The 115,343-nt window shown below is 52.6% G+C and carries 96 protein-coding genes, 4 tRNA genes and 1 pseudogene (2 of these 101 cut by a window edge); 44 read left to right on the top strand and 57 right to left on the bottom strand.

Annotation, left to right across the window (positions count from 1 at the left end; all coding sequences use genetic code 11):
- Positions 1-783, top strand: the 3' portion of a protein-coding gene (locus MUG06_RS11190) for a zinc-binding alcohol dehydrogenase family protein (protein ID WP_243078643.1). The gene continues 219 nt to the left of window position 1, outside the view; 783 of the gene's 1,002 nt are visible here — the last part of the coding sequence; its start codon lies beyond the left edge, outside the window; its stop codon occupies positions 781-783.
- Positions 784-944: 161 nt separating this feature from the next.
- Here the strand turns inward: MUG06_RS11190 and MUG06_RS11195 are convergent, their stop codons facing one another.
- A complete protein-coding gene (locus MUG06_RS11195) occupies positions 945-1,676 on the bottom strand; it encodes a glucose 1-dehydrogenase (RefSeq protein WP_243078644.1) in 732 nt (243 codons plus the stop codon).
- A gap of 128 nt (positions 1,677-1,804) precedes the next feature.
- On the opposite strand from MUG06_RS11195, the gene MUG06_RS11200 reads away from it, so the two are divergent.
- On the top strand, positions 1,805-2,176 hold the full coding sequence (locus tag MUG06_RS11200; protein WP_243078817.1) for a helix-turn-helix domain-containing protein: 372 nt from the start codon (positions 1,805-1,807) through the stop codon (positions 2,174-2,176).
- Positions 2,177-2,203: 27 nt separating this feature from the next.
- Here the strand turns inward: MUG06_RS11200 and nadR are convergent, their stop codons facing one another.
- From nadR to serB, 3 genes are all read right to left on the bottom strand, one after another.
- Positions 2,204-3,442 carry a multifunctional transcriptional regulator/nicotinamide-nucleotide adenylyltransferase/ribosylnicotinamide kinase NadR gene (gene nadR / locus MUG06_RS11205; RefSeq protein WP_243078645.1) on the bottom strand — a complete coding sequence of 413 codons (1,239 nt, stop codon included), beginning with the start codon at positions 3,440-3,442 and terminating at the stop codon, positions 2,204-2,206.
- Positions 3,443-3,633: 191 nt separating this feature from the next.
- A complete protein-coding gene (radA, locus tag MUG06_RS11210) occupies positions 3,634-5,016 on the bottom strand; it encodes a DNA repair protein RadA (protein ID WP_215847696.1) in 1,383 nt (460 codons plus the stop codon).
- Between the two features lie 13 nt (positions 5,017-5,029).
- Positions 5,030-6,007: a phosphoserine phosphatase gene (gene serB / locus MUG06_RS11215; RefSeq protein ID WP_215847697.1), complete on the bottom strand. Its 978-nt coding sequence runs from the start codon at positions 6,005-6,007 to the stop codon at positions 5,030-5,032.
- Between the two features lie 107 nt (positions 6,008-6,114).
- On the opposite strand from serB, the gene MUG06_RS11220 reads away from it, so the two are divergent.
- On the top strand, positions 6,115-6,795 hold the full coding sequence (locus tag MUG06_RS11220; RefSeq protein ID WP_243078646.1) for a YtjB family periplasmic protein: 681 nt from the start codon (positions 6,115-6,117) through the stop codon (positions 6,793-6,795).
- Between the two features lie 207 nt (positions 6,796-7,002).
- Here MUG06_RS11220 and yjjG read toward each other — a convergent pair whose 3' ends face one another.
- Genes yjjG through MUG06_RS11235 form a run of 3 tightly spaced genes read right to left on the bottom strand, consistent with a single transcriptional unit; the run spans position 7,003 to position 8,525 of the window.
- Positions 7,003-7,683 (bottom strand): pyrimidine 5'-nucleotidase, encoded by a 681-nt coding sequence (yjjG, locus tag MUG06_RS11225; RefSeq protein WP_215847699.1) that lies wholly within the window; start codon positions 7,681-7,683, stop codon positions 7,003-7,005.
- Positions 7,684-7,702: 19 nt separating this feature from the next.
- Complete coding sequence (rimI, locus tag MUG06_RS11230) at positions 7,703-8,143, bottom strand: ribosomal protein S18-alanine N-acetyltransferase (RefSeq protein ID WP_215847700.1); 441 nt, start codon at positions 8,141-8,143, stop codon at positions 7,703-7,705.
- Positions 8,115-8,525: a DNA polymerase III subunit psi gene (locus tag MUG06_RS11235; protein ID WP_215847701.1), complete on the bottom strand. Its 411-nt coding sequence runs from the start codon at positions 8,523-8,525 to the stop codon at positions 8,115-8,117. Before MUG06_RS11235 ends, rimI begins: the two co-directional genes overlap by 29 nt.
- Before the next feature lie 106 nt (positions 8,526-8,631).
- On the opposite strand from MUG06_RS11235, the gene rsmC reads away from it, so the two are divergent.
- From rsmC to MUG06_RS11255, 4 genes are all read left to right on the top strand, one after another.
- Entirely contained in the window at positions 8,632-9,663 is a 1,032-nt protein-coding gene (rsmC, locus tag MUG06_RS11240) for a 16S rRNA (guanine(1207)-N(2))-methyltransferase RsmC (RefSeq protein ID WP_215847702.1), read from the top strand.
- Positions 9,664-9,816: 153 nt separating this feature from the next.
- Positions 9,817-9,903, top strand: a tRNA-Leu gene (locus MUG06_RS11245).
- 31 nt (positions 9,904-9,934) lie between these two features.
- Positions 9,935-10,021, top strand: a tRNA-Leu gene (locus tag MUG06_RS11250).
- 28 nt (positions 10,022-10,049) lie between these two features.
- Positions 10,050-10,136, top strand: a tRNA-Leu gene (locus MUG06_RS11255).
- A 50-nt stretch (positions 10,137-10,186) separates the two neighbouring features.
- On the opposite strand, the gene MUG06_RS11260 is transcribed toward MUG06_RS11255, so the two are convergent.
- Complete coding sequence (locus tag MUG06_RS11260; RefSeq protein ID WP_243078647.1) at positions 10,187-10,471, bottom strand: DUF1435 domain-containing protein; 285 nt, start codon at positions 10,469-10,471, stop codon at positions 10,187-10,189.
- 229 nt (positions 10,472-10,700) lie between these two features.
- Between MUG06_RS11260 and MUG06_RS11265 the strand changes: the two genes are divergently transcribed.
- The 3 genes from MUG06_RS11265 (at position 10,701) to MUG06_RS11275 (ending at position 13,344) form a co-directional block, all read left to right on the top strand.
- The gene (locus MUG06_RS11265) at positions 10,701-11,798 is read left to right on the top strand and encodes a diguanylate cyclase (RefSeq protein ID WP_243078648.1); all 1,098 of its coding nucleotides are present in this window, start codon (positions 10,701-10,703) and stop codon (positions 11,796-11,798) included.
- Between the two features lie 193 nt (positions 11,799-11,991).
- The gene (gene fhuF / locus MUG06_RS11270) at positions 11,992-12,783 is read left to right on the top strand and encodes a siderophore-iron reductase FhuF (RefSeq protein ID WP_243078649.1); all 792 of its coding nucleotides are present in this window, start codon (positions 11,992-11,994) and stop codon (positions 12,781-12,783) included.
- Positions 12,784-12,879: 96 nt separating this feature from the next.
- Entirely contained in the window at positions 12,880-13,344 is a 465-nt protein-coding gene (locus MUG06_RS11275) for a YbaK/EbsC family protein (protein ID WP_215847706.1), read from the top strand.
- Here the strand turns inward: MUG06_RS11275 and MUG06_RS11280 are convergent.
- From MUG06_RS11280 to MUG06_RS11295, 4 genes are all read right to left on the bottom strand, one after another.
- Positions 13,341-14,561, bottom strand: coding sequence for an MFS transporter (locus MUG06_RS11280; RefSeq protein WP_215847707.1), 1,221 nt, complete (start codon positions 14,559-14,561; stop codon positions 13,341-13,343). The two genes, MUG06_RS11275 and MUG06_RS11280, sit on opposite strands and share 4 nt — an antisense overlap.
- 209 nt (positions 14,562-14,770) lie before the next feature.
- Positions 14,771-15,757, bottom strand: a complete 987-nt coding sequence (locus tag MUG06_RS11285) for a nucleoside hydrolase (protein ID WP_215847708.1) — start codon at positions 15,755-15,757, stop codon at positions 14,771-14,773.
- The gene (locus MUG06_RS11290) at positions 15,754-16,785 is read right to left on the bottom strand and encodes a LacI family DNA-binding transcriptional regulator (protein WP_243078650.1); all 1,032 of its coding nucleotides are present in this window, start codon (positions 16,783-16,785) and stop codon (positions 15,754-15,756) included. The genes MUG06_RS11285 and MUG06_RS11290 overlap by 4 nt, the downstream gene beginning before the upstream one ends.
- Positions 16,786-16,851: 66 nt before the next feature.
- Positions 16,852-18,246, bottom strand: a complete 1,395-nt coding sequence (locus MUG06_RS11295) for an MFS transporter (RefSeq protein ID WP_243078651.1) — start codon at positions 18,244-18,246, stop codon at positions 16,852-16,854.
- A gap of 586 nt (positions 18,247-18,832) precedes the next feature.
- Here MUG06_RS11295 and MUG06_RS11300 point away from each other — a divergent pair.
- Positions 18,833-19,387, top strand: coding sequence for a histidine phosphatase family protein (locus MUG06_RS11300; RefSeq protein ID WP_215847709.1), 555 nt, complete (start codon positions 18,833-18,835; stop codon positions 19,385-19,387).
- On the opposite strand, the gene MUG06_RS11305 is transcribed toward MUG06_RS11300, so the two are convergent.
- Positions 19,384-20,334, bottom strand: a complete 951-nt coding sequence (locus MUG06_RS11305) for a WD40 repeat domain-containing protein (RefSeq protein WP_243078652.1) — start codon at positions 20,332-20,334, stop codon at positions 19,384-19,386. The two genes, MUG06_RS11300 and MUG06_RS11305, sit on opposite strands and share 4 nt — an antisense overlap.
- A gap of 717 nt (positions 20,335-21,051) precedes the next feature.
- Here MUG06_RS11305 and MUG06_RS11310 point away from each other — a divergent pair.
- A complete protein-coding gene (locus MUG06_RS11310) occupies positions 21,052-22,071 on the top strand; it encodes a capsular polysaccharide synthesis protein (protein ID WP_215847710.1) in 1,020 nt (339 codons plus the stop codon).
- Here the strand turns inward: MUG06_RS11310 and MUG06_RS11315 are convergent.
- Entirely contained in the window at positions 22,045-22,965 is a 921-nt protein-coding gene (locus MUG06_RS11315) for a LysR family transcriptional regulator (protein WP_243078653.1), read from the bottom strand. The two genes, MUG06_RS11310 and MUG06_RS11315, sit on opposite strands and share 27 nt — an antisense overlap.
- A 121-nt stretch (positions 22,966-23,086) precedes the next feature.
- Between MUG06_RS11315 and MUG06_RS11320 the strand changes: the two genes are divergently transcribed.
- Positions 23,087-23,476: a tautomerase family protein gene (locus MUG06_RS11320; protein WP_215847712.1), complete on the top strand. Its 390-nt coding sequence runs from the start codon at positions 23,087-23,089 to the stop codon at positions 23,474-23,476.
- Positions 23,477-23,692: 216 nt separating this feature from the next.
- Positions 23,693-25,984 (top strand): phosphatidylglycerol--membrane-oligosaccharide glycerophosphotransferase, encoded by a 2,292-nt coding sequence (gene opgB / locus MUG06_RS11325; RefSeq protein WP_215847713.1) that lies wholly within the window; start codon positions 23,693-23,695, stop codon positions 25,982-25,984.
- A 183-nt stretch (positions 25,985-26,167) separates the two neighbouring features.
- Here opgB and MUG06_RS11330 read toward each other — a convergent pair whose 3' ends face one another.
- Complete coding sequence (locus MUG06_RS11330) at positions 26,168-26,872, bottom strand: GNAT family protein (RefSeq protein WP_243078654.1); 705 nt, start codon at positions 26,870-26,872, stop codon at positions 26,168-26,170.
- Positions 26,873-26,970: 98 nt separating this feature from the next.
- Between MUG06_RS11330 and MUG06_RS11335 the strand changes: the two genes are divergently transcribed.
- From MUG06_RS11335 to yfaU, 5 genes are all read left to right on the top strand, one after another.
- A complete protein-coding gene (locus tag MUG06_RS11335) occupies positions 26,971-28,407 on the top strand; it encodes a PLP-dependent aminotransferase family protein (protein WP_243078655.1) in 1,437 nt (478 codons plus the stop codon).
- A gap of 155 nt (positions 28,408-28,562) precedes the next feature.
- Positions 28,563-29,345, top strand: coding sequence for an IclR family transcriptional regulator (locus MUG06_RS11340; RefSeq protein WP_243078656.1), 783 nt, complete (start codon positions 28,563-28,565; stop codon positions 29,343-29,345).
- 13 nt (positions 29,346-29,358) lie between these two features.
- Positions 29,359-30,561: an L-rhamnonate dehydratase gene (gene rhmD / locus MUG06_RS11345; protein WP_215847716.1), complete on the top strand. Its 1,203-nt coding sequence runs from the start codon at positions 29,359-29,361 to the stop codon at positions 30,559-30,561.
- Between the two features lie 51 nt (positions 30,562-30,612).
- Positions 30,613-31,911 carry an MFS transporter gene (locus MUG06_RS11350; protein ID WP_215847717.1) on the top strand — a complete coding sequence of 433 codons (1,299 nt, stop codon included), beginning with the start codon at positions 30,613-30,615 and terminating at the stop codon, positions 31,909-31,911.
- A gap of 13 nt (positions 31,912-31,924) precedes the next feature.
- Positions 31,925-32,725 (top strand): 2-keto-3-deoxy-L-rhamnonate aldolase, encoded by an 801-nt coding sequence (gene yfaU / locus MUG06_RS11355; protein ID WP_215847718.1) that lies wholly within the window; start codon positions 31,925-31,927, stop codon positions 32,723-32,725.
- Here the strand turns inward: yfaU and MUG06_RS11360 are convergent.
- The gene (locus tag MUG06_RS11360) at positions 32,709-33,791 is read right to left on the bottom strand and encodes a LacI family DNA-binding transcriptional regulator (RefSeq protein ID WP_243078657.1); all 1,083 of its coding nucleotides are present in this window, start codon (positions 33,789-33,791) and stop codon (positions 32,709-32,711) included. The genes yfaU and MUG06_RS11360 overlap by 17 nt on opposite strands.
- A gap of 193 nt (positions 33,792-33,984) precedes the next feature.
- Between MUG06_RS11360 and MUG06_RS11365 the strand changes: the two genes are divergently transcribed.
- From MUG06_RS11365 to MUG06_RS11380, 4 genes are read left to right on the top strand one after another with little or no spacing between them, the layout of a single operon-like run.
- Positions 33,985-34,800 (top strand): ABC transporter substrate-binding protein, encoded by an 816-nt coding sequence (locus MUG06_RS11365; protein WP_243078658.1) that lies wholly within the window; start codon positions 33,985-33,987, stop codon positions 34,798-34,800.
- A gap of 54 nt (positions 34,801-34,854) precedes the next feature.
- Positions 34,855-35,664: an amino acid ABC transporter permease gene (locus tag MUG06_RS11370; protein WP_215847720.1), complete on the top strand. Its 810-nt coding sequence runs from the start codon at positions 34,855-34,857 to the stop codon at positions 35,662-35,664.
- Positions 35,664-36,434 (top strand): amino acid ABC transporter ATP-binding protein, encoded by a 771-nt coding sequence (locus MUG06_RS11375; RefSeq protein WP_243078659.1) that lies wholly within the window; start codon positions 35,664-35,666, stop codon positions 36,432-36,434. Before MUG06_RS11370 ends, MUG06_RS11375 begins: the two co-directional genes overlap by 1 nt.
- Positions 36,435-36,468: 34 nt before the next feature.
- Positions 36,469-37,581 carry an FAD-binding oxidoreductase gene (locus MUG06_RS11380; RefSeq protein ID WP_243078660.1) on the top strand — a complete coding sequence of 371 codons (1,113 nt, stop codon included), beginning with the start codon at positions 36,469-36,471 and terminating at the stop codon, positions 37,579-37,581.
- Positions 37,582-37,615: 34 nt separating this feature from the next.
- Here the strand turns inward: MUG06_RS11380 and MUG06_RS11385 are convergent, their stop codons facing one another.
- The 3 genes from MUG06_RS11385 to MUG06_RS11395 form a co-directional block, all read right to left on the bottom strand.
- Positions 37,616-38,122, bottom strand: a complete 507-nt coding sequence (locus MUG06_RS11385) for an RcnB family protein (RefSeq protein ID WP_243078661.1) — start codon at positions 38,120-38,122, stop codon at positions 37,616-37,618.
- A gap of 120 nt (positions 38,123-38,242) precedes the next feature.
- Positions 38,243-39,415 carry a serine hydrolase domain-containing protein gene (locus MUG06_RS11390; protein WP_243078818.1) on the bottom strand — a complete coding sequence of 391 codons (1,173 nt, stop codon included), beginning with the start codon at positions 39,413-39,415 and terminating at the stop codon, positions 38,243-38,245.
- Between the two features lie 190 nt (positions 39,416-39,605).
- Positions 39,606-41,003, bottom strand: coding sequence for a PLP-dependent aminotransferase family protein (locus tag MUG06_RS11395; protein WP_243078662.1), 1,398 nt, complete (start codon positions 41,001-41,003; stop codon positions 39,606-39,608).
- 119 nt (positions 41,004-41,122) lie between these two features.
- On the opposite strand from MUG06_RS11395, the gene MUG06_RS11400 reads away from it, so the two are divergent.
- From MUG06_RS11400 to MUG06_RS11410, 3 genes are all read left to right on the top strand, one after another.
- Positions 41,123-41,731, top strand: a complete 609-nt coding sequence (locus MUG06_RS11400) for an NAD(P)H-dependent oxidoreductase (RefSeq protein WP_243078663.1) — start codon at positions 41,123-41,125, stop codon at positions 41,729-41,731.
- A 14-nt stretch (positions 41,732-41,745) separates the two neighbouring features.
- Positions 41,746-42,225 (top strand): carboxymuconolactone decarboxylase family protein, encoded by a 480-nt coding sequence (locus MUG06_RS11405; RefSeq protein ID WP_215847725.1) that lies wholly within the window; start codon positions 41,746-41,748, stop codon positions 42,223-42,225.
- A gap of 154 nt (positions 42,226-42,379) precedes the next feature.
- Positions 42,380-43,048 (top strand): YecA family protein, encoded by a 669-nt coding sequence (locus tag MUG06_RS11410; RefSeq protein ID WP_215847726.1) that lies wholly within the window; start codon positions 42,380-42,382, stop codon positions 43,046-43,048.
- Between the two features lie 125 nt (positions 43,049-43,173).
- Here the strand turns inward: MUG06_RS11410 and MUG06_RS11415 are convergent, their stop codons facing one another.
- Entirely contained in the window at positions 43,174-44,871 is a 1,698-nt protein-coding gene (locus MUG06_RS11415; protein ID WP_243078664.1) for a DUF4153 domain-containing protein, read from the bottom strand.
- Between the two features lie 244 nt (positions 44,872-45,115).
- On the opposite strand from MUG06_RS11415, the gene MUG06_RS11420 reads away from it, so the two are divergent.
- The 3 genes from MUG06_RS11420 to MUG06_RS11430 all read left to right on the top strand — a co-directional run bounded on the left by MUG06_RS11420 (position 45,116) and on the right by MUG06_RS11430 (position 48,344).
- The gene (locus MUG06_RS11420) at positions 45,116-46,132 is read left to right on the top strand and encodes an HNH endonuclease (RefSeq protein ID WP_243078665.1); all 1,017 of its coding nucleotides are present in this window, start codon (positions 45,116-45,118) and stop codon (positions 46,130-46,132) included.
- Complete coding sequence (locus MUG06_RS11425; protein WP_243078666.1) at positions 46,129-46,704, top strand: class I SAM-dependent methyltransferase; 576 nt, start codon at positions 46,129-46,131, stop codon at positions 46,702-46,704. Before MUG06_RS11420 ends, MUG06_RS11425 begins: the two co-directional genes overlap by 4 nt.
- Before the next feature lie 563 nt (positions 46,705-47,267).
- Positions 47,268-48,344: a GGDEF domain-containing protein gene (locus MUG06_RS11430; protein ID WP_243078819.1), complete on the top strand. Its 1,077-nt coding sequence runs from the start codon at positions 47,268-47,270 to the stop codon at positions 48,342-48,344.
- A 3-nt stretch (positions 48,345-48,347) separates the two neighbouring features.
- Here MUG06_RS11430 and MUG06_RS11435 read toward each other — a convergent pair whose 3' ends face one another.
- The 13 genes from MUG06_RS11435 to MUG06_RS11495 form a co-directional block, all read right to left on the bottom strand.
- On the bottom strand, positions 48,348-49,952 hold the full coding sequence (locus tag MUG06_RS11435; protein ID WP_243078820.1) for a mechanosensitive ion channel domain-containing protein: 1,605 nt from the start codon (positions 49,950-49,952) through the stop codon (positions 48,348-48,350).
- An 80-nt stretch (positions 49,953-50,032) separates the two neighbouring features.
- Entirely contained in the window at positions 50,033-50,794 is a 762-nt protein-coding gene (locus MUG06_RS11440) for a hypothetical protein (RefSeq protein ID WP_243078667.1), read from the bottom strand.
- Positions 50,795-50,899: 105 nt separating this feature from the next.
- Positions 50,900-51,184, bottom strand: a complete 285-nt coding sequence (locus tag MUG06_RS11445) for a YicS family protein (protein ID WP_243078668.1) — start codon at positions 51,182-51,184, stop codon at positions 50,900-50,902.
- A 47-nt stretch (positions 51,185-51,231) separates the two neighbouring features.
- Positions 51,232-52,245 (bottom strand): HAD family hydrolase, encoded by a 1,014-nt coding sequence (locus tag MUG06_RS11450; RefSeq protein WP_243078669.1) that lies wholly within the window; start codon positions 52,243-52,245, stop codon positions 51,232-51,234.
- A complete protein-coding gene (locus MUG06_RS11455; RefSeq protein WP_243078670.1) occupies positions 52,245-53,261 on the bottom strand; it encodes an oxygen tolerance domain protein in 1,017 nt (338 codons plus the stop codon). Before MUG06_RS11455 ends, MUG06_RS11450 begins: the two co-directional genes overlap by 1 nt.
- On the bottom strand, positions 53,258-54,784 hold the full coding sequence (locus MUG06_RS11460) for a VWA domain-containing protein (RefSeq protein WP_243078671.1): 1,527 nt from the start codon (positions 54,782-54,784) through the stop codon (positions 53,258-53,260). Before MUG06_RS11460 ends, MUG06_RS11455 begins: the two co-directional genes overlap by 4 nt.
- Complete coding sequence (locus MUG06_RS11465) at positions 54,781-55,758, bottom strand: VWA domain-containing protein (protein ID WP_243078672.1); 978 nt, start codon at positions 55,756-55,758, stop codon at positions 54,781-54,783. Before MUG06_RS11465 ends, MUG06_RS11460 begins: the two co-directional genes overlap by 4 nt.
- Positions 55,751-56,188: a DUF4381 family protein gene (locus tag MUG06_RS11470; protein WP_243078673.1), complete on the bottom strand. Its 438-nt coding sequence runs from the start codon at positions 56,186-56,188 to the stop codon at positions 55,751-55,753. Before MUG06_RS11470 ends, MUG06_RS11465 begins: the two co-directional genes overlap by 8 nt.
- Positions 56,169-57,095 carry a DUF58 domain-containing protein gene (locus tag MUG06_RS11475; RefSeq protein ID WP_243078674.1) on the bottom strand — a complete coding sequence of 309 codons (927 nt, stop codon included), beginning with the start codon at positions 57,093-57,095 and terminating at the stop codon, positions 56,169-56,171. The genes MUG06_RS11470 and MUG06_RS11475 overlap by 20 nt, the downstream gene beginning before the upstream one ends.
- Positions 57,095-58,093 carry a MoxR family ATPase gene (locus MUG06_RS11480; protein WP_243078675.1) on the bottom strand — a complete coding sequence of 333 codons (999 nt, stop codon included), beginning with the start codon at positions 58,091-58,093 and terminating at the stop codon, positions 57,095-57,097. Before MUG06_RS11480 ends, MUG06_RS11475 begins: the two co-directional genes overlap by 1 nt.
- Positions 58,093-59,385 (bottom strand): anaerobic sulfatase maturase, encoded by a 1,293-nt coding sequence (locus MUG06_RS11485; protein ID WP_243078676.1) that lies wholly within the window; start codon positions 59,383-59,385, stop codon positions 58,093-58,095. The genes MUG06_RS11480 and MUG06_RS11485 overlap by 1 nt, the downstream gene beginning before the upstream one ends.
- 54 nt (positions 59,386-59,439) lie before the next feature.
- Positions 59,440-61,023 carry an arylsulfatase gene (locus MUG06_RS11490; protein ID WP_215847737.1) on the bottom strand — a complete coding sequence of 528 codons (1,584 nt, stop codon included), beginning with the start codon at positions 61,021-61,023 and terminating at the stop codon, positions 59,440-59,442.
- Between the two features lie 107 nt (positions 61,024-61,130).
- Positions 61,131-62,312 carry an outer membrane protein transport protein gene (locus tag MUG06_RS11495; protein WP_243078677.1) on the bottom strand — a complete coding sequence of 394 codons (1,182 nt, stop codon included), beginning with the start codon at positions 62,310-62,312 and terminating at the stop codon, positions 61,131-61,133.
- 721 nt (positions 62,313-63,033) lie between these two features.
- Here MUG06_RS11495 and MUG06_RS11500 point away from each other — a divergent pair.
- On the top strand, positions 63,034-63,300 hold the full coding sequence (locus MUG06_RS11500) for a YdgH/BhsA/McbA-like domain containing protein (protein ID WP_215847739.1): 267 nt from the start codon (positions 63,034-63,036) through the stop codon (positions 63,298-63,300).
- 1,055 nt (positions 63,301-64,355) lie between these two features.
- On the opposite strand, the gene MUG06_RS11505 is transcribed toward MUG06_RS11500, so the two are convergent.
- The 6 genes and pseudogenes from MUG06_RS11505 to MUG06_RS11530 form a co-directional block, all read right to left on the bottom strand.
- Positions 64,356-64,898: a hypothetical protein gene (locus MUG06_RS11505; RefSeq protein WP_243078678.1), complete on the bottom strand. Its 543-nt coding sequence runs from the start codon at positions 64,896-64,898 to the stop codon at positions 64,356-64,358.
- A 221-nt stretch (positions 64,899-65,119) separates the two neighbouring features.
- Positions 65,120-65,422, bottom strand: coding sequence for a hypothetical protein (locus MUG06_RS11510; protein ID WP_215847742.1), 303 nt, complete (start codon positions 65,420-65,422; stop codon positions 65,120-65,122).
- A 1,231-nt stretch (positions 65,423-66,653) separates the two neighbouring features.
- Positions 66,654-66,898, bottom strand: a pseudogene (locus tag MUG06_RS11515) (integrase); the annotation flags it as partial.
- 169 nt (positions 66,899-67,067) lie between these two features.
- Positions 67,068-67,152 (bottom strand) — tRNA-Leu (locus MUG06_RS11520).
- Positions 67,153-67,389: 237 nt separating this feature from the next.
- A complete protein-coding gene (locus tag MUG06_RS11525) occupies positions 67,390-68,460 on the bottom strand; it encodes a YsnF/AvaK domain-containing protein (RefSeq protein WP_243078679.1) in 1,071 nt (356 codons plus the stop codon).
- 27 nt (positions 68,461-68,487) lie between these two features.
- Complete coding sequence (locus MUG06_RS11530) at positions 68,488-68,883, bottom strand: DUF2382 domain-containing protein (RefSeq protein ID WP_215847758.1); 396 nt, start codon at positions 68,881-68,883, stop codon at positions 68,488-68,490.
- A gap of 604 nt (positions 68,884-69,487) precedes the next feature.
- Between MUG06_RS11530 and MUG06_RS11535 the strand changes: the two genes are divergently transcribed.
- The 3 genes from MUG06_RS11535 (at position 69,488) to MUG06_RS11545 (ending at position 71,618) form a co-directional block, all read left to right on the top strand.
- Positions 69,488-69,997: a DUF2501 domain-containing protein gene (locus tag MUG06_RS11535; protein WP_243078680.1), complete on the top strand. Its 510-nt coding sequence runs from the start codon at positions 69,488-69,490 to the stop codon at positions 69,995-69,997.
- Positions 69,998-70,267: 270 nt separating this feature from the next.
- Positions 70,268-70,903 carry a hypothetical protein gene (locus MUG06_RS11540; RefSeq protein WP_243078681.1) on the top strand — a complete coding sequence of 212 codons (636 nt, stop codon included), beginning with the start codon at positions 70,268-70,270 and terminating at the stop codon, positions 70,901-70,903.
- A 49-nt stretch (positions 70,904-70,952) separates the two neighbouring features.
- The gene (locus MUG06_RS11545; RefSeq protein ID WP_243078682.1) at positions 70,953-71,618 is read left to right on the top strand and encodes a MarC family NAAT transporter; all 666 of its coding nucleotides are present in this window, start codon (positions 70,953-70,955) and stop codon (positions 71,616-71,618) included.
- 452 nt (positions 71,619-72,070) lie between these two features.
- Here the strand turns inward: MUG06_RS11545 and MUG06_RS11550 are convergent, their stop codons facing one another.
- The 3 genes from MUG06_RS11550 to MUG06_RS11560 are packed head-to-tail and all read right to left on the bottom strand — an operon-like array spanning position 72,071 to position 75,877.
- Positions 72,071-73,336, bottom strand: coding sequence for a cytochrome c (locus tag MUG06_RS11550; protein WP_243078683.1), 1,266 nt, complete (start codon positions 73,334-73,336; stop codon positions 72,071-72,073).
- 4 nt (positions 73,337-73,340) lie between these two features.
- Positions 73,341-75,110: a GMC family oxidoreductase gene (locus MUG06_RS11555; RefSeq protein ID WP_215847761.1), complete on the bottom strand. Its 1,770-nt coding sequence runs from the start codon at positions 75,108-75,110 to the stop codon at positions 73,341-73,343.
- A 38-nt stretch (positions 75,111-75,148) separates the two neighbouring features.
- A complete protein-coding gene (locus tag MUG06_RS11560) occupies positions 75,149-75,877 on the bottom strand; it encodes a gluconate 2-dehydrogenase subunit 3 family protein (protein WP_243078684.1) in 729 nt (242 codons plus the stop codon).
- A gap of 708 nt (positions 75,878-76,585) precedes the next feature.
- On the opposite strand from MUG06_RS11560, the gene MUG06_RS11565 reads away from it, so the two are divergent.
- From MUG06_RS11565 to MUG06_RS11575, 3 genes are all read left to right on the top strand, one after another.
- Positions 76,586-78,157, top strand: coding sequence for an ABC transporter substrate-binding protein (locus MUG06_RS11565; RefSeq protein WP_243078685.1), 1,572 nt, complete (start codon positions 76,586-76,588; stop codon positions 78,155-78,157).
- A gap of 125 nt (positions 78,158-78,282) precedes the next feature.
- Positions 78,283-79,785, top strand: coding sequence for a helicase HerA-like C-terminal domain-containing protein (locus MUG06_RS11570; protein ID WP_243078821.1), 1,503 nt, complete (start codon positions 78,283-78,285; stop codon positions 79,783-79,785).
- Positions 79,786-79,811: 26 nt separating this feature from the next.
- Entirely contained in the window at positions 79,812-81,092 is a 1,281-nt protein-coding gene (locus MUG06_RS11575; protein ID WP_243078686.1) for a DUF445 domain-containing protein, read from the top strand.
- Between the two features lie 85 nt (positions 81,093-81,177).
- On the opposite strand, the gene lptG is transcribed toward MUG06_RS11575, so the two are convergent.
- The gene (gene lptG / locus MUG06_RS11580; protein ID WP_243078687.1) at positions 81,178-82,254 is read right to left on the bottom strand and encodes an LPS export ABC transporter permease LptG; all 1,077 of its coding nucleotides are present in this window, start codon (positions 82,252-82,254) and stop codon (positions 81,178-81,180) included.
- Positions 82,254-83,354 (bottom strand): LPS export ABC transporter permease LptF, encoded by a 1,101-nt coding sequence (gene lptF, locus MUG06_RS11585; protein ID WP_243078688.1) that lies wholly within the window; start codon positions 83,352-83,354, stop codon positions 82,254-82,256. The genes lptG and lptF overlap by 1 nt, the downstream gene beginning before the upstream one ends.
- A gap of 268 nt (positions 83,355-83,622) precedes the next feature.
- Between lptF and pepA the strand changes: the two genes are divergently transcribed.
- From pepA to MUG06_RS11605, 4 genes are all read left to right on the top strand, one after another.
- Entirely contained in the window at positions 83,623-85,134 is a 1,512-nt protein-coding gene (pepA, locus tag MUG06_RS11590; RefSeq protein WP_243078689.1) for a leucyl aminopeptidase, read from the top strand.
- 66 nt (positions 85,135-85,200) lie between these two features.
- Positions 85,201-85,659: a DNA polymerase III subunit chi gene (locus tag MUG06_RS11595; RefSeq protein ID WP_215847767.1), complete on the top strand. Its 459-nt coding sequence runs from the start codon at positions 85,201-85,203 to the stop codon at positions 85,657-85,659.
- Between the two features lie 6 nt (positions 85,660-85,665).
- Positions 85,666-88,521, top strand: a complete 2,856-nt coding sequence (locus MUG06_RS11600; protein WP_243078690.1) for a valine--tRNA ligase — start codon at positions 85,666-85,668, stop codon at positions 88,519-88,521.
- A gap of 83 nt (positions 88,522-88,604) precedes the next feature.
- On the top strand, positions 88,605-89,111 hold the full coding sequence (locus tag MUG06_RS11605; RefSeq protein WP_215848346.1) for a GNAT family N-acetyltransferase: 507 nt from the start codon (positions 88,605-88,607) through the stop codon (positions 89,109-89,111).
- Positions 89,112-89,151: 40 nt separating this feature from the next.
- Here the strand turns inward: MUG06_RS11605 and miaE are convergent, their stop codons facing one another.
- Positions 89,152-89,913: a tRNA isopentenyl-2-thiomethyl-A-37 hydroxylase MiaE gene (miaE, locus tag MUG06_RS11610; RefSeq protein WP_243078691.1), complete on the bottom strand. Its 762-nt coding sequence runs from the start codon at positions 89,911-89,913 to the stop codon at positions 89,152-89,154.
- 55 nt (positions 89,914-89,968) lie between these two features.
- Positions 89,969-90,385, bottom strand: a complete 417-nt coding sequence (rraB, locus tag MUG06_RS11615; RefSeq protein ID WP_215847770.1) for a ribonuclease E inhibitor RraB — start codon at positions 90,383-90,385, stop codon at positions 89,969-89,971.
- 162 nt (positions 90,386-90,547) lie between these two features.
- Between rraB and argF the strand changes: the two genes are divergently transcribed.
- The 4 genes from argF to ridA all read left to right on the top strand — a co-directional run bounded on the left by argF (position 90,548) and on the right by ridA (position 93,672).
- The gene (argF, locus tag MUG06_RS11620; RefSeq protein WP_243078692.1) at positions 90,548-91,555 is read left to right on the top strand and encodes an ornithine carbamoyltransferase; all 1,008 of its coding nucleotides are present in this window, start codon (positions 90,548-90,550) and stop codon (positions 91,553-91,555) included.
- A 242-nt stretch (positions 91,556-91,797) separates the two neighbouring features.
- Positions 91,798-92,733, top strand: a complete 936-nt coding sequence (pyrB, locus tag MUG06_RS11625) for an aspartate carbamoyltransferase (RefSeq protein ID WP_215847771.1) — start codon at positions 91,798-91,800, stop codon at positions 92,731-92,733.
- Positions 92,734-92,745: 12 nt separating this feature from the next.
- Positions 92,746-93,210 (top strand): aspartate carbamoyltransferase regulatory subunit, encoded by a 465-nt coding sequence (pyrI, locus tag MUG06_RS11630; protein WP_215847772.1) that lies wholly within the window; start codon positions 92,746-92,748, stop codon positions 93,208-93,210.
- A gap of 75 nt (positions 93,211-93,285) precedes the next feature.
- A complete protein-coding gene (ridA, locus tag MUG06_RS11635; protein WP_215847773.1) occupies positions 93,286-93,672 on the top strand; it encodes a 2-iminobutanoate/2-iminopropanoate deaminase in 387 nt (128 codons plus the stop codon).
- 171 nt (positions 93,673-93,843) lie between these two features.
- On the opposite strand, the gene lplT is transcribed toward ridA, so the two are convergent.
- The 11 genes from lplT to MUG06_RS11690 all read right to left on the bottom strand — a co-directional run.
- Positions 93,844-95,040: a lysophospholipid transporter LplT gene (lplT, locus tag MUG06_RS11640; RefSeq protein ID WP_243078693.1), complete on the bottom strand. Its 1,197-nt coding sequence runs from the start codon at positions 95,038-95,040 to the stop codon at positions 93,844-93,846.
- The gene (gene aas, locus MUG06_RS11645; protein WP_243078694.1) at positions 95,037-97,187 is read right to left on the bottom strand and encodes a bifunctional acyl-ACP--phospholipid O-acyltransferase/long-chain-fatty-acid--ACP ligase; all 2,151 of its coding nucleotides are present in this window, start codon (positions 97,185-97,187) and stop codon (positions 95,037-95,039) included. Before aas ends, lplT begins: the two co-directional genes overlap by 4 nt.
- 63 nt (positions 97,188-97,250) lie before the next feature.
- Entirely contained in the window at positions 97,251-98,648 is a 1,398-nt protein-coding gene (locus tag MUG06_RS11650) for an efflux transporter outer membrane subunit (protein ID WP_215847774.1), read from the bottom strand.
- A 3-nt stretch (positions 98,649-98,651) separates the two neighbouring features.
- A complete protein-coding gene (locus MUG06_RS11655; RefSeq protein ID WP_243078695.1) occupies positions 98,652-101,753 on the bottom strand; it encodes an efflux RND transporter permease subunit in 3,102 nt (1,033 codons plus the stop codon).
- Positions 101,750-104,962 (bottom strand): efflux RND transporter permease subunit, encoded by a 3,213-nt coding sequence (locus MUG06_RS11660; RefSeq protein WP_243078696.1) that lies wholly within the window; start codon positions 104,960-104,962, stop codon positions 101,750-101,752. Before MUG06_RS11660 ends, MUG06_RS11655 begins: the two co-directional genes overlap by 4 nt.
- A complete protein-coding gene (locus MUG06_RS11665) occupies positions 104,959-106,185 on the bottom strand; it encodes an MdtA/MuxA family multidrug efflux RND transporter periplasmic adaptor subunit (RefSeq protein WP_243078697.1) in 1,227 nt (408 codons plus the stop codon). Before MUG06_RS11665 ends, MUG06_RS11660 begins: the two co-directional genes overlap by 4 nt.
- 436 nt (positions 106,186-106,621) lie before the next feature.
- Positions 106,622-108,028, bottom strand: coding sequence for an efflux transporter outer membrane subunit (locus MUG06_RS11670; RefSeq protein ID WP_243078698.1), 1,407 nt, complete (start codon positions 108,026-108,028; stop codon positions 106,622-106,624).
- Positions 108,018-111,146: an efflux RND transporter permease subunit gene (locus MUG06_RS11675; RefSeq protein WP_243078699.1), complete on the bottom strand. Its 3,129-nt coding sequence runs from the start codon at positions 111,144-111,146 to the stop codon at positions 108,018-108,020. Before MUG06_RS11675 ends, MUG06_RS11670 begins: the two co-directional genes overlap by 11 nt.
- A gap of 9 nt (positions 111,147-111,155) precedes the next feature.
- The gene (locus tag MUG06_RS11680; protein WP_243078700.1) at positions 111,156-112,292 is read right to left on the bottom strand and encodes an efflux RND transporter periplasmic adaptor subunit; all 1,137 of its coding nucleotides are present in this window, start codon (positions 112,290-112,292) and stop codon (positions 111,156-111,158) included.
- A 562-nt stretch (positions 112,293-112,854) separates the two neighbouring features.
- On the bottom strand, positions 112,855-114,582 hold the full coding sequence (locus MUG06_RS11685) for a penicillin-binding transpeptidase domain-containing protein (RefSeq protein ID WP_215847777.1): 1,728 nt from the start codon (positions 114,580-114,582) through the stop codon (positions 112,855-112,857).
- A 404-nt stretch (positions 114,583-114,986) separates the two neighbouring features.
- Positions 114,987-115,343 carry the 3' end of a molybdopterin guanine dinucleotide-containing S/N-oxide reductase gene (locus tag MUG06_RS11690; protein ID WP_215847778.1) on the bottom strand. Its footprint extends 1,917 nt past the window's final position, so only the last 357 of its 2,274 coding nucleotides appear in the window; its start codon lies off the right edge, out of view; its stop codon occupies positions 114,987-114,989.

A 115,343-nucleotide genomic window follows, 5' to 3' on the forward strand; every position in this document is an offset into this window, starting at 1 on the left:
GGCAGCAAAGTCAGCAACTTTAAGCCAGGTGATGAAGTGTTCTACGCGGGTGATCTTACTCGCCCCGGCAGCAACAGCAGCGAACAACTGATCGATTCCCGCATTGTTGGTCACAAACCAAAGAGCCTGGATTGGGCAGCGGCAGCGGCAATTCCGCTGACTGCGTTGACCGCCTGGGAAGGGTTATTTGAACGTCTTAATCTGCAAAATGCCACAGCCGATCAAACCCTGCTGATCGTGGGCGGTGCAGGCGGCGTAGGATCGCTGGCGATTCCATTCGCGAAAATGCGCAGCAAAGTCAAAGTGATCGCCACCGCGTCGCGTGAAGATTCCGCACAATGGTGCCGTGATCGCGGAGCGGATCTGGTGATCAATTACAAAGACATGATCGGTGAACTGGAAAAGCACGATCTCAAGCAGGTGGATTTCATTTTCTGCCTGAACGACACCGATGGTCATTGGGAAACCATGGCTAAGCTGATTGCGCCGCAGGGCCACATTTGTACCATCGTGGAAAACGAACAGCCGTTGGCGATGGATCAGCTGAAGCTGAAAAGTGCCGCACTGCATTTTGAGTTGATGTACACCCGCAGCATGTTTAACACACCCGATATGGCGCGCCAGGGCGAGATTCTGAATGAAGTGGCTGAACTGCTGGATGCTGGAAAACTGCAAACCACGCTGAATGAGACCTTACAGGGATTGAGCGTTGAGACATTGCAGGCGGCGCATGCGCGTGTTCTGGAAGGCCATATGCGTGGCAAAGTGGTGATGGTTTACTGATTTTTTGGCGGGATGGGTGTGGGTTGGCGGCGTTTTTAGCGTGTGTGGCTTGTTCCCCATCCCAACCTTCCCCCGCAAGCGGGGGAAGAGGCAGCTCGCACTATTCCGCAAGTGGGGCAAGGGGCAGCTCGCATTGCAGGCACCAGCTCATCCTTACCCCACTAAACCTGCGCCATTCCGCCATCAATGCACAGTTCAGCCCCCGCAATGTATCGGCTTTCATCTGAGGCTAAAAACAGCGCAGCAGCGGCCACCTCTTCCGGTTTCCCTAAACGCCCCAACGGAATAGCTGACGTCATTTGTGCGCGCATTTCATCGGATACGCTAGCAAACATTGCTGTTTCTATCGGACCAGGACTCAACGTATTGACCCGAATACCCAGCGGCGCCAGCTCTTTAGTCCAGGTGCGCGCGTAAGATCGCAATGCCGCTTTACTGGCGCTGTAGGTCCCATAACCTTCAGTCCCGATAAAACCTGCAATGGATCCAATCAATACCATCGAACCGCCTGTTGTCATCAACGGCAATGACTGCTGCACGCTTAGCAGCGCTGCTTTGACGTTAAGATTAAATGTGCGATCCAGATGCGCGCTGTCACTGCTTGCCAGCGTGGCATATTCAGACAAACCAGCGTTTACCACCACGCTGTCTAACCGCCCTTTTACTTCATGAATGGTTTTAAACACGCGCTGGAGATCGTCGCTGTCGGTCATGTCTGCCTGAATAACACAGACGTTACCTTTTAACTCGCGCTTCACCTGCTCTAACTCAACCTGCCGACGTCCGGTCACAAACACGAACGCGCCTTCGGCCACAAAACGTTGGGCGATAGCGAGACCAATGCCACTGTTGCCACCGGTGATCAGCACGATTTTTGCTTTTAATAACGACATAAAAACTCCACTCTTGGGCTAGTAATACTTTCGCAAGATAGAGAGTTGAACGGTTGCGTCAATTACGCACTTTGTCTATCCCAGATATCCTCAAGGAAACCGACGTGGAAATAAATGACGTAGAATCAATGACAAATAGCGAGATCGCTTTAACCAAACCGATCATTGAAGAGATTGCAAATAAGTGGTCAGTGCTGATTCTGAATGTGCTTTGCAGTGAACCGACGCGTTTCAATGAACTAAAGCGCCGTCTGGGTAGCGTGACACATAAAGCGTTAACAGAAGCATTGCGACGACTTGAACGGAACGGGCTGCTTTCTCGTCGCGTATTGGCCTCGTCGCCAGTCGCAGTAGAGTATTCTCTTACGCCGTTAGGACGCTCGTTGCAGGAGCCTTTCAGCGCTATTTATCTCTGGGCGACACGACATCAGGGAGAAATTGAACGGGCTCAAAAGGGTTACGACCGAGCGACTAAACGGGTGGAACATGTCGAAAAATGAGGCGTGCAGGCGCACGCCTCGTCGGGATTACGGATTATTTTGTTCGCCCAACATCCCTTTCACCAGCTCAATGCAGCGTAGAAAACGCGCGTCGTAATCGTCCTCTTTAACGTGCAAAAATTCGATATTGTTCTCTCTCAGCATGGTGATCAACATCGATTGAAACTCACGCCGATCAACCGAACTGCCCAGGCTGCGTAAGCCGTCCGCCACCCAAGGCACATTGTTTTCCAGCAAAATGACTAAATCGAAGCGATATTCGTCGATCAGGGCCTGAACAAACGGATGTTCGCGCCCTTCGTACTTTAAACAGAACGCCTGCGTGGTGACAAAGTCGGTGTCGATGAACGCGACTTTGTTTGCGTACTTCACCGCAAAATCAATGTATTGCGCCTGACCCAACGCGATTTTGTCATAGTCAGAATATTGCAGCGCCATTTCGTCACCGCCAAGATGCGAGAAGACGTAATCGCGACCATATTCCCAGGCGCTGGTGGTGTTGAAAATATTGGCGAGTTTATTAACCAGCGTCGATTTGCCGCTGGATTCACCGCCAAGGATCGCCACGGTACGCACAAAGAACGGCTTCACTTCGGTGGGAATGTATTCCCAGAAGCGGAACGGATCCTGGCGGATCTGCGCGCCGCTAATGCTCATAAACGATCGATTGGGATCAACCACTACCGTTGGTATGCCAAGATGCTGTTCATACATCTCTGCGTCGGGCGCTTCGCTGGTGTAAATACAGTCGGGCGCAATACCCTGTTCACTGAGGAATGATTTTACCCCTTCGCTCCAGACATCCCAGCCATACGGGTAAGGCTCAATGCCCTCTTCATTAAAGGAGTGAATACGAATATTTTTTTGGTATTTAAAGGTTTGCAATAACCAGCGTAATCGGTCGCTGACGGTAGGCTGCTGCGACATGGCGCTGTTTTCGAACAAACCGCGATCGCGCGGCTCGTCGTAACCCATGATGATGTGCAGTTCATCAACCTGGCTACAGGCGCGCTGAATCAGATAAATATGGCCGGTATGCAGCGGATAGAACTTACCAAATACCACGCCAACCGTTTTATCGCGCCGTGGAAATTCCAGGCCGAGAAAGCGGTGTAACGCTTCTAATTTTTGTGCGCTGGGGCTTTTGATTTTGGCGTTGAGCAGCTGGCTCAAATACCCTTTGGTCATGCCGCTGGCATCGGCGACTTGTTGCAGCGTGTGGCCCTGCTGGCGAATGGCCGTTTTTAGATAATCAAACGACGACATGTCGTGCCTCCTGCGTGAATAATATGTGGCGTAAAGAGAAAAAGCCCTCACGCCAACTTTCGCCTGCAAGCGGAAAAAGCGATAACCCGCTGCGGCCCGGCATGTTAACTTTCATGCCGGATGCTGAATAAACATAGCCCTTTAGCAGAATTGTGCCCTGCTCCCGCCAGCGGAAACAGGGCAGGTAAAGCTTAAAGCTCTTCTAAAATAGCCAGCGCATCGGCCAGTTTTTTCGCACTGTAAACTTTCATGCCATCGATCGGTTTTTTCGGCGCGTTTCCTGCCGGAACAATGGCGCGTTTAAAGCCGTGCTTCGCCGCTTCAGAAATGCGTTCCTGTCCGCTTGGCACCGGGCGAATCTCACCGGCTAATCCTACTTCACCAAAGATCACTAAATCCTGTGGCAAAGGGCGATCGCGTAGGCTGGAAACCATGGCCAGCATCAAGGCTAAATCCGCACTGGTTTCAGTGACCTTAACGCCGCCGACTACGTTGACGAATACATCCTGATCCGCCATCTGTAATCCGCCATGACGATGCAGCACCGCCAGCAATATCGCCAGGCGATTCTGCTCTAACCCCACCGCAACGCGGCGTGGATTGCCCATCATGGAGTGATCCACCAGCGCCTGAATCTCTACCAAGAGTGGACGCGTGCCTTCCCACAGCACCATCACTGAACTGCCGGACGTCACTTCTTCGCCACGTGACAAGAAAATAGCGGAAGGATTACTGACTTCACGCATGCCTTGTTCAGTCATAGCAAACACGCCCAGTTCGTTAACCGCACCAAAACGGTTTTTATGGCTGCGCAGCGTGCGGAAACGCGAATCGGCATCGCCGTCCAGCAATACCGAGCAGTCAATACAGTGTTCCAGGACTTTTGGGCCGGCCAGCGAGCCATCTTTGGTGACGTGACCGACCATGATGATCGCCACATCGCGCGTCTTGGCAAACCGCGTCAGGTAAGCGGCGGTTTCACGCACCTGTGCCACGCTACCCGGCGATGACTGGATATCAGCCATGTGCATCACCTGAATCGAGTCGATAACCATGAGCTGCGGCTTCTCTTGCTCGGCAATCAGGCAGATTTGTTCGATGCTGGTTTCCGACAACATATTCATGTTTTCTGTCGGTAATCCCAGACGATGGGCGCGCATGGCGACCTGTTGCAGCGATTCTTCGCCTGTGACGTACAGGGTTTTCATCCCTCCCGCCAGCTTACACATCACCTGCAACAGCAGCGTTGACTTCCCTGCGCCTGGGCTACCACCAATCAAAATAGCGCTTCCCGGCACCACGCCGCCGCCCAATACGCGGTCAAACTCTTTAAAGGTGGTCGAGAAACGCGGTAGCGCTTCAAGGCTAATTTCAGAGAGTTTTTGTACCCGGCTGGGGCCAGCGCTGCCTGCGTAGCCGCTTAAGCGCTCGTTGCGCGCAGCAGTAGGCGAGGCAGCAATACGCACCTCGGTGATAGTATTCCAGGCATGGCAGGCGCTGCATTGCCCCTGCCAACGTGGATAATCTGCGCCGCATTCATTACAGACGAATGCGCGTTTTGCCGCTTTGGCCAAATCAATACCTCTGTTAACGCTCTTCGTGAATCAGACTGCCGCTGAGGATGCAGAAAACACCCATCAAATCGGCGTGGCGAATGGTGACTTGCGTCTGCTCATTCACCTTAGGTTTAGCATGGTAAGCAATGCCCAACGCCGATGCTTTAATCATCAGCAGGTCGTTAGCGCCATCGCCCACCGCCACGGTTTGCTCCGGGGCGATATCAAAACGCTGTGCCAGCTTCTTCAGCGTGTCCGCTTTATATTGTGCATCAACAATCGGGCCGATGACTTCACCGGTCAGCTTGCCGTCACGAATTTCCAGTTCATTGGCGACGATCGCAGCCAGATGCAGCTTATCGCGCAGATATTCAGCATAATAAGTGAACCCACCCGAGGCGATAGCCACCTGCCAGCCCAGCGCTTGCAGCTTCTGCACCAGCGTGGTTAAGCCTGGCATCAACGGCAATTCATCTCGCACCTGTTTCAGAATATTGGCGTCCGCGTCTTTTAATGTCGCTACGCGCTGACGCAGGCTGGCGGTAAAATCGAGTTCACCGCGCATGGCGCGTTCAGTCACTTCGGCAACCAGCTCGCCGCTGCCGGCTAACTTCGCAATTTCATCAATGCATTCGATTTGGATGGCGGTGGAATCCATGTCCATCACCAGCAGACCTGGCGTTTTCAAATGCGGGATTTTGCCCAACGGCGCCACATCCAGCCCGGCGTCATGCGCCAGTTTGCTGGCGAACGGCGTTAGCGAACCCGCCAGGCGAATCACCTGATACTCATCCACGTTCCAGGCGCTGACGATCACCATCGCCGCACCGAGTTTATGCTGATAATCGGTCAGCTGTTGTTTATCCAGTCCGCGACCGTAAAGCAACCAGCCGGTTCGGCCAGCGCGGTAATCCAGCGGCATCACTTCATCACCGCTCAGAGAAAGGGGCAAACCCGGCCAGAGTGAAACATCGGCGGGCAGATCGCACCAGGTAAGACGATTTGGCATTAGAGCTCCTGTAGGCACAACAAAACCACGCAAGAGGCTACCTTGTCTGCGCTGCTTCTGGCAACATAATCTCCAGGCTTTCTGTTGTGACGTGACACGGGTTATCGATGGCTAAAACTGCACTGAAATTTCGCTTACATCGTACGGTGATTGTACTCATCTCGATGGCGCTGTTGGTCGTCCTGATGCAGGGCGCGTCTTGGTTTAGTCTCGGCCATCAAATGGCGCGCTCGGAACAGGTAGAAGAGCTGGCGCACACGTTAACGAATCAGGTGGCTTTCAGCCTGCAACCATTGATGGACAACAGTGAAAATAATCGTAATAAGATTGAGGGTATCCTTGATCAGATGACCTCTAATAGCCGTATTCTTGATGCGTCGGTTTATGATGACGATGGCAGTTTGGTGGCGCACAGCGGCGAAAATATCAATGTTCGCGATCGTTTGGCGCTGGATGGCAAACGCGCTGGCAGCTATTTCAATCATCAAATCGTCCAACAGCTGAGGAACAGCGACGGCCCGCTCGGCTTTCTGCGGGTGACGCTGGATACGCATGTGTTGGTAACAGAATCACGCCAGGTCGATAACACCACCAATATTTTGCGTTTGATGATGCTGCTGGCGTTAGCGATTGGCATCATTCTCACCCGTACTTTGCTGCGCGATCGCCGTACTCGCTGGCAACAATCTCCTTTCCTGCTGACAGCCAGTAAACCCGTAAAAGAAGATCGGGATGAAGAAGAAGCCAAGGCGGAACGCGATGAAAAAACCGAGGAAAAGCGAGTTTAAGCCGTTAACGCTTTTGCTGATTAAGGGAGGACCTGGTTGCGCAAGCAAATTGACAGGGCTGATATGTTCCCCTCGCACGCTATCTGCTTAGCACGGCGGTGATTGACCGAATGATGACATATTCCAATCCGATAACGCGTAAACAAAAAAACCACCCAACGCGATGACAGGTGGTTTTTATAACCCGTTTAATCATTAAAAGCAGCGTTACGCTTTAAGAATGATTTCCAGTTCTGAGAGACGTTTGATTTGCCAGTCAGGCGTGATATGCGCGGGTAACGGGCGCGTGCCATGATCCAGCCAGCAGGTTTTAATGCCTGCATTCATACCACCAAGAATATCGGACTCCGGTGTATCCCCTACCATCATCACGCGATCCCGCGGCGGATTTCCCAACAATGAAAGCGCGTGATCGAAGATCTGCGCATCCGGTTTTGGCACGCCAACTTGCTCAGAGATCACTAAGATGTCGAAGTAATCGCGGAAACCGGTACGCTCTAATCGGGTTTGCTGTAACGCGGTGAAGCCGTTGGTGATAATCCCCATCTTAACCTTACCGTGTAGCAGGTTCATCAGGCTGACAGCCCCTTCCAGTGGCGTACAGATCTCAGCCATTGCAGAGAGGAAACCGCTGTTGAGAATTTCAGGTGAGATACTGAGTTTTTCACTCCAGCCGTTAAAGCGACGCGTTTGTAGTTGCAGTGCTGAGATGGCGCCGTTCTGATAATCGACCCAAAGCGGCTTATTAACCGATTGATAGTCAATATAATCCTGATCGGTAAACTGCACATCGTAGCCAGCAAAAAGGCGCTGCAATCCGGCATACGCATCAAAATGGAAAAGGGTGTCATCGGCATCAAACAGGATGCAATCCCAGTTCTCTAACATCAAAGCTCCTTTAAATTCCTTACAGCGTCAGCGCCATGATCAAAGCATCTTCACGTCCGCTAGCGGTGGGATAATAGTTAGGGCGGCGGCTTACCTGATTAAATTCGAGCTGTTCATAGAGCGCGATGGCAGGCAGGTTTGAGGCGCGAACTTCCAGCCAAAGCGTCATGACATCACGCTCAATTAGTTGATCGATTAAGTGCTGCAATAACTGGCGACCTAAGCCACGCCGCTGATAAGCGGGGTCGACAGCAATATTGAATAGTGAGGCTTCATCCAATACGACCTGCGTAATAGCGAAGGCAGCCAAATTGCCTTCTACTTCAAGTCGGAGATTTAAAAAACGTTCGCCCTGATTGCTGGCAAAAGTCTGTTCGCTCCAGGGAAAAGCATGGCTACGACGTTCAATGGCAAAAGCCTGCGCCAGATCGTCAGGGGTGAGAAAAGAGATGGCTGTCATGGTTACACATCTGTTGCCAGAGCGCGCGTTTTGCCGCGCCGCTGCTGATCAGTTCATTGAAGGAGGCGCTCGATAACGCGACGCCATTAAAGGGCTGTTCACTTTCAACGCCCAGTAGCCAGCCCGCACAATCCAGTTTTTCCGGCAGCATTTCCAGCTGTTCCGGCGTCACCATCATGACTTGTGAGCTTTGCAAATTAAGCGCATGCAGCACGTCGCGAATGATCGGCTCCTGTAAACCGGGCGCTGTTTCAGCCACAATAACTAAGCGTGTCTCCGCTGCCAGCGTGACGGCAATTTCGCCCTGTAGCACGCGCGGTCGGCGCAGTTGGTACTGCGTAATTCCCATTTGCTGTAAAAGCCAGTCGCGCCTGGACGTCATGGTGTTACCTGCTCTGCTGCCTGAATGCGACGCTATGCTAGCAAACCCATCGTACATGCGCCAACAAACCACTATAATCCCCGCTCAGATCTTACAGGAGCCCTACATGTCTGCTTTTACCCCGGCCAGCGAAGTTATTCTGCGCCACAGTGATGAATTTACCGCCCGCCACGTGCTGTTTGCTGGTGATTTGCAGGATGACCTGCCCGCTCAGTTGGAAACCGCTTCATCGCGCGTGCATACCCAGCAATATCATCATTGGCAAAACCTGAGTCGCCGAATGGGCGAGCAGGCGCGTTACGGGATGGTTGCACAAGCAGAAGACGTGCAGGGCTGCGATACGCTGGTTTACTTCTGGACCAAGAACAAGCCGGAAGTGCAGTTTCAGCTGCAAAATCTGCTGTCAATGTTGCCGGTAGGCTGCGATGTGTTTGTGGTGGGTGAAAACCGCAGCGGCGTGCGCAGCGCCGAAGGCATGCTGGAAAAGTATGTAAAACTGGAAAAGATCGACAGCGCACGCCGTTGTGGTCTGTATCACGGTCGTCTGGAGACGCAACCCGAGTTTGATGCCAACGCGTTTGGCAATACTTATCAACTCGATGATTTGACCATTCATACGTTGCCGGGCGTATTCAGCCGTGATGGTCTGGATGCTGGCAGCGCGCTGCTGATGTCAACGCTGACGCCGCACATGAAAGGCAAAGTACTGGATATCGGTTGCGGTGCCGGTGTGATTGCCGCATCCCTGCCGCGTCATTCTCCAAAGGTGCGTCTGTGGCTGTGCGACGTCCATGCCGCCGCAATCGAAGCCAGTAAAGCGACATTGGCAGCGAATGGACTGGAAGGTGAAGTGTTCGCCAGTAATGTCTTCTCAGACGTGACCGGCCGTTTTGATCTGATCCTCTCCAACCCGCCTTTCCATGAGGGTGTTCAAACCAGCCTGGACGCCGCACAAACCTTGATTCGCGGTGCGGTAAAACACCTTAACAGCGGCGGAGAGTTACGTATTGTTGCCAATGCATTCCTGCCCTATCCACAGGTGTTAGACGAAACGTTTGGCAACCATGAAGTGCTGGCACAAACCGGCCGTTTCAAAGTTTATCGTGCCGTTTACGGTCGCGGTGCGAAAGCCCGTTAAAAACCTGTTTTTGCGTTAACTTTGCTTTTGCGGTGGTGAAAACGTTGCTTTTTGCAGCGATCGTTTCATCACCGTGAAATATCTATTGACGCAATGGGTAAAATCTCTAAAATGCGCCTCCGTGGTTGTAATACTATCAAGTGTTACGGGTATGCGAAGGTGGCGGAATTGGTAGACGCGCTAGCTTCAGGTGTTAGTGTCTTAACGGACGTGAGGGTTCAAGTCCCTCTCTTCGCACCAAAATCACATATTTCATATCGCACAGCACTGCGCGAAGGTGGCGGAATTGGTAGACGCGCTAGCTTCAGGTGTTAGTGTCTTAACGGACGTGAGGGTTCAAGTCCCTCTCTTCGCACCAATGCGGTGATATGAAAAGACAACGCGATGCGAAGGTGGCGGAATTGGTAGACGCGCTAGCTTCAGGTGTTAGTGTCTTAACGGACGTGAGGGTTCAAGTCCCTCTCTTCGCACCAACGTTGTCCTCCTTTCTGTTGTACTTCCCGCTATTCCCAACGCTAAACAATCATACCGCGTGAAAATTCACTGAAACTGCTGCTAATCCACCGGCTAATGCCAGGCAAGAGGGCAACAGCAGGTAATGACGCAGGTGACGATTAAACAACATCACCACTGTCAGCAGTAGCGCCACAATCATTACGATTCGCCATTGGCTAAAACTCGGCTCCCACAGCGCAAATATTGGCAGCGCTGCGCAGGGCAATAATATTCCCCACGCACTATCCAGTTTTTTCCCCATCATCCAGCTGAATCCCCACAAACCGCAGGCGGCAACCATCGCCATAATCATTGCCCAACCCCTCAAATGATAAGCATTCCCATTATCATATGACAATTATTCTCTTCCTGCAGCCTGTTTTTACTTTGCCTGGCCGGGAAGATGACAGACCAGTTGGAAAATGCTAAATTGCGGCCGATAACTCTCTTTAGAACACAGCAATAATTTGTTTATTGTCCGTCGCAGAATATTTTCTGCCGGCTTGCGCTTTGGTATTTCAGGGCCGTCAAGAGTACTTATAATGAAAATACAATCTTATGATGAATTGAAACACAGCAAATATCGGCTATCGCTGATGCTTTTATTATTTTTAAATATCGCCGTGTCGCTATTTTGTCTGGCGCCGATGATAGGCCTGGCGAAAAGTGAAATGACGCTGCCGGTTATCCTCGTTACGCTTTTAAGCGCAGCGTTGTTAGCCCTGTATTTAATCAAGCCAAAACTAAAATTACCGCTATTAAATCCTGTTGCTTTCATTCTTGGCGCCTTGTGGGCCTGGCATATTAACTATCGCTACCATCTGGTTTTTTATTTTGATGGCAGCTTTTTGATCATCAGCTTGTTGAGCGTGTTCTTCATTAGCGCCATCGCCTTGAGTGATTATCTGCTGGCTTTCTGTCTGAATATCACGCCGCCGGTGTTAACCGTGCTGCTGCTGGACAATGGCGAACACCTTGCATTGATTTTATTGACCATCGCCCTGCCGTTGATCGGCTTCTCCTTGCAGCATCTGATGCGACGTCGCACCGATCACTTCACCCTGCGATTGATGCACCAACTTTATGAAGAAAAAGAGAATTTTAGCGATCTCAGCATGCTCGATCCGCTGACGGGTTTGTATAACCGACGCGGGCTAAAAAACCGTTTAGACAATATTCTGGATAATCATGCTGGCAGCCATTATGTGCTGTTACTGGATATCGATCACTTCAAAGCCTACAACGATAATTACGGTCATGCGATGGGCGATCAGGCGCTGGCACGCGTTTCAATAGCGATTCGTGATGCGGTACGCTCGCGTGATGTAGTCACACGCTACGGCGGTGAAGAGTTTTTGGTATTAATGACCAACGTCAATGCCTCGATAGCCATGAAACTGGCTGAAAGAATTCGTCAGTATGTGGTGGATTTAGAAATTCCTCATCGCTTTAACGAACGTGTTTCTACTCACGTTACTATTAGCGCCGGGATTGCGCCTATCTATGATAACGAATTTGATCAGGCTGTTGCGAACGCTGACCGTGCGTTATATGTGGCGAAGAATCAGGGAAGAAATACAATTCTTGCCTGGGAGGATTTACCAAAATCCAATGTCATGTCATCCAGTGAAGCACATTAATTAATGCGGCGATGGTGGGCAATAATATTGCTTTATCCATCGCTTGCACTATTCTGCCCTATAAGTTCCTATTAATGACTTAATTAAACCCTACAAATTAAACAGAATATCCAGCACGCTCACTCAGCTTGTAGATAGAATCAATAACGATTATCATTTGCTTTCTTATCTCCACTTTCCGCTGCGAGTTGGCATGGCAACTGTATCTGAACAGCAACATCGTTTTAGCGCCCAACCGGTGATTTTCATGCAAAATCATCAGTCGCTGGCGGATGTTTTACATGAGCTGATGCGCACGCAGCGTAGCTACATGCTGGAAGTGATTAAGTTTGGACAGCCCACCACGCCAACGATGACGTTAGCGGAATGGTCCTCTTCCGATGCGTTTATCCCACTTACCCAGCGTTACAGTGATTATCTCTATCGCAATCATCCTGAGGCCGTTCGTGAAGCCAAACCGGTGCAATCCTTGTGGGCGCAGTGGTACTTTGGCCTGCTGTTGCCACCGCTGATGCTGGCGCTATTACTTGAACCGCGCGCGCTAGACTGTTCTGTAGAGCACATACGCGTGGCGTTTCATGAAAACGGTTATCCCTGCACCTTTTGGATTGATGTGCAGGAAGATGAAGACGCGCACTATCTCAATGCGCAACAGCGTATTGATCGACTCATTCAGCAACACCTGATTCCTGTGGTGAATGGCATTGCTCAGCACGGTGACATCAACGCAAGGCTCATCTGGAATAACATGGGTTTCTCTTTCTCCTGGTTTCTTGGTGAGTTGAAAACCCAATTGGAAGAGCATGTGGTGTTACAGCTTGAACAAGCGCTGTTTTTTACCAGCCGCCTGCTGGATGGTAGCGATAATCCGCTCTATCGCACCATGCTGCCGCGTAATGGTCAGATGGTGCGTCGCAGTTGCTGTCAGCGCTACCGCATTCCTGATGTTGAGCAATGTGGTAACTGCACCCTAAATCCAACCTGATTCCTGCGCATTCTGTTACGAATTCTCTCTTTATCTCGTTTACAGCTTTCCTGGCTTATGGCAGTTTTTATGCCTTCGATTAGCCTGGAGAGTAAGATGAGTCTGGAGTCGGTCCGCCAGTTCTTTGCCGAACACGCCCCTGAAATTGACATTATTGAGATGGCAGAAAGCACCGCCACGGTAGATATGGCTGCACGCGCTCATGGCGTTGCGCCAGGGCAAATTGCCAAAACGTTGTCCTTGAAAGTCAAAGGTGAAGTGGTTTTGATTGTTACGTGCGGCGATGCACGGCTTGATAATCGCAAACTGAAAGCGGCGCTAGGCGCTAAAGCACGCATGTTAAGCGTGGATGAAGTGATCAACTGGACCGGGCATCCGGTTGGCGGCGTTTGCCCATTTGGCCTGGAAAACCCGCTCACCGTTTATTGTGATGTGTCGCTGCGCAGCTTCGATGAAGTGCTACCGGCAGCGGGCGCCATCCATAGCGCCGTGCGTATTACGCCACAGCAAATGGCCGATCTCACTGCGGCGAAATGGGTGGACGTGTGCGAAGCACGTTAAGGGGACGCTTTCGCTGGCGCACCTGAAATCTCAATGCCGCGCGTTTCGCGGCCAAACGCCACCAGTACACAGATCAATATCGCCACCGTACCCGCCACTATCGCCATGCCCAATCCGTAATTGCCGCTGTGCGCTTCGGCAATACGTGATTGCAGCGTGGCATTCACTGAAGCAATCAAATTACCTAACTGATAAACAAAGCCTGGCAGCACCGCGCGTGCATTAGCGGGAACCAGTTCCGTCAGGTAAGTGGGCACTACGCCCCACGCGCCCTGCACCATGAACTGCATCAAAAACGCACCGGCGCCAATGGCCCATGAACCGCTGGAAAAAGCCCAGAGCGGCAACACGGGTAATGCCAGAAAGGACGCCAGGATAATCGCTTTTTTACGGCCAATACGTTCCGACAACGCACCAAAGCAAATACCGCCTAGCATGGCTGCAATGTTGTAGCTAATGGCGATGATGCTGACCGTATGCGCATCGAACTGATGCTGAACTTTCAGGAAAGTGGGATAAAGATCTTGGGTGCCGTGGCTAAAGAAGTTAAAGCAGGCCATCAACAGCACCATATAAATACACATCTTCCAGTGCTGTCGAATAATGGGCAGCAGCGCCGAGCTCTCTTTACGTTCACGCGCCGCTAACCACACCGGTGATTCAGGCACTTTGAAATAGATAAACGGCAGCAGCAGAATAGGCACCGCGCCAATCAGGAACATGCCGCGCCAGCCCACGGTTTCGAAAAACAGGCCGAAAATGATCGATGCCAGCAGGTAGCCGCAAGGATAACCCGCCTGAAAAATACCTGACATCAAGCCGCGCGAGCGGTCTGGAATGGTTTCTAGCGCCAGCGATGACGCCACGCCCCATATCCCGCCCATTGCCACGCCGTAAATAACACGGAACGCGAGAAAAGCACCGAAGCTAGGCGACCAGGCTGAAAGTAATTCAAACAGTGAAAACAGCACGATATTCAGCATCAAGATCGGTTTTCGACCATATTTTTCCGCTAACCGACCAAACAGCAGCGCACCAATCGGCCGCACCGCCAGCGTCAACATGATCGCTATTGATACATCAGAAACGGAGGTGTGAAAGTATTGCGCGAGGTCGCTCAATACAAACACCAAGATAAAGAAGTCAAAGGCGTCCAGCGTCCAGCTGGCGAAGCTAGCAAACGCCACATTCCGCTGGGTCGAAGTCCAGTTAAACATAGGAGTATCCTGTCTGAGAGGCTTCCGGCTCGTTGGCCGAAATTATTGTGGGCGCAACCCGTTGCTGAGTTACGAGCTTGTTAAGCTTTTGTATATATCATGTCAGAAAGGATTAGCGTGCTAACTAATTGTCAGCCTCTGCTTCAGGCTGTAAATAAGCGTGTCTGGAGATGTGAGAAGGGAAATGGGCGAGATAATCGCCCAAAAAGTCAGTTTTTCAGACTGGCAAATGCCTTTTGAATAATCGCCAGCAATACATCATTATCCACGCTGTGGAGCACATGCACCAGCGCGCCGCAGTGAGCAGGAATGCCAACATCAACGCGCAGCGGTTGACGGTACCGCCAGCTTTTACCTCGGGTTGCTCCTTCGCGCAGTTCGATATCGACCCGATAATCGATGCCGCAAGCAACGCGCTGATTGAGTAGCCAGGCGACGACCAGCGCATCGTGGATCCAGCAGCCCGGCAGACGACGCGTACGCATGGAATAGTCAATCCACGGGCGCAACGTTTCACGCACAAACTGCGTCAGTGGATGATCAATATCGGTGAGCCGTGTGAGATCTTGCTGGGTAAGCAGGGTTTGCGTGGTGACATCCATCGGCACCAGCGTCAACGTTGCGCCACTGTGTAATACATAATGCGCGGCTTCGGGATCCACACCAAAATTGGTGTCTTTGATGTAGTCATCTAAGGCAAAGACGCCGCCCATAATAACGATTTCTGCCACGGATTCTGCCATCGCCGGATAGCGCTGCATCGCCAGTGCGACATTGGTCAGCGGCCCAATCGCCACCAGCGTGATCTCACCGGGATTATCACAAATCAGTTTGCCCATCGCCTCGGCTGCATCGTCACCGTCAGCCATGACAGCATCGGGTTGACGCACGCCTTGCCACAGCTTCACAAGCTCCAGCTTTTCAACCCGCTTATCCAGCGTTTCACGCCAGGGTGCGGGATCTTCCTGCAAGGCCTGCGTCGCGCCCTGCACCACGGGAATATCCAACCCGAGCCGGACAATCAGATCTTTTGCTACCTGCGCACCGGTTTCGCAGGGCGTGTTTCCTGCAACGGTAGTAATCAATTCCAGCGATAACAAAGGCGATGCCAGCGCCAACGCAATCGCCAGCCCATCGTCAGTGTTGGCACCCGCAATGCCGTTTCCCGGATCACAATCAATAATAATTCTTTTCATTTTCTTCTTAGGTTAATGCTGACCTGACAGCCGCAAGATTCACCAATTTCAAGTTGATGCGGAAACTCTTCCAGCTTCGCTTCGCCATCCCAGTTTTTCAGCATGGCAATGGCGCTTCGAGCCATATCACGCAGCGGCTGGCGTACAGTGGTTAAAGTAGGGACATGAAAGGCAGATTGCTCGGTACCGTTAAAACAGACCAACGCCACATCTTCTGGAACCCGAATGCCTTGTTCAGCAAAGGCACGAATACAGCCAATGGCCTGTCCTTCATTACTGGTAAATAAGGCGCGCGGCATCTGATTATTGGCGAGCATTTGCAGGCCGGCATCGTATCCGCCCTGCCGCGAATAGCTGGCGGGAAAAATCAGTGATTCATCCACCGTTAAGCCTTTTTCCTCCATCGCGTCGCGCCAACCCTGGACACGATCTTGCGCGTTCAGCATCTCTTTTGGGCCGCTGATCATGCCGACACGCTGATAACCGTGGCTCAGCAAATGCGCACAAACCTGATACGCCGCCTGACGTTCATTCACCCGCAGCATGCCAACACCCGGCTGCGGTTCAACGCGATCCAGCATCACCAACGGTGTGCCGCTGGCTTTGATCACATCAATATAGGGATGGCGATCGACGCTGTTGTAAAACAGACCGTCAACCTGACGGTTGAGTAAACCCTGAATAAGTTCGAGCTCGCGCTTACGGTCATCGCCTGCGTCGCCAAGCAACATAACGTGACCGTGATTAAGCGACTCTTGCAGCAGCATGTGTGCCATTGAGGCAACGAAAGGATTGCTGATATTGGGCACTACTAAGCCAAAAGTCTTGGTATTGCCAGACGCCAACGCACGCGCAGCTGCGTTAGGCCGATAACCGGTTTGCTTAATGGCATCAAGCACGCGCTGCCGGGTAGCCTCCGCCACCGGGCGCGGCCCGTTATTCACGACATAACTGACCACCGCCACCGACGTGCCTGCGACTTTTGCGACATCACTGCGTGTCACTTTACCTGTCGGCTGTTTAGCCAAGGCGTCTCCTTAAATCAACGTGCGAAGCGCACCAGCACACTCCGCAGCTGAGCAAATATTGCCAGATTAAATCGCATCCTCTGGCAGGTTGAGATCGCGCCCACGCGTTTCGGGCGCAACAAAAGTAGTGAAGAATCCAATCGCCGCCATGGCAGAAAAATAGACGGCAATCGGCCACCAATGTCCGGTATAAGAGAGCATTGCGGCAGCGATCAGGGGCGCCGTACCGCCAGACAAAATTGAGCCAAGCTCTTTGGCTACCGCCATTTTAGTGTAGCGATGATTGACGCCGAACAGCTCCACGCCCCACGCCGCCTGCACGCCAAAGATACCCAGCGACGCCAGCGCCATGCCCACGACAATGACCGGGATCACAATTGCCGTCTCACGCGTATCAAGCAGCGTAAAGGCAGGCCATGCATAGATCATCAACAACAGGCAGAATACCCGGTAAACAATACGGCGACCAAAACGATCGGAGAGCCAACCCGCCAGTGGAATCACCAAAAAACCCAGCAGCGAAGCTAAAAATACCGCCGTTGTTGGCACTGATTTATCCACCATCAACACTTTAGCGACATAGCCCACGATAAAACCCTGAGCAAGATAAGAAGGCCCGTTTTCACCCATGCGCAGCCCCACCATGGTCCAGAAAGCGCGGGTACGCTGCCAGAATGGGCGGCTATCTACATCCTGACGATGCGTGGTTAGGGTTTGCGCTCGTTCAGCTTCAAGCTCCGCCTTTTTGCGCTCGAAAACCGGCGTTTCACGCAGGTTACGGCGGATCCACAGCGCTGCCAGTGCAATCACTACGCTGCTGAGAAAGGGAATACGCCAGCCCCATGCCAGCAAACTCTCCTGATCCATCTGCACCACCAGCAGCCACACCAGTGAAGCCAGCAACGTGCCGCTATTTGACCCCAGCGCAATCACAGAAGAAACCAGGCCGCGACGTTCAACCGGCGCATATTCTCCTAGCATTACCGTACCGCCAGAAAGCTCCGCCCCTGCGCCCAACCCTTGCGTGAAGCGCAGCAGCACCAAACACGCGGGTGCCCACACGCCAATGGCGGCATAGCTGGGAATTAAGCCGATTAAGGTGGTTGAAGCACCCATTAAGATAATGGTAGTGACCATCACGACTTTTCGGCCTTTACGATCGCCAAGCCAGCCGAAAAAAAGGGCACCAATCGGGCGGGCTATAAAGCCAACTGACCAGGTTGCAAAGCTAGAAAGTAATGCCATCGCGGGCGTCGCTTCCGGGAAAAAAACATCCCCAAAGATAATGCCCGCAGCGAGGCCGTAGAGTGCGAAATCTGCATACTCCATTGCCGTGCCTAGCCAACAAGAGAACGTGGCGCGCCAGAAGTCTTTGCGGCCGGAAGAGGTATTAAACCGCGCATCGGCGGCAGAGGTGGAAGACAGTGATGCCTGTTGCTTAACGGAATGTTGTGCTGCCATAACCCTATCCCTGAAAAATGCAGTTGGATAAACGCCCTTCCGTGGGTCAATTCTCTGCTTATCAGCAGAACGGCCCGGCAGAGACGTTCAGTTGGCTAACCATGATGAAAGGTCATTAAAGAATTCCCTGGTGTTGGAATCTTATTTTCCGTCTTTACCGCCGATCTTATGTTAATCGGTCGCGTAAACCAGACGAAAGTAACATCACCATTATTGCGCCTACCGTGCCTCAAGCACCCAGAGCAATCACTGTGGCCACAGTGTATCTACGCGCGTAGATAAATCAAGCAACGTCACCTTAAAATGTTAAGATAATTTCATTATTACTACGCGTCATTTTCTTTTTTTATTGCTAATTCAACCTATTAGTGACGAAATAGCGCAAATAAAAAGATTCAACGCGTCGTTAAAGAGTATTTTTTCTTATCATTAAAGGCAGTCGCAGCCTGATGCCTTTCATCGCCTGCTGTTGTCGCACAGCGCTATGACAACGTGATGACAACAGCGGTTTATTCCGAAAATGCGTTAGCTGATTGGCATATGACGACAATGCATTACCCTAAAAAGGAGATACCGCAGGAGTGTTATGACGATTATTTTGATGCGACACGGTAAACCCGACCATCATGTGGGGGGACGGATCAACGCGCAGGCGCTGGCTGACTGGTGCGAAGCTTACGATCTCGCGTTGGTCAGCGATCTGCCACCTGAACGCAGTATCCATATTGCTCGCCAGGCCGCAGTGGTGGTCTGTAGCCCGCTGCCGCGTGCCCGTTCCTCTCTCGTCCAGCTCGGTTTACATCCACAGGAAATCGATGATCTCTTCAGCGAAGTGGCGATTCCGTTACTGCGATCTGAACGGGTTCATCTGCCTACCCCGGTTTGGCTGACGCTGTTGCGCTTATTGTGGCTGTGTGGCTATGCGGGAGAAACGGAATCCTTGCGGCACGCGCGCCGACGGGCCTCACAAGCGGCTGACAAGCTGATTGAACATTCCCAACGCGGTACCGTGCTGCTGCTCGGGCACGGCATTATGAACAAGATGATTGCCCGTGAATTGCGTAAACGCGGCTGGCAGGCTGAAAAACATGCCAGCAGCCGCCACTGGAGTTCAGCGATCTATCACCGCCCTTTTATCTAATCCAGCTTGAAGTAACTCAGTATTTCGCAGCCCGTGCCCACGCGCGGTGTTGCAATCACTTTTCGCTGGGCTAAATCAATCACACTCAGCGTGCCATCATCTTCGTTGGCTATCAGTAACTGCTGTTTATCGGCGCTGAAGCACCCATCCATCGGTTTATTACCTACCACGATATCGCCCAACGGATTAAGCAGATCGTCAAACAGCGTCACGATCGGTTCACCATCACCTATTGCTACCAGCATTTCGCCATCCGGGCTAAAGCGCACCACCTGACAAGGTTGTTGATGACCCGGCAGCGCCAGCCGCTGGCGAATGCGATGGCTTTGTCGATCGATCACATAAAGCGACGGCGCATCGGCAGCACTCGCCACCAGATAGGGATGTTTTGGTGAAGCAGCGATCCCCGCAATCGGGCCAGGCAATAAAATATTGTCAATGACGCGTCCCTCAGCTTCACACAAATCCACCACGGTGATGCTGGCGTCCTCTTCGTTATCGGTAAACAGTTTGCGGCCGCTGGGTGACAGCGTAAGGCGATGCGCATTGTGCGAGGGAATGGGGATGGTTTTTTCCACTTTGTCGGTCGCGGGATCAATCACCGCAACCATCGCGCTGTTTTCACAGCAGAGGTAAACCTTGCCGTCTCGTCCCAACTGGCCGCTGTGTGGCGCACGCAGCGGCGACATATCAATGAAACCGCTGATCTCACGACGCCGTAAATCAATCACCGCCACTTTATGACCAGGATGCGGATTATCGCCGTGAATGCCATCACCGTAGATCGGCACATACGCTTTTTCCCACGGTGTGAGCATCAGTAATTCATGTGGTCTCGGTGGAAAGGCGTTTAACTCTTGCTGCACCGCAAAAGTTTCAGGATTGAGAAACAGTACACGATTGCCTCGTTTATCTACCGCCAGCAAACCGCTCGATTCATGCTGCATATCGTCTCCTTTCTCTGTAAGCCTTCCTTAAGCGTAGACAATCACCGTTACTCGGTGCGAGCCAACCTATAGATGAGCCGCGTTAAAGCACGGAGTTAAGCTCAACTGTCCGACCTGAATGTTTGAAACCCTGCTGTAGCAGGAGAGTGCAGTAAAAAATTAAGAACTTCCTTAATTAAAAAAACGTGCAGCAGTAATAAATCTTATATAAAAGATTAACATTGGCTTACTTAATATAAATTCTTCCTGATCGATTTAATTCCGGTTTTTCCTAAAGTCTGAAAAAGAAATAGCTAATGCGTTAGGAATGTTTTATTAAGAAGGTGCAGTGCAATTTTACACAGCCGTGAGGAAACTATCGCGCGCTTAACACTGCGTCATCATCAGGGAAAACCATAATCTACCCATGCAATTCGCGTTGCAGGCATGCATATGCCGCCAAAAATGTAGCGGGTTTCATCCCTAAATAATTTGAGTTTAATCGAGGCGGCAAGCGTGTTAATACCCTAAAACTTACTGCGGTAAGTCGTTAAGGGAAGCGGGAGCAGAGCAGGCTATTTGCAGCATGAAGGATGAAGATGTTTATTTTCATTAATTCAGGTTGCAGCACGTCGGCAAGCGCGTGAATCTTTGGGCGCTTACATCAGTAAGTGACTGGGACAAAGACCGCATCTGCAGCGTTAATTTAATGGGTATAATGATAATAACAGGTGCACCATGACTCTATTTAGCCAACGTCCTGCGCATAAGTTATGGCGCAACTGGAAAAGAATATCCTTTACCAGCCAAATGCTCTGGAATAAGAAAAAACAGAGCGCAGTCCGTGCGCCTGAATATGATCCCAGGCAGGAACAGAATGTGGTGTTGATGTCGCAGCAAAAATCGTTGCCAGACATCCCTAAAATTGTCTGGATGTATTGGCACGATGACCATCTGCCAAAATCAATGGCGATAAATATTAAGAAATTACGCCAGGATAATCCCGATCACGACGTCAATATTATTACCCGACGCACGCTCTCACAATGGTTACCGGATCTCAGATTTATTTCATCTGATCTGACCCCAGCCCACAAAAGTGACATTATCAGGCTTGAGCTGCTCTATCGTTATGGCGGCATTGGGATTGATTGCAGCACGCTATTATTTGAGGATCTTTCCTGGGTACATAAAGTGCATCAGGAACGTCCAATGGATTTAATTGGATATTATCGTGAAAGCTCAACGATCAATTTCCTTTCGCCGGTGACTGAAGGTTGGTTTCTGGCTGCCGCTCCGCAAAATCCCTTTATGCGTGAATGGTTAAGGCAGCTGGCCCCCGTGAAAAACGTCGGTATCCAGAACTATTTTCAGGAAATGAAAAAGCGCGATGACTTCGCGCTGATTGTGCAGAACATTGATAATCCTTCACGTCAATTGCTGTCGCTGGCACAGCAAGTCGCGATTCGTGAATATCGCCGCATTAACTTTTATCTGCGCAAGGGTGAAGCCAACGCCTTTTTCTATCAGGGATTGCACGCCGACAACAGCGATGCTTTTGCTCGCTCCGTGTTGTTTCAGCAGCGTCCGCAGACGCCACCGCCCATCATCAAACTGACCGGGAATGAACGTCTGCATCTTGATTTTAACCTGCGGCTTGGCTTGTACAATCGCACCAGCCTGATTGGTGAGATGGTACACGGTGCGGCACCGGCGCCGCTGGCGCTGCCATCAGTAATGAGCAAAGCGCGCGCGTAACCAGTGCGCAAATGTCGTTACTGCACGCGGTACCTGTGCTGCCCATGGGCGCACAATCCATAATTGAGCCGCAAAGGCATCGACAGCTTGCCAGTCCGCCAACACCTGCTGCAATGAGCCGGACTTTAACGCCTCGCTGGCGCTAAAGTCCGGCAGCATTGCGATCCCCAATCCTTGCAGTGCTGCATCCCTAATCGACTCACTGTTATTGGTGGCAAAACAGCCCTGAATACGTACCTGCACACGTTCGCTACTGTGCGTAGCAGCAAAGGCCCAGCGGGGTGATTCAACACCACGGGGATAATAGAGGCAGTTATGCTGCGCCAAATCCTCAGGCGTTTTCGGCTGGCCCTGTTGCGCTAAATAACCGGGTGACGCCACCAGCAGCGTACGCGTTTCACACAGCGGCAGCGCGACGTGGGTTTCAGGCAGGGTGTCGCTGTGGCGTATCGCTAAATCAAATCCTTCGCTGCTCAGCGAGACGATGCGATCGGTAACATCCAGTTGCAATCGTACTTGCGGAAATTCACGCAAAAAATCCCCAATCAGCGGCACTAAGTGTTGGCGGGCAAATGCAACCGGCGCGGTTACGCGGACTAAACCACGAACGGGTCCGGCGGTATCACGCACGCTGAAAAAACTCTGTTCAATGCGCGCAAAGGGCTCGCGCAAATCCTCAACCAGCTTCTCGCCTGCCGAGGTCAAGCGCACGCTGCGCGTAGTGCGCTGCACCAGCGACACACCCGCCATCGCTTCCAACTCTTTAATCTTTTGGCTCATCGACGCTTTGCTCACGTCCAGCCGTTCAGCCGCGCGGGTAAAACTGCCCTGCTCTGCCAGTATCGTCAGCCAATGAAGATGTTCCCACAGCGCATCCGTCTTCATCTCTTTCATGAGAATTGTTCAATATAGTGAATAATCAATTCAGCGTACGCGCTTTTTCTTTGCAGTGGAAGCAGGCAGCATGAGGTCATCAGCCTTTAGTAAACTTCTCATTAAAAACAGGGGAACCGCCATGCCTTTGCTGCAATTCGATGTTATTCAAGGTCGTTCTGAGTCAGAATTACGCACATTGTTAGACGCTGCTCATCGTGCCGTATTGACCGCTTTTAACGTACCCGAGCGCGATCGTTATCAGATTGTTCAGGAAAATAAGCGCTATCAGATGGTTTTTCAGGATACCGGTTTAGGTTTCAACCGCAGTGACAATCTGGTGATGGTGCGCGTCTATACCAGTCCGCGTAGCCGCGAACAGAAACAGCTGTTTATGGCGGAGCTGGCACGTGAACTGCGTGAAAACTGCGGTGTGCAGGGCAATGATTTAATGATCAGCTTTATCACCAACGACAAAGGCGACTGGAGTTTCGCGGACGGCGAAGCGCAATATCTGACCGGTAAACTGTAACCTCTTCCAGCGCCTCACTGACGGTGTTTTGTGATCGCCGTCAGTGCAAATCACATCAACTTTAAACCGCCGTTAAACCATTTCCTCTTCCACTCCACAATTCTGATCGGATGTGTTGCAGCCGTGTGACAGCCAAGATAGATTGTCGAAAAAACTATTATGAAAATGACCGATTGCGCAAGGCGCTGCGTACTCACCTGAAGAGAGGAATTGACGTTGTCCGAATTAGTGTCAGTCGTGTTGTTTCTGGCCGCTATTGCAATTTATTCCACTAAAGCCGGGCGAAATAAATTTTGGTTCATTGTTGTTCTGTTATTGCTTGTTCTGTTTGTGGTGCTCAACGCCACCCTTTATGCCAGCAACTATTTTACCGGCGACGGCATCAATGATGCGGTGCTCTATACGCTGACCAACAGCCTGACCGGCGCCGGTATCAGCAAATATGTCGTGCCCGCTATCGGGCTGATTATTGTGCTGTTTTCACTCTTTTGCCTGTTGTCGTGGCTACTGCGTCGTCGTGCACGTCCCCACAACTTCGGCTGGAGCCTATTAGCCTTTATCTGCGCTGTGGGTTCTGTGCAAACCACGCCCGCTTTTCGTCAGGTCGCTTCGCTGATCGCTTCCCATACCCAGCAAGCGAATTCAGATTTTGAAAACTTTTATAAAGTGCCTAAAAACCGTATCGACCATCCTAAACTCAACGTGGTCTATATCTACGGTGAAAGTTTGGAGCGCACCTATTTTGATGAGCAGGCTTTTCCGGGGCTGGCACCAGAACTCAGCCGTGAAAAAGAACAGAGCATCGACTTCAGCAATACCGAACAGCTGCCTGGCACCGATTACACCATCGCAGGCATGGTTTCATCGCAATGCGGCATTCCGCTGTTCGCGCCTTTCGACGGTAACGCGTCAGCTTCGCTTTCCAGCTTTTATCCGCAAAACGTTTGCCTGGGCGACATCCTGAAAAATTCCGGCTACGAAAACTGGTTTATTCAGGGCGCAGATTTACGCTTTGCCGGTAAAGATGTTTTCCTGACATCCCACGGTTTTAGCCCTGCCAATATGTATGGTTCGCAAGAACTTAAAAGCCGCGTTGCCGATCCCACTTATCGTAATAACTGGGGATATTACGATGACACGGTGATGGATGAAGTGTTTGAGAAATATGAAGAGCTATCACGTCAACAAAAACGCTTCGCGCTGTTTACGCTGACGGTAGACACACATCATCCCGACGGATTTATTTCGCGTAGCTGCCAACGCAAGAGCTACAGCTTTGACGGGAAACCCAACCAATCTTTCAGTGCCGTTGCCTGTTCACAAGAACATGTAGCGCGCCTGATTGAACGCATCAAAGCGTCACCCTGGTTCAAAAATACGGTGATTGTGGTGACATCTGATCATCTGGCGATGAACAACACCGCGCATCAATATTTGGTAAAACAACCGCGCCGTGACCTCTACATGATTATTCGCGGCGACCAACCGCAAGCTGAAGTGATCGAGACTAAACGCAGCACCATGGATAACGGCGCGACGCTGCTGGATATATTGGGCGGAGATAACGCTATCGGTTTGGGTCGCAGCAACCTTTCTTCTATCTCTCTTTCAACCCAGTTTGATGATTTGAAGAGCAAAGTACTGAGCTGGAAGCCCGATATCATTCAACTGTGGAATTTCCCTAAGAAAATGGACAGTTTCACCATTGATACCGCGAAAAACTCTTTCAGCTTTTCCGGTACCACCTTCAAATTACCGATTCTGTTTCGCGTAAACGATAAGCACGTTGAGCCGATGCCAGAAGGGGAATATTCAGCACCGCTGCGTTATCAGCTGGCCGATTTTGTCTCAACGGATAAATTTGTTTGGGTCGATCGCTGCTTTAAAATGGCGCGTTTATGGAAACCCGAACTGGCACTCTCCACCGATTATTGTCTGGCGATGGGGCAAATGGGCGGTCAACCCACCGTGACGCGGATTGATAAACCGCAGTGGAAGAGCAAAGTGCAATTTCCAGCAAGCACCACCAGCGATGCACAATATCAACGTAATCTCGCGCAGATTCGCGTGCTGGATAATGATATTCGCTATCAGGCCGATCGCTTTTTATTAACCGTACCGGGTGCACCTAACAGCGTAAAAAGCTTTAGCGGTATCTCGCGCCCGGAAAGCTGGGGACGCTGGTCGAACGCCAATCTCGCGCCGGAAGTGAAAATTGAGTATGTCGATCCACTGCCGCAGAAGTTTGATCTGGTGATCACCGCACGCGCCTTTGGTCCGAACGTACATCGTCCTATTCCCGTGCGTGTCGGCGATCAGCAGCAGCTGCTGACCTTAGGTGAAGAGTTCTCCACCACCACACTGCATTTTGATAATCCCAACGGCAGCCATAATTTGATTATTGTGCCACCGGAACCGCAATTGAGTAACATCGGCAATATCACCGGCCAGGATCCACGTAAGTTAGGCATCGGTATGGTGGATATAAAAATAGTGCCGCAGGGTTAACCTTAAACTTCCGCATTTTGGGCACAACGCAAAATTGATGTGCCGCAGCTGAATGTCGATGTCGCTGGGCTGAAAAACGGTAGACGTTGGGTAAAACGGTTACTGATGGTCATGGCCACCACCCTGGTGATGGCCATGACGTACATTTTTACCTGACGGCATGACATTCCGTGAAGATGCTCATTAACGGCGCAGCGCCTCCAGCTTCTCGCGCTGCTCTCCTTGCGGCGTAAAGTTTTCGCTATGCAACCAGCGTTCAAAGCCGCTTTTCACCTGCGGCCATTCGCCGTCAATGATTGAGAACCAGCAGGTGTCACGCGTGCGGCCTTTGTAAACAATCGCCTGACGGAATTCCCCTTCATAGCGGAATCCCAACCGCGCCGCCGCACGGCGTGAAGGGGCGTTGCAGCTGTCGCATTTCCATTCATAACGACGATAACCGAGCTGCTCAAAGGCATAGTGCATCAATAGGTAATGCGCTTCGGTCGCCATTCGCGTCTGCTTTAATAACGGTGAAAACGCGACATGGCCCACTTCAATTACGCCATGCTGAGGCTCGATGCGCATCAGCGCCAGGCTGCCGACTGCCCTTTCCGTTTGCAGGTCAATCACCGCGAAATGCAGCGGATCGCGGCTGCTTTCCATCTGCGCTGCACTCTCCAGCCAAGCCTGCTTATGGGTAAATGGGCCGACAAACATGTATGTCCAGTCGCGGCCATCTTCGGCCAGCGAATAGGCTTCAAACAGCGCATCGGCATGCTTTGCCACGCTAAACGGCTCAAGACGACATGATTGACCGATAAAAATTTCACGCTGCGGATAAGGCCGTTCCTGCCAGTCCAAAGACTGGCCAACGGGTTGACCATATTGATTCGTATGTTGTGACATGCTGCCTCCCGATTGAGATGATGAAAGCAGATTGCCACTTTGCTGGTCGCTTAAAAAGCGCCACAATGGTGGAAAATGATGGATCCACGGAGCGTCTGTTGTCGTCTTATATTTCCTCGTTGCTGTTTGCTCCCCTCACGGCTAAAGATGTCACGCTGCAGCAACAGCTTTATCAGCGGATTAAACAGGCTATTCTCAGTGGTCAGCTTCCTGCTGGCACCCGATTACCGGCCACACGCCAACTGGCCAACGAGCTGCAAGTTTCGCGTAATACGGTGATCAATGTCTGGACACATTTACAGGCAGAAGGTTATGTACTGAGCGATCGGCAAGGCAGCCGCGTTAGCCCCATGGTATCGCCTCACATACTCAACTCCGCTGACCTGCCCGCTTCTTTGCCGCTGGCCAATCGCCTGACATCGTTGCATTCCAGCCATCGCATCAACAGCGAAGAATACCCGCTGCGAGCGGGCGTGCCAGCGTTAAGCCATTTTCCATTTCCTGCATGGCGTCGAGCGTTAAACCGCGTGCTAAGCCAAACGCCGCACCGCCTGCTGGGTTATGGCGATCCGCTTGGAGAAAGCGCGCTGCGTGAGGCTTTAGCGCAGCATCTGAGTATGACGCGTGGCGTGCGCTGCACGGCGGAGCAGATTGTGATCACCGAAGGCGCGCAGCAGGCTTTATCGCTCTGCGTCACGCTACTGACTAATCCCGGTGAAACCGGCTGGGTTGAAGATCCGGGTTATCGCGGTGCCAAAGCCGCGATGCATGCTGGTGACCTTAATGTCATCCCGGTTGCCGTTGATGCACACGGTCTCGCGCCAGAGGAGCGTCACTGGCAAAACGTTCCGCCACGGCTGATTTACACATCGCCAACGCATCAATATCCGCTCGGTGTGGTGATGAGTGCGGCACGACGTTTGGCGCTGATTGCTGCTGCGCAACAGCATCAGGCATGGATTATTGAGGATGATTACGATGGCGATTATCACCATCGCGGCGAGCCGATTGCTGCCATGCAAGGCATGAGAGAGTGCGCCCCGGTAATTTATCTCGGCTCGTTCAGCAAAACATTGTTTCCTGCTTTGCGGCTCGGTTTTATGGTGCTACCCGCACATCTGCTTTCACGCATCCGGCCTGCGTTGCACGAATTACTGCGGGGCGGCAATCGGCTGGAACAGCAGGCGTTAGCGCGCTTTATAACATGTGGCGACTTCAGCCGTCATTTAAGCAAAATGCGCCGGTTGTATCGTCAACGTCAGGCCAAATTGCGCGCCGAATTGCAGCGCGTACTGGGCGAAAACGTTGTTTTGTTGGGTGGCGACAGCGGCATGCATTTAGTACTACAGCTTCAAGAAAATCAAGATGATGTGGCGCTGGCCGCTGCACTCTGGCAGGCAGGTTTTGCCCCGGCTGCGCTCTCGACGTTTTATCTTGCTGACCCCAAACAACAGGGATTGGTATTGGGCTACGGCAATACCAGCGACACGCAGATCGTTGCAGGTGCGCAGCAAGTGGGCCGTTTACTGCGCTGAGTACAGCCAACTGTACTGGCAACGCGGCACGTATCACATTCTTGTACGCCATTGTTTACCCAAAGCGGTCTGGCGCGATGAATTTGAAATAGCTCACATTTCTCCATTAACGAAAACACAACACTGCTCTCCAGATCCTTAGACTGGAGTCCAGTATGTTGGAAGTGACGCCTGTTCCGGCGCTTACGCGCGCCATCGCTATTCTCAACTTTATTGCGCAACACGGGCCATGCAGCGCTGCCGAGATCATTGAGGCATTGGCGCTGCCAAAAAGCAGCGCTTACCTGCTGTTTGCTGAACTCAAAAAACAGCGCTTGATCACGGTTGATCGTAACGATCATTACTGTTTGTGGACGCGGCTGGTGGAGTTTGCGGGTCATGCGCTTGAGCACATGGATATTCGCGATATTGCCCGTCCGCGCCTGACGCGTTTAATGCAGGAAACCAACCTGCTGTGCCATCTCGGCATCATTGATAGCGGTCACGCCTGTTACATCCTCAAACTTGAATCTGCCGCCACCATCAGCGTGCGTTCGCACGAAGGAAAAAGCCTGTCGCTGTATCGCTCCGGTATTGGCAAGTGCCTGCTGGCCTGGCAACCGGCCGAAGAGCAGGCGCGCATCATTGAATCGCTGCGCTTTGTTGCCGTTACGCCCACCTCCTTACGCAGCGCAGATGCCTTGTATACCGAACTGGCTCGCATTCGCCGTCAGGGTTGGAGCTTTGATAATGGTGAAGATTTTCCTGATGTGCGCTGCGTTGCTGCGCCGATTTTTGACGCCCGTCAGCAGTTGGTCGCCGCGATTTCGTTAGTCGGTACGCGTTTAGAGATTGACGACGACAAGCGCGATTACCTCGCGGGCCTGGCTATTGCCTGCGCTCGCGATATTTCTCGTTTGCTGGGCTGGCGCAGCCCAGCGGAAAAACACGCCTCATAACTCGGAGAACATTATGTCCCTACCTAAAATAAAAACGGTTCGCGCTTATTTTGTTGGCGGAGCAACAGCTGAGAAAGCTGCGGCTGGCGGCGATTATCACGATCAGGGTGCTAACCACTGGATTGACGATCATGTCGCCACGCCAATGAGCAAATACAAACAGTATGAGCAGTCACGCCAGTCATTTGGCATCAATGTGCTCGGTACGTTAGTGGTGGAAGTGGAAGCGGAGAATGGTCAAACCGGCTTTGCGATCACCACTGGCGGTGAAATGGGCTGTTTCATTGTCGAAAATCACCTGAATCGCTTCATTGAAGGACGCTGCGTCAGCGACATCAAACTGATCCACGATCAGATGATGAACGCGACGATGTACTACGCCGGTTCCGGCGGTGTGGTGATGAATACGATTTCCTGCGTAGATTTAGCGCTGTGGGATCTGTTTGGCAACGTCACCAATCTGCCGGTTTATCAGTTGCTCGGCGGCGCGGTGCGTGATGAGTTGCAATTTTACGCGACCGGCGCACGTCCCGATCTGGCGCAAAAAATGGGGTTCATCGGCGGGAAAATGGCGGTGCAATGGGGACCGCACGACGGCGACGAAGGTATTCGCAAAGAGGTTGCACGCATCGCCCACTATCGCGAAAGCTGCGGTCCTGATTTCTGGCTAATGCTGGATTGCTGGATGAGTCAGGACGTCAATTTCGCCACCAAACTGGCGCACGCCTGCGCGCCCTACAACGTTAAATGGCTGGAAGAGTGTTTACCGCCGCAGCAGTTTGAAGGCTACGCGCAGCTTAAACGCCAGGCACCGCCAGGCATGCTGATTACCAGCGGTGAACATCACGGCACGCTGCAATCGTTCCGCACGCTAGCGGACACCGGCATCGATATTTTGCAGCCTGATGTTGGCTGGTGTGGTGGCTTGACCACGCTGGTTGAAGTCGCCGCGCTGGCTAAATCGCGTGGACAGCTGGTGGTGCCACACGGATCGTCAGTCTATTCGCATCATGCCGTCATCACGTTTACCAATAGCCCGTTCAGTGAATTCCTGATGACCAGCCCCGATTGCAGCACGCTGCGTCCGCAGTTCGATCCTCTGCTGATCAACGAACCCGTCCCTGAAAACGGTCGGTTGCATAAATCTGCGCTGGATAAACCCGGTTTCGGCGTTGAGCTGAACCGCGATGGCCTGAAGCGCCCTTACCATCATTAATAGCTTCGGCTGCGATCGGCGATCGCAGCCGGGTTCATGAGGATCATTCCGATGAATACACCGGTGCAAAGTGCGTTGAAAAGCGCAGTGAAGAAAAATCGCGCCCGCCTCATTCCGTTCATGTTGATGCTCTACGTGTTGGCGTTTCTCGATCGCGCCAATATCGGCTTTGCTAAAGAGGCGTACCAGCTGGATACCGGCCTGAGCAACGAAGCCTACGCTTTAGGGGCCGGTATTTTCTTTGTGATTTACGCGCTGCTTGGCGTACCCGCTAATTTGCTGATGCGCCGCTTTGGCGCGCGCAGTTGGATTGGCGGCACCACCTTACTGTGGGGCTTTCTCTCTGCGTCGATGGCTTTTGCCGATACCGAAGCAAAATTTCTGCTGGTGCGTACCTTGCTTGGCGCAGCAGAAGCGGGCTTCTTTCCAGGCATGATCTATCTGACGTCACAGTGGTTTCCACAACAACAGCGCGCCAGCGTGATGGGATTATTTTACATGGGGGCGCCGCTGGCTTTAACACTGGGGTCGCCGCTCTCCGGTGCGCTGCTTGAAATGCACGGTTTCCTCGGCCATCCCGGCTGGTTCTGGATGTTTATCATTGAAGGTTTGCTGGCGGTCGCGGCGGGTATTTTCACCTTCGGTTATCTCGACAACACGCCTGCCGAAGCACGCTTTCTAAGCACCGCCGAAAAACAGGCTTTGCAGCAGCAACTCATCACTGAAGAGCAGCAAAAACCCACGGCGCACCTGCGCGATGCGCTGCGTAATGGCCGCGTTTGGCAGCTGGCCATCATCTACATGACCATCCAGATCGCAGTATATGGATTGATCTTCTTTCTGCCTTCTCAGGTCGCCGCCCTGCTTGGCACCAAAGTGGGCTTTACAGCCTCACTGGTTGCGGCAATTCCGTGGATCGCCGCATTGTTCGGAACCTGGCTGATTCCCCGTTATTCCGACCGCAGCGGCGAGCGGCGTCGCGTCGCGGCCTTTACCTTGCTGGCCGCGGCATTGGGCATTGGCATTTCAGGTCTGGTTTCGCCGCTGCTGGCGATGATTGCGCTTAGCGTAGCGGCGGTGGGTTTTATCGCCGTACAGCCGGTGTTCTGGACCATGCCAACCCAATTGTTATCGGGTACCGCACTGGCAGCAGGTATCGGCTTCGTCAACCTGTTTGGTGCCGTGGGCGGCTTCCTAGCCCCGCTGATTCGCGTAAATGCGGAAATAGCGTTCAGCAGCAGCAGCGCCGGATTGCTGGCGTTGGCGCTGATCGCGGCAATAGGTTCAATGCTTATTCTCAGCCTGAAGGTCGGACGCAGCGCGCCGCAACCTCAGCAGGCAAGTCATTAATACAGGAGGCAACATGCAGGATCCATTACACAATCCCTTTAAAGCCGGGCTGGCCAGGGGTGAAACGCAGATTGGTTTATGGCTCAGCAGCACGTCGTCTTATCTGGCTGAGATCGCTGCCACCAGCGGTTATGACTGGTTATTAGTGGATGGTGAGCACGCGCCCAATACCGTGCAGGACCTTTATCATCAGCTCCAGGCAATTGCGCCCTATCGCAGCCAACCGGTGATTCGCCCGGTGGAGTTTCAAACCGCGCTGATCAAACAGGTTTTAGATATTGGGGCGCGCACCTTGCTGGTACCAATGATCGACACCGCCGAGCAGGCGCGCGCGCTGGTCGCGGCTACGCGTTACCCGCCGCTGGGTACGCGCGGCGTAGGAGCCGGCGTTGCACGTGCGGCGCGCTGGGGCCGGGTGGAGAATTACATGGCGCGTGCCAATGATGAGCTCTGCCTGCTGATTCAGGCTGAGAGCAAAACGGCAATTGAGAATCTGGACGCCCTGCTCGAAGTAGAAGGCGTTGATGGCATCTTTATCGGTCCAGCGGATCTGTCGGCGTCACTGGGTCATCCCGATAATGCCGATCATCCCGAGGTGCAAATGCTCATTGAGCAAAGCATCAGGCGCATACGTCGTGCCGGTAAAGCCGCAGGCTTTCTGGCGGTGAATATTGCGATGGCGGAGCGGGCAATCAGCTGGGGTGCGAATTTTGTCGCCGTCGGCGTCGATACCATGCTCTACACCTCGGCGCTGGACAGTCGCTTAGCGCATTTCAAAAGCGGCACCCCGTCAGCGACTAAATCGAGTTATTAAGCTTTGGCGCGGCAATGGATTGCCGCACCATTAATTCTGCCTCAAAGTGTGGCATCGGTCCGGGCGATTCGCCGCGAATCTCAGCAATCAAGCGCCGTGCCGCTTCGCGTCCCATTTCATACACCGGTTGCGCCACCACCGTCAGCGGCGGTGTCACCACTTCGCTCCACGGGAAGTTATCGTACATCATGAAGGAAACATCCTGTGGGATACGCAGCCCGCGCCGCGTGATTTCTCGCAGCAGCCACATCGCTACCACGCTGTCAGACGCAATCAGTGCGCTGGGCGGCTGCGATCGCTGCCATAATGCATCAACGATACGCGCAATCTGCTTTTCATCCTGCGCATTCACCTGCACCAATCCCGGATCAAACGGCAATTCCGCTTCAGCAAACGCCTGCATCATGCCGCCCACACGCTGCGCCACCGGTGTTAAACCGAAATCAGCCGATTCCTGATAGTCCCGATCCAGTTCCATACTGGTGACGTAGGCTATTTGCTGATGTCCAACGCTGATCAACTGCTGTGTTGCTTGTCGAGCAACGCCGGTAAATTCGCAGCAAATCGCTTCCACATCTAAACCAATGACGGCACGATCAAACAATTTAAGCGCCCGGCCTTCTGCCAGAACCTGCATTAAATGACTGTTCTTCTGCTGGTCCGAACAGCTAGGCGCAACAATAATGCCGTCCACCTGCTTTTCCAGCATCACGCGAACCGCTTCCTGCTCGGCCAGCGATTTTTCATCGCTGTTGCTCAACAGCAGATGGAAGCCCGCCAGACGCGCAACATCGGCCATGCCGCGCAGCGCCAGACCAAAATGCGGATTTTCGATATCACCCACAATCACGCCAATGGTGTTGGAGCGCCCGGTATTCATGCTGCGCGCCAATTCATTGGGCCGATACCCTAACTGCGACGCCGCGCTGTTGACACGATCCTGAACCTCATCACTGACCGCGCCATAACCGCCAAGCGCCCGCGCTGCCTGCGCTTTTGAAACATTTGCTGCCCGTGCCACATCAGCCACGGTTGGTGCTTTTGAACGCGATTTCAGGTTGGTCATAATTATTTCGAATCACAAGTTGATGACAGGAAGATTGACGTTGAAAAAAGGCTGTGCTTAAACTCATTCTAACCCCTTGAGACCGGTCTCACAACGACAACGTCATCAAGGTGTCACTTATGTTGAGACCGGTCTCAAAAATAAATTTCCGGCTCAACTGTCTCTGATGTTTAACCTGCAAAACGGATGAGCTATGAAATCGCAAATGACTCTGAGCAAACTGCTCTGCACCTCCATCGCCCTGTGTTCGCTTTCGTTCAGCACGCTGGCGGCGTCAACCGCCAATCCTTACGGCTTGATTGAACCCGGCCATCTGCGTGTTGCCAGCGTGGGGGATTCCAAGCCTTACACCTTCACCGACGCCAGCGGTCAGTTTACCGGCTTCGACGTCGAATTCTTCAAAAACGTGGCCCATCGCATGGGGATCGATAACGTCGATTTTATTGGTCAGGACTTCTCGGCAATCATGCCAGCCGTGGCTAACGGGCAATATGATGCGGCGGTAGCGGCTATCGGCATTACGCCGGCACGGGAAAAAACCGTGGATTTCTCGACCGGATATCTCGCCGGTTATCTTACGGTGCTTACCCGCAGCGACAGCGGCGTAAAGAACGTGGAGACGTTAGCTAAACGCCGTCTGGGTGTGATTCAAGGCACTTTGCAGGAAAACTACGCGGCACAGCATTTCACCCAAAGCGATCTGGTGCGTTTTCCCGATAACAACGCCGCAATCTCTGCGCTGAACAACGGCACGCTTGATGCCGTATTCCTCGATTACGAAGCGGCCAAAAGCTATGCCGAACGCTTCAAACTGGTTTCTGCCGCCGACATTCCCTCGTTTGATGCGCCCGCTGGCGTCGCCATCGCCAAAGGTAAACCTGAATTCAAAGCCGCGCTGGATAAGGCCATCAAAGCCGCGATGCAGGATGGCACCTGGAAACAGCTTTACCAGAAATGGTTCCCTGGCTCGCCAATGCCAAAACAATATCTACCCGACGGCCAGTCTTAACGCAGACGCTTAGCGTTTTGCGCCAACCTCATCCGTACTGACTGGAGAATGGCGATGGATCTTTTCACAATTCTTTCTCGCACCTTTTTCGATTTTCCTTCGATGATGGAGGTGCTGCCGCAACTGCTGGCGACGGGCCTGGTGAACACGTTGATCATCTCGCTTGCCGCTACGCTGCTCGGCACGCTGTTTGGCTTGCTGCTGGCGCTGATGGGCATTTCGCCCTCACGCTGGCTGCGTATACCCGCTCGTCTTTACACCGATCTGTTTCGCGGCCTGCCCTCCATTCTGACCATTCTGCTGATTGGTCAAGGCCTGGCGCGTTTCAGCTATCAGCTGTTTGGCCCTACGCCCTACCCGCTTGGCATTTTTGCGCTCAGCCTGATTGCCAGCGCTTATATGGGTGAAATTTTCCGTTCCGGTATTCAAAGCGTTGAGCGCGGCCAAATGGAAGCCTGTCGTGCACTTGGCATGAGTTATGGACGCGCGATGCGACTGGTCGTGATCCCACAAGGGATTCGCCGCGTGCTGCCCGCTATCGTGAACCAGTTCATTGCCATCATTAAAGATTCGTCACTGGTTTATCTGCTGGGTTTGATGACCAACCAGCGCGAGCTGTTCCGCGTGGGCCAGGATGCAGCAGTACTCACCGGCAACCTTTCACCGCTGATGCTGGCTGGCCTGTTTTATCTGGTGATTACCGTGCCGCTTACCCACATGGTGAACTATGTCGATGTGCGCTATCGCACCGGCCGCCGCCGTCTTAGCGCACCGCAAAGTGGGTTAAAAGAGGTGGACGAAGTGCAAAAGCTGCCCAATAACACACTGGCGACCAATCCATTAATCAGCGATCGGGGGCAATGATGAGCCAAACACGTCTCGCCGAGCAGCCTGCTCAGGCCAACTGGCATGGCGCCAGCCTGGAATTGCGTGACCTCACACTGGCTTACGGGCCGATCGACGTCCTGCGCGGTGTCTCGCTGAAGATCGCGCCTGGCACCACCACCTGCATTATTGGACCATCCGGCTCGGGTAAATCGACGCTGCTGCGTGGGATCAACCGGCTGCATGAACCCAAGTCGGGCGATGTATTTCTGGCGGATCGATCAGTGCTGCGTGACAAGCCCGACGCATTAAGGCTGCGCATCGGCATGGTTTTTCAGCACTTCAATCTGTTCCCGGATCACAGCGCGCTGGAAAACGTGGCGCTGGCACCGTGGAAAGTCAAAGGGCTGCCGAAAGCGCAGGCGTTTGCGATTGCCCGCCAGCGGCTGGAGGAAGTGGGATTAGGCCCGCGCGCCGATCAACACCCCCGCGATCTCTCTGGCGGACAACAGCAGCGTGTAGCGATTGCCCGCGCGTTAGCGATGGATCCTGAAGTCATGCTGTTTGATGAAGCGACCTCGGCGCTTGATCCCGAATTGGTGAAAGGCGTGCTGACATTGATGGCTGATTTATGTCGCCGCGGCATGACGATGGTGGTGGTCACACATGAGATGGGCTTTGCGCGCAAGGTTGCCGATCAGGTGGTGTTTATGGACGAAGGTGAGATTGTCGAAGCCGGTTCGCCCAGCGCTATTTTTGACGCGCCGCAATCGCCGCGTCTGCAACGTTTTCTTTCGGAAGTGCTGTAATCCTTCCCCACTTTTAAACGTAAGGAACTTAACAATGGCGGTAAAAAACGACATGCACGTCTTGGTGCTGGGTGGCGGTGTATTAGGGGTTTCTAGTGCGTTAGAACTGACAAAGCGCGGTGCGAAAGTCACCTTGTTAACAGAAGCTGCGTTGTGTTCTGGGGCTTCGGGACGTTCGCTGTCGTGGCTAAACTCCGCAGGTGAACGATCGAAGCCTTACCACGCCCTGCGTATGGCGGGTATTGATCGCTATCGTACGCTGTTTGCTGCCGATCCTACACGTGACTGGCTGCGTTTTGATGGCGGCCTTTGCTGGTCTGCCAACGATGTGGCGGGAACACAGGCGCGCCACGCTTACGAAAAAGCGCACGGCTACGATTCGCATTTGATTACGCCCGCTACCGTGGCGCAGGTCGATAAAGGTGTCGATCCGCAAGCGATGGCAGAAGAAGCGATTTTTAATCCCGGCGAAGGTTGGGTCAGCTTGCCGCATTTGATCGCGCATCTGTCTGGGCAGTTTCGTGCGCTGGGCGGTGAAATTATTGAGCACGCCGGCAAAGCCAGTGTCATTGTCGAACAAGGTCGCGCGAAAGGAATCCGCTATGATAAAGGCGAAATAGCGGCGGATGCCGTGCTGGTTGCCTGCGGTCCCTGGACGCCAGATGTGGTCGCGCCGCTGGGTGTCACCCTTCCCAACGGATCGCCGGTTTCCATGTTGGTGATTACAGAGGCAAGCGATCAACCGCTAAAAACAGTGCTGAATACCCCGCGCGCGGCGGTGCGGCCCAATCCCGGCAAGCGTTACGCGCTGGATCATGACTGGTATGAAAACGACATCAAACTGCAAGCGGATGGCACTTATCAGATCGAAGAAAGCGTAGTGGCACAACTGGCGCAGGAAGCCAGCAAGCTGCTGCGCGCTGGCACACCACTGAAAGCGGAAAGCTGGAAGCTGGGATTAAAACCGATCCCAGGCGATGGCGATCCCGTGTTGGGTGAGCTGGAGAAAGTGCCGGGCTGTTTTGTGGCGTTTACCCATTCGGGCGCAACGTTGGCATTGATCGTCGGAGAACTACTGGCGGATGAGATTGTTACCGGAGAGAAGCATCCTATGCTGGCCGCTTTCCGCGCCGAGCGCTTTGGCTAACAAAAGAGCCGGTCATCTCGACCGGCTCTTTTATTTATCCACGGAAGAAAATATCGCCTGATTTACCCATAACAATTTTACCGGTGTCATTGGTAATCAAAATGTAGTTGGCGTTGATGTAAGCCCAATGGGTATTTTCTTGTGGCGCAGGCAGATTACGTTTTTGCCATTCAGTGATGGTGTACGTTTTTTCGGTGTACTGCTGCGGCACGGTATCGCCCACTTTGTACTCTTTGTAATCGATAATGATGGTGGTGAGATCGTAGTTTGGCGTGCCGGTTGGCGCATTCGCATCAGGCTGCGCTGGCGTAGTCGGCGTAATGCCATCATTAGATTGTGAAGACGGTGCTTGTGGCTGTGGTGTTGTGGCATCTGGCTGCGCGGCATTAGCATCTGGCTGCGCGTTGGGATCGGCCTGCTGAATTTGCGGCGGCGGCGGCACGGTGTCAGTGCCTTCATTGGCGGCTTGAGCAGCGGTAACAAGGCTCAATGAGCCAAACAGTAATCCTACTGAAAGAAAAGCGATGTGAGTCCTGCGCATAATGATTTCCACGTTGAATTAGTATGAGTAACAGTAGACCAAGAGATAGACATTCTGTACAGCAACTCAGTTCCCTGCACTTTTCAGCTAAGTGTAAGGAAACGCGACGCTATTCTCCGGCTAGCGCTGATTAACTCGCGCTTTAGCGGCCAAATCCACCAGCAAGGCAATGCCCAGATAATTGCTCCAGTTAAACGCATTCTGTAATACCACAATGGCATTCCCGTTACGTTTATCGTAGCCAATAAAACTGGAATAACCGCCAATATAACCCACCTGATAAGTAATTTTTTGGCCGTCCAGCTCATCGGTTACCCAGGCGATATTTTGTGCCTGAGTACCATACTGATACCAAGGGTGATTTACCGCCTCGAAAGCCTGATTTAAGGCGGGATTATCCGTTGCCGCTAAATGCGCCTGCAAATAAGTAATCAGATCGCGTGCGTTGCTATAAAGGCTGGCCGCCGCCACCATGTTACCTTTGAAATGCCAATCCGGCGTCAGCGTACCGCGGGCAATAAATTTGGGCTGATCGCCTGCGTGGCCCAGCGCACGCCAGGGATAAGCAGCAAGTTGTTCTGGCTTGAAGCTGCTTTGGCTCATCTGTAGCGGGGTGAATATCAGGTTTGATGCCAGCGTCTGAATATCCTGGTGAAAACGGTGCTGTAGGATGTAGCCAAGCAGCGCATAACCGAGATTGGAGTAGTGCGGCACCTGCACTGCGGGTGCGGAGAAATCCGCCAGATATTCCAGCAATGCATCGCTATCAAGGCTGCCATAGAAGTTTTCACCGTTCCCTAGATAGCGCATAAACTGGCGCAGCATCGGCAAATCCATATCCTGACGCGGTAAGCCAGACGTGTGTGTTACCAGCTGCAACAACGTAATGCGCTGTGCATCTGCGCTTAGCTTCACATTATCTGGCAACAACGCTTTTAGCGTGTCATTCCAATGTAGCTGGCCCTGATTCACCAGTTGGATAATGACTTCTGCCGTCACGCCTTTACTTAGCGATCCCAGCGCAAACAGCGTATCAGGGGTGATCGGATAACGGTGCAGATCATCCGTAACGCCAAAAGAATAAAATTGCGCCGGCCCGCCGCGATGGATAATCGCAATGCTGATGCCAGAAACCTGTTTCTCCTGCATGTAATGACGCACGATGTCATCAACGTTTTCATGAAAGGTGTCATGCATGAGATAAACCCGATCGCCTACCGGTGCAGAGGTTTGCGACAGCGTGCCGCAGGCAGAAAGCAGGAACGAGCAAAATACCACCGCTAAAAACCGCAGTAACAGGTCGCCCCACAGCGTATTCTGCGCAGTGAGATAGCGGGCAAAAAAGTGCGTCAAACTGTCCATCCTGGTGAAAGCAAAAATGCCCGTTTATCGTTTTTTGGTGAAGAGGTTAGGCGGTCAATAAAACATCGAATGCGGCGCAAGATACCATAAAGCGCAACAGCGCTGTAGCGCGGTTTTGGCGTTAGTTTGCCTGCTGCAGCAAGGCCAACGTTGGCTGCTGCACCCGCTGCAACAAAGTCATCGCCTGCTGTTCTGAACGAATATTGGTGTAACCAATGATCAGGCCATAGCGTTTCTGCGTCTGCGTGTACCATGCCGACAAAGAAAACACCTGCAACTGCTGCGCCTGCCAGAGTTCTGCTAGCGCGACATCCTGCGTGCCGCGCCGCAAAAACGCGACAATGTGCATGCCACCATCACTCAGTTCATAGCTGAACGTCTCAGGAAACAGCCGGTTAAGCGCGTCCAGCATCAGGCGGCGGCGCTGCTGATAAAGCGTTCGCATCTTTTTAATGTGCTTGTAAAAGTGTCCCTCGCTGAGAAATTGCGCCAGGATCTTTTGCGGTAGCAGTGACAAGCCCGTTTCTGTGATTTCGCCCAACTCTTTAAAGCGAGAAACGGTCTCTTTTGGCATCACGATATAGCCGATCCGTAGCGCGGGCATCACCGTTTTACTGAAGGTGCCGATGTAGATCACCCGATCGTCATGATCGAGGCTTTTCAGCGCCGGGATCACCTTTTTGGTGTAGTGAAATTCGCCGTCGTAATCATCCTCAATGATCCATGATTGATTCTCTTGCGCCCATGCCAGCAACTGATGTTTACGTGGCAATGAGAGCGTGACTGCCAGCGGGCTATGATGCGTTGGCGTGGTAATCAGGAAACGCGCATCCGCATGATACCGCAGCAGATAATCAACGTTGATCCCCTGACGATCAACCGGCGCATAATGCAGGTTAGGCGCAATACGCTTCAATAATTTCTGACCAAAAAAATAGCCGGGATCTTCAAATATCACCTTATCGCTCGGCTGCGCCAGCACCTGCAGAATCAGCCGTAAATTGGCGCGATAACCGCTGGTGATAAACACCTGCTCTGGCTGACAATCGAGACCACGTGAGATGTTTAGATAACCGGCGATGGCTTCGCGCAGCGGTGCGTAACCGGTTACTGGCTGGTTCGTCATCTCTTCCGGGCGCAGGCTGCGCGCCACTTTGCCGGAAATCAGTAACCATTTTTTCAGCGGAAACTCATCCAGCGAGGGAATACCCAGCCGCATTTCCCCAGGATTATCACGCAATCCGGTTAGCTGGTTTAGGCTGCTGTCTGCTAACGGCGCGGGTTCTTCGGCTGGCTCTCGTCGCGAGATCACCAGATCGGGATTTACGCGCGTGCCTTTCGCGCCCTGACTGACCAAATAACCTTCACCGATCAACACGGCGTAGGCCGCTTCAACGGTTTTCCTCGCCACCTTTAACTCTTCAGCCAGCACCCGAATGGCGGGCACTTTGTCGCCCGGCTTCAGCGCGCCCGCCATAATCTGTTGGCGATAGCGCGCGTAGATCTCTTTATAGCCCACGCCTATGTCCTACCTGTTTTCATCAGTTTTGACCCTTTTACCTCAGTCATATCTCGCTAAGATGCCTGCATTCGTTGCGCCATTACCAGCACAACCGTACATCTTGAAGAGGAAAAGTAATGAAACTGCTGCATATCAAAGTCAGTCCTGATCTCGCAGGTTCCGCCTCGCGTACCGCTTCATCTTATTTGGTAGACAAACTCAAGCTGCGCCATCCCGCCTTGGTTGAAACCGTGATTGATCTTTCCCGCGATCCGTTACCGCACCTTGATGCATTCACAATCGGCGCATTCTTTACCCCCGCTGACAGCCGGACCGCAGAACAGTGCGAGGCAATCGCGACGTCGGAGCATCTGGTTGATCAACTGCTGGAAACGGATCTGCTGGTGATCGCATCACCGATGTGGAACCTCGGGTTGCCATCGGTCCTTAAAGCCTGGTTTGACCATATCACCCGCGCTGGGCGCACCTTCGCCTTCACGGCCGAAGGCAGCAAGATTGGCTTGGTGAATAACAAACAGGTTTATTGCGTGGTTGCCAGCGGCAGCGTTTTTGCCCAAGGACCTTTCATACAGGACGATCAGTTCACGCCCTATATTCGCACCGCACTGGCTTATATCGGCATTGACGATGTGAAGTTTATTCGAGTCGACGGCACACACGATCCTGTGAGCCGTCAAACCGCCTTACCTCATGCATTGCAATGCATTGATCATCTGTTTAATTAACTGAGGGCACCATCATGACATCACGTGTAAATCACTTTAAAACGATTCCTGGCTTGGTTAAATCGCTTAGCGACGTCACCCTGGCTTCACATAAAAGCGCCATCGACAGCATGATGAAGCATCTGATTGATATCCGTGCTTCACAGTTAAATGGCTGCACCTTTTGTGTCGATATGCACATCAAACAAGCCAAACTGGACGGCGAACGCGAACTGCGTATTTATCATGTTGCCGTATGGCGTGAATCGCCGTTATTTAGTGCGAAAGAGAAAGCCGCCTTGGCATTAACTGAAGCGCTAACGCGTATTAATGCGCATGGGGTTTCGGATGAACTTTATCACGCCGTGAGCGAGCACTTTTCAGAGGTCGAAATCTCAGAATTAGCGATGGCTATTTCCGTCATCAACAGCTGGAACCGCCTGATGGTGCTTTCACAGATGGAGCCTGGCGCGCTGGATAAAGCGTATGGCCTGGATCGCGCTGATTTAAATTAATCGTTTTATACCCGGTATACTTTAAGCTTGGGTGCAGAGGCGACGCGCCTTGCTGCACCCTTAAGTATGGCGGGTATATACCTGACGTTGAGTGGATAGGCGTGTACACTGCTGCGGTTTTTTCTGATTAATGAAATGCCCGGGAGGCAACCGTATGAAAGAAGGCCCACTGTCCGAGAAAGAGCTGGAATGGCTTGAAGAGATGCTGGAAAAACACGGCAGTGAAGCGTCGATACTGGATGTCTCTGAATTGGACGGCCTGTTGACTGCCGTGCTTTCGGGCCCGACAACGGTTGAACCCAGCGAGTGGCTGGTCGCCATGTGGGGCGGCCAAAAGCATATTCCGAAATGGACCAACGAGCGCGAGATGACGCGCTTTATGGAACTCTGCTTTCAGCACATGAACGACATTGCCGATCGCCTTTCCGAGTTCCCGGAGCAGTTTGAACCGGTATTTGGCATCCGCGAGATGGAAGGTCTGGAATTCACCGTCGTGGAAGAGTGGTGCTTTGGCTACATGCGCGGCGTGGCGCTGACTGACTGGTCTGCCCTGCCACAGGAGCTGCAGCCAGCACTGGATGCCATCGCTCTGCATGGATCTGAAGAGAACCTTGAGAAAATTGATGCGCTGTCGCCAGACGAAATGGAAGCCAGCATTGATGCCATCCGCCCTGCTGCACTGGCGCTGCATGATCACTGGATTTCACAGCCAGAAGCGATTCCAATGGTGCAAAAGCCGATCGTGGCAGATAAGTTGCCAGGCAGGAATGATCCCTGCCCATGCGGCAGCGGGAAAAAGTTTAAGCAGTGTTGTTTGCACTGATTGGATTTGAGAAAGGCTGCCGATGGCAGCCTTTTTATTGGGTTACTCGTCTTATCCTTAAAGCCAATTAAATGCGTGAGCCGGCGGTTATTGTTGGCTTGTCATTATGGAATCGTAGTGGTCTCTTACTTCAGCGCTTCATGCTGATATTGATACTCCACCGGATAGCGTTGACCATCGATCTCTAAGTCCCGCCACGGTTTTTCTACGCTATTGAGCTTGCCCTGCTTTACTGCCTGTTCAAATACCGTATTACTGACCGCCGCTGCAATTACCCCTACTTCGTCCCAACGATCTTGATAATGCGCATACACCACAATCTGATGCTTTTCGCGATTAAAAAGCAGCACTTCAGGTTGCCCGTCGCCATTCAGATCCATCGCCCACACGGTGCAATCTGCCTTGCTAAGCAAGCAGGCGCTAACACGATAATTGTTATTATGGTGTTCCGTTTGCCACCAATCTTCGGGTGGCGAAGCGCTATCTGCCCGCTGTTTGATCCGCTCACGCAGCATTTTACTGCCTGCTTCGGATGCTGCTTTGCTGTGCATATTGCCTTGCCATGCGTACAGCAATCTCGGCTCGGTTAACCATTCTGGATGTTGCTGCAACAGTTTCAGCGCCTGCTGCCCACGTCGCCCGGCGCTGCTGAACATAGAGAGATCATCCTCATCAGCTTTCTGCACCCCTTGTTCGAGTCGCGAAAGCTGGTTATTGATGCTGATACGATAAGGATCGATAACCGGGCTGTGCAGCAACAGCCAGCACAGCGCCGACAGCGCTAACATTGTGGCGGTGAGTTGATCAACGCTGATGCTTTTTTGCCAGGCTTTGCGGCGCAATCCTGTGCAAGCGAAAGTCCAGAGCAGCGCCAACGCCACCATGACTGCTGCCGTTACGCGATCCACCGTCCAGCCATATTGCGCCACACGCAACCCTAAGGTGTAACAGGCTAATCCAGCAAAAACCGGCGCCAGCCATTGCGCCAGCACCACGATTTTGTGCAACCACAGCGGAGAATTTAACGTCTCGTCATCACCAGAACAGACCATTGCCGTCATGATCATCATCGCCACCGCCATGCTGGTAAGCAGCACGGTAGATGAGACTTGCTCAGGAATGATCGCCAGTCCAGTTAAAGGCAGCGACGCCAGGAACAGCAGTGAAACCAGCGCGTGCATCACCAGCATGGCGCGCATCAGCAGAGTGATTAAGCGGCGAAACATCTGGCTGATAATGATTTGCTGACGAGAGAGCACAATCCCGGCAGCGATCACCGCGCCTGTTGCAATTGGCGGGAAAAAGTCATTTTTAAAGAACAGCCATTCAAATATTTTAATGCCGATCAGATTAAACAAGCCGCTCCAGAACACCAGCAGCAGCCACAATACGCCGGTGGCTAATGCGGTGACCAGCAGCGCAAAGCTGTTGCCCCACAGCGCCGCAACGATCGCAGCCGCAGGACGCGGCCCTTTTTTAGTCGTCCAGACTTGCAGTAACGGCATCAGCAAATAAAGCCAGAGCACCGCCACCGAGATAATTCGAATATTGCCGATCGTCTCATTATTCCAGCGCAACCAGCCAGTCATCAAAGCCAAAAATGGCAACACGGCTAACGCTGCCAACCAACTCACCCGCGATCGTATTTGAATAGCCGTGCAGGCAACGACGCTGGAAAAACCAAGCGCGAATACTTTCAGATAGATTTGTGTGGAGTCAGAGAAGATGGTTGTTTCAGCGACGGCCCATAACAAGCCTGCCAGCACGCCAAGCAGAATAATCCCCCAGCGGGTTTGAGATGAGATTGCAGTGGTGCAGTTCATAACAGAGTCCTTTGTTGTGAAGAGCGAGATAATAACTTTTTGGGAACTATCGCCGCTTGGCTTTTGTTAAAAAGGCGACATCCCTTTGAAAATGCCTCCTTCACTTTATTTGCCACCCTAAATAGCTCACCGCTTTATGCAGGCTTACCCAAGGTGAATTTTCGCAAACATTATGCAAAGCTGTTACGTGTTGCAGTAATTTGGAAGCCGACTCGCAAATCGGCTACGCCACAGGACACGAAACATGCATTTTTATCAGGCCGATCCTTCGCTGGAAAACTACTGGCGCGGCGTTATTCTGTTTGGCAACAACGTTGCTTCGTATAAGTTTGCCCTCGCCCACGCACTTTATGATCTGCACTCGCAGGAAAAAGAACGTATTACGATGGATGAACTGGCGCCCCCGTTTAGCCAGCATTTATGTCGCCATCTCGAACACGCGCCAAAACAAATAACCGTTAGAAGCAGCCAGTTTATTGATGCGTGCAGCCGATTTAATCGCGGTGAAATGAGTGAAGATGACCTGCTCAATGTGACGGTTAAGCGTGGATTTGCCAATGTGATTGATGCCTTTCATAACGTCAACCGTGCTGAAATCGATGTGCGATTCTTCGTCGATGAACGCAAAAGCCATAAAGGAATTCGCCTGACGGATGCATTTTTCAAACTGACTGAAACCCAACAATTCCAAAACCTGATTCATGAAACCGATGCTCGCTGGCGCTTAGTGGAACGTGCATGGGAAATGGGCGTGTCGAGCCATTTGCTGGCGGTAGAATATGACGATACTCAGCAGATATTGTTCACCCGTAAAAACGATCGCCGCGTCGATATCACCAGCTGCCGTAACAGCCTGAATGGCTATCAGAAAGGTCGCTGCTTTTATTGCTTCCGTCCGGTGAGTCTGGCTAGCGGTGACATCGATTTAACCGATGTCGATCATTTCATTCCTTGGTCAGCACGTGATTACGTGGCAAATATTAATGGTGTGTGGAATCTGGTATTGGCCTGCCAAAACTGTAATCGCGGCAAAGAGGGGAAATTTGCACATGTGCCCTCCCAGCTGTTGTTAGAACGATTACATAAGCGTAACGAGTACTTTATTAACAGCCATTTACCGCTGCGTGAAACGCTTATCAAGCAAACCGGTAAAAGCGACATTGCACGCCGCAGCTTTCTCAATACCGCCTGGCAATCTGCTCGCAATAATAAGCTGTTCCATATCTGGCATCCTCAAGCTTGTGGAGATGAACTTTTTTGACCACGCAAGATTTCTATCAGCGCAATGCGCAGCAATTTTTTGATGATACCGTTGCGGTTGAGATGTCTTCGGTTCGTGATCGCTTCACGGCATTGCTGCCTGCCGGGGCGCGAGTTCTGGATGCAGGTTGCGGATCAGGGCGCGACGCAAAAGCATTTTTTGAGTGCGGTTTTGAGGTTGAAGCTTTTGATGCCTCGGCTGAATTAGTGGCGCTAGCGAGTGCTTATAGCGGATTGGCGATCCGGCAGATGCGATTTCAGGATCTGCATGCTGAAGCACGTTACGATGGAATTTGGTGCTGTGCTTCCTTGTTGCATGTGCCTTTGACTGAGCTGCCATCGGTGATGAGAAAAGTAGCAACGGCCCTGAAACCAGGCGGCGTACTTTATGTGTCGTTTAAATATGGCATGGGCGAGCGGGAAAAGCAGGGACGTCAGTTTACGGATATGAATGAGGCTGGGCTAATCAAGTTAGCGCCTGAATTGCAGGTTATCGACGCGTGGACCAGTGAGGACCAGCGACCTGATCGCGTTGAGACGTGGTTGAATGGCTTGCTGAAATCTAAGCTTTGACGTGATTCGGAGGAGCAAAATTCCCGTAAAGACGTTTTGAACAAGCAGTTCAGCAAATGCCTAAGCTGAATTCCAGATACAAAAAAAACACTGATTTAAAAGAAAAAATAGTGTCACAAACTCACGCCCTCCCCCTTATATGCCCCCGCAAATTTTTTGTCAAAATCTTCATAGCTATCCACTTCCTGAGTTCTTTTTATGCACGTTTCAAAGAGACAATAGGCTGATGACGACGATTTTTTCTACTCGCAGAAGCCCATACACTCATTTTCATTTAAAGAAGGTTTTATGACATATCCTTCACACTGCTCACTTAAAACATTTTTGCATTAAAAACAAAAAGTTAATTAAATTCAATCGATATAGAGTGGAATTTAGTGTTCATCAGGGGTTTGCAATTTTTTGGCTTTCATAATCTGGTTCAACATTTCTGCCTTGAAAGTTGCCCCTCTATTACACTGAAGAGTAATTATTCATTTGAGAGGCCATCAGGGATGGATCAGAGTTCTGGCGGTCGACATCGTGCTTTTGATACGGCCATAGTATGGCAAGACCGTAATGATATGGTCAGGCAGGCGCTATTCGTAAGTATTCCCTGGTTCACGTTTGTGAACGTCAGCTTTGCTCTAATAATTTTTTTTCGCAATGTCCTCATCAGCGGTTTTGACCGTTCAATCAGCGACCAGGCAGAAATACTTCCTCTCATTAATGGCATTGCGGTTGGCATCATTGCTTTCTCCTTTTTACTGGCATTTTTTATCTATCGTCTTCCAGCCAGATTTACACCAGTAAGTATGGGTTTGTTGCTGATTCTCAGTTTGATGTGGAGCTACTGCAGCTATCATTTTATCGTCTGGTGGCACCTGCCATTTGCCTGGCCCCTCAGTGTAATCCTTATGCTCACCGCGCTGGCTGCGCTTTATTATCACCCACCTGCTCTTATGCTATTCCTGACCCCGTTATGGTTGACCGCTTTGCTGGCAAGTATGCAACTGAATCAGGGCATCAGCGTGCGATTCTTACTGGTCTGGCTCATCCTCACAACCATTCTCATTTATGGCCGCTATATCCTACAGCGCTGGTTTGATGAAGCCTGGCGTCGTTATCAGGAGAACCGGATGCTTATTGCAATGCTTGATGTTATGGCGCATCAGGATGCACTCACCGGGACAGCAAACCGGCGGTCAATGGAAAACTATCTGGATGACGCTATCCGCCAAGCTTTACCGTTTGCACTGATCATGCTCGATGTGGACTATTTCAAACGCTACAACGACCATTATGGCCATCAGGCCGGGGATGATTGTCTGGCAAAGGTAGCCGGCGTTTTGAAATCGTCGGTTCGCACGCCGGCAGATCTGGTAGCACGCTACGGAGGGGAAGAGTTTGTGGTCGTGCTGCCAACTGCCTCTCTGGACGAAGCTGCTCTGGTTGCGGAGCGTATCCAGGCGAGTCTGCACGCAACAGCGCTGCCGCATCTCGCATCAGAAGTCAGCAATAGAGTCACCGTCAGCATGGGCATTGCTCTTTCAGGCAGCAGCAGTGAGAGTGCTGCCGGAATTATTAACCGAGCTGATAACGCGCTCTACCGGGCAAAGCAGCAGGGTCGTAACCAGTGGGCAAAGCAAAACCCTGCTTAATCCCTATCGCGAACGGTCAGAAGCATCCTGGTTCGCAGGAGGCGTAAACCATTTTGATTTTGTCACGATCACCGGCTGCTCAGGCTGACTGATGAAGTTAGGAGACATGATCTGCACGCCGAATTCGTTGAACACATCCTGTATATGGCCGTGGAGAATACTTCTTACCCCAGCCAGTGATTCTCCCGCCTGAAGCCGGACCTGGAGTTCATACGCCACATACCAGTCCTGCAGCGCCAACTGGCGCACCAGTGGAGAAATGCTGCGATTAATCCCCGGTGTGCGACTGGCGGCAAGCTCCAGCATCGCTTCAACCTGCCGCCAGGGCGTGTCATAACCAATGGTGACGCTGGTCGTCATGTTAACGCCGTCGCCTTTCAACGTTGCGCTCAGGTTCACAATTCTGCCGCTGACGACAACCGCGTTGGGAACCGTAACCTCGTAGTTCTCGCGGGTCAGAATTTTAGTTGCCAGCATGCCCACCTCGCTGACGACACCCTCATGATCGGCAATCCTGATAACTTCGCCTTTTCGCAGTGCGCGAGAATAGGTCAGCACCAACCCGCTCATAGCATGGTTCATCACGCCTGCCGATCCCAACGTCAGCATCAGCCCGAAGAAAACGCTTATCCCTTTGAAGGCGAGCGAGTTAGCCCCGGGTAAAAACGGATAAGCCGCCGACAAGGCGAATAACCAGATGACTACGCTGATCAGTTTACGGGTGACGCCAACGGTATCTGGATGCAGGCCCGACAGGTGTAACTGCCCGGTCTCGACTCGCCTGAGCACCAGTCTGAGCAATCGCGTCACCAGCGCCGTTATGAGGAAGATGACGACAACAATCAGCATGCCTGGCAGAGCGGAAAGTATGGCCATGCCCAGGCGTTGCAACAGCCCTAGCGCATAACCTCCCAGCTCCATGCCCCAAATTCGCGTCCAGGGAAACAGCCGCAACACCCAGCTGACCCAGATGTAAAATGACACGAGGAAAGCCGAGATAAGAACAATGGCATACAGCCTTACCTCAATGGGACCGAGAAAGGCGCGCAGTGCGCCAGGAATGATACTTTTCCGCTGAGCACGCCTTACGGCATATATCCGCTTCAGCCAGGCGTAGGAGCGCAGGGCAAACAGGATGAAAGCGAGCAGTAACAGAGCACCCAAAAAGCTTTTACCCGCTGAGAGCAGCAGGTAACGCGATGAATACTGCTCAGACAATGATTGTCGAAGTGTGTCCAGACGGAGTCTGACGCGTTCCGCCGCCTGCGCAAGCGTCAGATCATCCCCTTCATCCAGGTCATTCTCAGCGAGCAACATAAAAGGTTTGCCGTTGATAGAAAAAAGCACGACTGGCTGTCGGTAGCGCGTCACATTGTGCATCTCTACCGACTGAGCGAGATCATTATCATTGAGCGAGCGCAATATCGTCACGATTCGCTGGATCCGCTCCTCTGGCGTGGTAAGACCAAATTTTGCCTGCAGCATCACTACTGGCTGATTAAGCAGATATAACGTACGCGCTTTTTCCTGCGCCGAGGGAGCCTGACGCGGCTCCGCGCCAAGCGCATCTTGTAACGTGAAGAACAACAGACAACCGCATATACACATCACCGCTTTAATCATTTTGCCTCCAGAAGCCGTACTTTGCCTGGCGGTAAATCCATCCGTAAGGCAGCCTTCAATGCGTATTATTGAAATTGCCAGGTATACGAAATCAGAAAGCGTGTATCGGGATCGTCCAGATAGGTGTTGTTGTCCATAACGAACGTCAGAAGGTTTACTGAACTGTGCTCATCAAACCGATAACCTGCACCAAGCCCGCCAAAATAACCCTGGTAATTCTCCCCCTTCTCATTTTTTGATCCATAAGAGCCTGCCGCAAAGCCGATCATCGTAATGTCAGGCGTCAGCGGTCGGAGGGTAAAGGCACCAAGATACCCACTGCTGCCGGAGGTGGTGATCGTGCTGAATCCATACTCAGAAGGAATACCATCGGCGAACTGAGGCGCTTTACAGTCAGCTGCATTTCCGGTGCTGCAACCGGTTATCTCACCGGTGTTGTAGGTGTATCCGGCCATTGGGAATATCTGGAAACCGGCAGGTGCGAAGCCGAAATAGCTGAGTGGGACAAAGGTTCCAATGGAATAGTTAGTCTGCGTTGCACCATTGGTATATTCGTTTTTGCCAAAATTAAAGTTAACGATGCCTACCGGAAACAGCCATGAGCCGCCCACACGCCACTCGCTGGCATCACTGTTAACACGTGCGTTCAGTTTTTTTGCCGGGTCCAGCGCGACCGAGCCTGAGAAAGAGAGATTGCTGTCGTCCATGTCATAGGTGTCCGACCACGAGACACCTACTTTGGTCGTCACCTTGGTCGGATCATCATCAAGCTTGTCGCGATTGTCGTTAACTTCTGCGCCAAGCGCCGCCTGGCTTGAAATTAACATCCAGAAAGACCCACTCCATGCATTCCTTACATGACGCAACATAGTTACCCTCCGGCTAGCGTGCATTTATTCGCGTGACAGCATTTTAACCCTGGGCTCTGCTGGTTACTCCGGGCATTTGACCTGGCTCAGGAAGGTCTGATAACGCTTTTGATTATTTTCGGTCAGCGCTTTTACGGCTGACAGCACGGCAGAATTATCATGGGTGCTGTCCAGAAAGCGTCTCTGCAATTGTTCATCGGTTACCGTCGACGGTATCTGGCACTTGTGGCGCAGGTCATCGGTGATTTTTTGCTGCCTCAGCGCAAAGGCCAGGTTTTCATAGGCGGAGTTAGCCAGTGCGGGCGTTTGTGACAACAGCATCAATACGATCGGTATCAAGTATTTCATTCTTATCTCCCGGCCCGTTTCGGCCCTCTTAAACCCGAATAAATCATTTATTCACTGCTTTGATCCGCGGCGCATTGCGAAGGGTCAAACACCGTTTTCCAATCTTTCTTCATATCGACAATGACCCAACCCTTTTGGGGCGCCAGTCTTAGCCCGCTGATAAGCTTTCCACTGGCGGGCGGATGCGCGTCGTAAGCATACTCACGCGCAGCATCGGTGTGATGAACCAGTAAACCAAAGGTTTTGTAGGTCGGATTGGCGGAGGCGTACTGGAGCATCGGCACATCGCCGTCGCTGTTACCGAACGCACCGACCGGACGCCGCCCCATAAAGAGATGGATGGCGACCGGCTTCATCGCTTCATCATCATAAAAGGCGCCGTTCATGGTTTTACGCAGCTGCGTACCGTTATCTGTCAGAGAGAACTCACTCAGCGAAAAGGAGCCGACAACCTGTTCGGGCGGGATGCCATACATTTTTTCGGCGAGTACGCGCATAAAATCGATGCCTCCTCCAGACACAATCCAGGTTTTGAAACCGTTATCCCGCAGATAATCCAGCAGCTGGCGCATCGGCTGATAGCCCAGCTGGTCATAACGGCAGCCGAAACGCGCATGTCGATGATTATCGACCCAGTTGCTAACGCGTTGGCTAAATTCTTCCGTCGTCATGCCGCTATGCGTGAGAGCCATCAACTGCATCAACCCCTTTTTGCCCGACTGCATCACCACTTTCATATCGTTGTTTATTACCGCCTGCACTAAGGCATCGTTATTCCATTCCGGGTGTTGTGGGGCGAGGCGTTTGATTTCATCAATCACGAACTGCAACTGAAACGTCAGCGGCGCTTCCGGCCACAATGTGCCGTCATTATCAAACACCACATAACGCTGACTGACAGGAATGAAGTCTTTGCTATTCGATGAGGTGGTTTCCTTCACCCACGTTTCAATAGCCTGTTTTGCATGACCGCTATTCCAGGCACTGAGCGGATCGTCTGCCGCAAACGCCGAACCAAGATGAGCCGTAATCAGCAATGCCAGCAGGGGTTTTAATTTCATCATTTTTTCCTTTTGGTCGGAATGAGGTCAGGTAGCGGGACAATCCGCCAGTATTCACGCGTGCGCTGAACCAGCCGTTGCAGGCTCTGGCTAAGGAGGCGTCGGAAAAAGAAGCCCAGCAGCAGCAGCGCCAGCACGATCATCGATCCCACCAGCAACGACTTCCAGTTGGTCGGGGCGCGGGCTTTCAACGCCTGTTCGCTGCCAGCCGGACGCGCAGCGGCGATGGCGTAATGCGCACCGGGTAATTCAGCCAGTTGCCACTGATGCTGGCGTGTATCCCACCAACGTAAACGCAACGGTGAGATCACCAGTTCGCCGGACTGAGAGGGCAGATAACGCAGCCGTTCTTCACGCTGTGCGCCGACGATCTCATCTCGCCCTTGCGTCAGGTTGCTGTTTACCGGCGGCAAGCGTTGCGCACCGGAACCGGGAATGGCATACAGCAGTTGCGGGATTTGCACGGCAATCACATCGGTCGCGCGCACTATTACAACGCGCTCAATGACGTCACCGACATGTAACTGCTTATCCTCTGAGGCGCGGTAAAGTCGCCATTGCTGCGAGAGTTCAAGCCTGCTGGCTGGCAAGAAACGGTCTGGCTGACGCACATCGGCGGGCCAGCTGACCGACTTCTGCAGCACCGGCAGCGACACCGTTTTCGGCGGCTGATTCGCGGAACGTATCACTACGTCTGTAGCAGGAAAACGCAGCTCGCCCTGATCCCACGCCATCACCTGACGTTCCATGCGGATGCCGCTCCAGCTGATACCGCCGCGATTACGTGTTACCAGTTGGTTGGGCAGCGGCGTGTTAAGCAAGTTACCGTTTTCAATGACCATTTCCGGCCATTGCGGCGGCGGATTAAACCAGCTGTCCGTCCAGAAGGTCACAGCAATCGTTACTGGCTGGCCCGGCACCAGTTGATCAGGAGCAACCAGTTCACGCGTCATGGCCATTTCAGCCCGTACCGGCAGGCTTAGCAGCAACAGCAGACAAACGATAAGTCGCTTCATGGTGCCTCCGCCGGTGTGGAGCGGTAGAGATTTTCCAGCAAACCGCCGGGCGAAAGGGTGAGATTGCTGTACCACTGTTCAGCCGAGGGCGCAGCGCCCGCGATGGGCTTCATATCCAGCTGGTTCACGCCCTGATCGGGTTTGAGATCGTGTTTAATGGCGTCAGGATCTTCATCTTTCTGCTCATGCTGATCGGCCTGGCGGTCGCGTTCTTTTTGCCGCAGCTGCATGATGATATGCGCAATTTTCGCCCGGTTTTGCTGAGCCATTGCCCATTCGGGTCGTAAACTCAGCGCCTGATCGTAGCTGTTCAGCGCCTGCTGCCAGGATTTCTGTTGTGCGTAGCAGTTGCCTATCCACAACAGGCTTTCAGGGGTGGCAGGAACCTGACGAAAAGCCCCCAGCGCCGAGACGTAATCCTGCGCGTAATAGAAGGCAATCCCCCGCCGCAACGGATCCTGAAAGCGTTGGGCGGCTGCTGCATAGTTACCGTGATTAAAGGCAAATTGTCCCTGCACGTCGGGGCGTATCCAGGCGTCCAGAAGTGCCGCTGAACTGGCGGGAGACCAGATCAGTAAGGGCAACATCACGACAGCCAGGCAGAGCAGCTGCTGTCGCCAGAGCAGTAATAGCATCAGCATTGGGACGACCAACAGATAGCCGCTGTTCTTCCACTGCAAATCTTGCCGGCTGTTCTGCTGCGCCGTCACGCTTTGCTGAATATGTCCGCTGACCGCGCGTAGGTCATCATCTTCGGCAGAGACCAGCGTCACCGGAATGCCGCCATCACGGATTTGCTCAAAGCGCGCGACATTGAGACGCGTATCGATGCCCTGCGACGCCTGCGCTTCCGGCAGTCTGCCGCCGTTTGCCGTGCCTACTACCCAAATCTGGAGAGGCAGATTTTGCTGCCGCAGCCACTCAACGTCCTGCTGCCCTACGTTATCAGCGACCAGTATCAGCGCGCGTGGAGCTTCAGGTGTTGCGGGCAGATTTTTAAGCGCAAGGGCGACCGCCTGACGCAGCCCTGAACCCTCACCCTGCGGCACCAGTGTCGGCTGTTGAGCCGTCAGGAACAGGTTATAAAAATCGGCATCATTGGTCAGCGGCGTGGTAAGCCAGGCATCAGCGCTGTAAACCACTAAACCAAAGTGGCTACCGGGCATTTGCGTCATCAGTGCGGTGATTTTCTGCTGCATGCGCTGATGGCGGTCAGGCGGCACATCCTGCGCCAGCATGCTGAGATCCTGCTGCATGATCACCATCACGTTGTTTTCGGGCGTGAATGCGGCGGGCAAGTCTCGTTGCCAGCTCGGACCGGCTAAAGCCAATACACCCAGGCAAAAGAGCCACGGCAGCACCTGTCGCGCCCGTACACGCTGACCTTTAATCAACGCGGCCGCAAAAGGCTTTTCCATGACACGATGCCAGGCACTTCCTGAATGCTGAGCCAAAAAATAGAGCAGCGGACAGAGCAGCAAACCCAGTAATCGCCAGGGATAGAGGAAATGGAAATCACTCATGCACGTCGCCTCATCATTGTGCTGCTGATGGCAAACAGCAGTAACACGAGTAGCGCAAGGGCTAACGGCCAGACGAACAGCGGACGATGCCAGGATAAGCCCACTGTTTTAACCTGTTCCGGCGTTTGCGCATCAATTTGCTGCCAGACCTGCGCGAGTGCGTCGCGGTTGGTAGCGGCGCGCCAGGCGTTACCGCCGGTTATATGGGCAATGTTATCCAGCAGCGCCGTATCGACTTTATCCTCGCCGCTGCTGTTTACATCGCCAAAGGCGATGGTGTGCACCATAACGTGATGCGCGGCTGCGAGCTGCGCGGCGAGCGTGGGTTGCAGTTGAGAGGCGGTGTCATTGCCATCTGTCAGCAGAATCGCCATTTTTGACGCGTCGGCTTCGAGGCTGTGATCTAGCAGTTTCACCGCCACGCCCAGCGCATCCCCCACCGCAGTTTGCTGACCAATCATGCCCGGTGCCAGCTGGCTGATGCGCGCTTGAAGCGCCTGTTTGTCCTCACTGATCGGCGCAAATGGCCACGCCTGGCTGGCAAAAATCACCAGACCGATGCGATCATTTTTGCGCTGGCTGATAAAAGTGCGCACCGTTTGCTGCACCGCCTGTAAGCGCGTCTGACCATTCTGCCCGTCGTTTTTCTCCATTGAACCGGAAACATCCAAAATCAGCACGATGTTGCGCATGGGTTTTATCACCGTTTTCGGCGGCATCAGGTATTCAGGCCGGGCCAGCGCAGCAATCATTAAAATCCATACTGTCCAGAACAGCAGCCGATGACGCCAACTGGCTTGTGGTGCTGGCGCCGAGAGTTGCAGGGCTTCAGCCAGTTCAGGTAAAAAAGGCACCCTCACCTGTTCACTCGTCGGCTGCTTTGCAGGGATCAGATAATGAGTAATCAGCGGTAAAAACAGCAGCACGCCCACCCATGGCCAGACAAAGTCGATCCGTGATAAAAACTCAGACATGAGGCAGCGTCTCCAGCCAGTGGCGTAACTGCTGTGAGATACGCTGATTGATAGCGCTTTCGAGTTGATTATCTGGCTGACAGTAGCGACGACACATCAGCGCGCGCAGTTCTTCATCCAGCGGGGTCTGCGCCAGAAGTTGTTCCGGCGATTGCCACTGGCTGACCTGGGCGCGAGAGTGTTGCACCAGAAGCACCCGCTTAACCCATGTTATCCAGCCATCTACCTGCTGTTGAGCAAGGTGTTTTCGCGCTTCGCGCCGCCAGCGATTACGACGAAAGCGTGCGAGCCATATCAGCAGGGCAATGAACATCGCCAGTAACAGCATCACGCCGAGCACCGCCCAGCCTGCCGGTAACGGGAACCATGAGGCGGCGGCTGGCAGAGCAGGATGCGCCAGTTCCGGTGTGCTAAACCCTTTTGCCAGCATGCGCATCCTCCTGCTGTAGCTGCGGCAGAACTGCATTACCGGTCACGATAGTTTTCACCGTGATCCCCATTCGCTGTAACCGCCGTTGCTGCTGCGACAGACGCTCGGTTACGCTTTGCTGAATGCGATCGCTGAGGTGAGAAGTGAGATTGAGCGCGGTGCTTACGTCATGGTAATACGCCGCAAGTTGACCGTGCGGCGGCAGGCGGCGATGAAGATCATCAAGCGTGACATAGGCGGTAATTTCGCAGCGGCGACGCAGGTGAGCCAACACCGCATCGCAGCGTGTATCCAGATCGTGAAAATCACTGATGATCCCCAGCCAGCTACCGGAGGGCAGCAGGCGGACAATACGTTGCAACGCGTCTGACAGGGAGACGTTTTGTCGATGGTTTTGCGCATAATGCGCGGGAAGCTGAGCATTCATACGCTGAACGTCAGTAAGAATGGGCATCAGGTTGCGTTTCGGCGCACGGCAGGGATGCAGCGCCAGTTCATCATCACCCAATATCGCGCAGCCCAGTCGATCACCGTCATGCCAGCTTCGCCATGCCAGCAATCCGGCAATGTTTCCAGCGGCGACCGATTTCATCTGCAGGCGGGTACCGAAGTACATGTCCAGACGCTGATCCACAAGGATGAATACGGGTCGTTCGCGCTCCTCATTGTAGAGGCGGATCCACGGTGAGCGGAGGCGCGCTGTGGCCTTCCAGTCAATCAGCCTGACATCATCACCCGGCTGATAGCGGCGTAAGCTATCGAAGTTCAGGCCACGTCCCTGCTGGCGGGACACGCGCTCACCGGTTAATGCGCCGGGTGGGATTTGCCCCGGAGGATTATCCAGTCGCTGTGCGTCACCTGCCAGCGCCATCAGGTCAGCCAGTTCAAGCGTCAACGGCTGCGACATTACGCCACCACTGCGCTAAGAAGCATGGCAATCGCCTGATCGGGCGTGCAGTTGTCAGCGTTTGCCTGATAGCTCAGCAGCAGACGATGGCGCAGCACGGCCGGCGCGATGCGTTGAATATCTTCTGGCAATACCGCATCACGGCCATCCAACCACGCGCAGGCGCGACCACAGCGATCCAGGGCAAGCGTGCCGCGCGGGCTGATGCCGAGGCTGATATAACCCGCAAAGGCTTCGCTGACCTGATCGGGATGACGCGTCATTTCCACCAGATTGACGATATACTGCTCTACGGTTGGCGCCACATAAACCGTGGCGATTTCACGCCAGCATTCGGCGATATCCTGTTGGCTTATCAGCAACGGGTCGGTTTCCGGTACAGGGTTTTCATGCTGAGCAGCCTGATATTTTGCCTGCTGCTCAGCGCGCACCAGCTGCATTACCCGCTGTTCATTCTCTTTTGACGGATAATCGACAATCACCTTCATCAGAAAACGGTCAAGCTGGGCTTCAGGTAAGGGCCAGGTACCTTCCTGATCAACCGGGTTTTGTGTCGCCAGCACCATGAATACCCCCGGCAGCGGCCAGGTTTTGCCTGCGACGGTCACGTGACGCTCTTCCATGGCCTCCAGCAGCGCCGACTGCACGCGAGCTGAGGCACGGTTGATCTCATCGGCGAGGATGATATTGCCGAACACCGGGCCGGGGCGGAAACGAAACTGATCTTCTTCCCGTGTGGCATTTTGCTGATAGATTTCGCTGCCGGTAATGTCTGAGGGCAGCAGGTCAGGCGTGAACTGAATACGACGGAATTCGCCTTCGATATGGCGAGCCAGCTCGCGCACCGCACGCGTTTTTGCCAAGCCCGGCAAGCCTTCCAGTAGCACATGACCGTCACACAATAAGGCCACGATCAGCATTCGCACCAGCTCCTGCTGTCCAATCACCTGCTTGTTCATACTGGCTTCCAGCGCCAGCAGCTTTTCACGATTATTCATTATGCAGGTTCCACCGTCTGAGGTTTCAGCAGTGTCGCAATGCCAACCAGAATCGGCTGCGCATAGTTAAAAAAGGCTTTGATACCGGGACAGAGATAATTCATTCCCAGCTCGCCTTCTTCGCTCCTGACGATGCGGTTTTTCGGGCATTCGCCATAACAGAGTTTCAGGTAAGGGCAGCGTTTGCAGGCAGCAGGTAGCGTATCCCGCTTACCTAAACCAAAGGCTTTTTGTCGCTCGGAAAAGGCCATGTGCGCCAACTTGGTGCTCTGCACATTGCCTAATTTGTATTCGGGATAGACGTAGTGATCGCAGGAAAAAATGTCGCCATTTTTCTCAATCGCCAGACCTTTGCCGCAAAACTCTGAGGTGATGCAAATCTGCGCGGGCATACCCATGGTTTGCGCCACAGCGGTTTCAAACAGATTGACCTGCACCCGACCTAAATCGTTGTTCACCCACTCCTCGAACACAGCAATCAGAAAGCGTCCCCAGTCATCGGGATCCACTGACCAGTCGGTGACAATGGAGTCAAGGTCGCCGGGGCGCGCGCGACGTGAACCGATGACCGGAATGGTGTCGTCGTGCCAGAACTGCGGTGCGGTTTGCTTGAAATCGACCGGCTCAACGCAGGGATTAAACTGGATGTAAGTAGCACCCAGTTCGCGCGTCAGAAAGCGGTAGACCTCCAGCGGGAAGCGCGCATTGGTGCGGTTGACGGTGACTAAGGCGTTGAAGGGAACATGATGGCGCTTTAACGCGGCAACGCCCGCCATCACTTTTTCAAAGGTGGGTTTGCCGCTGCGCGTCACGCGGTAGCGATCGTGCAATTCAGCCGGCCCATCAATGGAAATGCCGACCAGGAAATTGTGCTGACGTAGAAAGCGCGCCCAGCTGTCATTAATCAGAATGCCGTTGGTCTGCAGATCGTTTTCAATGCGCTGACCCGGTTTTTGATATTTCTTTTGCAGCACCACGATTTTTTCGAAGTACTCCAGCCCCATTAACGTGGGTTCGCCGCCTTGCCACGAGAACACCACCTGTTCGCCATCCTGGCTGTCGATGTACTGCCGGATGAAGGTTTCCAGCACCTCATCGCTCATGCCGCTGTGTCTGTCCTGTTCCAGAAGCTGTTCTTTGTGCAGATAAAAACAGTAGTTGCAGTCGATGTTGCAACGCGATCCAGTAGGTTTCGCCATCACATGAAAACGACGCGTGTAAGCAGGCCCTTTCCCACTGAACTTTTCCGCCGTAGGAAGGGGTTTAACCGGCAGGGTTGTACTGTATTTCATGAACGCCTCCTGAAAACCGGGTGAAAAATTTCACCCGGTGGTGTGGTCAGAGCATCAGTTGGTAGCCGGACTGCCTTCCTCAATAAGTTTCGACACATCAGAAACGGTGAATGAGCCCGGTTTCTGACGTGGCGGGAACTCTTTAAAGCTCTGTAGCATCTCAGTGGCATATTTCTGCGCACCGCCCAGCAGGAACAGACGATCATAGAACCAGTGGTTGTAATCCATGCCATCGGTGCCTTTTTCCAGCGGGTCGATTTTCAGGTCAAATATCAGCGGTACACGCAGCTTCACGAACGGGTATTTCCATACATCCATGCCTGAACGTTCCTGAATCATGAAGTGCGCTTTCCAGCGACCATAACGCATCGCCAACAGGTCGCCATCATCACTCCAGTAGAAGAATTCTTTGCGCGGATCCTCCTGAGTTTTACCGGTGATGAAATCAAGTTGGTTATAACCATCCAGATGCACTTTGTAGGTCATGGCACTGGTTTTATAGCCTTTTAGTAACTGCTGTTTAATGTCTGGCACGCCCGCTGCAGCCACCAGCGTTGGGAACCAGTCATTACTGCCGATGATGTCGTTGATTAGCGTTCCGGGTTTAATATGTCCCGGCCATTTCACCATCGCAGGTACGCGGAAGCCGCCTTCCCAGCCTGTATTTTTCTCACCCCGGAACGGTGTGATACCGGCATCGGGCCAGGTGGCCGTCATCGGGCCGTTATCGGTGGTGTAAACAACAATGGTGTTGTCTTCTATGCCGAGGTCTTTGATTTTCTTCAGCACTTCACCGACGATTTTGTCGTGCTCCACCATACCGTCGGCATAGTCACCTAAACCGGTCACGCCTTTATCGGACGGTTTAATGTGCGTTTTGTTATGCATACGTGTGGTGTTGTACCAGGTGAAGAACGGCTTGTTGGCTTTGACCTGCCGCTCCATAAAGTCGTTGTTCGCCGCCAGCGTTTCCTCGTCGACGGTTTCCATACGCTTGGTATTCAGCGGACCGGTATCCTCAATTTTCCCGTCTGCGCTGGACTTAATGACGCCACGCGGGCCGAATTGCTTCTTATATTCAGGATCTTTCGGGTAATCCGGATTTTCTGGTTCTTCTTCCGCATTCAGGTGATACAGGTTGCCCATAAACTCGTCGAAGCCATGTGCGGTAGGCAGAAACTCATTGCGATCGCCGAGGTGGTTTTTACCGAACTGACCGGTGGCATAACCCAACTGCTTGAGAACGCTGGCAATGGTCGGGTCTTCCTTTTGCAGCCCTTGCGGCGCACCAGGCATGCCGACCTTACTCATCCCGGTGCGGAATGGCATCTGACCGGTAATGAACGAAGAACGGCCAGCCGTGGAACTCTGTTCCGCGTAATAAGAAGTGAACTTGGCACCTTCGGCCGCAATACTGTCGATATTGGGCGTTTGATAGCCCAGCATTCCCTGATTGTAGGTACTGACGTTCCAGTACCCGATGTCATCACCGAATATCACAACGATATTGGGCTTCTGATTATTTTGCTCCGGCGCCGTCGTGGTATTACTTGCCGGGGCTGCATAAGCGCTGGTCGCACAGCAGGCGACAGATAACATTGAGGCGAGCAGCGATTTGCAAAATGGCACTTTTGACATTTCTGTGCTCCAGATAAGTGGACTCTCGTAGGAAAGGCAAAGGGTTCGCCCGCCCGGTCAGATCGTTCGACATTAAGTTATGTGGTGTGCCTCCTTAGTGAGTCGGGTCAGAATGTCCGGCTGTAATTGATGCCAAAAAAGTAGAGAGCAGGATTGTCATAACGCCCTTTAATCAGCGGAGAGGAGACGTGTGAGGAGTCGATGTGCGCGTATTCGAAGGCGCCGCCGATGCTGCTGGCAGGATCAAGTTGATAACGCGCACCCACGCCCCAGCGCCAGGTATCGCCGGACGGCATCGTCAGAGAGGTATCCTGCTGGCTGCGGTAAAAGCTGCTGTCGAAGGCAACGCCGGTATTCAGTGTCCAGTCAGAAGTGAGTTTGAATTGTGTGCCCAGTGCGAGGTGCCAGGTATCACGTAGACGCCCGTTGTCGCCCACCTGATTGCCTGCCACGGTTATTTCACTGTTGCCGTAATCGCTCCAGTCCTGCCATCCCGCATCACCCATTACAGCCCAACGTTCATTCAGCTGATGGAAAAGGCTGAGCATGATCTGCTGCGGGGTATTGACGGTGGCCGCGATGGGTAATGTCCAGGAAGGGGAATTATTGAGCTGGTCAAGCCGGACAGTGTTGTTAACGTTGAAGTGATAATTTGTCCGGCTGGTATAGGTTAATCCGGCACGCGTCTGCGGGTTAAACTGCCACAGCGCACCCACTTTTCCGTTGAGCGCCCAGTCATGGTCGGACAGTTCATCGCCACGAGCGCGCTTTATTTTTAGCAGGCCATAGTTAATACCCACCCCTGCCCCCAGCGAAAATGCATCGTTGAGTTGCCAGGCCAACGCGGGCATCAGGGTAACCGCCAGGAGCGTGCTGTCCTTGATCAGGTTTTCCCCGGCCCAGTCGCCGAAATGCAGGCCGAGGCCGTAGTTGCCATAAAATCCTAATCCGGCACTCACGGTTGGGCTGATCCGTTGCGTGTAAAAAGCGCTGCCGCCGGGAAACCAGCCAATGACATTGCCGGGGCTGTTGCCGCTGAGTTGTGCATCATCGTCCAAGCGGTAAGGGGCATCGCCATACAGTGCCTGCGCACCAACCGTGAGCATTTTATCAGGCAACATTGTCATGCCCGCAGGATTGGTAAAGAGCGTTGAGGCATCCTGCGCACGCGCCGCCTGACCTGCACCGGCCAGACCTATATCATCAGTACCAATTTCATATAGATAAAGTCCACTTGCGCATGCTGATGAGGTATTAAATAAAATGGCCAAAGCTATTATTTTGCGCATGGGACTTTCTCTTAAACAGGGTTAAGAACAGGCGGTCACACTCGTCCAATAATTTTTCAAAAATTCCCAGATCACTAAAGTTAAGACGGATAGTGGTTAGTAGGGAATTTGAATTATCTCTGGCAGCAAAACAAAAAATCATCCAAGTAGAGAAAGGCCCGTGCAGTTTAAGAATTAAACATAACCCGAGGATAAGATTGTTTTATTTACATTTTGATATTTAACTTAGTCACAATTTGAATTTCAGCAACATCAATGTAAGGAATTAGTAAGGCACTTCACAATTCTTTGAATAAAATCAAACTTATGAGCTGACAAGATTCATGAGTACCAAACATCTCTTATTTTCTTGAATTTACAGCATTTATTAATAGGTAATAATTGTTTCATAAATAAAGAGTAGAAATAAAAAAAACTTAAAATCAATCAGTTATAACAAACCGAGTATTTGCTGTTTTTTTCGGAATTTCGCCATTAGGAACATTCTTACTGATGTTAAGAAAATTTGGAGCTGTAAGGGATTTGTAATAAAGAGACAGATCACCTTTAATCCACCATCTATGTATGGTGACATGCTCAGTTAGACTGAATGAATCTCCTACCCCGCAGTTAAAATGCCAGTTGAGTAATAATATTTATTTATTTGCTTTAAACGAAACCTCGGCTAATCATTTCATAGCATTTCAAGATGTCTTTCCTTTCAAATCATAAGGGTGAAATAATGAGAAAAATTTCGGTTAGCATGATAGCTCTGGCCTTAACAACTCTGATGTGCTCATCTGCTTTTGCTGCAAAAGAGATCACTAAAGAAGAGGCAAAACAGTATGAGAAAGTGGGTGAAGTCAGCACAACCAAAGAATACACTGCGCCATCAGATGCTATGAAAGATATTTCACAGAAAGCTGATGAGTTGGGTGGGAAGTATTTTGTCATTACTTCAGGTAACGAAGGTGACAAAATTCGCGGCACTGCAACCGTTTATAAATAGTATTTTGTGATGCCCTGGAATACAGGGCATTAATTCTATTGTGAATGAATACCCAATAGTCAATTACTGACTATTGGGCCTTTTTCATTCCAATAGACCTTTTTTATTATTTTTTCCTGTAATTTTGCTTTTACCCAAAAACCCATACCTAAGAATAAACCAGTAACGCATCCCTTAGTTAATGAAATGTACAAATCACCCCTCCATTTAAATAACCATTCGCCATCGATAAAATAAAAATACAATGACACTCCTAGTTGACCTATAAAGAGGATTAACGATATTAAAATTGCACAGTAGCCAATCAGAAATAAAAGCCATGAAACACCTACTTTTCTTTAACTGCTGATGTAGCATCCAATTATCTGGTATCGATTTTGTTGTGTTCCATTTGGCTCCGTTAGTTAGCCACTTCTCGCGATATCGTCTAATCCCGCTCAACGTTGCATCCTCATATCCAAACTCAACACCACAACAATCGCATATATCAAAAGTTGCACTTTTACCGTCATCCCCCCAAGGGGGATCTAATTGCTCAAGTCCGCACACTCGACATAAATAAATCTCATTTTTATTGCGCATTGAAATAATCCAAATTTGTATCAAAACCATGATCCGCAGGATTTGGTCTGAACATAGTTCGAGGAAAATCATCCGTTCGTTTTACTGCAAATGTATTAGTCGATGGATTGTAATATACAGTTGTTTACTTTAAAAACATACTTAGCGTACGTTTTCGTACGGTTGGGCTTCAGACCCCGGAATTTACGGTCAACGCCCGGATACATCTGCTGAGAGATATATTCGCCCATCGCCCCGCCGCTTGTGCTATCCATTAGGCTCCTGCCGATCAGCTGGTTGCCGACAATCTACAGTTGTCCACCGATGATAGCGAATACGCCGTTGTCCAGTTGTGCATTATCGGCATCGGCCGCGGCGGTTATTTTACCGCTGCGGCTTTGTTGTCTGCAATAACACCGGGCGCGTTATTAGACGCCAATAAAATAAAATCCTGCCGCAACAGTCGGGACTTATGATGATGTTACTAATGAATATTAATCTACGTGGCGATAACCAAAAATGTCCGGGCAGATATTTTTAATATTCCAGCCATGAATTAACGCCGGTTTTTTATGATGATCATTTATTTTTTCAATGGTTACATCATTAACTCCTTGTTTATCAATCAATTTCACCAATGCATTGGACAATAGAGCATATCTAACACCAGATTCAGGTATAAAACTGCGGTAAACAAACTTACCTGGCTCTTGATATCCAATTACATAATTCTCACCCGCTTTAATGGTATATTCAAATGCATGGGAATCTGAACCTTTAACAAAGAGGTTTCGGGTTAATAAACGTCGTTCTTTTTTCTCATAACATCCTTCATTAGTGAGCGAGAAAGTGTAAATTGAATAGTTACATCCATCATCCTTTACGTAAAGTACGGCGGAGTCAGCTCCATGATAATTTTTAAACTTAGGATACAATGAATTAAGTCCTGTGCAAGATGCAAGCAGTGGGATGGTCGAAACAATACACATTAACTTAATGGTTGACGGTAAATTCTTTTTTAGATAGTAAGTCTTCATTTAAAAACTCCTTTTTTATAAAATACTGATAAAAATGTTATAAAGAGCCCCGCAAAGCCGGCCAGCAGCTCATTGCGATGTGCGTACATTTTGGCCGAACAGGCCTTCGCGCCCAGCCCGGCACAGTTCCGCGCCTTAAGGCTTTGTTCTCGATAATGTTGCTGAGTGCATTATTGCTCTACAGCAAAAACCCCGGTCAACTGGCCGGGGTTTTTTCAACATTATACTGTTAGTAAATTTCTTAATTCACCCATTGAATCAATAAGATAAGATTCATAATAGCTTAATGGTTCATTTCTATCTAAAGCAACAGCATATACTTGCTCTAATGTGAACCAATGGGTATGAAAGTCTGTTTTCCACTCATTATCTGAAAACTGTAAACACTCAAACAAGCCTTCCAGTTTGTTTATCACATCACTTAATGAGATCTTTTCCGCATCATACGCTTTCAAAATACCCCGCATTAATTCAAGTTGTCTTAAGTCATAATCAGTTAACGCTATATTACCTAGTCTACTCATTGCTTTATGATTCCAAAATCAACAGTTACAACTCGCCCGGATTTTTCATCAACAATTACCGTTAAGTTATTGGTCTTATCATGATAGGCCGTAGTACCTGGTACTTTAACGGAGCGGCAGACAGTTGCACGGGCCCTGGCGACTCTGATACAGCAGCGGAGGCTGAAGATACTCCATTCCCCAGAATAAAGAGCGCAGCATACCGCCACGACTGCTTCCTGCATGCGTACATACTCTCATCCTTGATATTGCTTAAAGTAATTTTACGTAGCTAAAAATTATTTAGCGTTGAAAAATGATTTTCGCTCATCCTGCTTGTGAGTGTGAAAAATCAAGCAACATTAATAAGCATAATCATATTGCTCGCAAATGTAGCCCTAAGAAAGTGAGGCCATCTTCGCAGTATTAAAATGACTCCAAAAATTTAGCCATAAATGCAATTTTGTATGAAAACGGCTTTCCCACTTCTAGCGTCATCTATATCCAAATCTACAAATATAATCATGACTGAGAATACTCTCCCATTTCATTCAGGCCACATCTATGAGCCTAGTCTTGATTTTTCCGATTTTCTCGATGTGCCTTTCATCTTTCCGCGCTAAATTAATGGGGGGATTTTAATGATTATTCTGGGAGCCACCTCACTGTTTTAAGGTAATTAAATGCAATAAGAATTTTGGAACCTAACTTTTCATATTGAGCACTGGATAAACGGCCCTTTAAACCTGTCTTAAAAAACGGTGATTCCAGCAGGATAAGCGGAACGGATTTATTGAGATTTTTAACTGGCGCTTTCGCGATGAACGTCATGATAAGTATCGATGCAACGACACGATTACGCCAAGATAGTCATAGTGACTGGATCCAAGGCTATAACGAATACGGGCCAAATTCAGCACTGATTTATCAAATGCCATGCGATTTTGCTGCAAAGTGTAAAATGGTTTCTTTGCAAATAAGGAAAGTGAACATCATTAATTGAAGTTTACATCTACTACGGTGGGCAGAACAACAGCACTTTAAATTGATGTTCACTTTTAGTGGACGATACAATAATAGTTGTATTTTTCACAATTGCTGCCTTTATGGAAACGGCCATATAATTTGAGCACTCTGCTCAACTAAATTTTAATGGGGAAAAGTTTAATACGGATTCTCTAATTGGATGTAAAAAACCGACTTTCGTCGGTTCTTATTAGTTATGCAGCTAAGGCGGCGTCACACTTGACAGATCGTTCTGAACCGCAAAACGCATGATCGCAGTGACGCGCTGTTGTAAACTGTGGGCCACGTCATGCTTACCCGCTGCATCAATCTTTTTAATTGGTGTTAATAAGTGGCTGGTTTTCAGCTAACGAATATCAGCCGTTCCGATATGGGGAAGATGTAAGGCTCGAGATAGCGAAGAACCCGTGTACGGTGATCATCACTCCAGCGTTTATTGCTGCTGTGCCACTCACGAGCGATAGTTTCAAAGGCGTATTATAGGGGCGCATTTTCTATCGAAGAGTAAGTCCCCTCGTTATGCCCCACCATTCCCCGCATTGCAACGGATGTACTCGGACGAATTTAGACCAAAAAAAAAGCCTTTCGGCTTTAATTTTAGGGACTTATGGGCTGTCCCGGACGTTCTCGTATCTCTCGATGGTGCCGAAGGCCGGACTCGAACCGGCACACCTTGCGGCGGTTGATTTTGAATCAACTGCGTCTACCGATTTCGCCACTTCGGCACTGAAGAGGATGCGGAAAACGTTGGGGATTATACCGTTACACGCTCAGCGCGCAAGCCCCTTTAACAGAGATATGCGCTAAGCGGCGAAAAAATCAGCGGAAAGTGCTGTAAATCCACTAAATGCAACAAGGCCAGCCTTCCGGCTGACCTTGTCTGGTGTTGCAAAGCTTAAAACGTAAACCGCTCTAAACCTGCTACTGACGCGAAATCATCTCCGCGACATTTAACTGACTACTTAGTGCGAATGGTCGTAATTACGTTGTTTCAGTTTATCTTCGACCTTGTCTTTCGTTTCGCCAATTTTCTCACCTGCCCTTTCGGTTACGCTGGGCTTGGTATCACGCGTTTGCGCATTCAGTGGTGTATTGCCGGTCGTGTTCACACCATTGGGATTAGACGCAGCCGCAGCGGGTGACACACCTGCACTGCTTGCCGTATTTCCGCTATTCGGTGTTAGCGCACCTTCAACCGCTGCGGGTGTCTTCCTGTCGATGTCCACTTCCTGACGGCGTACGGTATCGTTCACTGTTTCAGTGCGATCGCTGCCATCTGTCCGCACCACCACTTCCTCTTTCACATTGGTAGTTTTGTTGATCACCGGCTGTTCGTGCGACTCGGCGACTTCTACCGTTTTTTCCGACCAGTCCACTTCACCGGTCAGCGCTGGCTCATTCACAGAGCGACGGAAAATATCAGCATGCTGCTCATGCAGCGAAATATCTTTTGCGACTTCATCGGTCACAGTATAACGGCGTACACGGGTTGAACCTTCGCTAACCAGACGTTTACCCACTTCCAGCTGCTCTTCAGCCAGACGTAGAATATCCTCTTCACTTTCATCGCCAGTGAGAGAAGTTCGCAGTGGTTCAACTTTGCTACGGCTGCGATCATTGGTTTCGCCCGCAAACTCACGGCCTGCAGTAGGATTTACTGCACGTTCGCCCGCATTTTGCTGTGTCGAGTCGGTAAGCGAACTCTTCATGCGTGAAGGAACATCAACCGAGTCATGGGAATGAAGGATGGTCATTGCTTTGGCCAGCTTCTCTTCCTCGGTGCGCAACGAAAGGACTACGCCGCCTTTATCCATCGCTTTACTGTAAATGTCCGCCTGATCTTCATCTACTGTATGACCAAACAGACGCTGCCAGATGCTTGGATGTCGAATAGCTTTCCCTTCTGACTGCAAACGTTCACCACTGATTAAACTGATATCTTGATCAGGAAAACCGGCTTTCAGGAGATTTCTTTTCGCGGCATCTGCCTGAATTGCAGAATCGAACAATGTTACGATTTTTTCGTGTGCCATGATTATTCCTCTCTTGTTAGCTATTTATTACCGATCGTCTTCTTTCTCTATGTTTACCTGCTGCTTGCGTCGAGTTACCACTTCCTGAAAAGGCACGGTCTCCTGAACCTTTCGAATGTGGATCTCTTCCTTAAGCACCAGTTTTCTTACTACAACAATTTCTTCCTCAACGACCGGAACGATAAGTACGCCGTTTTCTTCCCTGATTTCTGGCATGGACTCTACGTGTTGCGCTTTAGCCACATGCTCAACCTCAACTTTTTCCTTATTAAGCAACGTATTGATCACTTCGTCATGCTCAGTTGTGGAACGGGTTACACGGACACGACCATCCACAACCTTCTGCTTTGTCAGCTCTATCTGCTCTTCAGCGAGCTTCAGCGTGACGTCAGCTTCTTTATTGTGTTCCGGCTGTCCAGCCATATTCTCTCCCGCATATCTTCTCGATAATTAAATATTCACACAATCTCTATGAGTGAGATGAATATTCGCCGCAACTGCCTGACACAGTGATTAAGCCTAGATGATAAATTTGAGTTTGGAAGAAGAAATAATAATTTTTATTGATCAGCATTAAATTAAACCCAAATGTTAAGGCCGTTAAAATCACTATAAAAGCGAAACATCATAAAATATAAAATCAACCTAACTCACTGATGATTAATGAAAATAAGCAACGCCGACTTTTCACACCCAAAGTTACCCAAACCCGCATCCTGCCTGGATTCTATCCACTAAACGCAGCGCGAAATTTACATTTCCCAGGACTAAGCGCACTTGTTTATATCTAAGTTTTAATAAATATTAATTAATATTTCAGACCGGGCACTTTAATAATAAAAGGCACGTCCAAGCCACTTTTATAAAATACAAACCAATGCTTATATCGACACTGATTAAAACAACAGCAGATTCATGCAGAATATTCTCAAAAGGATAAGCACCCTGTATTTAATTGAACTTTTATCGTTCAGACTTCTCTGAATTGGCCAGAGCCAGTGAAGATAATTAAATGACTGAGGTTGAGATGAAAAAGTTACAAAATTTGGGATGGGGTTTAGCCGCGCTTTTCGTAGCAGGTAGCGCATCGGCAGCAAGTTGGCAGGATCAACTCAGCAGCGCAGCGTCGCAGTTGAATCAGCAGAACAACAGCACTTCCACCAGCAATACACAAAGCACGCAGAACAGTGGCTTATCGCTGTCATCACTCACCGGTTTACTCAATGGCGGTGACAAAGCAGTTAGCGCCAACAGCATGACCAACGCAGCAGGCGTGATGCAATATTGTGTTGAGCACAATGTGGTGAAAAACAATGTGCAGTCGGTGAAAGATCAGGTACTGAGCAAGCTGGGCCTGAATACCACAACCGCACAAGAGCAGAAAACCGATTACCAGCAAGGCGTAGCCGGTTTGCTGAATACCGGTAACGGTCAGCAGTTGAATCTGCAAACCTTGAGCAACTCAACCATGGGCGAGAAGCTGAAAACCAAAGCGTGTGATGTGGTATTGAAGCAAGGCAAAAACTTCATTTCTTAATCGCATGTTGATCGAATAAATTTAAGCGTATGAACAGGATGTCATGCGCTTATTCCCCCTTTCCCCGCCGTTTCTCCGCAAATTTAGCGCTACGTCTTTTACCCCTTTGAATCGTTTCTCATTTCTTTACGACAACACGTAAAAAATCACCACGGCGAGAACGCTAATTGTTCGCGTAACCTGTGCCGCAGCAAACTGCTGATCCCTGTCGTTTCCTAACGCATCATCCAGCGTTATAGTGAGTTTTTAGAATCACACAGGACTGCACGTATGAAAGGCTTCAACATTGCGATTTACTTCGATCCCGATCTCATAAAAGCCTGCGTACACGACCCGGATGGCAGCTATATCAACAAAAAATTCGAGTACGAAGACGGTGTAATTGAAGAGATATACCAATGGCTTGAACAATACGAACCGAGCAAAACGCATATCTGCCTGATTGAGAATGAAACTGCCGAGTTGCTCGCAGATGAGCTGGTCGATAGCGGCTACCATGTGCATCAGGTCACCATGCATCAGTTGCTGAACTGGTTTGCGGCTGAGCCGCCTTCTACGCCAGATGGCACACCGATGCGCGCCATGCTGCGCTACCTTGAGGAAGAACAGCCGCGCGAATATGAGTCGCGTACGCCACAAACCGAAGAGCTCATGGAGATGTTTGACGAGCTGGATGCGCTGGAGATGGCGGACGATACCGATGATGAAGACAGCTTGCCCGACGCCATTTTGCGCATTATGAAGAAGCAAAAAGTGAATGCCACTCACGCTGCTCAGCAGTTAATTCCCGACGTGAATGAGCGCATCCGTGAACATTTGATGCAATATCCTGAATTGATGACGCCTGAAATTTTACAAGACTTCTTCCCGGAACTGTTAGAAGCGCTGGAACGCCCGAAACACTAAAAATGTGCGTCAGCATCCCGCTGACGCTTCATTCATAGAGGGAAACGGCATGCTGGAACTCTTAAAAGCTATCGGATTAGGATTAGTGGTGATCCTACCGCTCGCCAACCCGCTCACTACCGTGGCGCTGTTCTTAGGATTAGCTGGCGACATGAGTTTCAGCGAGCGTAATCATCAGGCCTTTCAGGCTTCAGTTTACGTTTTTGCCATCATGATGGTGGCGTGGTACGCCGGTAACGCGGTGCTGCACACCTTTGGCATCTCGATTCCAGGCTTGCGTATTGCGGGTGGATTGATTGTCGCGTTTATCGGTTTTCGCATGCTGTTTCCGACTAAAGCGGCAGGACAATCGGTTGAAGCTGAACAAAAGCTGGATGAGCTAGAAAAGAAAGAAACGGTGAATATCGCTTTTGTGCCGTTAGCCATGCCGAGTACCGCCGGGCCTGGCACCATTGCGATGATCATCAGTTCAGCCTCTACAGTAAGAAGTGGCGAAGATTTCCCTGACTGGGTCATCACTGTGGCGCCGGTTATTATCTTTTTTTTGGTGAGTCTGATTCTCTGGATTTCGCTGCGCTGTTCAGGCGGCATTATGAAGCTGGTCGGCAAAAGTGGCATTGAAGCCATTTCGCGCTTGATGGGCTTTTTGCTGGTCTGTATGGGCGTGCAGTTTGTCATCAACGGCGTGCTGGAAGTGGTTCACGCGTTTCATTGAGATTCGATCGGTCTTCAACTCACTCGAGCAGCCTTTTCACTCTCATCAACCACTCACTCGATCAGTCTCCTCCCCCACGTGTGGGGGAGGATTAAGGTGGGGGGCATTGCGCAGAGGAATATCCTGCCCGCTGTCCCCCATCCTAACCTTCCCCCCATAAATGGGGGAAGGGACCGATCGGAGAGTAATTAACCTTCTGCCATAACGGTATGGGCGTGCAGTTTGTCATCAACGGCGTGCTGGAATTGGTACACGCGTTTCATTGAGATTCGATCGGTCTTCAACTCACTCGAGCAGCCTTTTCACTCTCATCAACAACTCACTCGATCAGTCTCCTCCCCCATTTATGGGGGAGGATTAAGGTGGGGGGCATTGCGCAGAGGAATATCCTGCCCGCTGTCCCCCATCCTAACCTTCCCCCATAAATGGAGGAAGGAACCGATCGAAGCAGATTAGTGTTGAAGTGACTTACGTACTTCCGCTACCTGATCTTTGCTCACCGCTGGCGCCTGGTTGCTCCAACCCTGGCGAACGAAGGTGGCGAGCTGCGCCACTTCTTCATCACTCAGGCGACTCCCAAAGCCCGGCATCGCCAGCGTCGACGGCGCTTTCTCGGTTGACGGTTGCTGAGCACCCACCAGAATGGTGTGGATCAAACCGGTTGGATCTTTCGCATTCACGATGGTTGCCTGATCCAATTCTGGGAAGATCCCCGGCGCACCTTTACCGGTGACAAAATGACATGCGCCACAGTTGTCGAGATAAAGACGTTCGCCTTCGCTCAGGTTTTTCGCTGCCGTCAGTTTGGCTTCAGTCGCCTGCTGTGCCTGCACATTACTCGCCTGCAACGCTGGATTACCCCCAATGAACTTCAGGTAAGCCGCAATCGCTTTCAGATCGGCATCAGTCATGTGTGAGCTGCTGTGTTCAATAACAGACTTCATCTCACCGCCCACCGCAGCTTTGTCATTACGTCCAGTTTGCAGGTATTCAACAATCTCCTGCTCACTCCAACGCGGCATACCACGCAGCGAAGGCACATCCCAGTTATTCAGGCTGCCACCCGCCAGGAATTGATCATCCCCGCTGTCGAGCGATTTCTCGTTCATGCCTAAACCACGTGGCGTATGACAGCTGCCGCAATGGCCGAGACTTTCTACGATATAAGCACCGCGGTTGATCTCTTCAGATGCGCCGCCAATTGGCTGGAACGGTTTGTCCGTGGTGAACGCCCAGTTCCAGAAACGCATGCCCCAACGCTGGCTGAACGGGAAGCTCAGCTTTGTTTCAGAAGGCTGTTCAGCACTCGGCTTCACACCCTTCATGAAGTAAACGTACAGCGCGTGCATATCGGTGTCGCTGATCTTGGCGTAGTCCGGGTAAGGCATCGCCGGATAAAGGCGTGAGCCGTCCGGCAGAACGCCTTTACGTACCGCGTCAGAGAACTGCTGCTCGGTGTAATTACCGATACCGTGCTCTTTGTCTGGCGTGATGTTAGTGGAGAAGATGGTGCCAAGATTCGACTCAATCGCCAAACCCCCCGCGTAATCGGGCTTACCCGAAACCGAGTGGCACGCCATGCAATCGCCAAGACGAGATAAATACTCGCCCTGCTTGATCAGTTGAGCGTCATCTTCTGCGTGCGCCTGCACCGCAAATCCGCTGGCAAGCAGCAAGGCGTTGGCGAATAAGAATGATTTTAAATTCAGCTTGTTCATACGCTTACGCCTGTACCAGTGGGCCGGGATTTTTCAAATAGTGATCTTTGATTGCTTGTGCCGCCATCAAGGTAATCGCGCCGATGGTATCGGTCGGGTTAGCCTGGAAGTTCTGCGGGAAAGCGTTACCGCCCGGTACAAAGACGTTATGCACGTCCCAGCTCTGCAAGTACTTGTTCAGTGCTGAAGTTTTCGGGTTGTCGCCCATTACCGCGCCGCCCACGTTGTGGGTGGAAACGTATTTGGTCAGGTCAAAGTCAGCGCCCATTGGCAGGAAGCTCATGCTGGAACTGTCTGGATTCAGCTCTTTCGTGATGTTACCCACGATACCTTTCAGGTGTTGCTGCAACTTCAACTCGTTCTCTTTCCAGTTGAAGGTCATGCGCAGCAGCGGCAAGCCGTGATGATCGTTGTAGTTCGGATCCAAATCCAGATAGATGTCACGGTACGACTGGCACGTCGTGGTGATACTGATCTTCATGGAATGGCCGTACCACTCTTCCAGGCCTTGCTTGTAGCCCATGCCCCAGGTTGGCGTGCCTTTAGGCAGCGCGGTGCTGATTGGCGTACCGGTTGCTTGCGAACTGTGGATCTTCGCGCCGCCAAGGAAGCCAAGTGCAGGACCATCAAAGTTGCCTGGCGAGATATCATTAAACATCTGGCCGGTTGCGCCTGCGGTCGCATACGGGTTGAAGTTTTTGTCTTTGAAGAACAACGTCGCACCGCCGTTCGACAGGAACGCGTAGTTACGTCCTACCACACCCTCTTCAGTGATTGGGTTGTACGGCTTGCCGATACCGGACAGCAGCATCAAACGCACGTTGTAAAGCTGGAAGCTGCTCAGTACCACGATTTTGGCAGGCTGGAAGCATTCGTTGCCCTGCGCATCAATGTAGATCACGCCTTTCGCGGTTTTCTTGTCATCGTTCAGCACCACTTTGATCACTTCGGCGTGCACTTCATAAGAGAAGTTTGGCATGCGCTTCAGTGAATCCATCACAGCAGTTTGCGGTGAGGCTTTGGAGTAGTTCAGGCACGGATATTTACTGCAATAACCGCAGTAGTTACACGGTGCAATCTGGTTGCCGTACGGGTTTTTCCACGCCCGCGATACGCATGCAGACGGGTTCGGGAACGGGTGATAACCCAGTTTGGTCGCCGCTTCTTTGAACATCACGTTGTTAAGCGTGTCATCCAACGCAGGCAGCGGATAAGGTTCTGAACGCGGGCCTTCAAACGGATCACCGCCTTCAAGGATTTGGCCGCGCAGGTTGCCGGTGTTGCCAGACTGGCCGCAAATCAGCTCAAATTTGTAGTAATAAGGCTCGATCTCATCCCAGGTGAACGGGAAATCCATCACGCGCATATCTTCCTGCAGGATGCCTGGCTTGTACGCCTCATCCACGTAGGTTTTCAGTTTGATATCAGTTGGGGTTGGACGGATCAAAACGGCCGTCCAGTGCATACCTGCGCCACCCACACCGGTGCCCGGTGCAAACGCGCCCCATTTACGGGTCGGCAATGCGGTCTGGCTGGTGTTGTAGCGAACCGTTACCGCGACTTCTGCCGGGGTCGCAAACACTTTATTACGCACCGCGTATGCATATTCATCTGCCGGTTTTGGGTAAGCGAATTCGTCGTAATCGCGATCGCCACCGCGCTCCAGCGCGCGCACTTCAAGCCCAGCCAGCGCCAGCTCAATACTCATCAACGAGCCAGCCCAGCCGAGGCCGCAGACAATGACGTCGACTTCTTTTTTAGTAACCTGTGCCATGATAATCCTGTTTCAAATACCTGATGCGGGATGCACGCTTAGGCGCGCTCACCTTTAATACTCACTGGGCCTAGCGGATACGGAACGTTGTGCTGTTTCACCCATTCGGTGAAGCTGGCACGCGCGCCCGGGAAGCCGATAGCAATCCAGGCTTTCATGCCTTTGTTGCCGCCGTACATAGGGTCCGCGAGGTAACCGTGCTTGGTATCGGAAAGCAGCTGGCTAAAGAACTGCGACGCTTTCAGGTTCTCTTCACCCAATGCGGCAAAGTCGATACCGTTTTTGCTGATTTTTGTCAGCACGTCATCTTTCTCTTGCTCAGTAAGCGCATGGAAGGATTTTTGATAAGTGCTCTGCGTCCACTGTTCAACCAACTTAATGCTGGTCTTGTACAGCTGCTGTGGACGGAATGGGATCTGATACCCCATGGTGGCCGGCGCGTTGATATTGAACGGGCCTTGCATGTAGATTTCGCTACCAAACTCTTCGCTGTGCAGTTGCTGATCGATAAAGATCGGCACGTTGGTTTCCAGTGCGCCTGGTGCTTTACCGTTGCCGCCAGCCGGAATCAAACGATCGGTCGCCGCAAGAATAAATTGCCACTCTTCTGCACTAAAAAATATCGGTTTATAGTCAGCTAATTCCGGTGCTGCCAATTCCGCAGCTTGCGCTGCAGTTATTCCTTTAAATACCAGCTCACTTAATGGCAATGCCAATAATGAGCCCAGTAAAAATTTACGCCTGGTGGTGGGTTTTTGAAGAAGCATAGCCGCACGACTCTCATTTGCTCTCTACTAAACATTATTCAAGCTATCGCATGGCGGCACGCTCATTAATTCGCCAAAGACTTACTTAAGTAAGTGATGGGAGAACACGAGCGCAGCCTACACGCGTATAACTTAAACAAGGTGAAGTAGAAGTAATTATTATGTGAATAACGAAACATATCGGTTAATAACCTGGCAATCTTAGGGATATAGATATGTCTAAATGTAAAAATTGAATTTGAAATGTGTTTTAGTGAAAATTTATCATCGTGTTGCTGAGAGGTTGCAGGCAGGTAACAAAATTTGAGGGCGGAAATTTAGGCTAAAACCGCACAATCATCGGGTAATTGAAACAATATGCTGAATCATTAACCACTATTATTTCCGTAATGTCATCATCACGTAAAATAATCGATAAAAATAAATCATACTTCCATACAAGAGAATTATTCTCATTGGCAACATTATATTTACTTTTACCCGGTTGCAAACAGATATAGCCGTAATAAGCAGCAAATCAGAATAGGCCGGTTATTTTCCGGGCGGATAAAAAATACGCAACGCTATTTACCGGCGTCGTTCTGTTTCAAATTGTTCATCTGCCTGAAAGCCTGACGCAATATTTATGCAAAGCTCAGAACAAAGCGGCATTTTGACATTTCTCATTGCCGGATAGAGTAGGTTTATCAATTACTCAGGATAAACCTCATGCGTAAATCGCTACTCGCGTTGCTGGCCACCATGACGCTAGCTACCACCGCTCAGGCGGCAACACCCACAGACACCCTGGTCGTCGCCGTGCCGCTGGATGGCATTATCAGTTTTGATCCCGCCGAAAGTTTTGAGACCGTCAGCAACAGCAGCCTGCGTAACATTTATCAAACACTGCTGGAACCGAATCATCAGGATGCGCAGCAGTTATCGCCGCTCGCCGCCCTAAAATGGCAAGCCGGGAAAACGCCGCACAGCCTGATATTTGATCTTAATCCGCAGGCACGTTTTGCCAGCGGTAATCCGTTAACGGCACAGGATGTCGTGTTCTCGTTAACGCGTGCGGTGAAGCTAAACAAAGCACCCTCTTTTATCCTCGGCGAGTTTGGTTGGACGCCAGAGAACATCGACCAGCAATTTACCGTGATCAACGATCATCAACTTGAACTGCGCTGGCCGGCGCAAATCGGCAACGATCTGGCGCTGCGGTTGTTAACGGCGCCCGTGGCGTCGATTGTTGACAGTAAGCTGGCGCTGCAACACGCCAGCAATGATGATTTCGGCAATGGCTGGCTCAAAGTGCATTCTGCGGGCAGTGGCGCTTATGCTATCAAGCAGTTTATTCCGCTGCAGGCGCTGCTGCTGGACGCCAATGCCAATGCGAGTCCAAAACCGCATCTGAAACGCGTGCTGCTAAAAGGCGTGGCCGATCCCGGTTCGCGGCGTCTTCTGATTCAACAGGGCGATGTTGATGTGGCTTACCAGCTCGGGCCAGATCAAATCGCCGCGTTAAAAACCGACGCGGGTATACGTATTGATGCCTTCCCGTCTAGCCTGGTTTATTACCTCGGCTTTAACACCAAAAGCGCCCAGCAACCCGCCCTGGCGAACCCCGCGCTGTGGCAAGCCGCCCGCTGGTTAGTCGATTACGACAGCGTCGCCAATCAGCTGCTCAAGGGCCAATACCGTATTCATCAGAGCTTTTTGCCTGATGGCTTTGACGGTGCACTGAACAGCACGCCTTTCCATTACGATGTAGATAAAGCCAAAGCGATTCTGCAAAAAGGTGGCATCAAGCCCGGCAGCCATATTGCGTTAACCGTGGTAAATCAGCCGCCTTATATTGACGTCGCGCAGGCTCTGCAAGCCAGCTTTGCCAAGGCGGACGTCAATCTGGATATTCAGCCGGTGGCAGAGTCAGAGTTATGGAGCAAAATGCGCGGTCGCGACTTTGAATCGATCTTTGTTTACTGGGGTGCGGACTATATCGACCCAAACACTAACGCAAGCGCCTTCGCCTATAACGTTCCCAACGGCGGCAAAACGCTGGCATGGCGCGTAGGTTGGGAGATTCCCGATCTCAGCGCAGAAACCCGCACGGCGGCAGGCGAAAGTGATGTCGCGAAGCGCCGCGCGCAATACGCTGATTTACAGACCCGCGTTCAGCAAGATTCACCTTATGTGGTGATGTTACAAGGTGCGACGCAGGTCGCGGTGCGTAACAACCTCAGCCACGTGCGTCAGGGCATTGGCGTCTCGCTGCTCAACTTTGAGGAGGTCCAAAAGTAAGGTTTTACGTCCCGCCGAGTTCGCGCCTGGCGGGACGCGTCCGTTTTTCGGGTAAATCTTCTCCGCTCTGCCGCGCCCCGCTTGCTATTCTTCAGGCATATCCTATCGCCTGAGAGTGGAAAATGATGACTTCCCCGCTGCTGATTGCCCAAACGTCCGACGTCCAACTCCATCTTTTACCGCAGATGGCCAACCGCCACGGTTTAATTACCGGCGCAACCGGCACCGGTAAAACGGTCACGCTGCAAAAGCTGGCAGAATCTTTTTCCACTATCGGCGTGCCGGTCTTTATGGCTGATGTGAAAGGCGATTTAACCGGCGTCGCGGCGGAAGGCCAAAGCAGTGAAAAATTGCAGCAGCGACTGGCGAAAATCGGCGTCAGCGACTGGCAGCCGCAGCGTAATCCGGTGATGGTGTGGGATATTTTTGGCGAGAAAGGCCATCCAGTGCGCGCCACGGTTTCTGACCTTGGCCCATTAATGCTGGCACGTTTGCTGAATCTTAATGAAGTGCAAAGTGGTGTGTTGCAAATCGTCTTCCGGATCGCCGACGATCAAGGCCTGCTGCTGCTGGATTTCAAAGATCTTCGCGCCATGACGCAATACATCGGCGATAACGCCAAATCTTTCCAGACGCAATATGGCAACATTAACAGCGCATCGGTGGGTGCCATTCAGCGCGGCCTGCTGGCGCTGGAAGAGCAAGGCGCGGAACACTTCTTCGGTGAGCCGATGCTGGAGATCGCCGACTGGATGCGTGTCGACAGCGACGGCAAAGGCTATATCAATATCCTTTCCGCCGAGAAGCTCTATCAAATGCCGAAACTCTACGCCACCAGCCTGCTGTGGATGTTGTCAGAGTTATATGAACATCTGCCGGAGGCGGGCGATCTCGATAAACCCAAACTGGTCTTTTTCTTCGATGAAGCGCATCTGCTTTTCAGTGATGCACCGCCGGTTCTGCTGGAAAAAATTCAGCAAGTGATTCGCCTGATTCGCTCTAAAGGCGTTGGCGTGTGGTTTGTCACACAAAATCCTGCTGACATTCCCGACAGCGTGCTGGGCCAGTTAGGTAATCGCGTCCAGCACGCCCTGCGCGCTTTCACCCCCAAAGATCAGAAAGCGGTAAAAATCGCAGCGGAAACGCTGCGCGCCAATCCAAACTTTAATACTGTCGAGGCGATACAGGCGCTCGGCACCGGCGAAGCGCTGATCTCATTTTTAGATGAGAAAGGCAGCCCATCGGTGGTTGAACGTGCAATGGTGATTGCCCCCGGCTCGCGCATGGGCCCGGTCAATGCTGATGAACGTAACGGCCTGATCAACCATTCGCCGCTGGCGGGCAAATATGACACCGAAGTCGATCGCGAATCGGCTTTTGAACGTCTGCAACACGGTGTGCAAGCAGCCAGTGAAAGCGCCAATGCGCCAGAAGCCAAAGGCAACAGCGTGGCGGTGGATGGCGGCATTCTGGGCGGCCTGAAGGATATTCTGTTTGGTAGCACCGGCCCGCGCGGCGGAAAAAAAGATGGCGTAGTACAAACCATGGCGAAAAGCGCCACGCGTCAAATCACTCATCAAATCATTCGCGGCGTATTAGGGAGCCTGCTGGGCGGACGCCGACGTTAACGTTGCACCTCTGCTAAGATCATAATATGGATAAAGAATACGAACTGAAACGGACCAAGCGTCTGGCGTTACTGCTGCTGCTACTGGCTGCTGCCACTTTTATTGTCACCCTTTTTCTGCCGCCCAACTTTTGGGTTAGCGGTGTAAAAGCGATAGCCGAAGCGGCGATGGTCGGGGCGCTGGCGGACTGGTTCGCCGTCGTTGCGCTGTTTCGTCGCGTGCCGGTGCCATTTATCTCACGCCACACGGCCATCATTCCGCGTAACAAAGATCGTATCGGCGATAATCTTGGTCGCTTCGTGCAGGAGAAGTTCCTCGACACAGACTCGCTGCTTAATCTGATCCGTCGCCACGATCCGTCACGCATGTTGGCGGACTGGCTCAATGCGCCCGGTAATGCCGATCGCGTTGGGCGTCACTTGCTGCAGGTGATGCGCGGCTTCCTTGATCTCACTGACGATACGCGAATTCAAAACTTTCTACGCCGAGCGGTGCATCGCGCCATTGATAAAGTCGATCTCAGCCAAACCAGCGCGCTGATGCTTGAGAGCCTGACCAAGAATAATCGCCATCAGGAACTGCTGGACGCCGCAGTGGAACAGCTGTTGCGATTGCTGCACAAGCCCAGCACCCGCGAATTCATCGCGCTACAAATTGTGCGCTGGCTGAAGCGGGAACATCCGATAAAAGCCAAAATGTTGCCCACAGAATGGCTTGGCGAGCACAGCGCGGAGTTGGTCGCCAACGCGGTTGATACGCTGCTTGATGAGGTTGCGCTGGATCAGGGACATGAGCTGCGCCTGGGTTTTAATCGTGCCGTGGATCGCCTGATTGAGAAGCTGAAAAACGATCCTGAGATGGCCGAACGTGCCGAAGTGATTAAAAGCTGGCTGAAAGAAGATGCGTCGCTGAATCGCTATATCGGCGAATTGTGGAACGATCTGCGTTCGTGGCTGAAAGCCGATCTCAGCAGCGACGATTCTCGCGTTCAGGAAAGGGTACGCCTGGCGGCTTTATGGCTGGGTGAAACGCTGGCCGCTGATGAAGCGTTACGCCGCTCCATGAATCAACATCTTGAAGATGCCGCACGCAGCGTGGCGCCTGAGTTTTCCACCTTCCTGACTCACCACATCAGCGATACGGTGAAAAGTTGGGACGCGCGTGAGATGTCGCAACAGATTGAGCTGAACATTGGTAAAGACCTGCAGTTTATTCGTATTAACGGCACGCTGGTTGGCGGTACGATCGGTTTGATCTTGTATCTGCTTTCACAATTGCCCACCTTGTTTATGCTTTTTCCTCCCTAAATCCGCTTATGGGGCCGTTGTGCCCCGCTTTAAAGCAAAAAAAATGGCCGATAAATCGGCCATTTCTCTTCTGTTATCGCCCGGCTTAGCGCCGTTTAATCAACATGAACATACTGATCGCAAAGAAGGCGAAGCTTGGCAGAATCGCCCCCATGACGGGCGGTAATCCATAAACCAGGCTGAGTGGGCCAAAAATCTGATCCAATACATAGAACAGAAAGCCGAAGCTGATGCCGGTAACGACGCGTACGCCCATTGATACGCTACGTAGCGGACCAAAGATAAATGACAGCGCCATCAACATCATTACGGCTACCGAAAGCGGCTGGAAAATCTTGCTCCACATATTGAGCTGATATCGTCCAGATTCCTGACCGCTCTGCTTCAAATACTTGCTGTAATTGTAGAGGCCGCTAATGGATAGCGCATCGGGATCCAGCGCCACCACACCGAGTTTGTCCGGCGTCAGGTTGGTTTTCCATTCGCCACCCAGGCTCTGCGAACCGGTAATTTGCTTGGGATCGTTTAAGTCAGATTCATCAACCTGCGACAGCATCCAACGTTTTTTATTCATATCCCAGGTCGCGCTGGCGGCGTAACGCACGCTAAGCAAACGACGCTGATCGTTGAAGTTGTAAATGCTCACACCATCAATTTCATTGTTGCCTTTGATGCGCTCAATATAGATGAAGCTATTGCCATCCTTCGCCCACAAGCCATTTTGCGTGGAAAGCAGCGCGCCGCCGTACAGCTGCTGCGCACGGTAATTACGTGCCATTTGCTCGCCTTGCGGCGCAACAAACTCACCAATTGCCATTGTCAGCAGCACCAGCGGAATAGCAGTTTTCATTACTGACAGCGCGACTTGCGTACGGGTAAAACCCGCCGCCTGCATGACCACCAGCTCGCTACGCTGGGCTAAAGCACCCAAGCCCAGCAGCGCGCCCAGCAATGCCGCCATCGGGAAGAAGATCTCGATATCTTTTGGCACGCTGAGAATCGTGTAGTAACCCGCGTCCAGGGCGGTATAGGCGCCCTGCCCGGTTTTACGCAGCTGATCAACAAACTTGATGATGCCGGAGAGCGACACCAACATGAACAGCGTCAACATGATGGTGTTAAAGATGGTTTTACCGATATAACGGTCAAGAACGCGAAACATCAGACCGACCCTCCGCGAGTAAAGCGGGCGCGTACGCGACGCATCGGCACCGTATCCCACAAGTTAAGCAGCACCGCCAGCAGCAGATAACTCAGATTCACCACCCACATCCAGAGAGCTGGATCGAGGCGGCCTTTGGCACCACTCGATTTCAACGAACTCTGTAACAGGAAGAAAATCAGGTAAAGCAGCATGGCCGGTAACATTGACAGTACGCGCCCCTGACGTGGGTTCACCACGCTGAGCGGCACCACCATCAACGCCATGATCAGGACCGAGAACACCAGCGTGATGCGCCAATGCAGCTCAGAGCGAAACTCTGGCGTGTCATTGTGGAACAAGCCGACAAAATCGGACTGCTCAGCATCGTTGGGATCGAGCGTGGCTTCTTTATAGCCGACAAACGCCTGATAATTATTGAAGTCGGTGATGCGGAAATCACGCAGCATTGCCGTGCCTTCAAAGCGCGTGCCTTTATCCAGCGTGACTACCTGCGAGCCGTCATTACGCTGTTCCATGTGGCCGCTGTCTGCCAGCACCACAGAGGGACGTGCGTTACCTTTCGGCCGCAGCTGCGCAAGGAACACGTTGCCGAACTGGTTGCCTTTCACGTTTTCAATGAACAACACCGCATTGCCATCGCTGGAGGTCTGGAATTGACCTGCCGCCAGCGCCGCTGCGCCAGGGTTAGCTTTGGCGTTTTGCGTCACTTCATCCTGATAACGTGATGACCACGGTCCCAGCCAGGCGACATTTATCGCCGCCACAATCGACGTGAACAGCATCAGCACCATTGCAGCCTTGACCAAAACAGCTTTGCTCAGGCCGCAGGCGTGCATGACGGTAATTTCACTTTCCGTATAGAGCCGCCCAAGGGTCATCAAAATCGCCAGAAACAGACTCAAGGGCAGAATAAGTTGTGCCATTTCAGGCACACCGAGGCCTAACAGTGTCAGAACAAGGTTTGTCGGGATTTCGCCATCCACCGCGGCTCCTAAAATCCTGACTAACTTCTGACAAAAGAAGATTAATAGCAGGATGAAGAGGATAGCCAGCTGGCTTTTGAGCGTTTCACGAACCAGATATCTAATGATGATCACGCTTAGTACGCCTGTGAAAACTTGTCTTTTTGCAGGAAAATCGCTAGTTTCAACGCTTATCAGCCATTTTTCTTCATCAATGGCCGTTATCGCAGCTAAAATTGTATGACAATCGCGTTTGGGTGGTGAAAAAACAACATCTTGTCACCCTGATTCATTATGACCTCCAGTGGCTAAATGTCATGCCGCCACGATGAATAAATGGGTCACGAGCGCGCTACATTCTAGCGACAGCGACGGCCGTTGTCTTTAAGATTCAGGAGAGTGCATGGAGTTCAGTGTAAAAAGCGGAAGCCCGGAAAAACAGCGCAGTGCTTGCATTGTCGTTGGCGTTTTCGAACCGCGCCGTCTGTCACCGATAGCCGAACAGCTGGATAAAATCAGCGATGGCTACATCAGCGCCCTGCTGCGTCGCGGCGAGCTGGAAGGAAAAGTGGGCCAGACGCTACTGCTCCATCATGTGCCGAACATCCTGTCCGAACGTATTTTGCTGATTGGTTGTGGCAAAGAACGTGAGCTGGACGAGCGTCAGTACAAGCAGGTTATCCAAAAAACCATCAATACGCTGAATGACACCGGCTCGATGGAAGCGGTCTGCTTCCTGACAGAACTGCATGTCAAAGGACGTAACACGTACTGGAAAGTTCGTCAGGCGGTGGAAACCTCCAAAGAGGCGCTGTACAACTTCGATCAGCTGAAAAGCAACAAAGCTGAACCGCGCCGTCCGCTACGTAAACTGGTGTTTAACGTGCCAACACGCCGTGAACTCACCAGCGGCGAACGTGCGATTCAGCATGGATTAGCCGTCTCTGCAGGCGTTAAAGCGGCTAAAGATCTGGGCAATATGCCGCCAAATATTTGTAACGCCGCGTATCTGGCGTCGCAGGCGCGTCAGTTAGCGGATGCCTTCAGCAAAAATGTTACCACCCGCGTGATTGGCGAGCAGCAGATGAAAGAGCTTGGCATGCACGCCTATTTGGCGGTAGGTGCCGGTTCGCAGAACGAATCATTGATGTCGGTGATTGAATACAAAGGTAATCCCGATCCCGAAGCGCGCCCTATCGTGCTGGTGGGCAAAGGGTTAACGTTCGACTCCGGCGGCATCTCGATCAAACCGGCCGACAGCATGGATGAGATGAAGTACGACATGTGCGGCGCAGCGTCAGTGTATGGTGTGATGCGCATGGTAGCGGAACTTAATCTGCCGCTGAACGTAGTGGGTGTGCTGGCGGGCTGTGAAAATATGCCGGATGGCCGTTCAATGCGCCCAGGCGACGTGCTAACCACCATGTCTGGCCAAACCGTCGAGGTGTTAAACACCGATGCAGAAGGCCGCCTGGTGCTGTGTGATGCGCTGACCTACGTTGAACGTTTCGAACCGGAAGTGGTGATTGATGTCGCGACGCTTACCGGGGCTTGCGTGGTTGCGCTGGGTCATCACGTCAGCGGTTTGCTGTCTAACCATAATCCGCTGGCGCATGAATTGATTGGTGCTTCTGAGCAGTCCGGCGATCGCGCGTGGCGTTTGCCGATGGCGGATGAGTATCAAGAGCAGCTGGAGTCCAATTTCGCTGATATGGCGAATATCGGTGGACGTCCCGGTGGTGCGATCACCGCCGCTTGCTTCCTGGCTCGCTTTGCGCGCAAATATAACTGGGCGCACCTCGATATCGCGGGCACCGCCTGGCGTTCAGGCAAAGCCAAAGGCGCAACCGGACGTCCAGTGCCGATGCTGTCGCAGTTCCTGTTGAATCGCGCGGGACTGAACGGCGACGATTAACAGCTTCTTCTACATTGAAAGCAAGGGCGGAGATTCCGCCCTTTTTATCTTCTGACGAGCATGCCGATGAAAAACGCAACCTTCTACGTGATGGAAACCGATGCACCGAGCGACGGCCTGAGCGCCATTGAAGCGCTGGTGTGCGATCTGGCTGAAACGCGCTGGCGGGCGGGCAAACGGGTGCTGATCGCCTGTGAAGATGAGCAGCAAGCCATTCGTCTCGACGAAGCGCTGTGGCAACGACCGGCAAACGCCTTCGTGCCGCATAATCTTGCCGGCGAAGGCCCGCGCTACGGCGCGCCGGTTGAGCTGGCCTGGCCGCAGCGTCGCGGCAGTTCGCCTCGCGATCTGCTCATAAGCCTGCTGCCACAGTTCGCAGATTTTGCCACTGCTTTCCATGAAGTGGTAGACTTCGTCCCTTACGAAGAATCTCTCAAACAGCTGGCGCGTGATCGCTACAAAGCGTATCGCAGCGTTGGTTTCCAATTGAATACGGCAACGCCGCCACAGCCGCAAACGACATAGCAGAACATGGAAAAGACATATAACCCGCAAGATATCGAGCAGCCGCTTTACGAGCATTGGGAAAAGCAGGGCTACTTTAAACCGAATGGCGATACCAGCCAGGAAAGCTTTTGCATCATGATCCCGCCGCCGAACGTCACCGGTAGCTTGCACATGGGTCACGCTTTCCAACAAACCATCATGGATACCATGATTCGCTACCAGCGCATGCAGGGTAAAAATACCTTGTGGCAAGCCGGTACTGACCACGCGGGCATCGCCACGCAGATGGTGGTTGAGCGCAAAATTGCCGCTGAAGAGGGCAAAACACGTCAGGATTACGGACGTGATGCGTTCATCGAAAAAATCTGGCAGTGGAAGGCAGAATCGGGCGGCACCATTACCCGTCAGATGCGCCGTCTGGGCAACTCAGTGGATTGGGAGCGTGAACGTTTCACCATGGATGATGGTTTGTCCAATGCGGTGAAAGAAGTGTTCGTACGTCTCTATAAAGAGAACCTGATTTACCGTGGCAAGCGCCTGGTTAACTGGGATCCGAAATTACGCACCGCTATTTCCGATCTGGAAGTGGAAAACCGCGAGAGCAAAGGCTCGATGTGGCACATCCGCTATCCGCTGGCTGATGGCGCGAAAACCGCAGATGGCAAAGATTATCTGGTGGTAGCCACCACACGTCCAGAAACCCTGTTGGGCGATACGGGCGTGGCGGTCAATCCAGAAGATCCGCGTTATAAAGATTTGATCGGCAAGTTTATTCTGCTGCCGCTGGTAAACCGCCTGATCCCAATCGTTGGCGACGAACACGCCGACATGGAAAAAGGCACCGGCTGCGTGAAAATCACGCCAGCGCATGACTTTAATGACTATGAAGTTGGTCGTCGCCACAAGCTGCCGATGATCAACATTCTGACGTTCGATGGCGATATCCGCGAGCGCGCGGAAGTGTTCGATACCAACGGCGAAGTCAGCGATGCCTGTGCCGATGATATCCCAGCAGAGTTCCAGAAAATGGAGCGTTTTGCTGCACGTAAAGCGATTGTCGCGGCTGTTGATGAACGTGGCCTGCTGGAAGAGATCAAACCCCACGATCTGACCGTTCCTTACGGCGACCGTGGCGGCGTGGTCATCGAACCAATGTTGACCGACCAATGGTACGTGCGTACTGCCCCGCTGGCGAAAGTCGCCGTAGAAGCGGTTGAAAATGGCGACATTGAGTTTGTGCCGAAGCAGTACGAAAACATGTACTTCTCCTGGATGCGCGATATTCAGGATTGGTGTATTTCACGTCAGTTGTGGTGGGGTCATCGCATTCCGGCATGGTACGACAACGACGGCAACGTCTATGTTGGCCGCACCGAAGACGAAGTGCGCAGCGAAAACAACCTGGCCGCCGATGTGGCGCTGCGTCAGGATGATGACGTGCTTGATACCTGGTTCTCCTCCGGCCTGTGGACATTCTCTACGCTGGGCTGGCCGGAAAACACCGAAGCGCTGCGTACCTTCCATCCGACCAGCGTGCTGGTCAGCGGCTTCGACATCATTTTCTTCTGGATTGCCCGCATGATCATGCTGACCATGCACTTCATCAAAGATGAAGACGGCAAGCCGCAGGTTCCGTTCAAAACCGTCTACATGACCGGTTTGATTCGTGACGAAGAAGGCCAGAAGATGTCGAAATCCAAGGGCAACGTGATTGACCCGCTGGATATGGTTGACGGCATTTCACTGGAGTCGCTGCTGGAAAAACGCACCGGCAACATGATGCAGCCGCAGCTGGCTGAGAAGATCCGTAAACGCACCGAGAAACAGTTCCCGAACGGCATTGAGCCGTCAGGTACCGATGCGCTGCGCTTCACCCTGGCAGCTCTGGCTTCAACCGGTCGAGACATTAACTGGGACATGAAGCGCCTGGAAGGCTACCGCAACTTCTGTAACAAGCTGTGGAACGCCAGCCGCTTTGTCTTGATGAACACTGAAGATCAAGATTGCGGCCAAAACGGCGGCGAAATGACGCTGTCGCTGGCGGATCGCTGGATCCTGACCGAGTTCAACAGCACGGTGAAAGCCTACCGTGAAGCGCTGGACAGCTACCGTTTCGACATCGCGGCTAACCTGCTTTACGATTTCACCTGGAACCAGTTCTGCGACTGGTATCTGGAGCTGACTAAGCCGGTGATGACCAGCGGTAGCGAATCTGAGCTGCGCGGCACGCGTCACACGCTGCTGCACGTTCTGGAAGCGTTACTGCGCCTGGCACATCCGATTATTCCGTTCATCACCGAAACCATCTGGCAGCGTGTGAAAGTGCTGAAAAACATCATCGACGACACCATCATGTTGCAGCCTTTCCCGCACTACGACGCGGCGAAAGAAGATGCTGAAGCGAAAGCGGACATCGACTGGATGAAACAGGCGATTGTCGCGGTACGTAATATTCGTGCAGAAATGAACATTGCGCCAAGCAAACCGCTGGATGTGTTGCTGCGTAACGCCTCGCCTGCTGCGCTGCGTCGCGTTGAAGATAACCGCAACTTCCTGTCACGCCTGGCGCGTCTGGCAAGTTTGACCGTGCTGCCTGCGGGCGAGAAAGGTCCCGTTTCCGTCACCAAGATCGTTGAAGGTGCTGAACTGCTGATCCCAATGGCCGATCTGGTTGATAAAACAGCTGAGCTTGAGCGTCTGGCGAAAGAGCTGGTTAAGCTGGATGTCGAAATCGATAAGATCCAGGCCAAACTGGCTAACGAAGGCTTTGTTTCACGCGCCCCGGAAGCGGTGGTAGTGAAAGAACGCGAGCGTGTGGCTGATCTGGAACAATCAAAAACAAAACTGATTGAACAGCAGGCCGTGATTGCGGCATTGTAAGCGTCTTAGTCTGACTGCTTAATTATCAAGCCGGGCTAAGCCCGGCTTTTTTTATTTATTTCGCAATAGATTCGGAAGAGATGATGACTACCACCGCAACGCGACGTGACCTTCAGGTGCGTCCAATCACTGCCGCCGACAATCCGCATATCGCGCAGGTTATTCGAGTTGTTTCTGCGGAGTTCGGCCTGACTGCCGACAAAGGCTATACCGTTTCCGATCCTGACCTTGATCGACTCTCTGAGGTTTACAGCGCCGAACACAGCGCTTATTGGATCGTCGAGTATCAAGGCAAAGTGATGGGCGGCGGCGGCATCGCCGCGCTGGCCTGTAGCGCGCCAGATATCTGTGAGTTGCAAAAGATGTATTTCATGCCCGATGTGCGCGGCTTAGGCCTGGCGCGTGAACTGGCAATCTGTGCCATGGAACATGCGCGCCAGCGCGGTTTTCGTCGCTGCTATCTTGAAACCACCGCCAGCCTGACGCGGGCGATCAAACTCTATGAGTCGCTGGGTTTTGAATTAATTGATCGCGCCATGGGCTGCACCGGCCATGTCGATTGTGAAGTGCGGATGTTGAAAGTGCTGTAATCCTGTCCCTCATCCGCTTGCGGATGAGGGAAAAAAACCGTCAAAACGCGGGCAGACCGCTATGAAAACGCAGTTCGTTATCCGGCTCGCTAATTAACCGCCCTTCAGTTTCACCAATCATCTGCACCCTTGGCGCAATATCCTTGGGTGAAATCTGCGCGGCCAGCGTCAAATAATCTTGATAATGACGCGCTTCTGAACGCAACAGCGAAATATAAAAGGCCTCCAGTTCGCTATCCAGATAGGGCGCTAAACTGGCGAACCGTTCGCAGGAGCGCGCTTCAATATAGGCACCACAAATCAGCTTGTCGATCAGCGTATCCGGCTCGTGCGTGGTGACTTCGCGCAGCAGTGATTTGGCATAACGGCTTGAGGTGATTTTCTGATAAACCAACCCGCGCGACTGCATAATTTCCCAAACCTGATAAAAGTGATGCAGCTCTTCTTTAATCAGCAGCACCATCTTCTCAACCAAATCATCCGCCCACGGTAATTCATTGCGAACAATAATGCTTTTGGTCAGGTTTTTATGCGCGTTAATGAAATCGCTGTCGCCATCTTCGCGAAAGATAAAATCTTCATACGGCTTCAACCAGGCACGAATAGCCTCGCCGCTGGGTTTGTCGGCGACGTATTTACGGATCAACCACACCGCGGTTTGTGCCGCCTTGAGCTCGCAAACCAGATGATCGGTCAGTAACAGTGTAAGGTTTTCCGGCTTGCGCGCTTCGTCTATCCAGGCTTGCGGCGTGCGGCAATGAAGGAATTGATAGATGGGTTCGAGTAACGGTGCGTAGTTCATTAGATTAAAACGTGGGTTAAAAAAAGGAGGCGGAGCATGCTCCGCCCGCTAGAAATTAGTGACGAATACCGTCATCTTCTTCGTCATCCAGGATTTCGTCGTCTTCATCTTCCGCGTCTGGATCTTCGAAATAGGTGCCCCAACCGTCATAATCGACGTTGTATTTACCAATCAGATTCACCAGTTGCTCGACCTGTGCATCAATCAGCTCAGGCTTTAACGCCGCTTCGCTGATGATATCCACGCACATCACCGTGGTGCCATCTTCCAGCTCCAGCTCTTCCGGCTCGGTCACTTCATAGCCCAGCTTGAACGCATCTACAGCGGCTTTTTCAAGTGAGTCAAAGTTGTTGCATGAGAGATGATGCTCAATGGTATAGAGCGCGTCGGGATCGCTGCCATCCTCCAGCAGCTCTTCAATGATCAGGCGCGTCTCTTCACGCTGCTCTTCCAACAATGCTTCATATGCCATGGCGATGTCCTCTCTGAGTTTGGCAATAATCAAGTATTTTCCCACACTGCCCGGCGCGCCACTACACAAAACGAAAAGTTTATTCACGTCGGGGTTGAAAATGCATATTCATACGGTTAGATTGAATTTTAATTCATTTGTATTGGTTACATGGAGCGCTGCATGAGTCAGCTTTATCAACGCCATTTCCTGAGATTACTGGATTTTTCCCCTGCCGAAATCGATTATCTGCTTACCCTTTCAGCTGAATTAAAAAGCACAAAAAAAAGTGCGGCTGAAAAGCAGTATCTGAAAGGCAAAAACATTGCGCTCATCTTCGAAAAAGACTCGACCCGTACCCGATGCTCTTTCGAAGTTGCCGCTTACGATCAAGGCGCTAACGTCACCTATCTCGGCCCAAGCGGTAGCCAGATTGGCCATAAAGAATCGATGAAAGATACCGCACGCGTTTTAGGCCGCATGTATGACGGCATACAATATCGCGGCTATGGCCAGGCGTTGGTTGAAACTCTGGCTGAATATGCCGGTGTGCCGGTGTGGAATGGCTTAACCACAGAGTTTCATCCTACGCAGTTACTCGCCGATCTACTGACCATGCAGGAACAGCTGCCGACTAAAAAACTCAGCGAAATGACGTTGGTCTACGTTGGTGATGCGCGTAACAACATGGGGAATACCATGCTGGAAGCCGCCGCGTTGGTAGGGTTAGATCTGCGTTTAGTGGCGCCAAAAGGCTGCTGGCCGGAAGAAGAGCTGGTGGCACATTGTCGCCAGGCGGCACAGCAAACCGGTGGCAAAATCACGCTGACCGAAAACATTGCTGAAGGCGTACAAGGTGCGGACTTTATCTATACCGACGTTTGGGTATCGATGGGCGAACCTAAAGCGGTGTGGGAAGAGCGTATCGCCTTGCTGCGGGGTTATCAGGTTAACAGCGAGATGCTGGCGCTGACCGGCAACCCAGCGGTGAAATTTTTGCATTGTCTGCCCGCCTTCCATGATGATCAAACCACCCTGGGACGCCAGATGGCGGAACAATATGGTTTGCACAAGGGTATGGAAGTCAGTGATGAGGTGTTCGAATCCGCGCACAGCGTGGTCTTTGATCAGGCGGAAAACCGTATGCATACCATTAAGGCGGTGATGGTGGCGACGCTCGGCCAGCGATAAATAAGCCGGAGCAAACGTTTTCGTTGTGTGCGATTTACCCTTGAAGCAAATTACTGAATGCGTATAATGCGCCACAATTTGCCGGAGGAAACATGCAACAGCGCAACGAAAAATTTGACGCCCAATCTCGCCTGAATGCAGGCGGCGCATCTGTTTCTTTCCGTCATCGACCCGATCTTAAAAAAGCCCCTTAATCAGGGGCTTTTTTTTGTCTGAAATCCGGCAGCGCAGAGGAGAGAGCTATGGCTAACCCGCTATATCGCAAGCACATTATTTCAATTAACGATCTCAGCCGCGACGAGCTGGAGTTGGTGCTGCATACCGCCGCGCAGCTCAAAGCCAACCCGCAGCCGGAGTTATTAAAACACAACGTGATCGCCAGCTGCTTTTTTGAGGCATCGACGCGAACCCGTTTGTCGTTCGAATCCGCCATGCATCGTTTAGGCGCCTCGGTTGTCGGCTTTTCTGACGGCAGCAATACGTCGCTGGGCAAAAAAGGTGAAACGCTGGCGGATACTATTTCAGTGATCAGCACCTACGTTGATGCGATTGTGATGCGTCATCCACAAGAAGGCGCAGCGCGTCTGGCAACGGAGTTTTCCGGCGGTATTCCTGTGCTTAACGCCGGTGATGGCGCGAATCAGCACCCGACACAAACCCTGCTGGATCTGTTTACCATTCGCGAAACGCAAAGTCGCCTCGACAACCTCAATGTCGCCATGGTCGGCGACCTGAAATATGGCCGCACCGTGCATTCACTGACGCAGGCGCTGGCCAAATTTGATGGCAACCGCTTCTTCTTCATTGCACCCGATGCGTTGGCGATGCCGGCTTACATCACTGACATGCTGGATGAGCAGAACATTAAATGGTCGCGTCACGACAGTTTTGAAGAGGTGATGCCAGAGCTGGATATTCTTTATATGACGCGCGTGCAGAAAGAGCGTCTTGATCCGTCCGAATATGCCAACGTGAAAGCCCAGTTCATTCTTCGCGCCGCCGATTTAGCCGATGCGCGTGACAATATGAAGGTGCTGCATCCGCTGCCGCGCATCGATGAAATTACTACCGATGTGGATAAAACGCCTTACGCCTGGTATTTCCAGCAGGCCGGCAATGGCATTTACGCGCGTCAGGCTCTGCTGGCGTTGGTACTTAACAGCGAACTCGCCCTGTAAGGAGCAAACAGCATGACTCACGACAATAAATTGCAGGTCGAAGCGATCAAACGCGGCACAGTAATCGACCACATTCCCGCTCAGGTTGGCTTTAAGCTGCTGTCGCTGTTTCGCCTGACCGAGACCGATCAGCGCATCACTATCGGCTTGAATTTGCCGTCAGGTGAAATGGGCCGCAAAGATTTGATCAAGATTGAAAACACTTTTCTCACTGATGACCAGATCAACCAGCTGGCAGTTTACGCGCCACATGCGACGGTCAACCGTATCGACGAATATGAAGTGGTCGCAAAGATTGCGCCCACCTTGCCGGACCGCATCGACCGTGTGCTGACTTGCCCGAACAGCAACTGCATTAGCCGCAGCGAGCCGGTGTTCTCCAGCTTTGCGGTGAAAAGTCGTGCCGATGATGTGCATTTGAAGTGCAAATATTGCGAGAAAGAGTTCGCTCGTCATGTGGTGTTGGGTCACTGGTAATCCGTTTTCTCCTCCCTATAATGGAACCGTCGGCGGCGCTGTGATGCCGCTATTGCACACAACCCAGGAGCAATAATGTCTCGCGAAATCAGTACGGAAAAAGCCCCGGCAGCAATCGGTCCTTATGTTCAGGGCGTTGATCTTGGCAGCATGATTATCACTTCGGGCCAGATTCCCGTTGATCCGGCAACCGGCACTGTTGCAGACGATGTCTCAGCCCAGGCGCGCCAGTCACTGGAAAATGTGAAGGCGATTGTTGAAGCGGCAGGTTTGAAAGTGGGCGATATCGTGAAAACCACCGTTTTCGTCAAAGACCTGAACGACTTTGCTACCGTGAACGCCACGTATGAAGCGTTTTTCACCGAGCATGACGCCAGTTTCCCAGCCCGTTCATGTGTTGAAGTGGCGCGTTTGCCGAAAGACGTGAAGATTGAGATTGAGGCGATCGCGGTTCGCCGTTGATTTTGTCCTCTGCGCACGTTGGTTAAGCGTGCGCTGTCTCCTACCTCCTCTGCGCGCTGTCCCCCATCCCGGCCTTCCCCCGCGAAGCGGAGGAAGGAGACGCTGCCACATGCAGCCTCATCACTAACATATAGCAGCTTCAATACTCGCAGGTGGCAGCGCCAGCACAATCTAACCTTTACTCGGACGCCATACCCAAAGCACGGCAATTGCCAGCGCAAACAGCATACCGAAGCCAATCCCGGTTGCTACTGCCGGTGCGCCTGCTTTGATCGCCAGCGTGTAAAGTCCTAGCATCAACAGCATCGCGGTGTTTTCGCCAAGGTTCTGCACCGCAATGGCATTGCCCGATCCCACGCTTTGCTTGCCACGCGCTTGCAACAACGCATTCAAAGGAACGACAAAAAAGCCACCCAGCGCGCCAATGACCATCAGCAATAAATAGGCATTCAGCAACGAATGCTGCATTGAGAAGATCACCACCATCACACCAATCAGCACGCCTGCAGGCATACAGCGGCGGACCGTTTCCAGCGTCACCAGCTTCGCCGCAGCCGCCGCACCCAATACAATGCCAATCGCCACCATGGCATTCAGCGTAGTTGGCGTTTTGTTATCAGTGATGCCGAGCGCTACCGGTACCCACAACACCAGCAGAAAGCGCAACGTCACACCCGCGCCCCAAAACAGACTCGTTCCCAGTAAGGAGAAGCGGGTTTCTGCGTCACGCCACAGCACGCGGCACGCCGCGATAAAGCTGCGTAACATTGCCGCGAAATGCCAGCTTTGGCCGGGTCGTGCTGCCTGCAGCTTGGGAATAAACAGGTTCGCCACTACCGCAATGCCATACGTCAGCGCACAAACCGCCAGCGCCACCAGCAAATTCCAGTCAGCCAGAATGCCGCCTGCCACCGAACCCAGCAGAATCGCTGCGATGGTCGATCCTTCCATCAGGCCGTTGGCCTTCACCAGTTTTTCGCCTTGGGTAATTTCCCCCAAAATGCCGTATTTCGCTGGAGAATAAGCCGCTGCGCCAATACCCACCAGCGTATAGCCAATGAAAGGACTCAAGCCGAAGCAGATCACCAGCGCGCCCAGCAGCTTCAGGCTGTTGGCAAACATCATGACCCGACCTTTGGCAAAACTGTCTGCCATTTGCCCCACAAACGGTGCCAGCAGGATGTAAGTCGCGACAAACAGCATCTGCAAAATCGGCTGACTCCAGTCGGGATAAAACTGGTTTTTAAGCACCGCCAGCGTGACAAACAGCAGCGCGTTATCGCCAAATGCGGAGAAAAACTGTGCGACAATCACCGCCAACATGCTGCGCGACATCAGCGGCGCATCGCGTTCAGGTCGCGCACTCATGCCTGCTCCTCTTCCGCCATTTTCTTCAGGGTGACGTAATCGGGCTTGCCGCTACCCAGCAGCGGCAGCTGTTTCACCACGCGAATATCACGCGGCAGCGCCAACTCCGGCGCACCCATCTCACGCGCGGCTTTTTGCAGGCGATCGCGTGCCAGTTCGTTATCGGTGGTAAACAGCACCAAGGCTTCACCACGATTTCCATCCGGGCGCAGCGAAGCCGCATGCTGCTTATCCGGTGAAGCTTTCAGCGCGATCTGCTCAACGATCTCCAGCGAAACCATTTCTCCTGCGATTTTAGCAAAGCGCTTGGCGCGACCCTGGATCTGGCAAAAACCGCCTTCATCAAAGCTGACGATATCGCCGGTATCGTACCAACCCGCTTCCATTTGCCCTTCGCCATTATCCGCCACCGGCAGTTCCAGCACGCCAGGGTTCTCAACGCGCAAATAGCCTTTCATGATATTCGGCCCACGCAGTTGCAATCGCCCGCCCTTCTCAATGCCCGGCACCGACATCAAACGCGAATCCATGCCCGGCAGAATGCGGCCTACGGTATGCGCCTTCGCCGCCATCGGCACGTTAATCGCCACCACTGGCGCGCATTCAGTCACGCCGTAACCTTCAAGGATGCGTATGCCATATTTTTCCATGTAGACCTGACGGGTGTTTTCCTGCAATTTTTCCGCCCCAGCCACCACATAGCGCAAGCGAGCAAAATCGTACGGGGCCGCGAAGCGCGCATAGTTGCCAAGGAAGGTTGACGTGCCAAACAACACGGTGCAGTTTCGGTCGTACACCAGTTCCGGCACGATGCGGTAATGCAGCGGGCTGGGATAAAGGAATACCTGCGCGCCGGTCATCAGCGGCGTAAACAGGCCAACCGTTAAGCCAAAGGCGTGAAACAGCGGCAGCGCCGACATGAAGCGGTCACGCGGGGTAAAATCTGCCACGGTGCGAATCTGCTCAACGTTGGCCAGCAGGCTTTTATGCGAATGCACCACACCTTTGGGATTGCCTTCCGATCCCGAGGTAAACAGCACCATCGCGGCGTCTTCAGGCTGCTGCTTAACCTGCGCCCGGCGCGGCATCAGCAGATGCGCAAGGATCCAGAGCTTGTCCTTGAGCGTTACCGTCTCTTTCAAGTCTTCCAGATAGATCCACTGCACGTCGCTCAAGCCTTGCGGCAGATGCCACAAGTCCCCTTTGTCGAGGAACTGGCGAGACGTAAACACCGTTTTCACCTGCGAAGCCGTTAGTGCAGCGCGCATGCCGTTGACGCCCGCAGTGTAGTTCAGCATCGCCGGAACGCGGCCACGCATGGAGGCACCGAGAATCGCCGCAGCCGTTACGGTGGCATTGGGCAGCAGCAGGCCAACAACCTCTTTTGGCTGGCTATAACGCTCAAGGATGCGTCCCACGCCCAGCGTTTTTTTCAGCAAACCGGTGTAGCTGTCGGGTGTGAAATTGACATCTTCAATGCAGCGTTTGAACGCGCCGTAGCGGATACGCGCATTGAGAAACGCATCAAACAGCGTTTCACGCGGGCGTACCGCCATGCGGGCTTCCATCATGACATGATGCAGATGTTCGCCGGCTAAAATGCGGCGCTCGCGTGCCCGTTTTGCGTCGGGCATGGGAATACGTGTCCCAGGCAAAATGCTCAAGGTAATACGCGGGAAAAGGCGGCGTTTGAATACGCCCGCCAGGCGACCAAACGGCGAAAATTCTGCACCGTCGATACGCATCGGCACCACGCTCGCGCCCGATTTCGCCGCCACAAAACCGGCACCGCTGTAGATCTTCATCAGCGATCCGGTAACGGTAATGCGACCTTCCGGGAAGATCACTACCGGACGACCGCTGTTGACTACCTGAACCAGATGTTTGATCGACATCGGCTTGGTGGGATCCAGCGGCACGAAGTCGATAAACGGTTTGATCACCCGCATGAACCATTTTTCGCTGATCGTCGAATAGACAGCGAAAACCGGTTTGATGGGTAAGAACAGCGCCAACAGCATACCGTCCAGAAACGACATGTGGTTGGGCGTGATGAGCACCTTGTCTCTATGCAGTTCAGCGACATCACCACGCAGCTCGACACGCCATAACAGGCGGAAAACCAGACGTAAGATTTTGAATAACATGCCAGCTCCATAGCATCGTTAAAATTAGCCCCTCACGATGCAGGATCTGGAAGTATTCGACAACTACTTATTTGGCGCCTGCCAGCCACCGCCCAGCGCGGCAATCAACGCTACGCTGCTGACCCACTGAGTGCTTTGCAGCGACAGGAGATTTTGCTGTTCGCTCAAGCTACTGTTTTCAGTGGTGGCGACGTCGAGGTAGTCGATCATCCCGGCATCATATTGATTGCGCGTTACGCGGGCCGACTCTTGCGCGGCGGCGGTAGCACGCTGCTGGGAAGCCATTTCGCCCTGTAAGGTGTTCAGCTCCACCAGCTCATCTTCCACTTCCTGCAACGCTTCCAGCACGCTTTGACGGTAGCTGGCGACGCTGGCGTCATACGACGCTCGGGCCTGTTCGACCTGCGAAGAAGTGGCGCCAAAATCCAACAGCGTACCGCTGAGTTCAGGCCCCAGCGACCAGATGCGATTCGGTAGCGAGAAGAGATTATGCAGCGTAGAAGCGCTCACGCCGCCGCTGGCGCTTAAGGTTAAATCCGGGAAGTAACCGGCAATGGCCACGCCCACCGCCGCATTCGCTGCTGCCACGTTACGTTCGGCGTAGGCGATGTCAGGACGACGCTGTAATAGTTGCGTCGGCAAGGCGGCAGGAACGGTTGGCAGCGTGGCATCCAGCTTCGCCACCGGTAAGGAGAAATCAGCGGGCGCTTTGCCCACCAGCAACGCGATAGCGTGTTCCATCTGCGCGCGTTGCCATTGATAATCCTGCGCCGAGGCGCGGGCGCTCTCCAGCTGCATCTGCGCCTGCGCTAACGTGGCACGCGATTCGCTGCCGGTTTGGTATTTGTTTTCAATCACCGTGAGATAGCGCTGGTAGGCGTCGATGCTCTGCTGATACAGCGCAATTTTCTGATCCATGATGCGCAGCTGGAAGTAATCCTGCGCCAGTTCAGACTGTGCGCTCAGCGTGATGTTCGCCAGCTCTGCCGCGCTCGCCTGCGCACTGGCTTTGTTCTCCTCCAGCGTACGACGCAGCTTGCCCCAGAGATCCAGCTCCCAGCTGGCGCTTAGCTCAGCCTGATGGCTGCTGCTGGTGGTGCGTTGACTGCTGCCGGTGGTGGCATGACTGCCGCTGCGCGTCACGCTGCTGTCATAACCCAACGAGGGAAACAGCTCAGCGCGAGATTGCGACGCCAGCGCCTGCGCCTGACGATACTGCGCAGCGTAGTTGGCAACGTTCTGGTTATTGATGCTTACCTGACTCAGCAGGCTGCTCAGCGTGGCGTCGTGATAAACAGCCCACCATTCGCCTTTGTGCAGATCATCCTGCGGCGTCGCCTGCTGCCAGCCTTTGGCTTCTTTGTAATGTACCGGCACTGACATCTCAGGGCGATGATAATCGGGGCCAAGGGTACAGCCGCTCAGCAGCAGCGCCAGCATAATTGGGGTCAATACTTTCATGAATCAGGATTCCGCATGGCGCAAACGGCGCCATTGACGTTGAGTTGCGCGGCTCAAACGATCGAGCCAGAGGTAAATAACGGGCGTGGTGAACAGCGTCAGCAGCTGGCTCAGCGCCAGACCGCCCGCAATCGCGATGCCCAGCGGGCTGCGCAGATCGGCATCGCCGCCACTGCCCAGCGCCAAAGGCAAGGCACCGAAAAAGGCCGCCAGCGTGGTCATCATGATCGGACGAAAGCGCATCAGGCAGGCTTGAGTAATCGCCTGCTGCGGCGACATGCCCAACCTGCGTTCTGCGTCGATGGCAAAGTCGATCATCATGATGGCGTTCTTCTTCACGATACCAATCAGCAAAATAATGCCGATCAGGGCGATAACCGTGAGTTGCGTACCGGTGAGCAGCAGCAGCAGCAGCGCGCCTACGCCCGCCGAAGGCAACGTAGAAAGAATGGTCAGTGGATGGATATAACTTTCATACAGCACGCCCAACACGATATAGACCGCCGCCAGCGCCGCCAGGATCAACCACGGCATGGTAGCGGTGAGCTGCGCAAACGCCGCGGCGGTACCCGCAAAACCAGCCTGGATCGTCGAAGGCAAACCGAGTTTCGCCATCGCCTGTTTGATCAGCACCTGCGCCTGTTCCAGCGAAACGCCATCATTGAGGTTAAACGCCACGGTGCTGGTCGCTGACTGGCCCTGATGCGTCACTGACAGCGGCGCATTGCCACCCACAAACGTGGCGAAGGCCGACAGCGGAATGCGGTCGCCATTATCGTTAATGACATAAAGCTGCTTGAGAATTTCTGGGTCGCGCGTGTAGCTATCCTGCAAACTCATCACCACGTGATACTGGTTCAGCGTGTGATACAGCGTTGCGATTTGCCGCTGGCTAAAGGCATTATTCAGCAGCGTGTCGAGCATCTGAACGTCAACGCCAAGCCGGGTGGCGCGGTCGCGATCAATGTTCATCACCACTTCCTGACCGCCCGTTTGTGAATCGGAATCGACGCTGTTGAACTGCGGAATTGCCGCCAGCGCCGCCTGTACTTTGGGCGTCCATTCGCGCAGCAGATCGAGATCGTCAGCCTGCAAACTGTACTGATACGTCGCGTTGGCGCTGCGTCCGCCGATATGCAGATCCTGCGCTGCCATCAGGAACATCTGTGCGCCAGCGATATGGCTGGTTTTCATGCTCAGGCGGTTCGCCACTTCGGTGGCCGTGGCATCGCGCTGATCAAAATCTTTGAGGCGCACAAAGAAGTTCGCGCTGTTACGCGAGCCGAACATCCCACTGCCCATCGATGACATCACGCTTTCCACCGCCGGATCGGACTGAATGATCTTGGTAAACGCCAACATCTTCGGCTTCATCGCCTGAAACGAGATGTTTTGATCGGCACGCAGCGCGCCCATTAGCAGGCCGGTGTCCTGATTCGGGAAAAAGCCTTTTTCCACCACCGAGAACAGAAACAGGTTGAGCAGCACCGTCAGCACCAAACTGAACATGGTGAGCTTTTGGTGGCGCATCACCCAATTCAAGCCACGCGAATAGGCGTCCAACAAGCGATTGAGCCGGTTTTCAATAAACTGATAGAGCGGATGCGGCCGTTTAGTGACCTTGGGCTTGGGTTTGAGCAGTCGCGAGCAGAGCATCGGCGTCAGGCTCAACGACACAAACATTGAGATCAGCAGCGACACGGTGAGCGTCACGGCAAATTCGCGGAACAGACGCCCGACGATGCTGCCCATCAGCAAGATGGGAATGAATACCGCAATCAGCGACATGGTCATGGACAGCACGGTGAAACTCACTTCCTGCGCACCGCGCAGCGAGGCCCGCAGTGGACTTAGCCCCTCTTCAATGTGGCGCGTGATGTTTTCCAGCACCACGATCGCATCATCCACCACGAAGCCGGTGGCGATAATTAGCGCCATCAGCGACAGGTTATCGAGGCTGTAGCCGAGCAGATACATCACAGCGCAGGTGCCAATCAGCGAAACCGGCAAGGCCAACGCGGGAATGATCACCGCCTGCAGATTACGCAAAAAGACAAACACCACCGCAATCACCAGCAGTACCGCTACCAGCAAGGTTTCTTCCGTGTCGTAAAGCGAGGCGCGCACCCCAGGCGAACGGTCCACCACCACTTTCAGCGCGGTATCCGCAGGGAGATTTTTTTCCAGCTCCGGCAGTTGCGCTTTGATCGCATCAATGGTGTCGAGCATATTAGCGCCCGCCTGGCGTTTGATACCCACCATCACCGAAGGCGACGCGTTAAGGAACCCCGCCTGATATTGATCTTCAACCGAGTCATAAACGGTTGCGACATCGTGCAGCCGCACCGCTTTTCCCTCTTTATAGCTAACGATCAAATCGCGATAGCTTTTGGCTTTATCCAGCTGCCCGTTGCTGTCCACCACCCAAGATTGCGTGCTGCCTTGTAACATCCCTTTTGGCAGATTAGTGGTGCTGTTGGCGACCGCGCTGCGCACGGTATCGAGTGAAATGCCATATTGCGTCAGCTTCAGCGGTTGCAGATCGATGCGCACCGCAGGCAAGGCGCTGCCCATCAGCGACACTTCGCCGACCCCTTTCACCTGCCCCATCGCCTGCTCGATTTTGCTTTCAGCAAGATCATAGAGTTCGCCTGGCGTGCGAGTTGCAGACGTCAACGCCAGCATCACTATCGGCGCATCGGACGGATTGGCTTTACGGTAGGTTGGCAGCGATTCCATGGCGCTCGGCAGCAGACTACGCGAGGCGTTGATTGCCGCCTGAACGTCACGCGCCGCACCGTTGATGTCGCGATCAAGCTCAAACTGCAAAATGATATTGCTGGAACCCTGCGAGCTGCTTGAGGTCATTTCCGTTACGCCCGCGATTTGCCCCAGCGAGCGTTCCAGCGGGGTGGCCACCGTTGCCGCCATGGTTTCCGGGCTGGCACCCGCCAGGCTGGCGCTGACCATAATGGTCGGGAAATCAACCTGCGGCAGCGGCGCGACCGGCAACAAGCGATAGCCCAAGGCGCCCAGCAGCAGGATCGCCATGGTGAGCAGCAAGGTCGTAACCGGACGGAAGATAAACAGCCGGGTCAAATTCATTGCCCACTCCGCGTCTGCTGCTGACGGCGTTTCACCCACGCGTTGCCGCGCTGTGCAATCGCGTCAAACCACAAGTAAATCACCGGTGTAGAGAACAATGTCAGCGCCTGGCTGACGATCAAACCGCCAACAATCACCAGACCCAGCGGCTGACGCAGCTCTGCGCCCGAACCGGACGCCAGCATCAGCGGCAACGCACCCAGCAGCGCCGCCATGGTGGTCATCAGAATCGGGCGGAAACGCAATAAACAGGCTTGATGGATGGCGTCACGCGGGCTGAGGTGCTGCTTATTCTCCGCTTCTAGCGCAAAGTCGATCATCATAATGGCGTTCTTTTTCACGATGCCGATCAGCAGGATCACGCCAATCAACGCGATCAAGCTGAATTCGGTGCCCGCCAGCATCAGCGTCAACAAGGCGCCCACCGCAGCCGACGGCAGCGTGGAAAGGATGGTCACCGGATGAATAAAGCTTTCATACAGAATGCCGAGCACCACGTACATGGTGATCAGCGCCGCCAAAATCAGCCACAGCGTGTTACCCGTCGCGCTCTGGAACGCTGACGTTTCGCCCTGATAACGCAGCGTCACGCTCGATGGCAGTTGCAGCTGTTCACGCACCTCGGCAATCGCTTTCTGCCCATCTTCCAGTGAATAACCGGCATTCAGGTTGAAGGAGATCATCACTGCCGGGAATTGGTTCAAACGCATATGCATCAGCGAACCGGTGCGCTGGTGAAGGGTGGCAATCGACGTCAGTTTCACCATACCGCTGCTGCTGCTGGTGGAACTGTCGCTACTGCTGGTGGTGGTTGACGTGGTGCTGCTACTGCTCGACGTGCTGCTGCTCGTGCTGCTGTCGCTCTCTTCGTCTGAACTGCTGGAAGGTTGCAGATAAACATCATCAAATGACGCCGGGCCTTGTTGATACGTCGGCGCGACTTCCAGCACCACGCGATACTGATTCGACTGGGTAAAAATAGTCGACACCAAACGCTGACCAAAAGCGTTGTAGAGCGCGGTATCCACATCCGAAGCAGTAATGCCGTAACGCGCCGCTTTATCGCGGTTCAGCTCGACATACGCCACGCGTCCCTGATCCTGAAGATTGCTTACCACGCCATTAAACTCTGGACGCTGCTGCAGTGCCGCCACCATTTTCGGGGACCACTGCATCAGATTTTCGCTGTCTGCATCGTCAAGCGTGAACTGATACTGGCTTGGCGTAACCTGGTCGTTGACCGTCAAATCCTGGGCCGATTGCATATAGAGCTGGATACCAGCCACCTGCGTCGCCGCCTGTTGCAGCTGTTTGATGACAGCATCGGCTTTGTCATTGCGCTCATCAAACGCCTTGAGGTTGATCTGTATACGCCCGCTGTTCAGACTGGTGTTATTGCCATCAATGCCAATCGTAGAGGACAGACTCTCTACCGCAGGATTCTGCAAAATCACTTTCGCCAGCGCCTGTTGACGCTTTGCCATCTCATTAAAAGAGACATCCTGCGACGCCACGGTCACGCCCTGAATCAGACCGGTATCCTGCGTCGGGAAGAAGCCTTTCGGTACCATGACATAGAGCAGCGCGGTCAGCGCGAAGGTGGCCAGCGCCACCAGCAGCGTCAGCTTTTGGTGATTTAACACGATGGTCAGCAAGCGATCATAGCCGCGAATCAGCTTATCGAATAATTCACCGCCCTTGCGTGAAAAGCGCGACTGCTTTTCGACTGGAATGTGGCGCAGCAGATAGGCGCACAGCATTGGCGTTAAGGTTAGCGACACCACCATTGAGACCAGAATCGACACCGCCAGCGTGATAGCAAACTCGCGGAACAAGCGTCCGACCACGTCGCCCATAAACAGCAGCGGAATCAGTACCGCAATCAGCGAAAAGGTTAGTGAAATGATGGTGAAACCAATCTGCTGCGAGCCTTTTAGCGCCGCTTCCATTGGCGGTTCGCCCTCTTCCAGCCGCCGCGAGATGTTTTCAACCACCACAATGGCATCATCAATAACGAAACCGGTAGCGATGGTCAGCGCCATCAACGAGAGGTTATTCAGGCTGAAGTCAGCGAGGTACATCACACCAAAGGTGCCAATCAACGACAGCGGCACCGCCACGCTGGGGATCAGTGTCGCTGCCACATTGCGCAGGAACAGGAAAGTGACCATCACCACCAGCGCAATCGAGAGCATGAGCTCAAACTGCACGTCACTGATCGAGGCGCGAATGGTTTGCGTGCGATCCGAAAGAACCGTCATTTTCACGCCATCTGGCAGCGCGGCCTGCAAAGTCGGCAGCTGCGCCTTAATTCCATCCACGACCTGAATCACGTTCGCACCCGGCTGGCGCTGCACGCTGATGACAATCGCCGGGCTGTTATTCGCCCACGCCGACTGGAAGCTGTTTTCCGGCCCTTGCTCAATATGCGCAATATCTTTCAGACGCAGCGCAGCACCGTTTTGATAAGTAATGATTAAATTGCCGTACTCGTCTGCGGTACGCAGCTGATCGTTGGCGTCGATAGTGACCGAATGGTATTTACCATCAAAGCCGCCTTTCGAACCGTTAACGTTGCTGTTGCTAATCAGGGTGTTGACGTCTTCCAGCGTCAAATTGTGCGCCGCCAGCGCTTTTGGATCCATCTGCACCCGAATCGCCGGTTGATGTCCGCCCGCCAGCGTCACCATGCCGACACCAGAAATTTGCGATAGCTTGAGCGCCACGCGCGTATTCACCAAGTCCTGCACCTGCGTCAGCGGCAAGTTCTCTGAGCTGGCAGCTAAGGTGATCACCGCGCTGTCCGCCGGATTGACCTTTTTGTAGGTTGGCGGGTTTGGCAGATCGCTGGGCAGCAGATTGTTCGCGGCATTTATCGCCGCCTGCACTTCCTGCTCCGCCACATCCAGCGACAGGTCGAGACTGAACTTCAGAGTGATGATCGATGATCCACCGGAACTGGTGGAGGTCATCTGACTCAAACCCGCCATTTGACCGAGTTGACGCTCCAGCGGCGAAGTCACCGATGAAGCCATCACGTCCGGGCTGGCGCCGGGATAGAGCGTGGTGACCTGAATGGTCGGATAATCGACCTGCGGCAGCGCCGAGGTGGAAAGAAACTTATAGGCAAAAATACCGGCGATCAGCACGCCCACCATCAGCAAGATGGTGGCGACCGGACGCTGGATAAACAGGCGTGACGGATTCATTTGGCCTCGACGGTTGCGGTGGTTTGCGTCTCATCCGCCACCGACACTTTGCTGCCGTTGGTCAGGCGATCAATGCCTTCCGTTACCAGACGATCGCCCGGCTCTACGCCTTTTAAAATCGCTTGCCGATCGTCATCCAATGCCGGCCCGGCGGTCACCGCTTTGCGCGTCACGGTATTGTCTTTGTTGATCACAAAAACAAAGCTGCCGTCGCTGCTCATCTGCAACGCTTGTGTTGGGATCACCGTCGCGCCTTTCAATAGATTGGTCTGCAAACGCAGATTAACGAACTGATTAGCGAACAGCGCTTCGTCTTGGTTGGGGAAGGTGGCCTTTAGCTCAACCGTGCCGGTGGAGGTATCGATCTGGTTACTGATGAACTTCACCTCACCGTTGGCCAACGTGCTGGTATTGTCCTCATCAAACGCCGTAGCGGGCAGACTTTGATTGTTATGCAGCGCTTTGACCAGCGTGGGGATATTGCTCTGCGGCACGCTAAACGTGACGGCGGCGGGCTGCATCTGAGTCAGAGTGACTAAACCGGTGCTGCTGGAGCTTTGCACCATGTTGCCCGGATCAACCTGACGCAATCCAACACGGCCGCTAACCGGCGCAGTGATGCGAGCGTATTCGATACTGAGTTTAGCGCTGTCGATTTGCGCCTGATCGGTGGCAACCGCACCGCGATACTGCCCTACCGTGGCTATCTGCGTATCCAGATCCTGGCGGGAGAGAGAATCTTGCGCCGCCAGCTTGCGATAGCGCGCCAGCGTCAGTTCTGCGCTTTTCAGCAGTGCCTGGTTCTCATTTAACGCACCTTGATATTGATTCAACGTCGCCTGATAGCTACGCGGATCAATCTGCGCCAGCAGCTGTCCTGCTTCAACTTTCTGCCCTTCAGTGAAGTAAACCTTCTCCAGCTGTCCATCGACACGGCTGGTAACGGTAACGCTGGCGCTGGGGATGACGGTGCCAAGTGCATTGAGATAAACCGGCACATCTGCGGTGCTGGCCACGCCGCTGTGTACCAGCGTTGCGCCGCCGCCCATCATCATGCCAGGACCACCGCGACCTGCATGACCGCCTGGCGGCATACCGCCACTCGATCCTTTGCCAAACGGCAACAAACGCCAGGCAACAGCGGCAATAATCAATACCACGATTAAAAGAAGCAGCCATTTAAGCCAGCGGGAACGAGGGGAACGGGATGCGTTAGTAATCATCGAACTCTTCAGGTAAACAAGGAATAAGGAATCCCCCCTTAAAAACAGGGGATTATTTCGTGGCGCGTACTTTAAATACGTTGCGTTGCATGACGGTAGCACGCTGACGAATCCCGATAGGCGTAGTGAACGACAGGATTCGGGTAAGTGAGCATAGCCAACAAAGAGGCAACGTAAAGTATGACGGGCACAATTATCACGGCACGCATTATCGGCTAAATTTGATGCGATTTTCCATCGCCAAACCGTAAGGTTTTCGTTAAGAAGAATCAGGGTTTCGCTCGGTTCAGCGCGATGACTCTGCTTTAGACCTGGTCTGGTTAAGCTGAGATAAACCTTTATTAACCGGCAAGGTGTGTCGAAAAGCGTTGCCGAACAGGGACGCTTAAAATCGCGACTAGCCGCCTCGCTAAATGCGTGACGAGACGGCTCGTCATTATGATTTCCAGCCGCCGCCCAATGCTTCGTACAGCGTAATTTTTTGATTAAGCTGCCCCAAATGTGCCGCAATCAGCGCCTGCTGTGCCGTATACAGCGAACGCTGTGCGACTAACACATTGAGATAGTTATCAACGCCTTGCTTATAACGCAAATCTGAATAGTCGTAATCGCGCTGGTTGGCCGCGACCTCTTTTTGCAGCGCCATGAGCTGGCTCTGCCAGGTATCCTGCCCAGCCAGCGCATCGTTAACATCTTTAAACGCAGTCTGAATCGCTTTCTCATAGTTGGCGATCTCGATACGTTTTTCGATTTTAGCGATATCCAGATTGGCCTGATTCACTCCGCCGTCGAAGATCGGCAGAGAGATCGAGGGTGCAAACGACCAGGCGCCTGTACCGCCTTCCAGCAGATGCCCCAGCGAGCTGCTGGTTGAGCCGCCCGATGCGGTTAGCGTGATATTCGGGAAGAAGGCCGCGCGCGCAGCGCCGATATTGGCATTAGCGGCTTTAAGAGTGTGCTCAGCAGCGATGATATCCGGGCGGCGCGTCAGCAGATCCGACGGCAATCCCGCTGGCGTCTGCGGAAATTGCCAGTTGCTGTCAAGTGTGGCGTTTTTCAGCAGCGTGGCGGGTAAATCAGTGCCAGCCAACAGCCGCAGCGCATCCACATCCTGTCGTACCTGACGCGTATAGCTCGCCACATCCGCTTCGGCGCTGCGCACGGTGCTTTCTGCTTGTGCCAAATCCTGATCGCTGCTGACGCCGCCGTTGTAGCTTATTTTGGTCAGATCATAGGATTTCTGCTGACTCTGCACAGTTTGTTCGGCGAGATGCAGAAGATCGTTATCGGAACAGAGCGTTAGCCACGCCGATGCCACCTGTGAAATCAGCGAAATGCGCGTTGCGCGTTCGGTGGCTTCAGTGGAGAGATAGGTCTCCTTGGCCTGATCGCGCAGGCTACGCAAGCGTCCCCAGAAATCCAGCTCCCATGAAGTCACGCCTAATCCGGCGTTTAACTCGTGATAAGTCACCGCGCCGGTCGATTGCGTATTGTAGAGGTTCGCGGGTTCATGGGCCGACGTCTGGCTGGCGGTGGCGTTAATCGACGGCAGCAGCGCGGCGCGATCGATCTGCACCGAGGCACGCGCCTGTTCAACATTCAATGCTGCGACGCGCAGGTCGCGGTTGTTTTGCAGCGACAGGTCGATCAGCTGGCGCATCGTGGCATCGTTGAAGAAGTTCTGCCACGGCAGATCGGCGACATTGCCGACCGGCGTATTTTGATCGTAATGCGTATCCACCGGCAGCGTTGGGCGCTGATAGTTGGGCTGTAACGTACAACCGGTTAAGCCAAGGGCGGCAACCAATGGCAGCAGCGTCCAGCGCGTTGCTTTAGTTATCATTGTGAACAACCTCAGGCTTTTTCTTACGGGAAAAGAGCTGCGAAACCACCACGTAAAACATCGGTACAAAGAAAATGGCGAGGAATGTCGCGGTAAGCATTCCACCCGCTACCGCCGTACCAATGGAGTGCTGGCTGCCCGCACCCGCCCCGTTTGAGATAGTGAGCGGCAGTACGCCAAGAATAAATGCCATCGACGTCATGATAATGGGTCGAATACGCAAGCGTGCTGCTTCTACCGCAGCGTCCACCAGCGTTCTGCCTTCACGTTCGTGCAGTTCTTTGGCGAACTCCACGATCAAAATGGCATTTTTCGCGGCCAGCCCAACGGTGGTGAGCAATCCGACCTGGAAGAACACATCGTTTTGCAAACCGCGCAGCAGCACCGCACTGATGGTGCCCAGCACGCCAAGCGGCACCACCAATAGCACTGAGAACGGAATCGACCAGCTCTCGTAAAGCGCGGCCAGGCACAGGAACACCACCAGCACGGAAATAGCATAGAGCTGCGCTGTTTGTGAGCCAGACGCCTGCTCTTCATAGGAGATGCCGTACCACTGCACGCGGAAGCCTTTTGGCATTTTCGCGCCAATCTCTTCCACCGCTTTCATCGCTTCACCGCTGCTGTAACCTGATGCTGGCGAGCCGAGAATCTCTTCTGCCGTCATGCCGTTAAAGCGTTCATAGTGCGGTGAACCGCTAACCCATTCGCCGCTGGCAAAGGCCGAGAACGGCACCATGGTTCCGCTACTGTTACGAAAGTACCATTTGTTGAGATCTTCCGGCGTCACGCGCGAATCGGCTTTACCCATCAGGTAAACCTCTTTGACGCGGCCGTTATACATGAACTGATCGATGTAGCTGGATCCCCAAGCGACCGACAGGGTGTTGTTGATATCAGCCATGCTCAAACCCAACGCGCTGGCGCGTTCATCATTGATCTCCAGCTGATATTGCGGTTCATCTTCCATGCCGTTGAGACGAACGGCGCTCAGGCGTGGATCGTTGTTAGCCAGCGCAAGAAACGTGTGCGTGGCATTCATCATTTCCTGATGCGTATGGCCCGCAGTATCTTGTAGATAGAAGTCAAAACCGGTGGCATTCCCCAACTCCATGACCGCCGGTGGCACCATGGCAAAGATTTTCGCGTCTTTATAATTGGCGAAGTGCCCCATGATATTCGCCGCCAGCGTTTTCACGCTCTGGCTCGATTGGGTACGTTCACTCCAGTCTTTGAGACGAACAAACGCCATAGCACTGTTTTGCCCACGTCCGGCAAAGTTAAAACCGTTGGCCGCAAATACTGTAGTGACCACCGACGCTTGCTTGTCATGCAGATAGTCGTTGAGATCGTTAATGACTTTTTGGGTGCGCTGCGATGAGGCATTCACCGGCAGTGTGATCTGCACCATCATCAATCCCTGATCTTCATCCGGCAGAAAGGTGGTCGGTACGCGTGTGAACAGATAGCCGGTGACGCCAACAATCACCAGATACACCACCAGAAACAGGCCGCGACGCGAGATGACTTTGCTGACGCCGCGGGTGTAATGCAGCGTGCCGCTGTCGAACTTGCGGTTAAACCAACCGGCCAGCCCGGTGGTTTTGTGCTCGGCGGAAGAGGATTTAAGCAACGTCGCGCACAGCGCCGGTGTAAAGATCAGCGCCATCAGCACCGACAGCGCCATGGCTGACACAATGGTGATGGAGAACTGACGATAGATAACGCCGGTCGATCCCGAGAAGAACGCCATCGGCAGCAGCACCGCCGACAGCACCAAGGCAATACCAAATAGCGCGCCCTGAATCTGCTGCATCGACTTAATGGTGGCGGTTTTGGGATCGAGCTGCTCTTCGTGCATCACGCGCTCGACGTTTTCCACCACCACGATGGCGTCATCCACCAGCAACCCTATCGCCAATACCATGCCGAACATCGTCAGGGTGTTAATGCTGTAGCCAAAAGCAGAAAGAATGCCGAAGGTTCCCAGCAAGACCACTGGCACCACCAGCGTGGTGATAAAGGTTGCGCGCAGGTTTTGCAGGAAAATCAGCATGACGAAGAACACCAGCACCACCGCTTCGAGCAACGTTTTCACGACTTCTTCGATTGACGCGCTGACCACTGGCGAGGTGTCGTAGGGATATTGCACCTCGACGTTATCCGGCAGCGAATCTTTCAGCGCTTCTACCGTGGCGCGCACCGCTTTGGCGGTATCCAGCTCGTTGGCGCCGGTTGCCAGACGCAACGCAATACCGGCAGAAGGTTTGCCATCCATGGTTGAGTCGATGGTGTAGCTTTGTGGGCCTAATGCCACGTTACCCACATCTTTAAGGCGGATCTGCGAACCGTTACTGTTTACCTTCAGCAGCACGTTTTCAAACTGCTTCACGCTGGTGAAGCGTGATTTACCCAGAATGGTGGCATTCGTTTTAGCGTCAGGAATGGTCGGCAAGCCGCCGAGCGAACCGGAAGAGACCTGCACGTTCTGGTTATCAATAGCGGTGCTGACGTCGCTCGGCATCAGGCTGTACTTATAGAGTTTGGCCGGATCGAGCCAGATGCGCATCGCATACTCAGAACCCAATACCATGAAGTCGCCAACGCCTTTGGTGCGCGAGATGGGATCTTCCAGCTTCGATACCAACATGTCGGCGAGATCACCGTTACTCAGCTTGCCATCTTTCGACACCAGGCTTATCACCATCATGAAGTTTTTTTGGTATTTACGAATACGGATGCCTTGCTGTGTGACATCAGTGGGCAGCTGAGATTCCGCCAGAGAAACGCGATCCTGTACCTGAACCTGAGCGATATCAGGATCAATGCCCTGATTAAAGGTGGCGATGATTTGCGCACTGCCATCGCTGGCGCTGTTCGATTCCAGATAGCGCAATCCATCCAGGCCATTCAGCTGTTGCTCAATGACCTGCACCACGGTGTTTTGCGTGGTTTCGGCGCTGGCCCCCGGATACGTCACCGAAATAGAGACGGCGGGAGGTGAGATGTTGGGATATTGATTAACCGGCAAATTCAGGGTGGCGATGGCGCCTACCAGCATCACAATAATCGCCACAACCCAGGCGAATATTGGACGCTGGATAAAGAACGTAGACATGACGTCTCCTTATTGGGCCGAGGGATCGGTCATTGTCAGGCTGACACTGTCAGCGCTGGGCGTGTCGTTGACGTTAGCCGCCACGGTTTTCACTTTGCTGCCGCTATGCACGCTTTGCAGGCCATTCACCACCACTTTTTCGCCGCTGTTCAGACCACGGGTGATGAGCCACCTTGCCTGGATCATTTCACCGGTGGTTACGCTGCGCTGCTCAACGCTGTCGTCAGCTTTCACTACGTAGACATAGGGCTGACCTTTGCTGTCATGCATGATCGCTTCTTGCGGCACCATAATTCCCTGCTGCTGCACGCCTTGCGGGAAACTGGCGTGCACGTACATTCCCGGCAGCAGTTCATTGTGCGGATTAGGGAACACCGCTCGCAGCACCACGCTGCCGGTCGCCTCATCAACATTCACTTCCGAGAAGGCTAATTTGCCTTGCTGCTCGTAAGTGCTGCCATCTTCCAACGTCAGTTTTACCGCAGCCGCGTTATCGCCCACTTTCTCTAGCTTGCCGTCGGCCAAGGCTTTGCGCAGGCGCAGGAGATCGGTGGAGGATTCGCTGACGTCAACATAGACAGGATTGAGCTGCTGAATAGTGGCGAGATAATCGGTTTGTCCGCTAGTGACCAAAGCACCTTCGGTGACCAGTGACCGGCTAATGTGGCCCGTAATCGGCGCTTTAACCAAGGTGTAATCCAGGTTGACCTTCGCGCTTTCGACATCGGCTTTCGCTTCACGCTCGGCCGCGACGGCATCATCATACGTTTGCTGGCTAATGGCATGTGCAGCCGCTAAAGGCTGATAGCGTTTTGCCACCCCCGCATCGTTTTGCCAGGTTGCATGGGCTTTGTCATAGGCTGCTTGATAAGTGGCCGGATCGATTTGATAAAGAGGCTGGCCCGCTTTTACCTCGCCCCCCTCCGTAAACAGCAGTTTTTGAATCACACCGCTCACCTGCGGACGGACTTCCGCAGTTTTCACTGCAGTCGTGCGGCCCGGCAATTGAGTCAGCAAGGTTACCGGCTCGCTTTTGAGTGTGACGATGCCAACTTCCGGCGTGGTTGCAGCAGCAGGCTGCGTCGCTCCCTGGTCACAAGCAGCCAGTAAAAACACCACGCTGGCTGAAATAACTTTCATGCGCATAGTTTTTCTCAACAAGAAGGTAAAAGTAACGAGAGTGACCACTCTCAAAGGCGTTCATTGTAGGGAGGTCAAAAGAAGTACGCTGTTAAGGAAGCGTAAAATATATTTTCGAATCGAAAATCCTAAACTTTCTGTGCGGACCTTTCGCACGTTATGTTCAGAAAGCGCTGTCTCCAGGCGTGTTGTCGCCAGGCTGTCAGCTTACTGCAGCAGATGTTTTTACGTTTGTTGGTAAGCGTAAAGGGCGGGTTAAGAGGTGTGAGCAGCTAATCACAGCATCAGGTCAGCCTCGTTGTCGCCGACCTCGTGAAATGTTTACAACTCGATGTAGCGGGTTAACCGCCACGCGATTAAGGCAAAAAAAACCCACGCATCTGCGTGGGTCGGTGTAATAACAGGGTTATAACTGCCGGAGCAGCTTTGTTTTCACACCCATCAATACCTCTGGGACTTTTATCCTCGCACCGTTGCGCGCTGAGCGACAGGCGGAAAAAGCAAATGAATACGCGGAAATGAAACGAGGTGTGAAAAACTCACACACCTCACTTACACTTTGATTTTACTAAGATTTATCCGAAGGTTTACTGTAGATAGCATCCGGTGCGACGTTCATATGCTTCAGTACAGGCCCCATGATGTTGCCGAATACCGGCGCAGCCACCGAACCACCGAAGTGGTCGCCTGCGGTTGGATGGTTGATCATTACCACCAGCGCGACTTCAGGATGGCTGGCAGGCGCCAAGCCCGCGGTATAGTTCACATAGCCGCCATCGTATTTGCCGCTGGTGCCCATCTTCTCCGCCGTACCGGTTTTGGTCGCCAGACGATAACCCGGTACCGCCGCTTTTAGCCCGGTACCGCCCGGTAAAACATCGCTTTCTAACATGTGCACCACTTGCTTAACGGTTTCCGGGTTCGCGACTTGCTCGCCGAGCACCGGCGGCGTCACTTTGGTGATCGAGAGCGGACGATAGGTACCGTAAGAACCCAGCGTGGCGTATTCACGGGCGATTTGCAGTGGCGTGACGCGTAAGCCATAACCAAAGGAAAACGTGGCGCGTTCGATATCCGCCCAGCGCGTGCGGTGCAGCGGGAAGTAACCCACGCTTTCACCCGTCAGCCCTAATCCCGTGGGTTTGCCAAGACCAAAAGCGTGATACGTGTTCACCAGCGCTTCAGCTGGCATCGCCAGCGCGATATGCGAAACGCCAATGTCGCTGGATTTCTGCAAGATGCCGGTCATGGTCAAGCGCGGCCAATGGCCAACATCACGGATCAGGTGCCCATTCACACGATACGGCGTGGTGTCGATAACCGAATCAGGCCGCACTAAATGGCGCTCCAGCCCTTCCATCACCACCAGCGGTTTCACGGTAGAACCGGGTTCGTAACTGTCGTTGATCGCGGCGTTACGCATTTGCGCAGGCGTTGCGCCATCGTAATTGTTGGGGTTGAACGATGGATAAGAGGCCATTGCCAGGATCTCGCCGGTGTCGATCTTCACCAATACGGCGGCACCTGAATCGGCTTTATTCAGCAACACACCATCACGCAGCTTGCTGTACAGCGTGTATTGATCGAACTTATCAATGCTGAGCTGCACTGTTGGCGGCTGGGTTGGCGGCTGATAGTTGATCATTGAGATGATGTTACCCATCGCATCTTGCCGATAAACCTCTTTGCCAGGCACGCCCTGCAGAACTTTATCAAAGCCCTTTTCCAGCCCGTTCAGGCCGACATTATCGGCCCCGACAATACCAATCAACGGTGCAGAGGCTTCGCTCATCGGATAAAAGCGGCTGTCGTCATACACTTCGCTGACGCCTTTTAGTCGTAACTGTTTAATGTCTTTGGCGATACCCAGCTCGACTTTACGGCCCAAATAGAGGAAGCGACGTTTAGGGTTGGCAGTGATCTGCGCGGCAATCTGTTCAGGACGCATATTCAATGCGGCAGCAAGATAGGCCCACTTCTCGCTGGTAAAATCGGGGTTGCCCTCCAACACGCGCAGCGGATCGGCAATGATATCGCGCGACGGTACGCTGAGCGCCAGCGCTTCGCCGTTGCGATCCAGCAAGGTGCCGCGGCTGGTTGGCAGCGTAACGGTACGCAGCGAGCGTTGATCGGCTTCGTGCTCCAGCATCGGCTGATTCAGGAACTGCAAATCGGCTACGCGCGCCAATAGCACCACCATGCAGGCCAACACGCCCAGGCAGATCAAACGAAATCGAAAAGGGTTGAAAGAGGCTTTAATCTGGTCTTTTCCCAGTAGTTTTTTAATCCGGGGCATGGCATTCCGCTGCGCTAAATAATGAAAAGAGGCTTAAGTCAGCAGTTATAAAGAAAGCGCTGCCGGGATAACAGGAAAACTGTGTTTCAGTTCGTAATCCTCGTTAAATTTCAGCTTGCAGATGCGTTGACGGCTCTGGTTCATTCGAATCACTGACTCCAGTAAGCGCATTGAGATTGATTTCTTTGCCGCCTTCCTGCAAGCCGAACGCTCTGGAGAATGTTAATCACTGAATTTTGGGCAAAAAAAACCTGCGCATCTGCGCAGGTTGGTGTAATCAAAAAAAATCTATTGATGTTCACCCATCAATACCTCTGGGACCCTGACTGTAGCAAGGTGGATTGATCGGCTGCTATCACTCAAACGCAACAGTTACCCGCAAAATGTAACCAGCCATGAGATCTCTACGCTATTTTGCAAACGGGATGTTTTTTGATTTCTACCAGGCAACTCATGGCATTAGGACCTTGGGTCAGCGACGAGGTCCCGATGTCCAGCGTCAGCACATTTGGGTTGCCCGCGCGATCCCACGGCTGCCATTTGCCGCCGAAGCCGGGATCAAACCAGGCACCGGTAGACACGATCACCACGCCCGGCGTTAATCCGTCGGTCACACGCACGCCTGCCAGCATCGTGCCGCGCGTATTGCTGACTTCGATCTCATCACCCTCCACGATGCCACGCACAGCGGCATCTTGCGGATGCATGTAGAGCGTTTCATGCCCGGCCGTTTTGTTGCCCTGCACGGTTTCCGTGGCATC

The sequence above is a fragment of the Pantoea sp. MQR6 genome (assembly GCF_022761075.1).
Classification (GTDB): Bacteria; Pseudomonadota; Gammaproteobacteria; order Enterobacterales; family Enterobacteriaceae; genus Pantoea; species Pantoea phytostimulans.

Coding starts and splice junctions, on each gene's coding strand:
- MUG06_RS11220 (WP_243078646.1), top strand. CDS start 6,115: ATGGCTAAAACTGCACTGAAATTTCGCTTACATCGTACGGTGATTGTA.
- pepA (WP_243078689.1), top strand. CDS start 83,623: ATGGAGTTCAGTGTAAAAAGCGGAAGCCCGGAAAAACAGCGCAGTGCT.
- serB (WP_215847697.1), bottom strand. CDS start 6,007: ATGCCAAATCGTCTTACCTGGTGCGATCTGCCCGCCGATGTTTCACTC.
- MUG06_RS11330 (WP_243078654.1), bottom strand. CDS start 26,872: ATGTCACAACATACGAATCAATATGGTCAACCCGTTGGCCAGTCTTTG.
- MUG06_RS11555 (WP_215847761.1), bottom strand. CDS start 75,110: ATGGCACAGGTTACTAAAAAAGAAGTCGACGTCATTGTCTGCGGCCTC.
- yfaU (WP_215847718.1), top strand. CDS start 31,925: ATGCAGGATCCATTACACAATCCCTTTAAAGCCGGGCTGGCCAGGGGT.
- MUG06_RS11650 (WP_215847774.1), bottom strand. CDS start 98,648: ATGAAAGTATTGACCCCAATTATGCTGGCGCTGCTGCTGAGCGGCTGT.
- MUG06_RS11495 (WP_243078677.1), bottom strand. CDS start 62,312: ATGCGCAAAATAATAGCTTTGGCCATTTTATTTAATACCTCATCAGCA.
- MUG06_RS11280 (WP_215847707.1), bottom strand. CDS start 14,561: ATGTTTAACTGGACTTCGACCCAGCGGAATGTGGCGTTTGCTAGCTTC.
- MUG06_RS11680 (WP_243078700.1), bottom strand. CDS start 112,292: ATGCGCATGAAAGTTATTTCAGCCAGCGTGGTGTTTTTACTGGCTGCT.
- MUG06_RS11405 (WP_215847725.1), top strand. CDS start 41,746: ATGACATCACGTGTAAATCACTTTAAAACGATTCCTGGCTTGGTTAAA.
- pyrB (WP_215847771.1), top strand. CDS start 91,798: ATGGCTAACCCGCTATATCGCAAGCACATTATTTCAATTAACGATCTC.
- aas (WP_243078694.1), bottom strand. CDS start 97,187: ATGTTATTCAAAATCTTACGTCTGGTTTTCCGCCTGTTATGGCGTGTC.
- MUG06_RS11195 (WP_243078644.1), bottom strand. CDS start 1,676: ATGTCGTTATTAAAAGCAAAAATCGTGCTGATCACCGGTGGCAACAGT.
- MUG06_RS11450 (WP_243078669.1), bottom strand. CDS start 52,245: ATGAAATTAAAACCCCTGCTGGCATTGCTGATTACGGCTCATCTTGGT.
- MUG06_RS11685 (WP_215847777.1), bottom strand. CDS start 114,582: ATGCCCCGGATTAAAAAACTACTGGGAAAAGACCAGATTAAAGCCTCT.
- pyrI (WP_215847772.1), top strand. CDS start 92,746: ATGACTCACGACAATAAATTGCAGGTCGAAGCGATCAAACGCGGCACA.
- MUG06_RS11430 (WP_243078819.1), top strand. CDS start 47,268: ATGGTCAGGCAGGCGCTATTCGTAAGTATTCCCTGGTTCACGTTTGTG.
- MUG06_RS11670 (WP_243078698.1), bottom strand. CDS start 108,028: ATGATAACTAAAGCAACGCGCTGGACGCTGCTGCCATTGGTTGCCGCC.
- MUG06_RS11505 (WP_243078678.1), bottom strand. CDS start 64,898: ATGAAGACTTACTATCTAAAAAAGAATTTACCGTCAACCATTAAGTTA.
- rraB (WP_215847770.1), bottom strand. CDS start 90,385: ATGGCATATGAAGCATTGTTGGAAGAGCAGCGTGAAGAGACGCGCCTG.
- MUG06_RS11490 (WP_215847737.1), bottom strand. CDS start 61,023: ATGTCAAAAGTGCCATTTTGCAAATCGCTGCTCGCCTCAATGTTATCT.
- MUG06_RS11320 (WP_215847712.1), top strand. CDS start 23,087: ATGCCTTTGCTGCAATTCGATGTTATTCAAGGTCGTTCTGAGTCAGAA.
- miaE (WP_243078691.1), bottom strand. CDS start 89,913: ATGAACTACGCACCGTTACTCGAACCCATCTATCAATTCCTTCATTGC.
- MUG06_RS11310 (WP_215847710.1), top strand. CDS start 21,052: ATGACTCTATTTAGCCAACGTCCTGCGCATAAGTTATGGCGCAACTGG.
- MUG06_RS11600 (WP_243078690.1), top strand. CDS start 85,666: ATGGAAAAGACATATAACCCGCAAGATATCGAGCAGCCGCTTTACGAG.
- MUG06_RS11275 (WP_215847706.1), top strand. CDS start 12,880: ATGAGTCTGGAGTCGGTCCGCCAGTTCTTTGCCGAACACGCCCCTGAA.
- yjjG (WP_215847699.1), bottom strand. CDS start 7,683: ATGTTAGAGAACTGGGATTGCATCCTGTTTGATGCCGATGACACCCTT.
- MUG06_RS11315 (WP_243078653.1), bottom strand. CDS start 22,965: ATGAAAGAGATGAAGACGGATGCGCTGTGGGAACATCTTCATTGGCTG.
- lplT (WP_243078693.1), bottom strand. CDS start 95,040: ATGAGTGCGCGACCTGAACGCGATGCGCCGCTGATGTCGCGCAGCATG.
- MUG06_RS11200 (WP_243078817.1), top strand. CDS start 1,805: ATGACAAATAGCGAGATCGCTTTAACCAAACCGATCATTGAAGAGATT.
- MUG06_RS11295 (WP_243078651.1), bottom strand. CDS start 18,246: ATGGCAGCACAACATTCCGTTAAGCAACAGGCATCACTGTCTTCCACC.
- nadR (WP_243078645.1), bottom strand. CDS start 3,442: ATGTCGTCGTTTGATTATCTAAAAACGGCCATTCGCCAGCAGGGCCAC.
- rhmD (WP_215847716.1), top strand. CDS start 29,359: ATGTCCCTACCTAAAATAAAAACGGTTCGCGCTTATTTTGTTGGCGGA.
- MUG06_RS11470 (WP_243078673.1), bottom strand. CDS start 56,188: ATGCTGGCAAAAGGGTTTAGCACACCGGAACTGGCGCATCCTGCTCTG.
- MUG06_RS11510 (WP_215847742.1), bottom strand. CDS start 65,422: ATGAGTAGACTAGGTAATATAGCGTTAACTGATTATGACTTAAGACAA.
- MUG06_RS11375 (WP_243078659.1), top strand. CDS start 35,664: ATGAGCCAAACACGTCTCGCCGAGCAGCCTGCTCAGGCCAACTGGCAT.
- MUG06_RS11480 (WP_243078675.1), bottom strand. CDS start 58,093: ATGAATAATCGTGAAAAGCTGCTGGCGCTGGAAGCCAGTATGAACAAG.
- MUG06_RS11350 (WP_215847717.1), top strand. CDS start 30,613: ATGAATACACCGGTGCAAAGTGCGTTGAAAAGCGCAGTGAAGAAAAAT.
- MUG06_RS11385 (WP_243078661.1), bottom strand. CDS start 38,122: ATGCGCAGGACTCACATCGCTTTTCTTTCAGTAGGATTACTGTTTGGC.
- MUG06_RS11340 (WP_243078656.1), top strand. CDS start 28,563: ATGTTGGAAGTGACGCCTGTTCCGGCGCTTACGCGCGCCATCGCTATT.
- MUG06_RS11550 (WP_243078683.1), bottom strand. CDS start 73,336: ATGAACAAGCTGAATTTAAAATCATTCTTATTCGCCAACGCCTTGCTG.
- MUG06_RS11460 (WP_243078671.1), bottom strand. CDS start 54,784: ATGAGTGATTTCCATTTCCTCTATCCCTGGCGATTACTGGGTTTGCTG.
- MUG06_RS11365 (WP_243078658.1), top strand. CDS start 33,985: ATGAAATCGCAAATGACTCTGAGCAAACTGCTCTGCACCTCCATCGCC.
- MUG06_RS11380 (WP_243078660.1), top strand. CDS start 36,469: ATGGCGGTAAAAAACGACATGCACGTCTTGGTGCTGGGTGGCGGTGTA.
- MUG06_RS11435 (WP_243078820.1), bottom strand. CDS start 49,952: ATGTGTATATGCGGTTGTCTGTTGTTCTTCACGTTACAAGATGCGCTT.
- MUG06_RS11540 (WP_243078681.1), top strand. CDS start 70,268: ATGAAAGGCTTCAACATTGCGATTTACTTCGATCCCGATCTCATAAAA.
- MUG06_RS11445 (WP_243078668.1), bottom strand. CDS start 51,184: ATGAAATACTTGATACCGATCGTATTGATGCTGTTGTCACAAACGCCC.
- MUG06_RS11455 (WP_243078670.1), bottom strand. CDS start 53,261: ATGAAGCGACTTATCGTTTGTCTGCTGTTGCTGCTAAGCCTGCCGGTA.
- MUG06_RS11605 (WP_215848346.1), top strand. CDS start 88,605: ATGACTACCACCGCAACGCGACGTGACCTTCAGGTGCGTCCAATCACT.
- MUG06_RS11655 (WP_243078695.1), bottom strand. CDS start 101,753: ATGAATTTGACCCGGCTGTTTATCTTCCGTCCGGTTACGACCTTGCTG.
- MUG06_RS11535 (WP_243078680.1), top strand. CDS start 69,488: ATGAAAAAGTTACAAAATTTGGGATGGGGTTTAGCCGCGCTTTTCGTA.
- MUG06_RS11370 (WP_215847720.1), top strand. CDS start 34,855: ATGGATCTTTTCACAATTCTTTCTCGCACCTTTTTCGATTTTCCTTCG.
- MUG06_RS11400 (WP_243078663.1), top strand. CDS start 41,123: ATGAAACTGCTGCATATCAAAGTCAGTCCTGATCTCGCAGGTTCCGCC.
- MUG06_RS11545 (WP_243078682.1), top strand. CDS start 70,953: ATGCTGGAACTCTTAAAAGCTATCGGATTAGGATTAGTGGTGATCCTA.
- lptG (WP_243078687.1), bottom strand. CDS start 82,254: ATGTTTCGCGTTCTTGACCGTTATATCGGTAAAACCATCTTTAACACC.
- MUG06_RS11570 (WP_243078821.1), top strand. CDS start 78,283: ATGACTTCCCCGCTGCTGATTGCCCAAACGTCCGACGTCCAACTCCAT.
- MUG06_RS11660 (WP_243078696.1), bottom strand. CDS start 104,962: ATGAATCCGTCACGCCTGTTTATCCAGCGTCCGGTCGCCACCATCTTG.
- MUG06_RS11305 (WP_243078652.1), bottom strand. CDS start 20,334: ATGCAGCATGAATCGAGCGGTTTGCTGGCGGTAGATAAACGAGGCAAT.
- rimI (WP_215847700.1), bottom strand. CDS start 8,143: ATGACAGCCATCTCTTTTCTCACCCCTGACGATCTGGCGCAGGCTTTT.
- fhuF (WP_243078649.1), top strand. CDS start 11,992: ATGGCAACTGTATCTGAACAGCAACATCGTTTTAGCGCCCAACCGGTG.
- MUG06_RS11360 (WP_243078657.1), bottom strand. CDS start 33,791: ATGACCAACCTGAAATCGCGTTCAAAAGCACCAACCGTGGCTGATGTG.
- MUG06_RS11665 (WP_243078697.1), bottom strand. CDS start 106,185: ATGATTACTAACGCATCCCGTTCCCCTCGTTCCCGCTGGCTTAAATGG.
- MUG06_RS11530 (WP_215847758.1), bottom strand. CDS start 68,883: ATGGCTGGACAGCCGGAACACAATAAAGAAGCTGACGTCACGCTGAAG.
- MUG06_RS11525 (WP_243078679.1), bottom strand. CDS start 68,460: ATGGCACACGAAAAAATCGTAACATTGTTCGATTCTGCAATTCAGGCA.
- argF (WP_243078692.1), top strand. CDS start 90,548: ATGAGTCAGCTTTATCAACGCCATTTCCTGAGATTACTGGATTTTTCC.
- MUG06_RS11485 (WP_243078676.1), bottom strand. CDS start 59,385: ATGAAATACAGTACAACCCTGCCGGTTAAACCCCTTCCTACGGCGGAA.
- MUG06_RS11260 (WP_243078647.1), bottom strand. CDS start 10,471: ATGATTATGGCGATGGTTGCCGCCTGCGGTTTGTGGGGATTCAGCTGG.
- MUG06_RS11500 (WP_215847739.1), top strand. CDS start 63,034: ATGAGAAAAATTTCGGTTAGCATGATAGCTCTGGCCTTAACAACTCTG.
- MUG06_RS11420 (WP_243078665.1), top strand. CDS start 45,116: ATGCATTTTTATCAGGCCGATCCTTCGCTGGAAAACTACTGGCGCGGC.
- MUG06_RS11595 (WP_215847767.1), top strand. CDS start 85,201: ATGAAAAACGCAACCTTCTACGTGATGGAAACCGATGCACCGAGCGAC.
- ridA (WP_215847773.1), top strand. CDS start 93,286: ATGTCTCGCGAAATCAGTACGGAAAAAGCCCCGGCAGCAATCGGTCCT.
- MUG06_RS11415 (WP_243078664.1), bottom strand. CDS start 44,871: ATGAACTGCACCACTGCAATCTCATCTCAAACCCGCTGGGGGATTATT.
- MUG06_RS11465 (WP_243078672.1), bottom strand. CDS start 55,758: ATGTCTGAGTTTTTATCACGGATCGACTTTGTCTGGCCATGGGTGGGC.
- MUG06_RS11565 (WP_243078685.1), top strand. CDS start 76,586: ATGCGTAAATCGCTACTCGCGTTGCTGGCCACCATGACGCTAGCTACC.
- MUG06_RS11410 (WP_215847726.1), top strand. CDS start 42,380: ATGAAAGAAGGCCCACTGTCCGAGAAAGAGCTGGAATGGCTTGAAGAG.
- MUG06_RS11440 (WP_243078667.1), bottom strand. CDS start 50,794: ATGTTAATTTCAAGCCAGGCGGCGCTTGGCGCAGAAGTTAACGACAAT.
- MUG06_RS11475 (WP_243078674.1), bottom strand. CDS start 57,095: ATGTCGCAGCCGTTGACGCTTGAACTGGCTGACCTGATGGCGCTGGCA.
- MUG06_RS11675 (WP_243078699.1), bottom strand. CDS start 111,146: ATGTCTACGTTCTTTATCCAGCGTCCAATATTCGCCTGGGTTGTGGCG.
- MUG06_RS11285 (WP_215847708.1), bottom strand. CDS start 15,757: ATGAAAAGAATTATTATTGATTGTGATCCGGGAAACGGCATTGCGGGT.
- MUG06_RS11300 (WP_215847709.1), top strand. CDS start 18,833: ATGACGATTATTTTGATGCGACACGGTAAACCCGACCATCATGTGGGG.
- MUG06_RS11560 (WP_243078684.1), bottom strand. CDS start 75,877: ATGCTTCTTCAAAAACCCACCACCAGGCGTAAATTTTTACTGGGCTCA.
- MUG06_RS11575 (WP_243078686.1), top strand. CDS start 79,812: ATGGATAAAGAATACGAACTGAAACGGACCAAGCGTCTGGCGTTACTG.
- MUG06_RS11235 (WP_215847701.1), bottom strand. CDS start 8,525: ATGACGTCCAGGCGCGACTGGCTTTTACAGCAAATGGGAATTACGCAG.
- MUG06_RS11265 (WP_243078648.1), top strand. CDS start 10,701: ATGAAAATACAATCTTATGATGAATTGAAACACAGCAAATATCGGCTA.
- rsmC (WP_215847702.1), top strand. CDS start 8,632: ATGTCTGCTTTTACCCCGGCCAGCGAAGTTATTCTGCGCCACAGTGAT.